This is a genomic window from Mesorhizobium sp. M1006, from assembly GCF_040318825.1.
Classification (GTDB): Bacteria; Pseudomonadota; Alphaproteobacteria; order Rhizobiales; family Rhizobiaceae; genus Mesorhizobium.
The window spans coordinates 1-112,112 of sequence record NZ_JAMYMZ010000007.1 but is presented as its reverse complement, the minus strand read 5'-3'; the positions used below and the strand labels follow the sequence as shown (position 1 = coordinate 112,112).

Annotated in this window: 112 protein-coding genes and 1 pseudogene (1 of these 113 running past the window's edge); 63 read left to right on the top strand and 50 right to left on the bottom strand. The window is 63.3% G+C overall.

The genetic code is table 11. The features are described 5' to 3' along the window. The 3 genes from NKH60_RS09045 to NKH60_RS09035 form a co-directional block, all read left to right on the top strand. Window positions 1-106 carry the final stretch of a sugar ABC transporter ATP-binding protein gene (locus NKH60_RS09045; RefSeq protein ID WP_352832673.1) on the top strand. The gene continues 1,439 nt to the left of window position 1, outside the view, so 106 of the gene's 1,545 nt are visible here — the last part of the coding sequence; its start codon lies beyond the left edge, outside the window; the stop codon is at window positions 104-106. A 23-nt stretch (window positions 107-129) separates the two neighbouring features. Then, window positions 130-1,125, top strand: a complete 996-nt coding sequence (locus NKH60_RS09040) for an ABC transporter permease (RefSeq protein WP_352832638.1) — start codon at window positions 130-132, stop codon at window positions 1,123-1,125. Between the two features lie 153 nt (window positions 1,126-1,278). Next, the gene (locus NKH60_RS09035; protein ID WP_352472336.1) at window positions 1,279-1,809 is read left to right on the top strand and encodes a DUF2231 domain-containing protein; all 531 of its coding nucleotides are present in this window, start codon (window positions 1,279-1,281) and stop codon (window positions 1,807-1,809) included. A 92-nt stretch (window positions 1,810-1,901) separates the two neighbouring features. Here NKH60_RS09035 and phnN read toward each other — a convergent pair whose 3' ends face one another. The 9 genes from phnN to NKH60_RS08990 all read right to left on the bottom strand — a co-directional run bounded on the left by phnN (window position 1,902) and on the right by NKH60_RS08990 (window position 11,367). Further along, complete coding sequence (gene phnN, locus NKH60_RS09030; protein ID WP_352769659.1) at window positions 1,902-2,531, bottom strand: phosphonate metabolism protein/1,5-bisphosphokinase (PRPP-forming) PhnN; 630 nt, start codon at window positions 2,529-2,531, stop codon at window positions 1,902-1,904. Next, window positions 2,528-3,667 carry an alpha-D-ribose 1-methylphosphonate 5-triphosphate diphosphatase gene (locus NKH60_RS09025; RefSeq protein ID WP_352832635.1) on the bottom strand — a complete coding sequence of 380 codons (1,140 nt, stop codon included), beginning with the start codon at window positions 3,665-3,667 and terminating at the stop codon, window positions 2,528-2,530. The genes phnN and NKH60_RS09025 overlap by 4 nt, the downstream gene beginning before the upstream one ends. Window positions 3,668-3,746: 79 nt before the next feature. Next, window positions 3,747-4,454 carry a DUF1045 domain-containing protein gene (locus NKH60_RS09020; protein ID WP_352832632.1) on the bottom strand — a complete coding sequence of 236 codons (708 nt, stop codon included), beginning with the start codon at window positions 4,452-4,454 and terminating at the stop codon, window positions 3,747-3,749. A gap of 148 nt (window positions 4,455-4,602) precedes the next feature. Continuing rightward, window positions 4,603-5,415 (bottom strand): 5-deoxy-glucuronate isomerase, encoded by an 813-nt coding sequence (iolB, locus tag NKH60_RS09015; RefSeq protein ID WP_352832629.1) that lies wholly within the window; start codon window positions 5,413-5,415, stop codon window positions 4,603-4,605. 2 nt (window positions 5,416-5,417) lie between these two features. Further along, window positions 5,418-5,636 (bottom strand): hypothetical protein, encoded by a 219-nt coding sequence (locus tag NKH60_RS09010; RefSeq protein WP_023677508.1) that lies wholly within the window; start codon window positions 5,634-5,636, stop codon window positions 5,418-5,420. A 27-nt stretch (window positions 5,637-5,663) separates the two neighbouring features. Further along, window positions 5,664-6,581 (bottom strand): myo-inosose-2 dehydratase, encoded by a 918-nt coding sequence (gene iolE, locus NKH60_RS09005; RefSeq protein WP_352832626.1) that lies wholly within the window; start codon window positions 6,579-6,581, stop codon window positions 5,664-5,666. A 44-nt stretch (window positions 6,582-6,625) separates the two neighbouring features. Beyond that, window positions 6,626-8,470: a 3D-(3,5/4)-trihydroxycyclohexane-1,2-dione acylhydrolase (decyclizing) gene (gene iolD / locus NKH60_RS09000; protein WP_352871965.1), complete on the bottom strand. Its 1,845-nt coding sequence runs from the start codon at window positions 8,468-8,470 to the stop codon at window positions 6,626-6,628. A 34-nt stretch (window positions 8,471-8,504) separates the two neighbouring features. Then, on the bottom strand, window positions 8,505-10,439 hold the full coding sequence (locus tag NKH60_RS08995) for a bifunctional 5-dehydro-2-deoxygluconokinase/5-dehydro-2-deoxyphosphogluconate aldolase (protein ID WP_352832620.1): 1,935 nt from the start codon (window positions 10,437-10,439) through the stop codon (window positions 8,505-8,507). 199 nt (window positions 10,440-10,638) lie between these two features. Beyond that, window positions 10,639-11,367, bottom strand: coding sequence for an SDR family NAD(P)-dependent oxidoreductase (locus tag NKH60_RS08990; protein ID WP_352832617.1), 729 nt, complete (start codon window positions 11,365-11,367; stop codon window positions 10,639-10,641). A gap of 137 nt (window positions 11,368-11,504) precedes the next feature. On the opposite strand from NKH60_RS08990, the gene NKH60_RS08985 reads away from it, so the two are divergent. Further along, a complete protein-coding gene (locus tag NKH60_RS08985; protein WP_352832614.1) occupies window positions 11,505-12,395 on the top strand; it encodes an AraC family transcriptional regulator in 891 nt (296 codons plus the stop codon). Here NKH60_RS08985 and NKH60_RS08980 read toward each other — a convergent pair. Continuing rightward, entirely contained in the window at window positions 12,392-13,237 is an 846-nt protein-coding gene (locus NKH60_RS08980) for a MurR/RpiR family transcriptional regulator (protein ID WP_352540037.1), read from the bottom strand. The genes NKH60_RS08985 and NKH60_RS08980 overlap by 4 nt on opposite strands. A gap of 153 nt (window positions 13,238-13,390) precedes the next feature. Between NKH60_RS08980 and NKH60_RS08975 the strand changes: the two genes are divergently transcribed. After that, entirely contained in the window at window positions 13,391-14,500 is a 1,110-nt protein-coding gene (locus tag NKH60_RS08975) for a Gfo/Idh/MocA family protein (protein WP_352769550.1), read from the top strand. A gap of 199 nt (window positions 14,501-14,699) precedes the next feature. Here the strand turns inward: NKH60_RS08975 and NKH60_RS08970 are convergent, their stop codons facing one another. The 7 genes from NKH60_RS08970 to NKH60_RS08940 all read right to left on the bottom strand — a co-directional run bounded on the left by NKH60_RS08970 (window position 14,700) and on the right by NKH60_RS08940 (window position 22,262). Next, window positions 14,700-15,791, bottom strand: coding sequence for a 3-deoxy-7-phosphoheptulonate synthase (locus NKH60_RS08970; protein WP_352850022.1), 1,092 nt, complete (start codon window positions 15,789-15,791; stop codon window positions 14,700-14,702). A gap of 339 nt (window positions 15,792-16,130) precedes the next feature. Further along, window positions 16,131-16,925, bottom strand: coding sequence for an SDR family oxidoreductase (locus NKH60_RS08965; protein ID WP_352832609.1), 795 nt, complete (start codon window positions 16,923-16,925; stop codon window positions 16,131-16,133). Window positions 16,926-16,948: 23 nt separating this feature from the next. Beyond that, window positions 16,949-17,950 (bottom strand): inositol 2-dehydrogenase, encoded by a 1,002-nt coding sequence (iolG, locus tag NKH60_RS08960; RefSeq protein WP_352832606.1) that lies wholly within the window; start codon window positions 17,948-17,950, stop codon window positions 16,949-16,951. Between the two features lie 68 nt (window positions 17,951-18,018). Beyond that, entirely contained in the window at window positions 18,019-18,786 is a 768-nt protein-coding gene (locus NKH60_RS08955; protein ID WP_023677519.1) for an ATP-binding cassette domain-containing protein, read from the bottom strand. A gap of 2 nt (window positions 18,787-18,788) precedes the next feature. Continuing rightward, window positions 18,789-19,865, bottom strand: a complete 1,077-nt coding sequence (locus tag NKH60_RS08950) for an ABC transporter permease (protein WP_292655972.1) — start codon at window positions 19,863-19,865, stop codon at window positions 18,789-18,791. A gap of 114 nt (window positions 19,866-19,979) precedes the next feature. Continuing rightward, window positions 19,980-20,921, bottom strand: coding sequence for a sugar ABC transporter substrate-binding protein (locus NKH60_RS08945; RefSeq protein WP_352871961.1), 942 nt, complete (start codon window positions 20,919-20,921; stop codon window positions 19,980-19,982). A 309-nt stretch (window positions 20,922-21,230) separates the two neighbouring features. Continuing rightward, complete coding sequence (locus NKH60_RS08940; RefSeq protein ID WP_352832603.1) at window positions 21,231-22,262, bottom strand: LacI family DNA-binding transcriptional regulator; 1,032 nt, start codon at window positions 22,260-22,262, stop codon at window positions 21,231-21,233. Between the two features lie 134 nt (window positions 22,263-22,396). Here NKH60_RS08940 and NKH60_RS08935 point away from each other — a divergent pair, with 134 nt between their 5' ends. Genes NKH60_RS08935 through NKH60_RS08925 form a run of 3 tightly spaced genes read left to right on the top strand, consistent with a single transcriptional unit; the run spans window position 22,397 to window position 25,114 of the window. Continuing rightward, window positions 22,397-23,527: a fatty acid desaturase family protein gene (locus tag NKH60_RS08935; RefSeq protein WP_352871958.1), complete on the top strand. Its 1,131-nt coding sequence runs from the start codon at window positions 22,397-22,399 to the stop codon at window positions 23,525-23,527. 40 nt (window positions 23,528-23,567) lie between these two features. After that, complete coding sequence (locus NKH60_RS08930) at window positions 23,568-23,882, top strand: MocE family 2Fe-2S type ferredoxin (RefSeq protein ID WP_023677524.1); 315 nt, start codon at window positions 23,568-23,570, stop codon at window positions 23,880-23,882. A 2-nt stretch (window positions 23,883-23,884) separates the two neighbouring features. Then, window positions 23,885-25,114, top strand: a complete 1,230-nt coding sequence (locus NKH60_RS08925) for an NAD(P)/FAD-dependent oxidoreductase (RefSeq protein WP_352832667.1) — start codon at window positions 23,885-23,887, stop codon at window positions 25,112-25,114. A gap of 33 nt (window positions 25,115-25,147) precedes the next feature. Here the strand turns inward: NKH60_RS08925 and NKH60_RS08920 are convergent, their stop codons facing one another. The 5 genes from NKH60_RS08920 to hslV form a co-directional block, all read right to left on the bottom strand. After that, window positions 25,148-26,107 (bottom strand): DUF1402 family protein, encoded by a 960-nt coding sequence (locus NKH60_RS08920; protein WP_352832598.1) that lies wholly within the window; start codon window positions 26,105-26,107, stop codon window positions 25,148-25,150. Window positions 26,108-26,289: 182 nt separating this feature from the next. Next, window positions 26,290-27,603, bottom strand: coding sequence for an ATP-dependent protease ATPase subunit HslU (hslU, locus tag NKH60_RS08915; protein ID WP_254815924.1), 1,314 nt, complete (start codon window positions 27,601-27,603; stop codon window positions 26,290-26,292). Window positions 27,604-27,607: 4 nt separating this feature from the next. Next, window positions 27,608-28,204 carry a DUF2585 domain-containing protein gene (locus NKH60_RS08910; protein WP_352832596.1) on the bottom strand — a complete coding sequence of 199 codons (597 nt, stop codon included), beginning with the start codon at window positions 28,202-28,204 and terminating at the stop codon, window positions 27,608-27,610. Window positions 28,205-28,208: 4 nt separating this feature from the next. Next, on the bottom strand, window positions 28,209-28,751 hold the full coding sequence (locus tag NKH60_RS08905; RefSeq protein ID WP_352472585.1) for a GNAT family N-acetyltransferase: 543 nt from the start codon (window positions 28,749-28,751) through the stop codon (window positions 28,209-28,211). Beyond that, window positions 28,741-29,292, bottom strand: a complete 552-nt coding sequence (gene hslV / locus NKH60_RS08900) for an ATP-dependent protease subunit HslV (RefSeq protein ID WP_352472584.1) — start codon at window positions 29,290-29,292, stop codon at window positions 28,741-28,743. Before hslV ends, NKH60_RS08905 begins: the two co-directional genes overlap by 11 nt. A gap of 225 nt (window positions 29,293-29,517) precedes the next feature. Between hslV and hisB the strand changes: the two genes are divergently transcribed. From hisB to NKH60_RS08830, 14 genes are all read left to right on the top strand, one after another. Next, window positions 29,518-30,117, top strand: a complete 600-nt coding sequence (gene hisB / locus NKH60_RS08895) for an imidazoleglycerol-phosphate dehydratase HisB (protein WP_352472583.1) — start codon at window positions 29,518-29,520, stop codon at window positions 30,115-30,117. 4 nt (window positions 30,118-30,121) lie between these two features. Beyond that, entirely contained in the window at window positions 30,122-30,595 is a 474-nt protein-coding gene (locus tag NKH60_RS08890; RefSeq protein WP_352813974.1) for a DUF2628 domain-containing protein, read from the top strand. Between the two features lies 1 nt (window position 30,596). Further along, the gene (gene hisH, locus NKH60_RS08885; RefSeq protein ID WP_023677533.1) at window positions 30,597-31,247 is read left to right on the top strand and encodes an imidazole glycerol phosphate synthase subunit HisH; all 651 of its coding nucleotides are present in this window, start codon (window positions 30,597-30,599) and stop codon (window positions 31,245-31,247) included. Between the two features lie 3 nt (window positions 31,248-31,250). Beyond that, a complete protein-coding gene (locus NKH60_RS08880; protein ID WP_352472581.1) occupies window positions 31,251-31,541 on the top strand; it encodes a DUF1330 domain-containing protein in 291 nt (96 codons plus the stop codon). A 2-nt stretch (window positions 31,542-31,543) separates the two neighbouring features. Then, entirely contained in the window at window positions 31,544-32,293 is a 750-nt protein-coding gene (gene hisA, locus NKH60_RS08875) for a 1-(5-phosphoribosyl)-5-[(5-phosphoribosylamino)methylideneamino]imidazole-4-carboxamide isomerase (protein WP_352472580.1), read from the top strand. Beyond that, a complete protein-coding gene (locus NKH60_RS08870) occupies window positions 32,290-33,126 on the top strand; it encodes an arginase family protein (protein WP_352813970.1) in 837 nt (278 codons plus the stop codon). The genes hisA and NKH60_RS08870 overlap by 4 nt, the downstream gene beginning before the upstream one ends. Next, window positions 33,123-33,917: an imidazole glycerol phosphate synthase subunit HisF gene (hisF, locus tag NKH60_RS08865; protein ID WP_352814122.1), complete on the top strand. Its 795-nt coding sequence runs from the start codon at window positions 33,123-33,125 to the stop codon at window positions 33,915-33,917. The genes NKH60_RS08870 and hisF overlap by 4 nt, the downstream gene beginning before the upstream one ends. A gap of 36 nt (window positions 33,918-33,953) precedes the next feature. After that, entirely contained in the window at window positions 33,954-34,280 is a 327-nt protein-coding gene (locus NKH60_RS08860; protein WP_352451663.1) for a phosphoribosyl-ATP diphosphatase, read from the top strand. A gap of 18 nt (window positions 34,281-34,298) precedes the next feature. Continuing rightward, the gene (gene coaA, locus NKH60_RS08855; RefSeq protein ID WP_352451662.1) at window positions 34,299-35,258 is read left to right on the top strand and encodes a type I pantothenate kinase; all 960 of its coding nucleotides are present in this window, start codon (window positions 34,299-34,301) and stop codon (window positions 35,256-35,258) included. Between the two features lie 77 nt (window positions 35,259-35,335). After that, on the top strand, window positions 35,336-36,343 hold the full coding sequence (locus tag NKH60_RS08850) for a glycosyltransferase family 2 protein (protein ID WP_352454814.1): 1,008 nt from the start codon (window positions 35,336-35,338) through the stop codon (window positions 36,341-36,343). Continuing rightward, window positions 36,343-37,113: a class I SAM-dependent methyltransferase gene (locus NKH60_RS08845; protein WP_352813969.1), complete on the top strand. Its 771-nt coding sequence runs from the start codon at window positions 36,343-36,345 to the stop codon at window positions 37,111-37,113. Before NKH60_RS08850 ends, NKH60_RS08845 begins: the two co-directional genes overlap by 1 nt. Window positions 37,114-37,120: 7 nt before the next feature. Then, window positions 37,121-37,516 (top strand): GtrA family protein, encoded by a 396-nt coding sequence (locus tag NKH60_RS08840; RefSeq protein WP_352832587.1) that lies wholly within the window; start codon window positions 37,121-37,123, stop codon window positions 37,514-37,516. After that, entirely contained in the window at window positions 37,506-39,080 is a 1,575-nt protein-coding gene (locus NKH60_RS08835) for a hypothetical protein (RefSeq protein WP_352871952.1), read from the top strand. Before NKH60_RS08840 ends, NKH60_RS08835 begins: the two co-directional genes overlap by 11 nt. 91 nt (window positions 39,081-39,171) lie before the next feature. Next, complete coding sequence (locus NKH60_RS08830; protein WP_352871950.1) at window positions 39,172-40,785, top strand: hypothetical protein; 1,614 nt, start codon at window positions 39,172-39,174, stop codon at window positions 40,783-40,785. On the opposite strand, the gene NKH60_RS08825 is transcribed toward NKH60_RS08830, so the two are convergent. From NKH60_RS08825 to NKH60_RS08815, 3 genes are all read right to left on the bottom strand, one after another. Beyond that, a complete protein-coding gene (locus tag NKH60_RS08825; protein ID WP_352472574.1) occupies window positions 40,748-41,365 on the bottom strand; it encodes an alpha-ketoglutarate-dependent dioxygenase AlkB family protein in 618 nt (205 codons plus the stop codon). The two genes, NKH60_RS08830 and NKH60_RS08825, sit on opposite strands and share 38 nt — an antisense overlap. A gap of 131 nt (window positions 41,366-41,496) precedes the next feature. Next, on the bottom strand, window positions 41,497-41,934 hold the full coding sequence (gene arfB, locus NKH60_RS08820; RefSeq protein WP_023677545.1) for an alternative ribosome rescue aminoacyl-tRNA hydrolase ArfB: 438 nt from the start codon (window positions 41,932-41,934) through the stop codon (window positions 41,497-41,499). A 79-nt stretch (window positions 41,935-42,013) separates the two neighbouring features. Beyond that, window positions 42,014-43,624, bottom strand: coding sequence for a phosphoenolpyruvate carboxykinase (locus tag NKH60_RS08815; RefSeq protein WP_352871947.1), 1,611 nt, complete (start codon window positions 43,622-43,624; stop codon window positions 42,014-42,016). 342 nt (window positions 43,625-43,966) lie between these two features. Here NKH60_RS08815 and NKH60_RS08810 point away from each other — a divergent pair, with 342 nt between their 5' ends. From NKH60_RS08810 to NKH60_RS08750, 13 genes and pseudogenes are all read left to right on the top strand, one after another. Next, entirely contained in the window at window positions 43,967-44,668 is a 702-nt protein-coding gene (locus NKH60_RS08810; protein WP_023677547.1) for a response regulator transcription factor, read from the top strand. Window positions 44,669-44,690: 22 nt separating this feature from the next. Then, window positions 44,691-46,475, top strand: a complete 1,785-nt coding sequence (locus NKH60_RS08805) for a sensor histidine kinase (RefSeq protein ID WP_023677548.1) — start codon at window positions 44,691-44,693, stop codon at window positions 46,473-46,475. Between the two features lie 31 nt (window positions 46,476-46,506). Further along, window positions 46,507-46,953 (top strand): HPr kinase/phosphorylase, encoded by a 447-nt coding sequence (locus tag NKH60_RS08800; protein WP_352472572.1) that lies wholly within the window; start codon window positions 46,507-46,509, stop codon window positions 46,951-46,953. 164 nt (window positions 46,954-47,117) lie between these two features. Continuing rightward, entirely contained in the window at window positions 47,118-47,519 is a 402-nt protein-coding gene (locus NKH60_RS08795; protein ID WP_023677550.1) for a PTS sugar transporter subunit IIA, read from the top strand. Then, complete coding sequence (locus NKH60_RS08790) at window positions 47,516-47,812, top strand: HPr family phosphocarrier protein (protein WP_023677551.1); 297 nt, start codon at window positions 47,516-47,518, stop codon at window positions 47,810-47,812. The genes NKH60_RS08795 and NKH60_RS08790 overlap by 4 nt, the downstream gene beginning before the upstream one ends. A 410-nt stretch (window positions 47,813-48,222) precedes the next feature. After that, a complete protein-coding gene (gene ahcY / locus NKH60_RS08785) occupies window positions 48,223-49,623 on the top strand; it encodes an adenosylhomocysteinase (RefSeq protein ID WP_352832573.1) in 1,401 nt (466 codons plus the stop codon). Window positions 49,624-49,811: 188 nt separating this feature from the next. Next, window positions 49,812-52,373, top strand: a complete 2,562-nt coding sequence (locus NKH60_RS08780) for a sensor histidine kinase (RefSeq protein ID WP_352539990.1) — start codon at window positions 49,812-49,814, stop codon at window positions 52,371-52,373. Window positions 52,374-52,381: 8 nt separating this feature from the next. Further along, complete coding sequence (gene tsaE / locus NKH60_RS08775; RefSeq protein ID WP_352871944.1) at window positions 52,382-53,893, top strand: tRNA (adenosine(37)-N6)-threonylcarbamoyltransferase complex ATPase subunit type 1 TsaE; 1,512 nt, start codon at window positions 52,382-52,384, stop codon at window positions 53,891-53,893. A 41-nt stretch (window positions 53,894-53,934) separates the two neighbouring features. Further along, the gene (locus NKH60_RS08770; protein ID WP_352871942.1) at window positions 53,935-54,693 is read left to right on the top strand and encodes a nucleotidyltransferase family protein; all 759 of its coding nucleotides are present in this window, start codon (window positions 53,935-53,937) and stop codon (window positions 54,691-54,693) included. Next, entirely contained in the window at window positions 54,690-57,827 is a 3,138-nt protein-coding gene (addB, locus tag NKH60_RS08765) for a double-strand break repair protein AddB (RefSeq protein WP_352871940.1), read from the top strand. Before NKH60_RS08770 ends, addB begins: the two co-directional genes overlap by 4 nt. Continuing rightward, a pseudogene (gene addA / locus NKH60_RS08760) lies at window positions 57,824-61,335 on the top strand (double-strand break repair helicase AddA). Before addB ends, addA begins: the two are co-directional and overlap by 4 nt. Window positions 61,336-61,408: 73 nt before the next feature. After that, complete coding sequence (gene trxA, locus NKH60_RS08755; protein WP_023677558.1) at window positions 61,409-61,732, top strand: thioredoxin; 324 nt, start codon at window positions 61,409-61,411, stop codon at window positions 61,730-61,732. A gap of 128 nt (window positions 61,733-61,860) precedes the next feature. After that, window positions 61,861-62,142 (top strand): cupin domain-containing protein, encoded by a 282-nt coding sequence (locus NKH60_RS08750; RefSeq protein ID WP_023718287.1) that lies wholly within the window; start codon window positions 61,861-61,863, stop codon window positions 62,140-62,142. 47 nt (window positions 62,143-62,189) lie between these two features. On the opposite strand, the gene NKH60_RS08745 is transcribed toward NKH60_RS08750, so the two are convergent. The 6 genes from NKH60_RS08745 to NKH60_RS08720 form a co-directional block, all read right to left on the bottom strand. Beyond that, window positions 62,190-62,609 carry a VOC family protein gene (locus tag NKH60_RS08745; RefSeq protein WP_352454801.1) on the bottom strand — a complete coding sequence of 140 codons (420 nt, stop codon included), beginning with the start codon at window positions 62,607-62,609 and terminating at the stop codon, window positions 62,190-62,192. 61 nt (window positions 62,610-62,670) lie between these two features. Continuing rightward, the gene (locus NKH60_RS08740; RefSeq protein ID WP_352682219.1) at window positions 62,671-63,996 is read right to left on the bottom strand and encodes a bifunctional folylpolyglutamate synthase/dihydrofolate synthase; all 1,326 of its coding nucleotides are present in this window, start codon (window positions 63,994-63,996) and stop codon (window positions 62,671-62,673) included. A gap of 55 nt (window positions 63,997-64,051) precedes the next feature. Then, on the bottom strand, window positions 64,052-64,978 hold the full coding sequence (gene accD, locus NKH60_RS08735) for an acetyl-CoA carboxylase, carboxyltransferase subunit beta (RefSeq protein ID WP_352682217.1): 927 nt from the start codon (window positions 64,976-64,978) through the stop codon (window positions 64,052-64,054). Window positions 64,979-65,073: 95 nt separating this feature from the next. After that, window positions 65,074-65,913 carry a tryptophan synthase subunit alpha gene (trpA, locus tag NKH60_RS08730; protein WP_023677563.1) on the bottom strand — a complete coding sequence of 280 codons (840 nt, stop codon included), beginning with the start codon at window positions 65,911-65,913 and terminating at the stop codon, window positions 65,074-65,076. Window positions 65,914-65,915: 2 nt separating this feature from the next. Continuing rightward, the gene (gene trpB, locus NKH60_RS08725; RefSeq protein ID WP_352505958.1) at window positions 65,916-67,166 is read right to left on the bottom strand and encodes a tryptophan synthase subunit beta; all 1,251 of its coding nucleotides are present in this window, start codon (window positions 67,164-67,166) and stop codon (window positions 65,916-65,918) included. A gap of 33 nt (window positions 67,167-67,199) precedes the next feature. Beyond that, window positions 67,200-67,859, bottom strand: coding sequence for a phosphoribosylanthranilate isomerase (locus tag NKH60_RS08720; RefSeq protein WP_352616834.1), 660 nt, complete (start codon window positions 67,857-67,859; stop codon window positions 67,200-67,202). A 162-nt stretch (window positions 67,860-68,021) separates the two neighbouring features. Here NKH60_RS08720 and NKH60_RS08715 point away from each other — a divergent pair, with 162 nt between their 5' ends. After that, a complete protein-coding gene (locus NKH60_RS08715; protein WP_254815955.1) occupies window positions 68,022-68,240 on the top strand; it encodes a hypothetical protein in 219 nt (72 codons plus the stop codon). 73 nt (window positions 68,241-68,313) lie between these two features. On the opposite strand, the gene NKH60_RS08710 is transcribed toward NKH60_RS08715, so the two are convergent. The 4 genes from NKH60_RS08710 to NKH60_RS08695 form a co-directional block, all read right to left on the bottom strand. Beyond that, window positions 68,314-69,072, bottom strand: coding sequence for a M48 family metallopeptidase (locus NKH60_RS08710; RefSeq protein WP_352451640.1), 759 nt, complete (start codon window positions 69,070-69,072; stop codon window positions 68,314-68,316). A gap of 97 nt (window positions 69,073-69,169) precedes the next feature. Next, window positions 69,170-69,658 (bottom strand): DUF2852 domain-containing protein, encoded by a 489-nt coding sequence (locus NKH60_RS08705; protein ID WP_352616779.1) that lies wholly within the window; start codon window positions 69,656-69,658, stop codon window positions 69,170-69,172. Between the two features lie 116 nt (window positions 69,659-69,774). After that, on the bottom strand, window positions 69,775-70,917 hold the full coding sequence (locus tag NKH60_RS08700; protein ID WP_352871935.1) for a benzoate/H(+) symporter BenE family transporter: 1,143 nt from the start codon (window positions 70,915-70,917) through the stop codon (window positions 69,775-69,777). A gap of 4 nt (window positions 70,918-70,921) precedes the next feature. Continuing rightward, a complete protein-coding gene (locus tag NKH60_RS08695) occupies window positions 70,922-71,689 on the bottom strand; it encodes an alpha/beta hydrolase (protein WP_352682211.1) in 768 nt (255 codons plus the stop codon). Between the two features lie 215 nt (window positions 71,690-71,904). Here NKH60_RS08695 and infC point away from each other — a divergent pair, with 215 nt between their 5' ends. The 7 genes from infC (at window position 71,905) to NKH60_RS08660 (ending at window position 78,441) form a co-directional block, all read left to right on the top strand. Further along, window positions 71,905-72,441, top strand: a complete 537-nt coding sequence (infC, locus tag NKH60_RS08690) for a translation initiation factor IF-3 (protein WP_023677573.1) — start codon at window positions 71,905-71,907, stop codon at window positions 72,439-72,441. 199 nt (window positions 72,442-72,640) lie between these two features. Next, complete coding sequence (locus NKH60_RS08685; protein WP_352682209.1) at window positions 72,641-73,282, top strand: methyltransferase family protein; 642 nt, start codon at window positions 72,641-72,643, stop codon at window positions 73,280-73,282. A 179-nt stretch (window positions 73,283-73,461) separates the two neighbouring features. Then, complete coding sequence (rpmI, locus tag NKH60_RS08680) at window positions 73,462-73,665, top strand: 50S ribosomal protein L35 (protein ID WP_006201248.1); 204 nt, start codon at window positions 73,462-73,464, stop codon at window positions 73,663-73,665. A 35-nt stretch (window positions 73,666-73,700) separates the two neighbouring features. Beyond that, window positions 73,701-74,102: a 50S ribosomal protein L20 gene (gene rplT / locus NKH60_RS08675; RefSeq protein ID WP_006201247.1), complete on the top strand. Its 402-nt coding sequence runs from the start codon at window positions 73,701-73,703 to the stop codon at window positions 74,100-74,102. A gap of 96 nt (window positions 74,103-74,198) precedes the next feature. Further along, entirely contained in the window at window positions 74,199-75,284 is a 1,086-nt protein-coding gene (gene pheS / locus NKH60_RS08670) for a phenylalanine--tRNA ligase subunit alpha (protein WP_352682208.1), read from the top strand. Between the two features lie 106 nt (window positions 75,285-75,390). Then, entirely contained in the window at window positions 75,391-77,799 is a 2,409-nt protein-coding gene (gene pheT / locus NKH60_RS08665; RefSeq protein ID WP_352682206.1) for a phenylalanine--tRNA ligase subunit beta, read from the top strand. Window positions 77,800-77,838: 39 nt separating this feature from the next. Beyond that, complete coding sequence (locus NKH60_RS08660) at window positions 77,839-78,441, top strand: nucleotidyltransferase family protein (protein WP_352682204.1); 603 nt, start codon at window positions 77,839-77,841, stop codon at window positions 78,439-78,441. A gap of 270 nt (window positions 78,442-78,711) precedes the next feature. Here the strand turns inward: NKH60_RS08660 and NKH60_RS08655 are convergent, their stop codons facing one another. Continuing rightward, window positions 78,712-79,707 (bottom strand): aldo/keto reductase, encoded by a 996-nt coding sequence (locus NKH60_RS08655; protein ID WP_352682202.1) that lies wholly within the window; start codon window positions 79,705-79,707, stop codon window positions 78,712-78,714. Between the two features lie 105 nt (window positions 79,708-79,812). Here NKH60_RS08655 and NKH60_RS08650 point away from each other — a divergent pair, with 105 nt between their 5' ends. The 5 genes from NKH60_RS08650 (at window position 79,813) to NKH60_RS08630 (ending at window position 84,830) form a co-directional block, all read left to right on the top strand. After that, window positions 79,813-80,703, top strand: coding sequence for a LysR family transcriptional regulator (locus NKH60_RS08650; protein WP_352682200.1), 891 nt, complete (start codon window positions 79,813-79,815; stop codon window positions 80,701-80,703). Between the two features lie 60 nt (window positions 80,704-80,763). Then, complete coding sequence (locus NKH60_RS08645; protein ID WP_352682198.1) at window positions 80,764-81,342, top strand: cytochrome b; 579 nt, start codon at window positions 80,764-80,766, stop codon at window positions 81,340-81,342. Window positions 81,343-81,410: 68 nt separating this feature from the next. Continuing rightward, window positions 81,411-81,986, top strand: a complete 576-nt coding sequence (locus tag NKH60_RS08640) for a YceI family protein (protein WP_352472551.1) — start codon at window positions 81,411-81,413, stop codon at window positions 81,984-81,986. Between the two features lie 140 nt (window positions 81,987-82,126). Beyond that, a complete protein-coding gene (locus tag NKH60_RS08635) occupies window positions 82,127-83,113 on the top strand; it encodes a Gfo/Idh/MocA family protein (RefSeq protein ID WP_352871929.1) in 987 nt (328 codons plus the stop codon). Window positions 83,114-83,171: 58 nt separating this feature from the next. Continuing rightward, the gene (locus NKH60_RS08630; RefSeq protein ID WP_352682194.1) at window positions 83,172-84,830 is read left to right on the top strand and encodes an FAD-binding dehydrogenase; all 1,659 of its coding nucleotides are present in this window, start codon (window positions 83,172-83,174) and stop codon (window positions 84,828-84,830) included. Between the two features lie 165 nt (window positions 84,831-84,995). On the opposite strand, the gene NKH60_RS08625 is transcribed toward NKH60_RS08630, so the two are convergent. Beyond that, window positions 84,996-85,742, bottom strand: a complete 747-nt coding sequence (locus NKH60_RS08625; RefSeq protein WP_352540004.1) for a GntR family transcriptional regulator — start codon at window positions 85,740-85,742, stop codon at window positions 84,996-84,998. A gap of 99 nt (window positions 85,743-85,841) precedes the next feature. Between NKH60_RS08625 and NKH60_RS08620 the strand changes: the two genes are divergently transcribed. From NKH60_RS08620 to NKH60_RS08610, 3 genes are all read left to right on the top strand, one after another. After that, the gene (locus NKH60_RS08620; RefSeq protein ID WP_352682192.1) at window positions 85,842-86,396 is read left to right on the top strand and encodes an autotransporter; all 555 of its coding nucleotides are present in this window, start codon (window positions 85,842-85,844) and stop codon (window positions 86,394-86,396) included. A gap of 156 nt (window positions 86,397-86,552) precedes the next feature. Beyond that, the gene (locus NKH60_RS08615; protein ID WP_352682190.1) at window positions 86,553-87,338 is read left to right on the top strand and encodes a DUF899 domain-containing protein; all 786 of its coding nucleotides are present in this window, start codon (window positions 86,553-86,555) and stop codon (window positions 87,336-87,338) included. A 98-nt stretch (window positions 87,339-87,436) separates the two neighbouring features. Then, window positions 87,437-87,703: a hypothetical protein gene (locus NKH60_RS08610; RefSeq protein ID WP_352682188.1), complete on the top strand. Its 267-nt coding sequence runs from the start codon at window positions 87,437-87,439 to the stop codon at window positions 87,701-87,703. Between the two features lie 46 nt (window positions 87,704-87,749). Here the strand turns inward: NKH60_RS08610 and NKH60_RS08605 are convergent, their stop codons facing one another. From NKH60_RS08605 to bcoG, 7 genes are all read right to left on the bottom strand, one after another. Beyond that, window positions 87,750-88,688, bottom strand: coding sequence for an alpha/beta hydrolase (locus NKH60_RS08605; RefSeq protein WP_352682187.1), 939 nt, complete (start codon window positions 88,686-88,688; stop codon window positions 87,750-87,752). Between the two features lie 222 nt (window positions 88,689-88,910). Continuing rightward, complete coding sequence (locus tag NKH60_RS08600) at window positions 88,911-89,693, bottom strand: carnitinyl-CoA dehydratase (RefSeq protein ID WP_352472543.1); 783 nt, start codon at window positions 89,691-89,693, stop codon at window positions 88,911-88,913. Beyond that, entirely contained in the window at window positions 89,686-91,764 is a 2,079-nt protein-coding gene (locus NKH60_RS08595; RefSeq protein ID WP_352871925.1) for an acetate--CoA ligase family protein, read from the bottom strand. Before NKH60_RS08595 ends, NKH60_RS08600 begins: the two co-directional genes overlap by 8 nt. Window positions 91,765-91,965: 201 nt before the next feature. After that, window positions 91,966-93,129, bottom strand: a complete 1,164-nt coding sequence (locus NKH60_RS08590) for an acyl-CoA dehydrogenase family protein (RefSeq protein WP_352451618.1) — start codon at window positions 93,127-93,129, stop codon at window positions 91,966-91,968. A gap of 4 nt (window positions 93,130-93,133) precedes the next feature. Beyond that, the gene (locus NKH60_RS08585) at window positions 93,134-94,207 is read right to left on the bottom strand and encodes a 3-hydroxyacyl-CoA dehydrogenase NAD-binding domain-containing protein (protein ID WP_352871923.1); all 1,074 of its coding nucleotides are present in this window, start codon (window positions 94,205-94,207) and stop codon (window positions 93,134-93,136) included. Continuing rightward, window positions 94,204-94,833 carry an HD domain-containing protein gene (locus NKH60_RS08580; RefSeq protein ID WP_352682179.1) on the bottom strand — a complete coding sequence of 210 codons (630 nt, stop codon included), beginning with the start codon at window positions 94,831-94,833 and terminating at the stop codon, window positions 94,204-94,206. The genes NKH60_RS08585 and NKH60_RS08580 overlap by 4 nt, the downstream gene beginning before the upstream one ends. 31 nt (window positions 94,834-94,864) lie before the next feature. After that, window positions 94,865-95,776, bottom strand: coding sequence for a 3-dehydrocarnitine:acetyl-CoA trimethylamine transferase BcoG (bcoG, locus tag NKH60_RS08575; RefSeq protein WP_352451615.1), 912 nt, complete (start codon window positions 95,774-95,776; stop codon window positions 94,865-94,867). A gap of 76 nt (window positions 95,777-95,852) precedes the next feature. Between bcoG and NKH60_RS08570 the strand changes: the two genes are divergently transcribed. Next, window positions 95,853-96,833, top strand: a complete 981-nt coding sequence (locus NKH60_RS08570; RefSeq protein WP_352451614.1) for a GlxA family transcriptional regulator — start codon at window positions 95,853-95,855, stop codon at window positions 96,831-96,833. Window positions 96,834-96,919: 86 nt separating this feature from the next. Here the strand turns inward: NKH60_RS08570 and NKH60_RS08565 are convergent, their stop codons facing one another. Next, window positions 96,920-97,129, bottom strand: a complete 210-nt coding sequence (locus tag NKH60_RS08565; protein ID WP_352682177.1) for a hypothetical protein — start codon at window positions 97,127-97,129, stop codon at window positions 96,920-96,922. 164 nt (window positions 97,130-97,293) lie between these two features. Continuing rightward, window positions 97,294-97,950, bottom strand: a complete 657-nt coding sequence (locus NKH60_RS08560; protein ID WP_352682175.1) for an O-methyltransferase — start codon at window positions 97,948-97,950, stop codon at window positions 97,294-97,296. Window positions 97,951-98,043: 93 nt separating this feature from the next. Here NKH60_RS08560 and NKH60_RS08555 point away from each other — a divergent pair, with 93 nt between their 5' ends. After that, the gene (locus NKH60_RS08555; protein ID WP_352454840.1) at window positions 98,044-98,676 is read left to right on the top strand and encodes a TetR/AcrR family transcriptional regulator; all 633 of its coding nucleotides are present in this window, start codon (window positions 98,044-98,046) and stop codon (window positions 98,674-98,676) included. A 131-nt stretch (window positions 98,677-98,807) separates the two neighbouring features. Here NKH60_RS08555 and xylA read toward each other — a convergent pair whose 3' ends face one another. Beyond that, window positions 98,808-100,133 (bottom strand): xylose isomerase, encoded by a 1,326-nt coding sequence (gene xylA / locus NKH60_RS08550; RefSeq protein WP_352451611.1) that lies wholly within the window; start codon window positions 100,131-100,133, stop codon window positions 98,808-98,810. A 110-nt stretch (window positions 100,134-100,243) separates the two neighbouring features. On the opposite strand from xylA, the gene NKH60_RS08545 reads away from it, so the two are divergent. After that, the gene (locus NKH60_RS08545; RefSeq protein WP_352472535.1) at window positions 100,244-100,606 is read left to right on the top strand and encodes a nuclear transport factor 2 family protein; all 363 of its coding nucleotides are present in this window, start codon (window positions 100,244-100,246) and stop codon (window positions 100,604-100,606) included. 38 nt (window positions 100,607-100,644) lie between these two features. Here NKH60_RS08545 and xylB read toward each other — a convergent pair whose 3' ends face one another. The 3 genes from xylB to NKH60_RS08530 all read right to left on the bottom strand — a co-directional run bounded on the left by xylB (window position 100,645) and on the right by NKH60_RS08530 (window position 104,250). Further along, complete coding sequence (gene xylB, locus NKH60_RS08540; protein WP_352872013.1) at window positions 100,645-102,099, bottom strand: xylulokinase; 1,455 nt, start codon at window positions 102,097-102,099, stop codon at window positions 100,645-100,647. A gap of 192 nt (window positions 102,100-102,291) precedes the next feature. Continuing rightward, entirely contained in the window at window positions 102,292-103,617 is a 1,326-nt protein-coding gene (locus NKH60_RS08535; protein ID WP_352871919.1) for a tetratricopeptide repeat protein, read from the bottom strand. A gap of 9 nt (window positions 103,618-103,626) precedes the next feature. Continuing rightward, window positions 103,627-104,250, bottom strand: a complete 624-nt coding sequence (locus NKH60_RS08530) for a LysE family translocator (protein ID WP_352472533.1) — start codon at window positions 104,248-104,250, stop codon at window positions 103,627-103,629. Between the two features lie 188 nt (window positions 104,251-104,438). Here NKH60_RS08530 and NKH60_RS08525 point away from each other — a divergent pair, with 188 nt between their 5' ends. The 9 genes from NKH60_RS08525 (at window position 104,439) to NKH60_RS08485 (ending at window position 111,851) form a co-directional block, all read left to right on the top strand. Further along, the gene (locus NKH60_RS08525) at window positions 104,439-105,203 is read left to right on the top strand and encodes a L,D-transpeptidase (protein ID WP_352871916.1); all 765 of its coding nucleotides are present in this window, start codon (window positions 104,439-104,441) and stop codon (window positions 105,201-105,203) included. A 98-nt stretch (window positions 105,204-105,301) separates the two neighbouring features. Next, window positions 105,302-106,468 (top strand): diphosphate--fructose-6-phosphate 1-phosphotransferase, encoded by a 1,167-nt coding sequence (locus NKH60_RS08520; RefSeq protein ID WP_352451606.1) that lies wholly within the window; start codon window positions 105,302-105,304, stop codon window positions 106,466-106,468. 15 nt (window positions 106,469-106,483) lie between these two features. Then, on the top strand, window positions 106,484-107,209 hold the full coding sequence (locus tag NKH60_RS08515) for an MBL fold metallo-hydrolase (RefSeq protein WP_352871914.1): 726 nt from the start codon (window positions 106,484-106,486) through the stop codon (window positions 107,207-107,209). A 370-nt stretch (window positions 107,210-107,579) separates the two neighbouring features. Beyond that, window positions 107,580-109,133 (top strand): DegQ family serine endoprotease, encoded by a 1,554-nt coding sequence (locus NKH60_RS08510; RefSeq protein WP_352451604.1) that lies wholly within the window; start codon window positions 107,580-107,582, stop codon window positions 109,131-109,133. 133 nt (window positions 109,134-109,266) lie between these two features. Continuing rightward, complete coding sequence (locus NKH60_RS08505; protein WP_352871911.1) at window positions 109,267-109,878, top strand: molybdopterin-dependent oxidoreductase; 612 nt, start codon at window positions 109,267-109,269, stop codon at window positions 109,876-109,878. After that, complete coding sequence (locus NKH60_RS08500) at window positions 109,875-110,621, top strand: FAD-binding oxidoreductase (protein WP_352871909.1); 747 nt, start codon at window positions 109,875-109,877, stop codon at window positions 110,619-110,621. Before NKH60_RS08505 ends, NKH60_RS08500 begins: the two co-directional genes overlap by 4 nt. 441 nt (window positions 110,622-111,062) lie before the next feature. Continuing rightward, entirely contained in the window at window positions 111,063-111,266 is a 204-nt protein-coding gene (locus NKH60_RS08495; RefSeq protein ID WP_023680227.1) for a DUF680 domain-containing protein, read from the top strand. A gap of 71 nt (window positions 111,267-111,337) precedes the next feature. After that, the gene (locus NKH60_RS08490) at window positions 111,338-111,544 is read left to right on the top strand and encodes a DUF680 domain-containing protein (protein WP_352769794.1); all 207 of its coding nucleotides are present in this window, start codon (window positions 111,338-111,340) and stop codon (window positions 111,542-111,544) included. Window positions 111,545-111,611: 67 nt separating this feature from the next. Next, window positions 111,612-111,851 carry a DUF680 domain-containing protein gene (locus NKH60_RS08485; RefSeq protein WP_352454766.1) on the top strand — a complete coding sequence of 80 codons (240 nt, stop codon included), beginning with the start codon at window positions 111,612-111,614 and terminating at the stop codon, window positions 111,849-111,851. The last annotated feature ends 261 nt before the right edge of the window (window positions 111,852-112,112 follow it).

Here is a 112,112-nt window from a genome sequence, read left to right as displayed (position 1 = left end):
CCGCATTGCCGTCATGCATGAAGGCCAGATCTCGGGCATTCTCGACAAGGACCGGTTCAGCCAGGAGAACGTGCTGCTGCTGGCGGTCGGCAAGCAGCCGAAGTAGTTCGCAGGCACTGGGAGAAGACGATGAGCAAGAAAGATCTCGGCCTGCTGATCCTGATCCTGGTGGTCGGCGCGGTGGTGGCAATCATCAACCCACGCTTCCTGCTGCCGATCAATCTCGCCAACACCTCGAACCTGATCGGGTTGTTCGGCATCCTGTCGATTGGCCAAGCCTTCGTCATCATCACCGGTGGCATCGAATTGTCGGTCGGCTCGGTGGTTGCGCTGCTCGGCGTGCTGTTCATCGACTTCATCGCCACGCGCGGCATGGCCTGGCCGGTCGCCCTGCCGCTGATCCTGGTGCTCGGCGGCATCATCGGGCTGGCGCATGGCTGGCTGATCACCCGGCTCAAATTGCAGCCTTTCGTGGTGACTTTGTGCGGCCTGTTGATCTATCGCGGCGTGGCGCGCTTCTACACCGCTGACGGCACCGCCGGCTTTGCCTTCGGACAGAACTTCCCGGAACTCGAGTTCCTGACGGCGGGGCGGTCCTGGGGCGTGCCGAACAGCTTCATCGCGCTGATCGTCATCGCCGTCGTCATGTGGGTGGTGCTGCACCGGTCGGTGTTCGGGCGCTATCTCTATGCCATCGGCAAGAACGAGGAAGCGGCAAAATATTCCGGCATCCGCACCGGCCGCATCGTCATGGCCGCCTATGTCATCTGCGGCGTGCTGACGGCGCTGTCAGCTATCTATTTCGCCATGTACACACGCTCGATCTCGCCGGCGAGCCACGGCCAGTTCTACGAGCTCTATGCCATCGCGGCCGCGGTGCTCGGCGGCTTCTCGCTGCGTGGCGGCGAAGGCTCGCTGATCGGCGTCCTGCTCGGCACGGTGCTGCTGCAGGAGCTGCAGAACCTCGTCAACCTGCTCGGCATCCCGTCCTCGCTCAACTTCGCCGTCATGGGCGGGGTGATCCTCATCGGCGTGCTGGTCGACCAGCAATGGGGCGTGTTCAGCGCGCGGCGGCGGATGCTGGAAGCCACACGCAAGGGCGTGGCGGGTGCTGCCGCTGAGTGACGCAAAAATAGCTGGATGAAATTCGCCGACTGCCATGGCAGGTGGCGTGAAAGAGTCAGCCGGAACTTCGCGACAGCAGTTCAGGTCGGTCTCTATTTGGAACGAAACGCGTATCTGAGCGTTTGTTTAAGCTTTGCTACGCGGAGGCGTTCCATGCCCACGAATCCAGTTAGTACCGCCAAAGTAGGAACTCACCCCCTCCACCCGATGCTGATACCTTTTCCTGTCGCGTTTCTTGTCGGTGCGTTTGTCACCGACCTGGTTTTCTGGGGGACTGCCGATGCCTTCTGGGCACGGGCATCGATGTGGCTGATCGGGGCAGCCATCGTAATGGCCCTTCTCGCTGCGACAGCCGGTTTTATCGACTTCCTCAACGAGCCGCGCATTCGCGCCTTGTCCGACGCCTGGTACCACATGCTGGGCAACTTGACCGCGGTCGTTGTGGCACTGATCAATTTCTACCTGCGCTATGCGCAAGGCGCCGAAGCCGCGGTCCGCCCATGGGGTGCGCTCTTGTCGTTCATAGTGGTCTGCATACTGCTGTTCACCGGCTGGAAGGGCTGGGAGATGGTGTATCGGCACCACGTTGCAGTTCTGGATACACCAGCGGATGCGCCAGCGAAGCCGTCGACAACCACTGCCACGGACACTCGTCACGCTGGTCGGGACCGGCACGCCGCATGAGGCCATAATCCCGAGAAGTGGATACCGGTTTCTAAAAAAGATATCGGTTAGACAAGTAGCGCGCATTCCGAATGCATCGGGATGGGCGCGCCTTAGATAAGGCCCGACATGTCGGAGAAGGCCATGGCCTTGCGCAGCACTTCGGCGAAGCGCTCGCCGGCGGCTTCACGAAGACCGCTATTGTCGATCGAGGTGACACCCGGTCCGGACAGCGCCACATTGGCACTGCGCGCCAGCCGTGCCAGCACTTCCCCGCGCGACTCGCGACCGCGCAATGCCAGCCGCTCGGCCAGGATCTCCGGTGTAGCCGTGATCTCGACGATAGCCAGATTGGCGTAGCGCTCCCGCAGCGCCGGGATGATCGCGCGCGAGACGTTGGCGATCGCGACACGGCCGTTGGAGACTGACCAGTCGACTTCGGCCGGGATGCCGTAGCGCAGGCCATGCGCCTCCCAGGAAATGGCGAAGGCACCATCCGCTTCGGCCTCGACGAAGGCAGCATCGGCGAGCGTATCGTGATCCTCGGTGGCCGCATCGCTCGGCCGGGTGATCACCCGGCGCACGAACTCCAGCCGGCTCTCGTCGGCAAACACGGCGCGCGCATAGCCGATCACCGTGTCCTTGCCGGCACCGCTCGGCCCGACGACGGCGACGAAGACACCGTCGCGGATCGGAAATCCGATAGCGGACAATTCACGCTCGACCGATGCCGACACCATCATGCGACCCGGCGTCCCTGCCGCCAGACCGTGCGGACGACCGGGACATGGTCGTCGACGCGCACGCGAACCAGATCGGCGCGCCGGCCGGGCTCGATGACACCGCGATCGGTGAGGCCGACCGCCTCGGCCGGGTTCTTCGAGACCATCGCCACCGCCTGTGGCAAGGAAATGCCCTCGACCACGTCGCCAAGGAAGAAGGCTGACTGGATCAGACTGAAGGGAATGTAGTCCGACGACAGGATATCGAGCAGGCCATCGCCGGCCAGCGTGCGGGCCGAGACATTGCCCGAATGCGACGCGCCGCGCATGACGTTCGGCGCGCCCATCAATACGCCGAGCCCTGCCTTTTTCGAAGCCCGTGCTGCCTCCTCGGTGGTCGGGAACTCGGCGACGCGCACACCTTGCTCGATCGCTTCGTCGACATGGCCGACGGTCGCGTCGTCATGGCTGGCGAGCACGATGCTGCACTCATGACAAGCCGCGGCGATGAAGCTGCGGTTCGGGCTCGAATTCCTCGCCGATTCAGCCATCCGCTTTTCGCAGAATTTCTGGAAATCGCGATCGGTCAGCTTCAGCTTGCGCTGGTAGTAATAGGCGTAGGTTTCCAAATTGACGAACTGGCGCTGTCCGGGCGCATGGTCCATCAGCGACGCCAGCCTGACCCGCTCGTCGCCGTCGAAATTGGCGAAGGCCGTGAGGCAGTCCGGCGCCGAAACCTCGCAACGCAGATGGAGGAAATGGTCGGCCCTGAGCCGGTCCTGCTGCACGCTGTCCTCGATCGCGTCGGCCAGCTTGCGTATGTCGGCGGCCGTCAGGTCGGCATCCTCGTCCATGCCGACACGCAAGGCGTCGAGCACGGTGGTGATGCCGGCGGTCGCCACCTGGGCGTCATGCGCGAGCACGGCTGCGATCGGGTTCCAGCGCACTTTCGGCCGCGGCGCGTAATGGCCTTCGAGATGGTCGGTATGGAGCTCGACCAGGCCAGGGATGATGAAGTCGCCGCCCATGTCCTCGCCGCTGCGGCCAGCGCCGGGATCGATGGCGGCGATCACCCCGTCGCGCAGCACGATCGACCCTTCGACGATCTGGTCGGCCAGCACGATACGGGCATTGTCAAGAACGGTCTCGGCAGTCATTTCAGGCAGTCCTTGCAGCATTTTGCAGCCAATTGAAAATGAATTGGCGTCGCACTATCCGGTTAAAGCAAATAGCCATTTAGGCAGTTCTTCTGGCCGGGCGGCGCCCGAGCGCGTGATGCGACAGCACCATGAACGGCGCACCCGGTTCAGTTTCCACAAACAGCGTCAGCGCGTCCACCGCCACCGGCCGTTGCAGCACGTCCGTAAACAGGCTGTCGATTGCTAGGCGAAGACGAGGGCTTTCCTGTGACGACACCCGGCCGGACAGCGTCATATGGAAGCGAAACGTCTCGAAGACATAGGGATAGCCCCACTGGCAGAGATTGCGGAACTCGTCGGGCTTCAGCGAATCGGGGCTGCGCCGTTCGATCTCGGCTTCCGTCAACGGCGCGCGGAAGCGGTCGAAGTCGCGCACAACGTCGTCGGCGAAGCGGTTGAGCGCCGGCAGCGGTGCTTCCGGCACCAGCGCGAAGAAGCCGTCGATCTGGCTGACGACGAGGCGCGGGATCGTAACCAGCGGCGTCGCCTCGGCAAAATCGTCGAGTGCTGCACGAAGCGACGCTTCCGTCTCGTTGGAGGCCAGTCTGAAGGGCGCCTTCAGTGTCGCATGAAAGCCATAGCGGCGCGCCGAGGCGGTATGGAAGGCAACTTCTGCCGCCGACAACTCGCCCGCAGCCTCGACCGGCTTTGTGGCGGCACCGAATGGGTCGCGGGCGAGCCAGTCGGCAGCGATCCGTGCCAGCGGTTCGTCCTGTCGGGGGGTGAAATAGATCGCGTAGCGCATCGAAAGTCCTCGTCAGCCCCGCTGCCATAGGTGATTTCCATGACGAATTGACGAAGCTTTGCGGCGTTTTCGGTAACAAAACCACACAGCCGGGTCGTTAGCCGACGATTTTTCGCTTGGACCAGCGGTTGGGGCGAAGGGGAAGTGGTTAGGCCTTCATCAGCCATTCGTGCTCGGGCGCGTTGTGGAATTTCCACGTCCGCTTCGGTCCGGCCATGACGTTGAGATAATAGAGATCATAGCCGTGGCAGGCGGCGCAGGGGTGATAACCCTTGGGGACCAGCACGACGTCGCCGTCCTCGATCGCCATCGCCTCGTCGAGCGAACGAGCACCGTTCTCGTCGGCATCGGTGTAGACGCGCTGGAAAGCAAAGCCCTGTGGCGGGTTGAGACGGTGGTAATAGGTCTCCTCGAGATAGGATTCAGCCGGCAGATTGTCCTGGTCGTGCTTGTGCGGCGGATAGCTCGATGTGTGGCCGCCGGGTGTGATGACCTCGACCACCAGCAAGGAATCGGCCGGCTTGCCCTCCGGCAGGATGTTGGTGACATAGCGCGTGTTGGTGCCTTTGCCGCGAACCTCCTGGCCGAGATCGTCGGGCGCGATGACACGGACCTGCAGACCGCCGCCCAGTCCTGGCGCCGAACAGACGGCAAGTTCGAGATCGGTATCGGCGCTCACCGACCACTCCGACCCCTGCGGCACATAGACCGACCAAGGCTTGCCTTCGAACGGCGACATGCGTTCGCCCAGCAAGCCGAGATCCTTGCCGCCGGCCTTGGCCTTGCCCTTGCCGGTGACGAACACCAGGCAGACCTCACGATCCGCGGTTTGCCCGGAAGCGCTCTCGCCGGGCCTGAGCCGATGCAGATCGAAGCCGACATAGGTCCAGCCGGCGTTTTGCGGCGTCACATGAGCGACGCGGCCGTGGCCCTTATTGGCTTTGACGAGCAGCTTAGACATGGTCATTCCTTCGGTTTGGCGTCTGCCGATGGCTCGTCCTCGTCAGCCGGCTTGTAGAGGTAGAAAAACTGCCAGACGGCATAGCCGGCGAAGCCGAGCGCGATCACGCCCCAGAACGGCGTGCCGGTGGCGAATTCGATTACCGACCAGACCAGGCAGACCGCGACAACGGCGACGCGCCGCCACAGCGGCCGGAAAAACGGGTGCTCGGAGTCTTTCATCGGATCAACACCTTTCCTCGCGAACTCTCAAGCATTGGGAAAGCCCTGTGTCTCCACCGTATAGCCGGCCGCCGTCATAGCCCGCATCAATTCCTTGTAGCCGACCTGCGCCATCTTGAGCGGCGGGTTCTTCTTCGGATCCTGCTCGGCCTCGACCACGAACCAGCCTTCATAGCCATGGTCGGCGAGCCTCTGGACGATCGCGCCAAAATCCAGCGAGCCATCTCCCGGCACGGTGAAGGCGCCAAGTGCCACCGCGTCGAGGAAGGATTGCGTGTTGCGATCCAGCTTTTGGATCACCTCGATGCGCACATCTTTCACATGCACATGGTTGATGCGCGGGTGGTGGTTATCAATAGCGCGCAGCACATCGCCGCCGGCAAAGGCCAGGTGACCCGCGTCGAGCAGCAATGGAATGCCTTCTCCCGAATAGCGCATGAAGGCATCCAGCTCTGGCTCGGTCTCAACTACTGCCGCCATATGATGATGGTAGGAGAGCGGCATGCCTTGCTCTGCACACCATTCGCCGAACTGCGTGAGCCGCCGGGCGTAGGCTTTCATTTCCTCGTCCGAAAGCCTGGGCTTGCTGGCGAGCGGCTTCGAGCGGTCGCCCTGGATGGAGCGGCCGACTTCACCATAGACGATGCATGGCGCGTTCACCGCCTTGAACAGGTCGATCATCGGCTGGATACGATCCTTGTTCTTCGCCATGTCTTCGTCGACCAGCGTCCCCGAGAACCAGCCGCCGCAAAGCGTCACGTCGGCCTCTTTCAGGATCGGCAGCATGATTTGCGGATCGTTGGGAAAGCGGCGGCCCATTTCCATTCCGGTAAAGCCAGCCGAGCGCGACTGGCGCAGGCACTCCTCCAGCGACACATCATCGCTGAGTTCGGCAAGATCGTCGTTCCACCATGCAATGGGGGACATGCCCAGTTTGGCTTTCAAGTCGTCACTCCAGTTTCAGACATTCGAGGCGCGTTCGCGGATGGCTAAAGAACCCGCCCGCTCAGCGCTTCCTCATATTTCTTGCGCGCCGCATTCACTTGCGGCCGTGCCGAGACTTCCGGCACTGCGACATCCCACCAGCTTCCACCAGCCTCGGTCGAAACCAGCGGGTCGGTGTCGATGACCAGCACCGTCGTTCGCGTGTTCTTCTTCGCTTGCACCAACGCCGTTTCCAGCCCGGCGATCGATGGCACTTTTTCGGCAATCGCACCCATGCTCGCAGCATGCGCGGCGAAGTCGATCTCGGGCAAGGCTTCGTGACGGGCGTCCTTCAGCAGATTGTTGAAGTTGGCGCCGCCGGTCGCCATCTGCAACCGGTTGATACAGCCATAGCCGCGGTTGTCGAGCAGCACGATGGTCAGCTTGAGGCCGAGCATCACCGAGGTCGCGATCTCGGAATTGAGCATCAGGTAAGAGCCGTCGCCGATCATCACCACGACCTCTTCGTCCGGCTTGGCCATCTTGACGCCAAGCCCGCCGGCGATTTCATAGCCCATTGTCGAGAAGCCGTATTCTGCGTGGTAGGAGCCGGGCGCGCCCGCCTGCCATAGCTTGTGCAATTCGCCGGGCAAGCCGCCGGCCGCATGAAGCAGTACCACGCCGGAGCCCATGGCGCGCTGTACTGCGCCGATCACTTGCGCGTCGGACGGATAGGCGGCATTGGTCGACGCCGTCACCTTGTCGGCATCCGCTTGCCAGCTCTTCTTGCCCGTGATCGCATTGTCGGTCCAGCCTGAAGGGGCTTTCCAGCCTTTCAGCGCCGCAGCGAGTTCGGCGAGCCCTTCCGCCGCATCGGCGACCAGCGGCAGCGCCTGGTGCTTTCCGGCGTCAAAAGGCTGCACGTTGAGCCCGATGATGGTCCTGCCGGCATGCTTGAACAATGCCCAGGAGCCGGTGGTGAAATCCTGCAGTCTGGTGCCGACGGCAAGCACGACGTCGGCCTCTTCGGCCAGCCTGTTGGCCGCCGAAGTGCCGGTAACGCCGACCGCGCCCATGTTCAACGGATGATCGTCCGGGAGCGAGGATTTGCCGCCTTGCGTCTCACAAACTGGAATGCCGGCGCCTTGCACCAGTTTTGCCAGCTCCTCGGACGCCTGCGAATAGAGTGCGCCGCCGCCCGCGATCACCAGCGGCTTTTTCGCTGCTTTGAGTACCGCGACTGCGGCCGCCAGTTCGTTGCGGTCCGGGCGCTGCCGTCGCGGCGTCCAGAGTCGCTCGGCAAAGAAACTCTCGGGGTAGTCATAGGCCTCGGCCTGCACGTCCTGGCACAGCGCCAGCGTCACCGGGCCGCATTCGGCGGGATCGGTCAGCACCTGCATGGCGCGGTTGAGCGCCGGCATGATCTGCTCCGGCCGCGTGATGCGGTCGAAATAGCGCGACACCGGGCGGAGGCAGTCATTGACCGTCGCCGTGCCATCGGAAAAATCCTCGGCCTGCTGCAGGACGGGATCGGAATTGCGATTGGCGAAGACGTCGCCAGGCAGAAACAGGACAGGCAACCTGTTTACATGCGCAAGTGCCGCAGCGGTCACCATGTTGAGCGCGCCGGGGCCGATCGAACTGGTCGCGGCCATGAAGCGGCGGCGGAAATTGGCCTTGGCGTAGGCGATCGCCGCATGCGCCATTGCCTGCTCGTTATGGGCACGGAAGGTCGGCAGTTCGTCGCGAACCTGGTAGAGCGCCTCGCCGACGCCGGCGACATTGCCGTGGCCGAAGATCGCCCAGACTCCGCCGAAGATCGGCACTTTCTTGCCGTGCATCTCGGTCATCTGTCGGGCAAGAAAGCGGGTCAGCGCCTGCGCCATCGTCAGGCGGATTGTCTTGGTCATGTCGGTTCCTCCGCAGTGCTTATGTCGCGCCTTCTTATGCTGCTTTGCGACCGCGCGCGGCAAGCCATGCCTCGGTCAGTTTTTCGAAACGCGATGCCATGTCGGCCACCGCCTCCTCGTCCGACATCTTGCCGGCAAGCCATTGTTCGGCCGCGTTAATGAAGATGGTGCGGCCGACAGCGAAGCCTTTGACGATAGGCGCCTTGGCGGTGGCGGCGAAGGCCGCTTCCAGCTCGTCCTGCGGCGCTTCCAGGCCAAGCAGCACAATTCCACGGCACCACGGATCGTGCTTCAGGATCACCGCTTCGATCTTTGCCCATGCGCCGGCCGATGCCTGCGGTTCGAGCTTCCACCAATCGGGCTTGATGCCGAGTGCGTAGAGTTCCTCGAGCGCGCGCGGGATGGTCATGTCGTCGAGCCTGCCGTGCTTGCCGGCGATGATCTCGACCAGAAGTTCTCTGCCCATTTTCCGCGCGGCCTCGAACAAAGCGCGCAGTTTCTGCTGCTGTTCGCTCTTCAGCGCCGCGGGATCGTCGGGATGATAGAAGCACAGGCACTTGATGCAGTGGTCGACCGGCCATTCGGTCAGTTGCGAACCTATGTCTTGCGAGAACTCGAAGCGAAGCGGCCGCGAACCCGGCAACTCGACCGGCCGGCCGAGCCAGGCGAAGGAATGGTGGGCGAATTCGAACATCGCCTCGCGTCCGTATTTTTCGTCGAGCAGCATGCCGTAGCCGGCGCGGCCAGCCGCGACCTTGGCCGCAGCCTTGACCGTCAGCACCTTGAAAGCCGGGATTCGCGACGGATCGGCGCCGGCTTTTGCCGCGACATCCTCCAGCTGGACGCGGTGGTCGCAGGCGAACGCCATCAGCGAGGGGATGTCGCGCCGGCGCGTGGTCGCCCAATGGATGTGATTGATCGCCTCGTCCTTGCGCAGCGCCAGATGCTTGCTGCCGTTTTTCAGGAAGAACTGCAATTCCTCGAAAGTCGGGTATTCCGGTGCGCAGAGGAGCCGCGACACGGCAAAGGCGCCGCAGGCATTGGCCCAGGTCGCCGCCGTCGCCAAGCCTTCCTCGCCGAGCCAGCCGCGCAGGAAGCCCGACATGAAGGCGTCGCCGGCGCCGAGCACATTGTAGACCTCGATTGGAAATCCCTTGCCGACGATACCGTCCTCGAGGTCGTCGCTGATCGGCCCGTCATAGACGATGCAGCCCATGGCGCCGCGTTTCAGCACGATGGTTGCCGCCGACAGCGAGCGGATGGTTTTCAGCGCGCTCAGGCAATCGTCTGCGCCCGAGGCGATCATGATTTCCTCTTCGGTGCCGACGATGAGATCGCAATCGGGCAGCACCGTCTTCAACTGCGCCGAGACGCGGTCGGATTTCACATAGCGCTCGAAGCCTTCGGCGTGGCCGGCGAGACCCCAGAGGTTCGGGCGGTAGTCGATGTCGAACACCACCTTGCCGCCCTTGGCTTTCATGATACGGATCGCCTTGCGTTGGGCGGCGTCGCTGTTGGGCCGTGAAAAATGCGTGCCGGTGACGACGACCGCGCGTGCCGAAGCGATAAACGCCTCATCGATATCGTCTTTCGAAAGCGCCATGTCGGCGCAATCGCTGCGATAGAAGATCATCGGCGAGACGCCTTCATCCTCGACCGACAGCAGCACCAGGGCGGTCAGCCGCTCTGGATCGGTCTTGAGACCTTGGACCGAAACGCCCTCGCGGGTCAGCTGCTCGCGGATGAAGCGGCCCATCTGCTCATTGCCGACGCGGGTGAGCAGCGCCGAGCGCAGGCCGAGCCTGGCAGTACCGACCGCGATATTGGCCGGACAGCCGCCGACCGACTTGGCAAAGGAAGTAATGTCCTCGAGGCGCGAGCCGATCTGCTGGCCGTAGAGATCGACGGAAGCGCGGCCGATGGTGATGATGTCGAGCGGCGCATGTCTCGCTTCCACGGCTTCGCCCATTCGAACCTCCCATCGGCTTGTTGTATTGGGTAACACGCGCGAGCGGCAGCGTGGCGCCGGCAATATGAAATAATAATTCCAATCCATAGTCAATATGGAACGAGCATTCCCAAGGCTGAAAAGTGCTGTGCAAGGCTCGCGCGTTCAGAAACTTTGAAGTCAGACGAACGTCAAGTGTCTACCACTGAAACCAGCTGATTTACCAAGGAAGCGGGCCATCATCGTTGAAGTACCCGGCGGTCGGGCCATCGGCGTCCAAGGTCGCCAGGTGAATGACGATCTCGGCCGCCTGCTGCACCGTGCGGTGACCTTTATACCCGTTGAGATCGGTGGCAGTGTAGCCGGGCGCCGCGGCGTTGACCTTGATGCCTTGCGGCGCGAGCTCCCTGGCGAATGCCACCGTGATGGCGTTCAAGGCTGTCTTGGAGCTGCCGTAGCCCATCATGTTAACGGCGTGGTTCGCAGTGGCGGTATCGAGCGCCCGGCCGATGGACCCGGTGGAGCTGCTCACCATCACGATCCGGGCAGCAGGTGCTGCCAGCAGCAGCGACAGGAATGCCTGGGTCACGCGGATCGGGCCGAAGACATTGACGTCGTAGGTGGCCTGGATGTCGGCGATCCGCTGCTGGCTCGGCGGCAGGTCGTAATTGATGGCGACGCCGGCGTTGTTCACCAGCACGTCGAGGCAGGGGCTGGCCTGCCTGAATGCCTCGGCTGCCGCCTTCACACTGTCATCCCGCGTGACGTCCAGCTCAAGCCACTCCACGTCGAGGCCTTCGGCGCGCAATGCCTGCGCCGCCGCCATGCCGCGTTCGGCGCTCCTGGCGCCGAGCCAGACCTTGAAGCCCTTGGTCGCCAGTTGCCGGGCGATTTCACGGCCTATACCCTTGTTGGCGCCGGTCACCAGCGCGCTTTTCGATGTCGTCATATCGGTGTCTCCATGTTTGCTGTGGAAGACCCACAAATGGCGCGAGACAGCGGGCGCCGCGCGCCGGAAATTCTCCGGTTCTTGCCTAATCCTCTCACGCTGTTGCGCAGCTGGTGCGAATGCGCGATGCTGGCGCAATGAGCGAAGCGCTGCAGGAGTTGATCGAGATCGCCGGCCGCCATGCGCGCGGGCGAAGAACAAGAACGGCGATTCCCCGCGTTTCGATCGGCCGCAGCGAAGTCGCCACGGCGCCAATACCAGGGGTGTGGGGGTCGGGGATCTTATTCGTACTGCAGGGCGCGAAGACGGTTCTGATCGGCGACCGGGCTCTTCGTTACAATCCGGCCAGCTATTTCATCTATACTGTCGAGACGCCCACCATCAGCCAGATAATCGAAGCGAGCGCGGCGCGTCCTTACCTGGCCATTGGCTTGACCCTTGACCTGCAGGCCGTCGCCGCGCTCCTCGTCGAGCACGCGCCGGCCCTCAGTGGCGACAGTTTCTCCACCTCTCCCGCTGATGACGACCTGCTCGACGCGTTGCGTCGAATGATGCGGCTGCTTGACCGGCCAGCGGAGATTCCCGTGCTCGCGACCATGATCGAGCGAGAGATGCTGTTTCGGCTCCTGCAAGGCCCCCAAGGCGGAAAGCTTCGTGAACTTGCGCGCGCCGATGGCCATCTGTCCCGGATTGGCCGGGCGATCGCCTGGATCCGTTCGCATCCCCATCAGCCGGTCCGGGTCGGCGATCTGGCCGAGATTGCCCGTATGAGCAGTGCTGCGTTTTATCGTCACTTCAAGGCGGCAACGGCCATGAGCCCAATCCAGTATCAAAAGCAAATCCGCTTGCTGGAAGCCCGCCATCTGCTGATTGCCCAGCCGGGCAACGTCGCACGTGTCGCCTTCGCCGTCGGCTATGTGAGTGCTTCCCAGTTCAGCCGGGAGTATGCCCGCCAGTTCGGGTCGCCGCCTGCACGCGACGCAGCGCGGCTTTCGGCAGAAGGCGAAACGGCAATAGAGGTGATCTAAGGCTTGCGCTTGCGGCCGCTATCGCGCCGCTTCTCGCCGACCGCGACGGTCAGCGCCATAGCCAAAGCCATCGTCGCCGACAGCGAGCGGAAGCCGGCGAAATCGGCCTCGGCGACCTCGAACCAGACCCTGGCGAATTGAGCGAGTGGCGAAAAGGAGCTGTCGGTAATCGCCACGATCGGCACGCCTTGCTCCGAAATGACGCGCGCCTCCTCGATGGTGGCCGGGGCATAGGGCGAAAAGCTGATGGCGATCACGGCGTCCCTTGGAGAGGCAAAGCCGATCATCTCTGCATTGAGGCCGGCGGCCGATTCGATCAGCTGGTTGCGGATCTTGAGCTTGCCCAATGCATAGGCGATATAGGAGGCGACCGGGTAGGAGCGCCGCTTGGCCAGCACGTAAATGGTTTCGGCCTTGGCCAGCACGGTGATCGCATCTTCGAAATGGTCTTCATTCAGCGTGCGCGAAATGTCGTTGAGCGAGGTACTGGCTGCGGCAACAAAACCGTCGAAAATCGCGCGGTGGCCGGCGCCTTCCTCGGCCTTGGCGCGCAATGCCGCCAGCCTTTCATCATAGGATGAGTTGCGCTCGCGCAGGCGCTCGCGAAACACCAACTGCAGGCTGGTGAAACCATCAAAACCAAGCTGCTGGGCAAAGCGGATCAGGGTCGAAGGCTGGACACCGGCGGAAGCGGCGATGCTGGCAGCGGTGCCGAAGGCGATATCGTCTGGGTTGTCGAGCGCATAGGCGGCGATCTGGGCGATACGTTTCGGCAGGCTCTGACGCCGCTCCAGTATCGTCGCCCGCAGCGTCTCGAAATCGCGCGGCACCCGTTCGTCCATCGTCGCTCCGCCCAGGCTCATCGTCTGGTTCCCTCTGTGGCCCATCATAGCGGGCCTGTGCAAGAACACCATAAAAAATGAGACAAGCGTTCCATCTGCAGACAAAATGGACTAATTCATCCACACAAATTTTGCGCACAGGGAGGCAAGCGGATGGTCGGGGTAGGTCTTATCGGCACGGGTTTCATGGGCAAGTGCCACGCCATTGCCTGGAACGCGGTCGGCACCGTCTTTCCCGATGTGGCCAAGCCAAGGCTGGTCCATCTGGGCGAGGTCAACGAGGATCTTGCCAAACGCCGTGCCAGCGAATTCGGCTTCGCCAAGGCGTCCGGTGACTGGCGCGCTGTCGTCGACGACCCGGATGTCGATGTCATCTCGCTGACCACGCCGAACCAGTTCCACCCGGAAATGGCCATCGCCATCCTCGAAGCCGGCAAGCATCTGTGGTGTGAAAAACCGATGGCGCCGAATTTTGCGGAGGCGCAAGCAATGGCTGCGGCGGCCCAAAAGTCCGGCAAGGTCGCCGCGCTGGGCTATAACTACATCCAGAACCCAGCGATCCGCCATATCGGGGCGCTGCTCGACGAGAAGATCATCGGCGAGGTCAACCATCTGCGTATCGAGATGGACGAGGACTTCATGGCCGATCCGGAGGCGCTGTTCTTCTGGAAGCACGAGGCGGCGTCCGGCTACGGCGCGCTCGACGATTTCGCCGTGCACCCGCTGTCGCTCATCGCCATACTGTTCGGCCGCGTTGCCCGCGTCATGTGCGACATGGCCAAACCCTATGCCGACCGCCGCGTCGCCTCGGGCGGGCGCCGCGCGGTCGAGACCTACGACATCGCCAGCATCCTGATGCATCTCGAAAACGGCATCGCCGGCACGCTGCTGGTCAACCGTTCGGCCTGGGGCCGCAAAGGCCGGATCGCCATCCAGATTTTTGGCTCGAAGGGCTCGATCCTGTACGACCAGGAGCGGATGAATGAGTTCCAACTCTATCTGACGGCCGACCGGCCGACCGAGCAAGGCTACCGCACCATCCTGGTGGCGCCGCATCATAAGCCTTATGACGCCTTCCTGCCGGCGCCCGGTCACGGCCTTGGCTTTAATGACCTCAAGATTATCGAATGCCGGGAACTGTTGACGCGACTTGCCGGCAAGCCGGCGCGGATCATCGATTTCGACGAAGGCCTGGAGATCGAGCGCACGGTGCACGCGATGGCGCGCTCGTTCGCGGAACAGCGCTGGGTGGAGGTGCGGTAATAAGCCCCTTCTCCCCTTGTGGGAGAAGGTGGCCGAGCGAAGCTCGGTCGGATGAGGGGTTTTGGACGGATCGCTACAGCAAAGAATAAGCCCTTCAAATCCCTCAATATTTTTGCGCCGAGTTTCTTCCAGCACCCCTCATCCGGCTCGGCGCTGCGCGCCGATCCACCTTCTCCCACAAGGGGAGAAGGAGAAGTGCTCAGGCGGCTCCCGGACGGCCAGCGATCATGGCGCGTCGCGCCGACCGGCGCCGCTCGACGGCGTCGGCAAGGCCGTGCAGCACCGTTTCGGTGGTTTCCCAGTCGATACAGCCGTCGGTGATGCTCTGGCCATAGACGAGCGGCTTGCCGGGCACGACGTCCTGCCGGCCGGCGACGAGGTTGCTCTCGATCATGATGCCGATGATGCGCTCGTCGCCCGCCGCGATCTGGCCCGCCACGTCAGCCGCCACCAGCGGCTGGTTTTCCGGTTTCTTGTTGCTGTTGGCATGACTGACATCGATCATCAGCCGAGGCGCCACGCCGATCCGGCCGAGCTCAGCGGAGGCAGCAGCTATGCTTGCCGCGTCGTAGTTGGGCACAATGCCGCCGCGCAGGATGACGTGGCAGTCCTCGTTGCCGGTGGTCGTCGCGATGGCGCTGCGCCCACCTTTCGTCACCGCCATGAAATGGTGCGGCTGGGCGGCGGATTTCACCGCCTCGGCCGCGATCCGCAAATTGCCGTCGGTGCCGTTCTTGAAGCCGACCGGGCAGGACAGGCCTGATGCGAGTTCGCGGTGGATCTGGCTCTCGGTCGTGCGCGCGCCGATCGCGCCCCAGGCGACGAGGTCGGCAATGTATTGCGGAGTTGTCATGTCGAGGAACTCGGTCGCTGAGGGAAGGCCGAGATTGTTGACCGCCGAGAGCACGTTGCGGGCCATCCGCAGACCCTTGTCGATGTTGAAGCTGCCGTCGAGGTCGGGATCGTTGATCAGGCCCTTCCAGCCGATCGTCGTGCGCGGCTTCTCGAAATAAACCCGCATCACGATCTCCAGCCGGTCCGACAGGTTTTCACGCAGCGATGCCAAACGGCTGGCATAGTCTACGGCGGCGGCCGGGTCGTGGATTGAACAGGGGCCGACGACGACCACCAGCCGATCGTCGGTGCCGGTCAGCACCGCGTGGATCGCATTGCGTGACGCGGCAACGGTGCGCGTCGCCGTCAGCGTGCGCGGTATCTCCCGCATCACCTCGTCCGGCGTGCTCAATTCCCTTATTTCTTTGACCCGAAGATCGTCTGTGGTCGTCAACACGGCTTATGCTCCTGATTGGGAGACCTGCCGGCTGAAACAAAAAAGCCGCCAGGTCTGGCGGCTGTTCGGATATTGTTGCTGCAATCTTCAGATCGAGCGCAATCCTCCCGCCGCCAGCGAGCTCATAAAGTACCAATATGTGGCGGTCAGGTTGATCATGAGGGCTGATATAGTCGATGCGGATGCGCTTGTCACGTGCCTGGTGAGGAGGAGGTTTACTCCAGCCCATTCGCGATTGGCTGAAGCCCCCCGAACTTCGTCATCCTCGGGTCTGCGCCGCGTCGCTGCGCTCCTTGCTCCGCCCGTGGATGACGAAGCGTTCCGCTAGACTTGCCGGCGTTATTCCGGCGACGACCCGGCGACGCTCTGGTCGTAATCGACCAGCGACCCGGTCATGACGCCGGACTGCGGGCTGATCATATAGCTGATCAACCGGGCAAGCTGCGCCGGCTTCACCAATTGGCCCATCGGCTGCGCGGCTTCGGCCTTCTCCAACCAGTCCTCCGGGGCGTCGTGCCATTTCTTCTGCACGATCGCCTCGCCCTCGGTGTCCATCCAGCCGGGCAGCACCGCATTGCAGCGGATGCGATTGCCGCGATAGGCATTGGCGACATTCTTGGTGAGTGTCGCCAGCGCTCCCTTGCTTGACGAATAAGGCGCCAGGAACGACTGGCCGCAATGCGCCGACATCGACAGCACGTTGACGATCGAGCCCGGTGCCTGGCGCGCCAGCAAATGCGCCACCACGCCCTGCATCAGGAAAAACGGGCCGCGCACATTGGTCTGGAATATCTGGTCGAACAGATCCTCGGAGGTCTCGACCAGCGAGCCGCGAGCCGAGGTGGCAGCGGCGTTGACCAGCGCGTTGACGGAACCAAAATGGCCAATCGCCGTTTCGACCGCACGCTTGCAGTCGGCCACTTTTGAGACGTCGGCGCTGATGAAGATGGCATCGACGCCTGCCCCCTTGAGGATGGCGACAGCCTTGTCGCCCTTCTCCTGCGAGCGGCCGATCAGCGCCAGCGCCCGGCAACCCTCATCGGCCAGCGCTTCGGCGACGGCAAAGCCGATGCCTTGTGCGCCGCCGGTGACGATGGCGCGTGTTTCGGAATTGCGACCGGCGGAACCGTTCATCGCCTTGCTCCTGTGCTTGATAGTCAGATTGTTTTGTCGAGGCGGACGGTCTTGCCTTCCTTGGCCGATTTCAGCGCCGCATCCGCCAGCCTGAGCGCCACCAGCCCGTCCTTGCCGCTCGGCGCCGCCTTCTTGCCTGACGTCGCTGCCGCGATGAAGGCAGCGATCTCGTTGGCATAAGCGTCGAGATAACGGGTCATGAAGAAATCGTGCAGCGGCGGCCGCGTATAGCCTTTCTCATTGGCCAGTTCGATCGACACCGGCCGCTGGTTCTCGGCCGCAATCATGCCTTTCGAGCCATGCACCTCGATGCGCTGGTCGTAGCCGTAGGTGGCGCGGCGCGAGTTGGAGATAACGCATTGCTTGCCGGAGGCAGTTTCGAGGATGACGCTGACGCTGTCGAAGTCGCCGGCCTCGCCGATCTTCTTGTCGACCAGCACCGAAGCGTGAGCGCTGACCGCCACCGGCTCCTCGCCGAGCAGGAAGCGCGCCATGTCGAAATCATGAATGGTCATGTCGCGGAAGATGCCGCCCGAGCGGCCGATATAGTCGAGCGGCGGCGGGCCGGGATCGCGCGAGGTGATTGTCACCATTTCGACAGTGCCGATGGCGCCGTCGTCGATCGCCTTGCGCACGGCGGCAAAATGCGGATCGAAGCGGCGGTTGAAGCCGACCATCAGGGTGGCGCCGGCCTTGTCGACGACGGCCAGGCATTCTTCCACTCTGGCGGCGTCGAGGTCGATCGGCTTTTCGCAGAAAATCGCTTTACCCGCTTTGGCGAAGCGTTCGATCAGATCGGCATGAGTGTCGGTCGGCGTGCAGATGACGACCGCGTCGATATCGCCGGCCTTCTCGATGGCATCGATGCTGCGCACTTCGGCGTCATAGGCAGAGGCCAGATCGGTCGCCGCCTTCTCGAAGGCGTCGGCAACCGCAACCAGCCTGGCCTGCGGATTGGAACCAACGGCGCGAGCATGGACCTTGCCGATACGGCCGGCACCGAGAAGAGCAAAGCGAAGAGGCATGAAGAATTTTCCTTTGAGGATGGTTCGGAAGGGAGGGCGTGTCAGCGCCTGTGGCTCGGCGTTGGCCGTTACGCCGCAAGTTCTGCCTGCCCGGTCTTGGCACCGGTGATGTAGGAGACGATATCGTTGCCGTCGGTGTCTTGCTTGCGCAAATTGGCGACGATGCGGCCGCGCCGGAAAACGACGATGCGGTCGACCAGGTCGAACACCTGGCGCATGTTGTGAGAGATCAGGATCAGCGGTTCGCCATTCTCCTTCAGCGTGCGGATGATGTTTTCGACCTGCATCGTCTCCTGCACGCCGAGTGCCGCCGTCGGCTCATCCATGATGATGAGCTTGGAAGCAAAGGTCGCGGTTCTGGCAATCGCCACGCACTGGCGCTGGCCGCCCGACATGTGGCGGATAGTATTGGAAAGATTGGGGATCTTGACCGCTGTCCGGACCAAGGCTGCCTCGGTCGCCTTGCGCATGAACTTGCGATCGAGGATCGAGAAGGGCCCGAGATTGAAAAGCACCCGCTCGCGGCCGAGGAACAGGTTCGACGGCACGTCGAGGTCGTCGGCGAGCGCCAGGTTCTGGAACACCGTCTCGATGCCCGCCTCGCGGGCTTCGATGGGGCCGGCAAAATTCACTTCCTTGCCGTCGAACCACATCCTGCCGCTGGTGCGCTGCTCGACGCCGGTGATCTGGCGTACGAAGGTCGATTTGCCAGCGCCGTTGTCGCCCATGATGGCGACATGCTCGCCCTTGCGCAGCTCGAAGTCGGCACCCTCCAGCGCATGGACGCCGCCATAATACTTGGTCAGGTTTTCGGTCTTCAGGACGATGTCCGACATGATCAAGCCCTCATCGCCCGCAGGCGTTGGCGCCACTGGTCGAGTACGACTGCGCCGACGATGATCACGCCTTTGACCATCTCCTGATAATAGGCGTCGAGGCGCAGAAAGGTGAAGCCGGAGATGATGACGCCGAAGATCAGCGAGCCGATCACCGTCCCGATAATCGAACCGCGGCCGCCCGACAGCGAGACGCCGCCGATAACCGCCATGGCGATCGCGTCGAGCTCGTACATTACACCCATGCCGGCCTGGGCGGTGAGATTCTTGGAGCTCAGCACCACGGCGGCGAGCGCGGCGAGGACGCCGGCAATGACGTAGACGAGGATCTTGTGGTTGGCGATGTTGATGCCGGACATGCGCGCGGCGTCCTCATTGGAGCCGATTGCATAGCAGTGCTTGCCATATTTGGTGTAACTCAGGATCAGCTGGAACAGCACTGCGAGCGATATGAAAATGATGACCGGCATCAGCCCCTTGCCGATGGCGGCGAAACTCTCGGTCGGAAACGAGATCGGCTGCCCCTTTGACCACCATTTGGCGATGCCGCGTGCGGTGACCATCATGCCGAGCGTGGCGATGAACGGCGGGATGCGCGTGTAGGCGATCAAAGCGCCGTTGACCAGGCCGGCCAGCAGGCCGCAGCCGATCGCGACCAGCACGGGCACGATCACCGGCAGGTCGGTCCAGCCCTGGGCGATGAACATCGCCTTGGGGTTCGGGTTGCCATTGACGGTCGCCACCTGGGCGAAGCTCATGGCTATCATCGCCGTGGCGCCGACGATCGAACCTGAGGACAGGTCGATGCCGCCGGTAATGATCACCTGCGTCACGCCGATGGCAATAATGCCGACGATCGACACCTGCAGGATGATGATCTGCAGCCGCGCTTCGTTGAAGATCGCATCGATATTGTCGCGGGTATTGAAAAGGAAGCTGTCGCCCAGGAAGACCCGGCCGATCAGCTCGAAAGCGCCGACCAGGATGACGAGCGCCAGGAAGACGTTGAATTCGGCCGGCCATGCGCGCCGCTTCGCATCATAGCTGAGCCCGCCGACGCCGTGAGATGTCTGTGCCAATCGTGCTTCCTCCGTCAGCCACAGTCTCCACTCGGCGCTGTTCAGGCCGAGAGGGAAAAAGCGGAGCGGCGCTGTCTTACTTTGGCGCGCCGCTCCGTATCGGACAGGTCCGCCTCAGTTCTTCTTCAGGAACTTGTCGATATTTGCCGGCGTGACCAGCTGGAACGGGATGTAGACCTTGTGCTCGACCTTCTCGCCCTTCGCCAGCTTGAGCGCTGCGTCAAGCGCGCCGGCACCCTGGCCGGCCGCGTCCTGGAACACCGTCGCATCGAGGTCGCCCGCCTGCATCGCGGCAAGCGCATCCTGGGTAGCGTCGACCCCGCCGACGACAACCGACTTCATGTCGATGTTGGCGGCCTTCATCGCCTGGATGGCGCCGATGGCGCTTTCGTCATTATTGGCGATGACGCCGTCGAACGGCTTGCCGGTCGACAGCCAGTTGGTCATCAGGTTCTGCGCTTCTTCGCGCTTCCAGTTCGACGTCTGCTTGTCGATGATCTTGATGAAGCTGCACTCCGGTGTGGCGATCACGTCATCAATGTCCTTGGTGCGCTGCACCGCTGCCTGGTTCGACAGCTCGCCCATGATCACATAGACATTGGCTTCAGTCTTGCCGGCCTCCTTGAAGAGGCGGCAGACCTCCTTGGTCTCGAGCGTGCCGGAATCGGCTTCGTTCGAGGCGACGAAGGCCTCGTTTTCGGGCAGCGTGTCGACGTTGACCGGCTCGCGATTGACATAGACCAGTGGAATCTTGGCAGCGGCGGCTGCGTCCGACATCGCCTGGGTCGCCGAGGTGTCGACCGGGTTGACGATGATGGCGTCGACGCCTGAGGCGGCGAAGTTCTTGATCTGGTCGAGTTGCTTGGCGACGTCGTTCTGCGCATCCTCCACCTGCAGCTCGACGCCGTCCATGCCCTTGGCCTGTTCAATCATGCCGTTGCGCAGCACGGTGAGAAAATTGTCGTCGAACAACGCCATCGACACGCCGATCTTGGCGGCAAAGGCGGACGAACTCATTAGCGCCGCGAACGCGACGCCCAAAAGCAGTTTTTTCATTTTATTTCTCCTCCACATTGGTGTCCGGCTGCACCGATCTACCCGGAATCCCCGATCTCGCAGGGAATTCTCTCCCGATTGCCATTTTTGGTTCCAGAGGCATTTGCCTGAAACAGATCTTCCGGAACGAAAGAACCAAAATGCTCAGATGGTGAAATATTTATTCCATTTCGCGTGGGCGTCAAGCGAGATTTCGCCATGAGGAATGGATTTTCGGCATTTCGAGCGCTTTTGGACGGACGCTCAGGCAAGCGAGGCCTGAAAGCATTCTGATAGATTACATCATGTCTGCCGCCGATGACCGCGACGTCAGATGTTTTCTGGCAGATAAATGTCGAAGGGCAGAAAGGTCTGGCCCGGCGCATTCGCAGCGCCGGTCTCGATGGCATGCGCCATCAGCCCGACAAGCTCGCGGCAAAGCGCCGCCAGTGGCGTCGAGATCACCATGGTCAGGAAATTATCTGCCAGCGCCGCGCGGGAGTCGGGCGTGATCTCGTTGCAGACGACCGCCGGCATCTCAGCCGGCTTTGCCTCCCTCAGCGCCGAGATCGCGCCTTCCATGCCGCCACCGGCGACATAGCAACCGGCGAGATCAGGGTGCCGGGCCAGAAGCTCGATCATTGCATCATGCGTGATCTGGTTCGCTTCCAGATTGACCAACGTCTCGAGGAGAGTGAATTCCGGCGCCTGCTCGCGAAAGAAGGAGCGAAAACCGATCTCGCGAAGCTCATGGCCATGGAAGCGATGGCTGCCGACGAAGAGGGCAACCTTGCCAGGTCTCTTCGCGGCCTTCGAGATCATCCAGGCAGCGGTGCGGCCGACCTTGCGATTGTCCAGGCCAACATAGCCCTCGCGAATACCGGACGCAAAGTCGGAAAGCAGGGAGAACACCGGTACGCTATTGGCTTTGAGAGCCTCGACGGCGACCGTCAGCGTCGGGTGATCAGGCCCGACCAGGGCGACGGCCCTGGATTTGGCGGCCAGCTTGCGCATCCGCTCGACGATCTCGTCCGGCGCCAGCGAAGCGGCGAAGTCGATGGTGGCCACGCCGCGAAAGCGCGGCGACTGCGATACCGCCAGTTCAAGCTCGCGGGCAAATTCGCTGTAGAAGACGTCCTCCCGCCTCAACAGCAGGAACCCGAGCCGGTATTCGGGCAATTCATGGCGCATCCGCTGCTTGATCAATCCGGCTGCGTGATAGCCGATGCTGGTCGCGGCCTCATAGACGCGGCGCGCGGTTTCCTCGCGCACCGGCAAGCGGTTGTTCAGCACTCGATCGACGGTGGCAACGCTGACCCCCGAAATGCGCGCCAGGTCGGTGATCGTCGGGCGTTTCGCCATCGCTGCCTCATTCCACTGTTTGGCCCTTTTACACCATTCTGATGGAAAATGATAGAAACTATCTTTGTGATATTGAGCCTATCAGGGCTCGGCGTTATTTTGAACGCTGACCGAATATGATCGAGGCCTCCGCTATGGTGGATATTGGACTCCGAACCGGGAATACGAGCTCCGCAGCAGCGTCCCGACGCGACTACAGCCTGATCGGCCGCGACGCGAAGCTTGCCGTCGAGAGCGGGCTGGCGGCGGCCGAGTGGTATCACACCGACGTGCCGCGCAAGCAGATGAAGGAGCTGATGCAGCGCTCCGACGGCCCGGCGATCCGCGACACCATCATCTGGCTCGGCACCATGATCCTCAGCGGCGCCGGCGCCGCCTGGTTCTGGGGCAGCTGGTGGTGCGTGCCGTTCTTCTTCGTCTACGGCGTCCTCTACGGTTCCTCCACCGACTCACGCTGGCACGAATGCGGCCACGGCACCGCTTTCAGGACGCAGTGGATGAACCACGTGGTCTATCAGGTCGCCTGCTTCATGATTATGCGCAACCCGGTGACCTGGCGCTGGAGCCACACGCGACATCATACCGATACCATCATAGTCGGCCGCGATCCGGAGATCTCGGTGATGCGTCCGCCCGATCTGCTGCGCGTGGTGCTCAACTTCGTCGGCATTCTCGACGCCTGGCATGCGATGAGCGACATGCTGCGCAATGCAGCCGGTATCGTCAATCCGGCCGAAAGAACCTTCATTCCCGACCAGGAGCAGCCGAAGGCAATTCGCATTGCCCGCATCTGGACGACAATCTATGCCGCGACCATTGCGCTGGCGCTCTATACCGGCTCGTTCCTGCCGCTGATGCTGGTCGGGCTGCCCAGGCTTTACGGCGCGTGGCACCATGTCATGGTCGGCCTGCTGCAGCATGGCGGCCTGGCTGAAAACGTCACCGATCACCGGCTCAACAGCCGCACCGTCTACATGAACCCGATAAGCCGCTTCATCTACTGGAACATGAACTACCACGTCGAGCATCACATGTTTCCCATGGTGCCCTATCACGCGCTGCCCAGGCTGCACGAACTGATCAAGCACGATCTGCCGGCGCCGACACCATCCATCCTGGCCGGCTACCGCGAGATGATACCGGCTTTCCTGCGCCAGCTGCGCAATGAGGATTATTTCATCAAGCGCGAACTGCCGCCGACGGCGAGGCCCTATCGCGAGGATTTCCACAGCGATAACGCTGCTGTTGCGGTGGCTGCCGAATGACAAGCCCATGCCAAGGCACCAAACATCGAGGGACCCGTAAATGAGCGACTGGGTCGAGGCCTGTGACGCCGAGGACATCGACGAAGAGGACGTGATGCGCTTCGACCATGGCGGCCGCACCTTTGCCATCTATCGCAGCCCCGACGACGAGTATTTCGCCACCGACGGGCTTTGCACGCATGAGAAGGTGCATCTGGCCGACGGGCTGGTCATGGACGACATCATCGAGTGCCCGAAGCACAATGGCCGCTTCAACTACAAGACAGGGGCTGCCAGGGGCGCGCCGGTGTGCGTCGATCTAAGAACTTATCCGGTCAAAGTCGACGCCGGCAAAGTCCTTGTCCGGATCGGTTGATGATGACGAAGGGAATGGTCATCATCGGCGCCGGCGAATGCGGCGGGCGCGCCGCCCTTGCGCTGCGCGAGCTCGGCTATGATGGCCCGGTGACGCTGGTCGGCGACGAGCCGCATCTGCCCTATGAGCGCCCGCCGCTGTCGAAAGACGCGATGGTTGCCGACGCGCCCCTGATCAAGGCGATCGCCAGCGACGCGATCCTGGCCGAGCGCTCTATCCGGCATATCCACTCGGTTTTGGCTGTGGCGATCGACCGCACGGCGCATGTCGTGCGCCTGTCCGACGGTTCCGCCCTGGCCTACGACAAGCTCCTGCTGGCGACCGGTTCGGTGCCGCGCAAGCTGCCTATGCCGGGCCTTGGCGGGCGCTGCGTCTACCTCCGGACCTTCAACGACGCGCTGGCCATTCGCGCCCATCTCAGCGCCGGAAATCGCATCGCCATAGTCGGCGGCGGCTTCATCGGGCTTGAGCTTGCCGCGGCGGCACGCAGACTGGGTGCCGCGGTCACCATCATTGAGGCGCAGCCGCGCATCTTGATGCGCGGCGTGCCAGCCGAGATCGCTGAGGTCATCCATCAGGCGCATGAAGCGGAAGGCGTGAAAATCCTGTGCGGCGAGGGCATCGCCGCCATTGCCGATGATGGCGCCGAAGTGCGCATCGCGCTCGCCGGTGGACGCGACATTGTCGCCGATCTAGCCGTGATCGGCATCGGCGCCGTGCCGGTGACCGGACTTGCCGCGGAGGCGGGGCTGACCGTCGACAATGGCATCGCCGTCGACGCCGAGCTTCGCACCAGCGACCGGGATGTCTTTGCCGCCGGCGATTGCTGTTCGTTTCCGCTCGCCATCTATGGCGGCCGGCGCGTGCGGCTCGAAGCCTGGCGCAACGCACAGGAGCAGGGCGCGCTCGCCGCAAGGAATATGCTTGGCGCCGGCGAGTTCCATGCGGCGGTGCCGTGGTTCTGGTCGGATCAGTACGGCCTGACCTTGCAGATCGCCGGCCTGTCGGACGAAGGCCGCAGCATCGTGCGCCGCGACCTCGGCGACGGCGCCTTCATCCTGTTCCACCTCGCCGAAGACGGCAGGCTGGTTGCGGCAAGCGGCATCGGCGCCGGCAACGCGGTCGCCCGCGACATAAGGCTGGCCGAGATGCTGATTGCGAAGCAGGCAAGGCCGGCGCCGGAAGCGCTGGGCTCGCAGGCGATCAAGCTGAAGTCGCTGCTGGCGGCATGAACGCCGCGTGGATAATTGGCCGAGCGCGTTCGGCTAAAACAGCGCCTTCAGCTCCGGCAGCTTGTCGTTGACCAGCCAGCCATAGTAATTTTCCTCGGGCAGTTTTTCCGGCTCGCCCGCAGCGCGGCGCTTGTCGTTCTCGGCCTTCAGCGCATAGGCGCGCTGTTCGGGGTTGCCGACATTGTAGAGCGTCGACGTGATGCCGGGATTGCCTGAGATGTCAAAGCCGGCAATGCTTCTATAGGCGTCGATCGACTTCCTTATCGTCGCCGCGACATAAGGCAGTGTCAGGTCAGGATCCATGATGGTCTTGTAGACCGCGTTGGGATCGCCGACGTCGAGTTCCGGCAGGCCGGAAACCTTGTGCACGAGGTCGCTCATTTGCAGCGCCGTCAGCGGATTGAGCTGGCCAAGGCCAAAAGTCTGCCCGGCATAATAAGGCTGGAAGAAAGTGGCGCCTAAGCGGTCGTTGGGAAAGCTCTCGCCGTCGACGGTCTTGCCACGGAACGACCGGTTCCACACCTGTTCGCGGCACTCCCACAGATCGTAGCTGTCGGACTTCCCTGCGCATTTCGTAAATTGCGGCCGCTGCACGAAATCGGAGATGTCCTCGCCATCATAGGCAAAGGAGAGCTTGCTCGACAGATACGAAATCGCCTTGACGTAGTAGGTCTGCAGCCGGTCGTAGGCATCGACATTGTAGGTGTGCTCGCCGACGATGGCGCCGACGATATGCATTGGGTCGATTCCATAGGCCGCGGCTGCCTGCTTGATCTTGCCGCGCAACTCGGCATCGTTCTGGAGCAGCGCAAAGACTTTGCGGTATTTCGCCTGGAAGGTGGTGTTGGTCGCCTGGGTGCGCCGGCTCGAAGCGCCCGGTATGTCGGGCTGCTCGGTGTTGCGGTTGCCCGGCGGCACCATCGTTGCCGCTTGCGCGGCGAACATGGCTGCCGCCAGCGTCAGCCCCAAAATGACGAGGATCAGTTTTTTCATGCGCCGCCGCCCAAATAGTCGCCGGCAAACTAGGTAATGCTCCACCGGGAGTCGAGAGACGCCTGCACCCGACGGGACGAAAGCTTGCCGGATGCTTCCATTTGGCCACACATCGGGAATGCTGGGCCAAATTGGGGAGGCCGGGAGCAATTCCCCGACCCTCTTCGAGAATGAAGCGTCTCCTACAGGATGAAACGCGACAAGTCCGTGTTTCTGGAGAGGTCGCCGACATGCTTCTCGACATAGGCGGCATCGATGGTCACCGAGGTGCCGTTGCGGTCCGGCGCGTCATAGGAGATATCGTCCAGCACCCGTTCCATCACCGTCTGCAGCCGCCTGGCGCCGATATTCTCGACGCTGGCGTTAAGGTCCACGGCGATGCCGGCCAACGAATCGATCGCGTCATCGGTGAAGACCAGGTCGACGCCTTCGGTCTTCATCAGCGCGATATACTGCTTGATCAGGCTGGCTTCGGTCTCGGTGAGGATGCGGACGAAATCGTCCTTCTCCAGCGCCCGCAGCTCGACACGGATCGGCAGGCGGCCCTGCAATTCCGGCAGCAGATCGGATGGCTTGGCGACGTGGAACGCACCTGAAGCGATGAACAGGATGTGGTCGGTCTTCACCGGTCCGTATTTGGTCGCAACCGTGGTGCCTTCGACCAGTGGCAACAGGTCGCGCTGGACGCCCTCGCGCGAAACACCGGCACCGATGCCGCCTTCACGCGAGGCGATCTTGTCGATCTCGTCAAGGAAGACAATGCCGTCATTCTCGGTCGATTCGAGTGCCCTGCGCACCACTTCGTCCTGATCGAGCAGCTTGTCGGACTCGTCGCTGATCAACAGCCCGTAGGACTCCTTGACGGTCGTCTTGCGCAACTTGGTCTTCTTGCCGCCCATCGCCTTCGACAGCATGTCGTTGATGTTGAGCACGCCGATATTGGCGCCCGGCATGCCGGGGATCTCGAAGCCAGGCATGCCGCCATTGCCGGTATCGGCCACTTCGATCTCGATCTCCTTGTCGTCGAGCTCGCCGTCGCGCAGCTTCTTGCGGAAACTGTCGCGGGTGGCCGGGCTCGCCGTCTTGCCGACGAGCGCTTCGAGCACCCGTTCCTCGGCGTTGATGTGGGCACGCGCCTTGACGTCCTCGCGCATCTTCTCGCGCACCAGCCCGATGGCGATCTCGACCAGATCGCGGATGATCTGCTCGACATCGCGGCCGACATAACCGACCTCGGTGAACTTGGTGGCTTCGACCTTGACGAAAGGCGCACCGGCAAGGCGTGCCAGGCGGCGTGAAATCTCGGTCTTGCCGACACCGGTCGGGCCGATCATCAGGATGTTCTTCGGCATCACCTCTTCGCGCATCTGGCCCTCGAGCTGCTGGCGGCGCCAACGGTTGCGCAAGGCAATCGCCACGGCACGCTTGGCGTCTTTCTGGCCGATGATGAAGCGGTCGAGTTCCGAAACGATTTCGCGGGGAGAGAAGGTGCTCATGTCACTAAATTCCACTTTGCCACTGCCGAATGGACTCGAACGGATGCAGCAGCATGATCACGTTGAGTGTCAGATTGTCCCGGATGAGATAGCCGACACCGAATTCGAAGATGAGGGCGAGGGTCACGATCACCCATATAGGAAACCTTCGCGCCATGACAAACCCCAGCACCATGGCCAGCGTGTCGGACACCGAATTGATGATGCTATCGCCATAATAGTCGAGCGAGATTGTGCCGGCGCGGTAGCGGTCGATGATGAAAGGGCTGTTCTCGAGCAACTCCCAGCCGCCCTCTATAACCACCGCAAAGGCCAGCCTGAGCCCGATCGGCGAGCGCGGGAAAAGGAACCACGCCAGCGCATAGAACAAGAAGCCGTGAATGATGTGCGAGAAGCTGTACCAGTCGGAAATATGCTGGGAATTCTCGGAGCTCTGCACAATGCCGTGCCACAGCTTGACATAGCCGCAGGTACAGATCGGCGTCCGCCCCATGCCGTAGAGGACCCCGGCCTGGAAGATGACCAGGCCGAGAACCAACAGAAGCCCCATTCGCCAGCTGTCTTCGTAGGCCGAGACGGTTTTGTCGCTGGATACGCTCATGCTGCTATTGCCCCTCTTTTGCCTCACCCTGTCCGGCGTCGCCCTCTGGGGCATCAATCGCCATCAGCACGGCATCGCCATATTCCGACTTCCTGCGATCGATAGCCCTGAAACCGGCCTTTTCATAGGCACGGATAGCCCGTGCATTGGCGGGGTCCGGGTCGATGATGACGCGCGGCGTACCTTCCTCGAAAAGCTGCTCGACGAACTGCCGGACGATCGCCGAGCCGTGGCCGACCCCGACAAGCCCCGGCACGCCGATCGACAGATCGATGCCGAGCGTGCCGAACGGCTGGTCGCTATAGGGATGGCCGTCCTCCAGATGCGGATCGTAGCTCTGCAAATAGCCGATGGGCTTTCCGTCGAGCTCGATAATCAGCGGCTCGACCGAAATGCTGTCGATATGCTCGCGGATCTCCGCAATCTCGGTCTCTGGGTCGTTCCACCATTCGGCGACATGCGGCTCGGCAAGCCAGCCGGCGATCATCGGCAGGTCCCTCTGGATCACCGGCCGAAAACCATAGCGGAGGCTCCGCTCAGGCGGCATCGAGGGTTTCGACGACGAAGTTGTTGTTTGTGTAGACGCAAATGTCTGACGCGATCTGCATCGCCTTGCGGGCGATCTCCTCTGCGCCCTTGTCGCTGTCCATCAAAGCGCGTGCCGCCGCCAGCGCGTAATTGCCGCCGGAGCCGATGGCCATGACGCCAAATTCGGGCTCCAGCACGTCGCCGGTGCCGGTCAGCGCCAGCGACACCGACTTGTCGGCCACCAGCATCATTGCTTCCAGCCGGCGCAAATAACGGTCGGTGCGCCAGTCCTTGGCGAGCTCGACGCAGGCACGTGTTAGCTGGTCGGGATATTGTTCGAGCTTGGCTTCGAGCCGCTCAAGCAGCGTGAAAGCATCGGCGGTGGCGCCGGCAAAACCGGCGATGACGTTGCCGCTTTTGCCGATGCGGCGCACCTTCTTGGCGTTGCCCTTCATGATGGTCTGGCCGAGGCTGACCTGGCCGTCGCCGGCGATCACCACCTTGCCGCCCTTGCGCACGGTCAGGATGGTCGTGGCATGCATGGTCAGTTCATTCGACATTTTCTGCTCCGATCAGCACCGATCCCATCGAGGCGATCGGCGCGTTACGAGTGACTTGATCGGCCATATGTATGCATAGGCCGGATGATTGCAAACCGGCCATCCGCCGGGCCGGACTGTGCTCCGCAGCGGTAACTGGCAATCGCCGGATCATGCTGCTAGAAGGCTTTCGTTTTCAGGCATGTGAACGCCTGAACCGTGCAAATCTGAGACAAGGATGAGGTCATGGCGCCCCGTTCCGCCGAGATAAGCCGCAAGACCAGGGAAACCGACATCGCCGTGTCGGTTCAGGTCGACGGCTCGGGCAAATCCGACATTTCGACGGGCGTCGGCTTCTTCGACCATATGCTGGACCAGTTGTCGCGCCATTCGCTGATCGACATGACCGTGAAGGCCAAGGGCGACCTGCACATAGACGACCACCACTCGGTCGAGGATACGGGCATCGCGCTCGGCCAGGCGCTGGCCAAGGCGTTGGGCGAGCGGCGCGGCATCATGCGCTACGCCTCGATCGATCTCGCCATGGACGAGACACTGACGCGGGCGGCAATCGATGTCTCCGGCCGGCCTTTTCTGGTCTGGAATGTTTCGTTCTCGTCGCCGAAGATCGGTACGTTCGATACCGAGCTGGTGCGCGAATTCTTCCACGCGCTGGCGCAGAATGCCGGCATCACGCTTCATGTCACCAATCATTACGGCGCCAACAACCACCACATCGCCGAGACCTGCTTCAAGGCCGTGGCGCGTGTGTTGCGTTCGGCGCTTGAGCGCGACCCGCGCCAGCCGGACGCGGTTCCCTCCACCAAGGGATCCCTGAAAGGATAGCGTCATGGCCATCTATGTCGTGATGAAGCCGCCAGGCCGCAGCGAAAGCGTGGACACTACCTTTATCCGTGACGGCTTTGCCTGGCTCGGCTTCCTGGTGCCGCCGCTGTGGCTGGCCTGGCACCGGCTGTGGGTCGAGGCGGCATTGGCGTTTGTCGCCATGGGCCTGCTCTCGATGCTAGGCGAAAGGCTGGACCTGGAAACAGCCGGCTCGCTTTTATCCCTGCTTGTCATGCTCTTTGTCGGACTGGAAGGGCAGGGCTTGCGGATCGCAGCCCTGCGCCGTCGCGGCTGGCATGAATGGGGCGTGGTCGAGGCCGACAGGCTCGACGACGCAGACCTCCGCTATGCATTGGAAGCCGATGCTCAGTCGGATGAACAACCGACGGTGCAACGCATCGTCCCAGACGCAGCACATGCCCGGTCGGCGCAGATGGGCCTGGCGCTGGGGCTGAACCATATTCCGGGAAAGCCCTGAGATGAGGGTAGCGATCATCGATTACGGGTCGGGCAATCTGCGCTCGGCCACCAAGGCCTTCGAGCGTGCCGCGCATGAAGCCGGTATTGCCGCCGCGATCGAACTCACCGCCGATGCCGAGCGGGTCAGGACCGCCGACCGCATCGTCCTGCCCGGCGTCGGTGCCTATGCCGATTGCGCCGCTGGACTGCGTGCGGTAGCCGGCATGTGGGAAGCGGTCGAGGAGGTGGCGATCGCCAAGGCTCGGCCGTTCCTCGGCATCTGCGTCGGCATGCAGCTGATGTCGGAGCGAGGCCTGGAAAAGACCGTCACAAAGGGCTTTGGCTGGGTCGCCGGCGACGTCAAGGAGATCACGCCGGCCGATCCGACACTGAAGATCCCGCAGATCGGCTGGAACACGATTGACCTGAAGCGCAAGCATCCGCTGTTTTCCGGCATTGCGACGGGTGGCAAGGGACTGCATGCCTATTTCGTCCACTCCTACCATCTCGATGCACGGAAGGAGGATGAGGTGCTGGCGGTTGCCGACTATGGCGGCCCGGTAACGGCCGCTGTCGCTCGCGACAACCTCGCCGGAACGCAATTCCACCCCGAGAAGAGCCAGGCGCTGGGCCTGGCGCTGATCACCAATTTCCTAGGCTGGAGGCCCTGAACCATGAGCAAGAAGGGCTATTGGATGGCAATGGTCGATGTCCGCGATCCCGAGATCTACAAGCGATATATCGAGGCCAATGCCGCGGCTTTCGCGAAATACGGCGCGAAGTTCCCGGTGCGCGCCGGGCGGTACACCAGCCCGGAAGGACCGGCAGGCAATCGCCACGTGCTGGTGGAGTTCGAATCCTATGAAAAGGCGCTGGAATGCTACGGCTCGCCTGAATACCAGGAGGCGTTGAAGTACAGGCTCGCCGGCTCGACCGGCCACTTTGTCATCGTCGAAGGCGCCTGAAGGTGTTTCTGTTTCCGGCGATAGACCTCAAGGACGGCAAATGCGTGCGCCTCAGGCATGGCGACATGGCGACCGCCACCATCTACAATGACGATCCCGCCGCTCAGGCGCGCGTCTTCGAAGAGCAGGGCTTCGAATGGTTGCACGTCGTCGACCTCAACGGCGCCTTCAAGGGCCAGAGCGTCAACAGCGCCGCGGTCGGCGCCATCCTGAAGGCGACGAGCAATCCGGTGCAGCTCGGCGGCGGCATCCGCACCCTGGCGCAGATCGAGGACTGGCTCGACCGTGGGCTGGCCCGCGTCATTCTTGGCACCGTGGCGGTCCGCGATCCGGATCTGGTCAGGCAGGCCTGCAAGGCATTCCCGGGCAAGATCGCTGTCGGCATCGACGCCAAGGGCGGTAAGGTCGCGGTCGAAGGCTGGGCTGAGGCCTCGAGCCTCGGCGTCATTGAACTGGCGAGGAAATTCGAGGGTGCCGGCGTCGCCGCCATCATCTACACCGATATCGACCGCGACGGTGTGCTGACTGGCATCAACTGGGACGCCACCATCGATCTCGCCGACGCGGTGTCGATCCCGGTTATCGCCTCGGGCGGGCTCGCCTCGATCGCCGACATCGTGCGCATGACCATGCCCGATGCCCGCAAGCTCGAAGGCGCGATCTCCGGCCGCGCCCTCTACGACGGCCGCATCGACCCGGCCGAGGCATTGGCGATCCTGCGTGGCAAACCGATGGCAGGGTGTGAAACGTGAAGGTCTCGATTATCGTTGCTCCCTACGACAGCGGGCACTATCACGAGGGGTGCGGCCAGGGGCCGGACGCCATCGTCGGCGGTGGGCTGGTCGAAGCCCTGACCGTGGCTGGCCATGATGTCGCCGTCGAAGATATCGGCAAGGTCGGAGACGAGCAGGGGCGCGAAATTGCAACCGGCTTCGCCGTCTGCAACGCCGTCGCGACCAAGGTTAACCTCGCCCGCGATGGAGGACGCTTCCCCATTATCCTTGCTGGAAATTGCCTGACCGCCGCCGGTGCGGTTGCCGGTGAAGCGGCGGATTCGATCATCTGGATCGACCAGCATGGCGATCTCAACACGCCGGAGACGTCGGCCTACGGCTTTCTCGACGGCATGGCGCTGGCGGCGACGCTCGGGCTCTGCTGGCATCCGATGGCGGCAGCAATTCCGGGGTTCCGGCCGATAGACCCGGCGCGCTGCATGCTGGTCGATGCCCGCGACCTCGATCCCGACGAAAAGCGACTGCTGGAAACTTTGCCGATCGTGCGCACCGAATGTGCCGGTGCACTCGATATGATCGGAAAGCTCACGGCGGCAGGGACTGTGCGGGCGCATCTGCATCTCGACCTGGATGTTCTCGATCCGGATGTGCTGCAGGTGAACCGCTACGCGCACCCGGGCGGCCCGAGTCCGGAACAGCTGCGGCAGCTTGCCTGCGGACTGGCCAGGTCAATCCCGATTGTCGGCGTGACGCTCTCGGCCTACGACCCGGCCTTTGATTCCCAGTCCGAAGTTCCGCCCGTCGTCGGCCAGCTGCTTGTCGACTTTCTTGCGGCGATCGAGAGGATCTGATGCTGAAAGCCCGCGTCATCCCCTGTCTCGACGTCAAGAACGGCCGTGTCGTCAAGGGCGTCAATTTCGTCGACCTGGTCGATGCCGGCGATCCCGTCGAAGCGGCAAAAGCCTATGACGCGGCCGGCGCCGACGAGCTCTGCTTTCTCGACATCACCGCCTCGTCGGAAAACCGCGAGACCATTTTCGATGTCATCGCCCGCACCGCCGAACAATGTTTCATGCCGCTGACCGTTGGCGGTGGCGTCCGTCAGGTCGCCGACATCAGGAAGCTGCTACTGGCCGGCGCCGACAAGGTGTCGATCAACACGGCGGCGGTGAAGACCCCAAATTTTGTCGCCGAGGCTGCCGACAAATTCGGCAACCAGTGCATCGTCGTCGCCATCGATGCCAAGAAAGTGTCCGCTGCGAGCGAGGCTGATCGCTGGGAGATATTCACCCATGGCGGCCGCGAGAAGACCGGCATCGACGCCGTCGAGTTCGCTCGGCGAGTGGTCGACCTCGGCGCCGGCGAGATCCTGCTGACATCGATGGACCGCGACGGCACCAAGGCCGGCTATGATATAGCCCTTACCCGCGCGGTCGCCGATGCCGTACGCGTGGCGGTCATCGCTTCCGGTGGCGTCGGCACGCTCGACCACCTTGTCGAAGGCATTCGCGACGGCCATGCCGGCGCGGTGCTGGCGGCGTCGATCTTCCATTTCGGCACCTACAGCATCGCCGAAGCCAAGCTGCACATGGCTCAGGCCGGACTGCCGATGCGGCTGGACTCGCCGGGTAATCGGTCCTAGAGCCTTTCCGGCTAAGAAGAGGCTGTAAACGCCGTCATGACCGAGTTCTCGCTCTCCGATCTGGAGAAGATTATTGGCGAACGCGCACGTTCCGGCGATCCGGATTCGTGGACGGCCAAGCTCTTTCAGCGTGGCATGAGCAAGGCAGCGCAGAAACTCGGCGAAGAGGCAGTCGAAACGGTGATCGCAGCCGTCAGCGCCGACCGGGACGCGCTTGTTTCGGAAAGCGCCGATCTCATCTATCATTGGCTTGTCGTTCTTGGCGTAGCGGGCATTCCGCTGAGCGATGTGCTCAACGAGCTTGAACGCCGCACCGGTCGTTCGGGCATCGCCGAAAAGGCGTCTCGGCTGGACCGGGGCTGATCGCTGCGGAGGAACTCGATGGACCAGCTCGCTCCTACCGAGAAGTATTCACCCTATCGTTTCTTCTCGGCCGAGCAATGGTCGCGGTTCCGCGCCGATACGCCGATGACGCTCACCGAGGACGAGGTCCGTCGTCTGCGGTCGCTGAACGATCCGGTCGATCTCCACGAGGTCGAGCGCATCTATCTTTCGATGTCGCGGCTGTTGTCGGCTCATGTCGAAGCCAGTCAACTCCTGTTCAGGCAGCGCCAGGCCTTCTTCAACGCGCTGGACGCGGCCAAGACACCGTTCATCATCGGCATTGCCGGTTCCGTCGCGGTCGGCAAATCGACCACGGCGCGCGTGCTGAAGGAGCTGCTGGCGCGCTGGCCGTCGAGTCCCAAGGTCGACCTGGTCACCACCGACGGTTTCCTGCTGCCGAACGAAGTCCTGCGCCGCAACAACCTGATGGAGCGCAAGGGCTTTCCGGACAGCTACGACGTCGGCGCGCTGCTGCGCTTCCTGTCCGGCATCAAATCGGCGCAGCGCAACGTCCGCGCGCCGGTCTATTCGCACCTGACCTATGACGTCATCCCGGGCGAGTTCCAGACCATCGACCGGCCGGACATCCTGATCTTCGAGGGCATCAACGTCCTGCAGCCGGGCAAGCTGCCGAAGGATGGCAAGATCGTGCCTTTCCTGTCGGATTTCTTCGACTTTGCCATCTACATCGATGCCGAGGAGGCGCTGATCCATCACTGGTATATCGCCCGCTTCATGCGGTTGCGCGAAACCGCCTTCCGCGACCCGGCCTCCTTCTTTCACCGCTATTCGCAACTTTCCGAGGATGCGGCCCGCGCCATCGCCGAGGGCCTGTGGACCAACATCAACCTGAAGAATCTGCGCGAGAATATATTGCCGACCCGCGCCCGAGCCGATCTCATCCTGCGCAAGGGCGCCAACCATCTGGTCGAGGAAGTGGCGCTCAGGAAACTGTGAAATCCCGGGACATTCCTTAAAGTCATCTTAACCCAGTCTTTCTATTGTCGGGCCTGATCTGCGGGCTCGGCAAACAAATGAATGCGCCATTCCTAAACATCGATCGGCCGGCAGCTGACCGCATCGCACGTCCAGGCAGCGGCGGCGCAACGATTGCCCTGATCGTGCCTGTCCACAATGAGGAAGGCGCAATTGCTCCATTCCTGAAGGCGGTATGCGAAAGCACCGCGCCGCTGAAGGACAAAGGCGTTGCCCTCGAGTTCATCTTCGTCAACGACGGCAGCAGCGATACGACGCTCGAAAAGCTGATCGAAGCCCAACAAACCGATCCACGCATCCACGTAATCGACCTTTCACGCAATTTCGGCAAGGAAGCCGCGATGACCGCGGGGCTCGACAGCTGCGATGCCGATGCAGCGATCCCGATGGATGTCGATATGCAGGATCCGCCGCATGTCATTCCGCTGCTTGTAGAAAAGTGGCGCGAGGGTTTTGAGGTTGTTCTGGCCAAGCGAGCCAATCGGTCGAGCGACAGCTTTCTCAAGCAGCGCTCCGCCTCGATGTTCTACCGCGTTCACAACTGGATCGCGCAGCAGAAGATCCCGCACGATGTCGGCGACTTCCGTTTGATCGACCGCCAGGTCATCCAGGCGCTGCGGTCTTTGCCCGAACGCCGTCGTTTCATGAAGGGCCTGTTCGCCTGGGTCGGGTTCCGTACCGCAAGCGTCGAATATGTCCGCGATCAGCGCATCGCCGGCCAGTCGAAATTCTCCGGCTGGAAGCTGTGGAACTTCGCGCTCGAAGGCATCACCAGCTTCTCCACCGCTCCGCTTGAAATCTGGACCTATGTCGGCGCGACGATTTCCGCGCTGTCGTTCCTCTACGGCCTGCTGATCGTCGCCAAGACAATGATCTTTGGCGTTGATGTGCCCGGCTACGCCTCCCTGCTGGTCAGTGTTCTTTTCCTTGGCGGCATCCAGTTACTCGGCATCGGCATCATCGGACAATACCTCGGCAGGGTCTACGCCGAGATCAAGCAGCGTCCGATCTACATCGTGCGCCGCAAATATGAGGGAATGAGCTGATGGAGATCGACGCCTACCGACAGATGGCCGCCACCGAAGACGAGCATTGGTGGTTCTGCGGGCGTCGCGCCATCGCCGAGGCGGTCATTCGCAGCATCGGCCTGCCTGAAAACGCGCGCATCGTCGAGATCGGCGCCGGCACCGGCGGCAACATCCGGATGCTGGAGCAGTTCGGCGCAGTGACGGCAGTCGAGATGAGCGATCTCGCGCGCAGGATTGCCTGGGAAAAGACCGGCCGCGACTTCCTCGCCGGACATCTGCCGGACAACATTCCTGTCGCGCCGCAAAGCTGCGACCTCGTCTGCCTGTTCGACGTGCTGGAACATGTCGCCGAAGACGAGGCGTCGCTTGCCGCGATCCGCCAGATGCTGAAGCCGGGCGGCGGCGTCGTCCTCACGGTGCCAGCACACCAATGGTTGTGGAGCACGCATGATGTTGGGCTGCATCACATGCGGCGCTATTCACGCAATCTGCTGCGTGAACGAATTGAAAAGGCTGGTTTCGCGATCGACCGGCTGAGCTACACAAATGCCGCGCTCTTCCCGGTAGCGGCGCTGGCACGACTGGTGGACAGGTTGCGCAGGCCGGCCTTGCCAGCCGGTCATGCCACGCCGCCGAAACCACTGAATGCAGCGATGAAGGCAGTGTTTTCGGCGGAAGGCCGCATCATACCAAATGCAAGCTTGCCCTTCGGGGTTTCGCTGCTGGCGGTATTCCGCAAGAACAGCGCCGTCGAAACCGCTCGCCCCGACGAGAAATTGGCAGCTTGACCGCGTCATGGGCACCGGCTCGTATCGTCGACTATCGCGCTTTGCGCTGATTGGCATCGCGTCGACGCTGATCTACGCCGTTTGCGCTTTTCTGCTGTCGCGTGGACAGGCAACGGCAGCCTTGCCGGGGGCGCTCACATCGTTTGCGGCCTACGCCGTCGCCGCGTTGTTCTCCTACACCGGGCATAAATATTTCACGTTCACCTCGGGCGGCAGTCACGCTATGGAATTGCCCCGCTTCCTCCTGCTCACCGCTTCCGGCCTCGCCGTCGCGATCGCCCTGCCGGGGCTTTTGACCCAGATGCTCGGCGTCCCTGCCGCAATCCCGATCCTGCTCACCTGCATTGCCGTGCCGGTCATCAACTATGTCGTCCTCGGGCGGTGGGTGTTTCGTGGTCTCTAGCGCGCGATCCCTCAGTGAACTGCTGCCCGGCGCCAACCGCTTCTCGCCCTTTGCGGGCGTAGCGGGTGCTCCGTTGCTGCTGGCCTGCCTGATCGTCACATACGCCGTCTGGCTATCCACCGTTGCAATCCCGACCAATGTCGACGTGTCATGGCTTCTGGTCGTCTGCGACCGCCTGCTTGGCGGAGAGCGGCTCAACACGGACATCGTGGAGACCAACCCACCTTTCTCGATCTGGCTCTACATGCCGTTCATGCTCCTGGAAAAGCTCACTGGCATGCGTGCGGAATTCTGGCTGACGCTTGGCGTCGTTTGCCTGAGCCTGGCCAGTCTTTCCGTTTCCGTCCGCATTCTCGCGCGCGATGAACCGGTCTACCGGCAGCCCCATGCGCTGTGGGCGGCAGCGGCGGCCCTGTTTTTGATCCTGTGTTTCATGCCGGATCAATTCGGCCAACGCGAGCACTTCGCATTGATTGCCATTCTGCCTTGGGTGGCGTTGCAATGCACACGTCAGCGGAACCTGGATTTCAGCGCGGGCTCGCGCCTGGAGCACATGGTCGCGGGTTTCGGCGCGGCGGTCGTGGTCATGGTCAAGCCGCCCTATTTTGTGCTGGCCTTCATGTTGCCGTCGCTCTGTCTTGCGCTTGAAAGGCGGTCGCTGAGACCGCTCTTCGTCGCAGAGAACCTGGTGGGCGCTGCGATCGTGGCCGCCTATATAGCGTCCATCGCGCTCTTCGACCGCGCTTACATCAGCGACGTCCTGCCCTTGGTCAGGGAGGTCTATCTTCCGTTGAGGGCCTCTGCCGCCGATATGCTGGCAAACTGGCCGAAAGTGGTGCTGCTTCTGGCCGCCGCCACCGTGCTTGCGGCCGGCGGCCTGAGAAAGACGAACTGGGACGTCAGGATTCCGCTCCTGACCGCCCTGGGGTTCATTCCGGCCTTCATTGTCATGGGCAAGGGTTGGCCCAATCACGCGCTGCCGATGGTCGTTGTTGCGACACTTGCATTTGGCATCCAGCTTGTGCGGTTCGGCACATTCGGCAGTGCAGGCTTCGTTCGCAAGGCCGCCCTGATCTTCGGCTGCGTGCTGGTGCTGCAAATAGCGGTCAGGGCACAGTACGCGGCGCTGACGACGGATAACGGCCCGATCGCCCGGTCTGTCGCCGCGATCCGCGCAACGGTCGAAACCCCGGCCATCATGTCGATTGCCGACCAGATGCAGGTTGCCCATCCCCTCGCCAGGCTGGTCGGCGGCAGGTTCATATCACGCCATCCGAGCGCCTGGGCGGTCTCCAACGCGGACACGCTCGCCCGCGTCACCGGCGATCTCGAACGGAGACCGGAACTTGAAAGCATCCGCGATCGGGTGATCGGCGAAAACGCCGCCGAGATATCAGCGAAGAAGCCCGATATCGTGCTGTCAGGCTCGCCGGCGTGGACTGCCCTGATGCTGCAGGACAAGCGGATCCAGGTCGCCTTGGCCGGCTATCGTCTGCTGCACGCCGAGCCGGAAATCACTGTCTATCTGCGTTACACGGCGCCTGCGCCGCTCCAAACCGATTGAGCAGGACCCCCCGGAAACCCATGACACGGCTGGATCCAATCGCTCCACTGGACGACATATGGCTCGATCTCGAGAGCCTCGGTGCAACAGCATGAGCGTCTCGAACGACATTGGCGGCTTGAGCCGCTGGCGCGACCGGGATATTGCGGCGTCGCTGCTTCCTAGCCGCAATGTCCTGGCCATTGCCGCAGTCACCGTCTTCTCGATCTTCTGGCAGCGACGTTGGGGGACTGTTCCCGACACTAGCTGGCTGATCACGGTCTGCGAGCGTATGCTGTCCGGTGAGCGGCTTTACTCGCAAATCTACGAGACCAATCCCCCATTCAGCGTCTGGCTCTATCTGCCGCCAGTGGCTGCAGCCAGATTGCTGGGCACCGCCCCGGAAATCCTGGTTGAGGCCTGGACATACCTTGCCGTGCTTATCGGACTTTCGCTCTCGGGCGTGATCGTCAAGCGTGCGGGTTTCACCGAAACTGCATCATTGTTTGCACTGGGGCCAGCGTTTTGCGCAATGTTGGTGGTCTTCCCCGGAAATGCCTTCAGCGAGCGGGAGCATATCGGCATGGCACTTTTCATGCCGCTGCTTGCGCTTCATGCCTGGCGCGCGCGCAGAGATGCAGCTGCCCAACCAGACCCCGGGCTCGCCGTACTCGCCGGCCTGTCGGGCAGCATTCTGCTGCTGGTCAAGCCCTACTATGCGATCATGGTGTTGGCGCCGGCGCTGGTCGTTGCAGTGCGCCGGCGCAGTCTGAAATCGATCTTCGCCCTGGAACACTGGGTCATTGGCGGCATCTGCGTTGTCTATCTCAGCACGGTCACGCTGATCCATCCGGAATTTGTGCGCGACATCTATCCCCTCTTGGCGGACGTTTATGCAAAGATCGGCATCTTTTGGCCGATTGTGATCGGCTACGGTTTCTCGTGGTGTTTCCTTGTCTTCCTGATCTGGTGGCTGTGGCCGGCCAGGCGGTTTCCAGAGCTGGCGGCGGTAGCGTTGGCGGCATCGATCGCCGGCATGTTTCCCCTGTTCTACCAAGCCAAAGGCTGGTCTTATCATGCCTATCCCGCGATCTTTTGCGCTGTGGCAGCCATTTTCTGCCTGTTGGCACTGCCCAGGATCGTGCAGCGGCCGTCGAAGCTGTTGACGTTCGTGACGGCTCCTTCGCGAGCTTGGGCATTGGCGGCGGTGGCAATCGCTTTCTTGCCGTACTGGAGCACCCAGAAACCAGGGCCGGCGCTGGTTGCTGCAATTCGCGCCGCCACCGATCGGCCGACCGTAGCGTTGGTCAGTTCGGATATTTCCTCGGGACATCCGTTGAACCGTATGATCGATGGGCAGTTCGTTTCGACCCACGTCAGCGATTGGCTTGGAGCGTTCGCACTTTCCCTGTCCCGGCAGGCATCTCTCTCGGGTGACACCGCCGAAGCCATGCGTTACCAAGCCATCATGGCGCGCTACGTCGAAAGCAAACGCGAAGAGTTCGTGCGTCTGCGCCCGGATATCGTCGTCTTCAAGAAAAACAACACGATGTGGACAAGCCAATTGATGGAGCGTTTTGGCTTTGACGCCATCCTGGCGCACTACCGCATTCTTATCGAGGACGAGACCGAGCGCATCTATCTGCGCGACGATTATGTCCGCCCGGGCCACCGGCCACCCGAACAGCCTATTTCGGCATCGTCACCCGTCGCAGCGTCAGATTGATGCGGCCGCCACTCCTGAGCAATGCCGAGGTCGACGGGTAGATACGGTCGACGCCGTGAAAGCAGAGCCGCCCTTCGCCGCCAAGCACGACGACGTCGCCGCTCCTCAGCCTGAACGATTTGGTGGCGCCGTCGCGCGTCGTCTGGCCGACCCGGAACAGGCAATCGTCGCCGAGCGACACCGAGACGACAGGCGCGGAGAAATCGCTCTCGTCGCGGTCCTGGTGAAGACCCATCTTGGCATCCTGCGAATAGAAATTGACCAGGCAGGCTTCCGGCAGGTGCGCATAGGCAGATACATCCCGCCACAGTTCGAGCAGCATCTCCGGGATCGGCGGCCAAGGCCTTCCGGTCACCGGGTGGGTCGGCTGGTAGCGATAGCCGTGCTCCTTGTCGGTGACCCAGCCCAGCGGACCGCAATTGGTCATGCGCACGCTCATCTCCTTGCCGGTACGCGGCATCGCCGGCACGAACAGCGGCGCCTTCTGCACGACCTGCCTGATATCTTCCACCAGCACTTCCTGCATGGCGCGCGACAGGTAGCCGGGCATATGGCGGACGCCTTTGGGCAGTACGAGCATCGCGTCGGTTAATCCGTTGGTCTGGAGAAATCAGAATGCCACCGTCAAATGAAAACGGCGACCCGAAAGCCGCCTCCGACGGTGGCTGCGCGCTTTAACCGGCGATCTGAGATCCGAAGCCGCTTCGGCTGTCACTCATCCCCGACCCGGCCGCGCAGTTTCTTGATCGAGCCGCGCCCGGCCTTGCTCTTGAGCCGTCTTTCGACCGCGCCTTTGGACGGCCTGGTCTTCTTGCGCGGCGGTGGTGGTGGTTCGGCGGCCTTGGCGACCAGTGCCGTCAGCCGCGCCCGGGCGTCCGCCCGGTTCTGCTCCTGGGTGCGGAAGCGTCCGGCTTCGATGACGATGACGCCGTCCTTGGTGGCGCGCTGGCCGGCAAGCTTGATGGTCCGTTCGCGCACCCGCTCCGACAGGCCAGCCGCATTGGCGGCATCGAAGCGCAATTGCACTGCCGTCGCCACCTTGTTGACGTTCTGGCCGCCCGGGCCGGACGAACGGATGAAGTCCTCGTGCAGGTCGCCCGGATTAATCACCGCATCGTCGGTAATGATGATCTTGTCGTCGGCGTTCATGCCGCACTCATGGCGCGGCAGGCGAAAAAAGAAAAGGCCCGATTGAAGCCGGGCCTTGAAGCATCACCAGGGGCGACGGCTATTCAGCCGCTACCTGCATGCGTGGTGCGGCGCCGAGCACGGTGGCGTCGACATGGGCTTCGAACTTTTCGAAATTGTCGACGAACATGCCGACCAGCCTTGCCGCCTGCCGGTCGTAGGCGGGCTTGTCGATCCAGGTCGATCTAGGGTCGAGAATGGCGCGGTCGACGCCGGCAACCGTCACCGGTACGTCGAAACCGAAATTGGCGTCGGTGCGGAAGTCGGCCGCTTTCAGCGAGCCGTCGAGCGCCGCCGCAAGCAGCGCCCGCGTTGCTTTGATCGGCATTCGCTTGCCGGTGCCGTAGGCGCCGCCGGTCCAGCCGGTGTTGACCAGCCAGCAATCGACGCCGTGGCGGGCGATGAGCTCGCGCAGCAGATTGCCGTATTCCGACGGATGCCGCGGCATGAACGGTGCGCCGAAGCATGTCGAAAATGTCGCTTCGGGTTCCGTAACGCCCTTCTCGGTCCCCGCCACCTTGGCGGTATAGCCGGAGAGGAAATGGTACATGGCCTGCGCCGGGGTCAACCGCGCGATCGGCGGCATCACACCGAATGCGTCGGCGGTCAGCATGATGATGTTCTTCGGGTGGCTGGCGCGCCCCGTCTTGCTGGCATTGGGGATGAAGTGGAGCGGGTAGGCGCAGCGTGTGTTTTCGGTCAGCCCGCCATCGTCGAAATCCGGCACGCGGCCTGCGTCGAGCGCCACATTCTCCAGCACCGTGCCGAAGCGCTGGGTGGTGGCGAAGATCTCCGGCTCGGCTTCGGCCGAAAGCTTGATCGTCTTGGCATAGCAGCCGCCCTCGAAATTGAAGATGCCGTGCGGTCCCCAGCCATGCTCGTCGTCGCCGACCAGCGTGCGCGACGGGTCGGCCGACAACGTCGTCTTGCCGGTCCCGGAAAGGCCGAAGAAAACGGCCGCGTCGCCGAAGGGCCCTTCATTGGCCGAGCAGTGCATCGGCATCACACCTTTTGCCGGCAGCAGATAGTTGAGCACGGTGAACACCGACTTCTTCATCTCGCCGGCATACGAGGTACCGCCGATCAACACGATCATGTGCGAAAGATCGACGGCAATCACCGTTTCGCCGCGCGTGCCGTGGCGGGCGGGATCGGCGCGGAACGACGGCAGGTCGATGATCGTCAAATCGGGCATGAAATGCTCGAGTTCGGCGGCGGCCGGTCGGATGAGCAGATTGCGGATGAACAAGGAGTGCCAGGCAAGCTCCGTGATCACCCTGGTCGGCAGCTTCAGTTCCTCGTCGGCGCCGCCGACCAGGTCCTGCACATAAAGGTCCTTTCCTGCCGCGTGGGCGCGAAAATCGGCAAGCAGCGTATCGAACTGGATCGGCGAAATCGCTTTGTTGTTGTCCCACCATATATGCGGCGCGGTGCTTTCGTCGCGCACCACGAATTTGTCCCTGGGCGAGCGGCCGGTGTGCTGCCCGGTCTCGGCGGCAAGCGCGCCATGCGCGGTGAGTCGGGCCTCGCCACGGCGGATTGCCTCCTCGTAGAGCGCGGCCGCGCCGAAATTATAGCGCACCACGCCCGTGGTTCTCAGGCCGATGCGATCGATTGCACATGCAGGATTGCGTTTGCCGGCTTCCGACATGGGTGTCCCTTCTTCGATTTACCGAGTCTTTACCGGCGAATTCCGGAACCCCTATTGCAGGAGCCAAAAACGTCAAAACCAGAAAAGGCGAATGATATCAAATCATTAATCGATTTAAATATTTTGAAAGTTGTTTAAATCGTTTATATGTGCAAAAACACTGATGGTTGCCCAAAGGATTGGCGATGTTCATTCGTCCAATCCATATCGAGGTACAATTGTGGCCGTCGACATGCCGCGCGTGACAGCGGATACAGCCTGTGCCACATTTTGTACCTAATTTGTCCTGCAAAAGCCCCTTCTCGACGAAAGAAGGGACAGCTCATGAGGGAGCCGCTTGAAATGGCAACAATCGCGCTTGTCGACGACGATCGCAACATTCTGACTTCGGTTTCGATCGCCCTCGAATCCGAGGGTTATCGGGTCGAAACCTACACGGATGGGGCATCGGCGCTGGAGGGACTGGCGGCGCGCCCGCCGAACCTCGCCATCCTCGACATCAAGATGCCGCGCATGGACGGCATGGAGTTGCTGCGCCGGATGCGTCAGAAATCCGACCTGCCAGTAATCTTCCTGACCTCCAAGGACGATGAGATCGATGAACTGTTCGGCCTCAAGATGGGCGCCGACGACTTCATCCGCAAACCCTTCTCGCAGCGTCTTCTGGTGGAGCGCGTCCGCGCCGTGCTGCGCCGCGCCAGCACCCGCGAGGCGGCGGCCAAGGCGCCCAACCAGCAGGCCCGGTCGCTTGAGCGCGGCCAGCTTGTCATGGACCAGGAGCGCCACACCTGCACCTGGAAGGGCGAGCCGGTGACGCTTACCGTCACCGAGTTCCTCATCCTGCATTCGCTGGCACAGCGTCCGGGGGTCGTAAAAAGCCGTGATGCGCTGATGGATTCGGCTTATGATGAGCAGGTCTATGTCGATGACCGCACCATCGACAGTCACATCAAGCGGCTGCGCAAAAAGTTCAAGGCCGTCGATGATGACTTCGAAATGATCGAAACCCTTTACGGAGTCGGATATCGGTTCCGCGAAGCTTGAGTCGAGCGGGAGCTGCTATTCGATGGCAGTGCAAGTAGAGCGAGTGAGACGGTCGGGCGCCGCCAGGCGCCCGCCGCGGATTCTGCCCGCCTTCGTGTCGAAAATTACGGTGCCGATGCGCCGGTTTCTCGGCCATCACATCTTTTCCAGCCTGACGCGGCGTATCCTCTTTCTCAACCTTGCCGGCCTTGCCGTCCTGGTCACCGGCATTCTCTATCTCAATACCTTTCGCGACGGGCTGATCGACGCCCGTGTCGAGAGCCTGATGACTCAAGGCGAGATCATCGCCGGCGCGATCGCCGCCTCGGCGACGGTCGAGACCGATTCGATCAGCATCGATCCGGAGAAGCTGCTCGAGTTGCAGGCCGGCGAAAGCCTCGGCCCGGGTTCCGATCAGCTCGACAATCTCGATTTCCCGATCAATCCGGAGCGCGTGGCGCCGGTGCTCAGGCGGTTGATCTCGCCGACGCGCACACGCGCCCGCATTTACGACCGCGACGCCAACCTGCTGCTCGATTCCCGCCATCTCTATTCGCGCGGCCAGATCCTTCGCTACGATTTGCCGCCGGTCGAAGAGGAACAGCCGGACCTTCTGGAGCGCATCCAGAAATTCGTCTTCGATTTCTTCCGCAACAAGCAGCTGCCTGTCTATCGCGAGCAGCCGGGTGGCAACGGCGCCGCGTTTCCCGAAGTGGTCAAGGCGCTTACCGGCAGCCCGTCGACGATCGTGCGGATCTCGGAGCAGGGCGAGCAGATCGTTTCTGTGGCGGTGCCGATCCAGCGCTTCCGTGCCGTTCTCGGCGTGCTGATGCTGTCGACCGAAGGCGGCGACATCGACAAGATCGTCGCGGCCGAGCGCAAGGCGATCCTGCGCGTGTTCGGCATTGCCGCCCTGGTTACCGCCATCCTGTCGATGCTGCTGGCCTCCACCATCGCCAACCCGCTGCGCCGGCTTTCCGCGGCGGCGGTCAGGGTTCGCCGCGGCGTCAAGAACCGCGAGGAAATCCCCGACTTCTCCGACCGCCAGGACGAGATCGGCAATCTGTCGATCGCCGTGCGCGACATGACCAACGCGCTCTACGCCCGCATCGAGGCGATCGAAAGTTTTGCCGCGGATGTCTCGCACGAGTTGAAGAACCCGCTTACCTCGCTGCGCAGCGCGGTGGAGACATTGCCGCTGGCCAGGAACGACAATTCGCGCAGCCGGCTGATGGATATCATCCAGCACGATGTGAGGCGGCTTGACCGTCTCATCACCGATATTTCCGATGCCTCCCGTCTCGATGCCGAGCTGGCGCGGGAAGATGCAGGAACCGTCGACCTCAAGAAGTTCATCACCGATCTGGTCGCCGTCTCGCGCGAGGCCACGCGCAACAAGAAGGCGGTCGAGATCGAATTCAAGGTCGCCAAACTGCCGCAGGGCGTGAAAGGCTACTTCGTCGTCGGTCATGATCTGAGGATCGGCCAGGTGATCACCAACCTGATCGAGAATGCCCGCTCGTTCGTTCCCGAGGAACGTGGCCACATCACCATATCGCTGGCGCGCGCCGGCAAGTTCAACATCGTCACCATCGACGACAATGGACCCGGTATCCGGGCCGATAACATCGACCGCATTTTCGAGCGGTTCTATACCGATCGGCCGGCCGGCGAGGCGTTCGGTCAGAACTCGGGCCTTGGCCTGTCGATATCCAGGCAGATCGTTGAAGCCCATGGCGGCACGCTGAGCGCCGAGAACATCCCGGGCACCAAGCCTGGCGAGATCAAGGGCGCGCGCTTCGTGGTGACGCTGCCGGCGGAAGGCTGACGGATGAATTCCAATCACGCCTGGTCCTATTGTGCAGCCTGAAAATATTCACGGCACCGCGATCCTGATAGGTGATCGCGGCATTCTCATCACCGGACCGTCCGGCTTGGGCAAGACGACGCTGGCGCTCGCCTTGATCGATCATTGCAGCCAGCGTGGGCTGTTTTCCCGGCTGATCGGCGATGACCAGCTCTATGCTGCAGATTGCGACGGGCGGCTGGTCTGCCGCGCACCAGCCAGCATAGCCGGCCTCGTCGAGGTCCCGGGATTCGGCCCCAAACCGATACGGTTCGAGCCAAGCTGCGTGATCGACCTCATTATCCGGCTGGTGCCAGCCGGCAAAATGGCCCGCTTCCAGGAAGACTGCTGCGAACTCGTTGTCGGCGTACCAGTGCCGCGCATCGATCTTGCCGGGCGCAATGTAGCGGCGGCCTTGCCGGCAGTGATGTCGCGCCTGTCGATTGCGCCTTTCCTGTGATCCGATTTCGATTTTTTGCTGCAATGCGTCAAATTGGCTTGGGCCGGCGCAATTTTGGGCTTGTCAACGGGCCTTGCGTCGACAAGATAGCGCTCCCGCCACCTGGAACGGTCGGCGAGCATAAAATGCGCCTGTGAAGCGGCGATGACGGGAGCCACCAAAGAATGATCGGACTCGTGCTTGTAACGCACGGTCAACTGGCCGCCGAGTTCCGCAATGCCGTGGAACATGTCGTTGGGCCACAAGACAATTTCGAGACCGTGGCGATCGGTGCCGACGACGATATGGAACAGCGCCGCCGCGACATTATCGAGGCAGTCGGCCGCGTCGATACGGGATCAGGCGTCATCGTTTTGACCGACATGTTCGGCGGCACGCCCTCTAACCTCGCCATTTCCGTGATGGAATCCGGGCGTATCGAGGTCATTGCCGGCATGAACCTGCCGATGCTGATCAAGCTGTCCAGCGTTCGCAAGGGCGACAACATGACGGCCGCGCTGGATGAGGCGCAGGCTGCCGGCCGCAAATACATCAATGTCGCCAGTCAACTCCTGAGCAGCAAATGAGCGCGCTGTTGCCGGAAAAGGACAAGATCGTTCGCGACTTTCCAATCGTCAACCAGCGCGGCCTGCATGCGCGCGCCTCGGCCAAGTTCGTTCAAATCGCCAGCGGCTTCAACGCCACGGTCCAGGTCGAGAAGGACGGCGTCAAGGTCGGCGGCACCTCGATCATGGGCCTGATGATGCTGGCGGCGAGCCCCGGTTATTCGATACGCGTCACCGCCACCGGCCCGGAGGCCGAAGAGGTCATCGATGCGCTGGAGCAACTGGTTGCTTCCCGTTTCGGCGAGGAGTGCTGACGGCTTCGCCGACGGCACCTGCTACGGCATGTTCGGTGCAACCTTGCGGCGGTGAAGGAAATCGCATTTTTGCGCGACCGTCGCGTATTTTGTTCTTGCTTTGTGCCGGCAGCTATGCTACTAATTTCGCTATGGTGCCAATTGGCCCCGAAGACCCGCCCGCCGAGGCGGGTTTTTGTTTCCGGCTTTGAAAGTGTTGCCGATCTGAGGTCTGAGGGACGGCCACCTTGGACAGCACCCCTTCTGCGCGCTCTCATGGCCGCCGCCGCTGAAGACATGCACGGATAAAGATTTCTTTATATCCCATTGTCGTCCGACTCCCGATCTGCTAGTCAGGCCGGCACCTCGCGCCCTCCGACACGCTTTCGGGGCGGGCGCGTCCCGCAATCAATTCGCATCGGAGCACTGCCATGACGGGTAGCAAGGACTATGTGGTCGCAGACATCGCGCTTGCCGGCTGGGGCCGCAAGGAGATCGAGATCGCCGAAACCGAAATGCCGGGCCTGATGGCCTGCCGCGAAGAATTCGGCGACAAGAAGCCGCTCAAGGGCGCGCGCATCACCGGCTCGCTGCACATGACCATCCAGACGGCGGTGCTGATCGAAACGCTTAAGGCGCTCGGCGCCGATATCCGCTGGGCTTCCTGCAATATCTTCTCGACCCAGGACCACGCTGCCGCGGCCATTGCCGAGGCCGGAATTCCGGTGTTTGCCGTCAAGGGCGAGACGCTGGAGGATTATTGGGTCTACACCGACAAGATCTTCCAGTGGGCCGATGGCGGCACCTCCAACATGATCCTCGACGACGGTGGCGATGCCACCATGTACATCCTGATCGGCGCCCGCGCCGAGGCCGGCGAGGATGTGCTGTCCAATCCGGGCAGCGAAGAGGAAGAGATCCTGTTTGCCCAGATCAAGAAGCGCATGCAGGCATCGCCCGGCTTCTTCACCAAGCAGAAGGAAGCGATCCGCGGCGTTACCGAAGAGACGACGACCGGCGTCAACCGGCTCTATCAGTTGCAGAAAAAAGGCCTGCTGCCGTTCCCGGCGATCAACGTCAATGATTCCGTCACCAAGTCGAAATTCGACAACAAATATGGCTGCAAGGAATCGCTTGTCGACGGCATTCGCCGCGGCACCGACACGATGATGGCCGGCAAGGTCGCGGTTGTCTGCGGCTATGGCGACGTCGGCAAAGGCTCGTCGGCTTCGCTCAAGGGCGCCGGCGCCCGCGTCAAGGTCACCGAGGTCGATCCGATCTGCGCGCTGCAGGCGGCGATGGACGGTTTCGAGGTGGTCACGCTCGAAGACGCAGCGCCGACGGCCGACATCGTCATCACCACCACCGGCAACAAGGACGTCGTTACCCTCGACCACATGCGCCTGATGAAGGACATGGTGATCGTCGGCAACATCGGTCACTTCGACAACGAGATCCAGGTGGCGTCGCTGCGCAACCTGAAATGGACCAACATCAAGCCTCAGGTGGATATGATCACCTTCCCGGATGGCAAGCGGATGATCCTTTTGTCGGAAGGCCGCCTGCTCAACCTCGGCAACGCTACCGGCCACCCGAGCTTCGTCATGTCGGCGTCCTTCACCAACCAGGTGTTGGCCCAGATCGAGCTGTACACCAAGCCCGGCCAGTACGAGAACCAGGTCTACGTCCTGCCGAAGCATCTCGACGAAAAGGTCGCGCGCCTGCATCTCGACAAGCTCGGTGCCCGCTTGACCGAACTGTCCGGCGAACAGGCCGCCTATATCGGCGTCACTCCGCACGGACCGTTCAAGCCGGAACACTACCGCTATTAGCCACGGCGAAACTTGCCACTAGATATTGAAGCCGGGCGATTGACTTTTCGCCCGGCGTTATTTTTGCGCTGATTGATTCTTCACGCCGATTCGCGCAAGCGCTATGGTGCTGATTCGCAGTCCGGGGACGAGGCCCGGGCGCACGCATCAGGGCGGTCTTGCATTCAGGCGGCGAAGAGGACCAAGACATGCCGGGGGATAACCCGCCTTGCGCGGGACAGGCCGTTTCCGGCGGCCATAACGATTCGATCACGGGCTCCGCTGCCAGAGGCGGCAGCCTTCTATGGCGCGCCGGCAGCCGTGTCGGGGTGCTGCTTGCTTCTTCCGCGCTGGTTGGTCCGCTGCTTGGCTTTACTGCACATGCCCAAACCCGCGTGGCGCAAAAGGCCGGGCTGTCGGTCAGCACGGTCGAGGTCATGCAACTCGCCATGTTCGTCGGCGTCATGGGGGCGGCATTGCTGTCGGCCATCTTTCTGATCCGCGAACGGGCGCGCACCGCGGCGGAAAATGCCGAGCTCAGGACCCGTATCGCCGACGTCAATGCCGCGCTGCAGCGCTCGGAGGCGCTGCTCCATTCCCGCGATCAGCGCGTGGTGGTATGGGCGGCCGAGAACAAGAAGCCCGAGCTTGTCGGGACATTGCCGATCGAGAGCGGCGCGCCGGAGGACCGGGCGGCCTTCCTGGCTTTCGGCCGCTGGCTGATGCCGCGTTCGGCGGCTGCACTCGAACATGCCGTCGCGGCACTGCGGGACAAGGCAAAGCCGTTCGATCTGGTCATCGAATCGCAGGCCGGCCAGCCGCTCGAGGTTCACGGCCGCAAGAGTGCGGCGCATGTGCTGGTTCGCTTCGTCTCGCTTTCGGAGACACAGCGAAGCCAGGCCAGGCTGAAGATCGAGAACCAGCGCTTAGCTGCCGACCATGAGACGCTGATCGGTCTTCTGGATGCGCTCAAGATGCCGTCATGGCTGCGTACTGTCGACGGGCGGCTGAAATGGGTCAACCGCGCCTATGCCGAAGCGGTCGAGGCCGAGAATGCCGAAGCGGCGGTCCGCGATGGCAAGGAATTCCTCGGCGGCCAGGCGCGCGACACGATCGCTGCGCAGCACAGGTCGCGCGCGGTCTTTGAACAGACGCTCTCCACGGTCATCGAAGGCGACCGCCGTATGTTTGCCGTGACCGATTTTGCCGGGGCGGATGGTTCGGCTGGTCTTGCCTGCGACATCAGCGCTATCGAGGCCATTCGCGCCGAATATGAGCGGACCATGCAGAGCCACGCCGACACGCTCGATCAGCTCAACACCGCCGTGGCGATTTTCGACACCGACGAGAAATTGCGGTTTTTCAATCAGGCGTTCCAGAAACTATGGGGCCTCGACAGCGGCTTCCTGCACAGCGCGCCGGACAACGCCTTGCTGCTCGACCGCCTGCGCAGCGAAGGCAAGATCGCCGAGCAGCCCGAATGGCGGCGCTGGAAAGAGAGCCTGCTCGGCGCTTACCGCGCGGTTGAATCGCAGGAGCATTGGTGGCATCTGCCGGACGGCAAGACCATTCGCGTCGTCGCCAATCCGCAGCCCAAGGGCGGCGTCACCTGGGTGTTCGAGAACCTGACCGAGAAGATGGACCTTGAAAGCCGCTACCAGACCGCCGTCCGGGTCCAGGGCGAGACGCTCGACAACCTCGCCGAAGGCGTCGCTGTGTTCGGCCCCGACGGCAGGCTGAGACTGTCGAACCCGGCGTTCGCGGCATTGTGGGGGCTGGATGCCGATGCCTCAAAACCCAACGTCCATGTCTCGACGATCCGCGACCTTTGCGACCGCCGTGCCGTCGACAGTCCGTGGGGCGGGTTCGTTGCCGCCATCACCGGCTTCGACGACGAGCGCCGCGACCGCCACGGCCAAACCGAATTGAACAACGGCACCGTTTTGCGCTACGCCGTCATCCCTTTGCCCAACGGCCAGGTGATGATGACCTTCGTCGACGTTACCGACAGCGTCAATGTCGAGCGGGCGCTGAAGGACAAGAATGAGGCGCTGCAAAAGTCCGACCAGATCAAGAACGAATTCGTGCAGCACGTCTCCTATGAGCTGCGCTCGCCACTCACTAACATCATCGGCTTTACCGAGCTTCTTTCACTGCCGTCGACTGGTCCGCTGAACCAGAAGCAACGCGAATATATCGGGCATGTCGGCTCGTCCTCCTCGGTCCTGCTCACCATCGTCAACGACATCCTCGACCTGGCGACGGTGGATGCCGGCATCATGGAACTCGACATTTCCGAAGTTCACATCGATCGAACCATTACGGCTGCCGCCGAACTGGTCGCCGACCGGCTGGAGGAACATGCGATCAAGCTCAGGATCGACGCGGCGGCCGCGCCGAAAACCTTCCACGGCGACGAGATCCGCGTCCGCCAGATCCTCTTCAATCTGCTCAGCAATGCCGCCAATTACGCGCCGGAGGCGAGCACCATAACGCTCGCCTGCCGCCAACTTGCCGACGGCGTGGAATTTTCCGTTCACGATGACGGCCCCGGCATGCCGCCGGACCTGCTTGACTCAGTGTTCCGGCGCTTCGAGCCGCGCACCAATGGCGGCCGCCGCCGTGGCGCCGGGCTCGGCCTGTCGATCGTCAAGAGCTTTGTCGAACTGCATGGCGGCAGCGTCCGCATCGAGACCGGCAGGGATAAGGGCACCACGGTTGTTTGCGCCTTTCCCGACACGCCGTCCGGCATCCGCGCGGCGGCCGAGTAGCGCGTTCGATGGCGGTATTGGTGCTGGAGCGTTTTCTCGCCGACGAGGCTGCGACGGCAAGGTTCGGCGAGGATCTCGCCATGTCGCTGCGCGTCGGCGACGTGCTCGCCCTCAAGGGCGATCTCGGCGCCGGCAAATCGACCTTGGCACGGGCGCTGATCAGGGCACTGGCCGACGATGCCGGGCTCGACGTGCCGAGCCCGACCTTCACGCTGGTCCAGAGCTACGACGCGCGTGTGCCGGTTCATCATTTCGATCTCTACCGCTTGGGCACGGCATCCGAGCTGGACGAGCTGGGCTTCGACGAGGCGCTGACGCAAGGCGCCGCGCTGGTCGAATGGCCGGAGCGGGCAGAGGCATATCTGCCGAAAACCTCGGTGCTGGTCGAACTTCTCCAGCAGGGCGACGGCCGACTGGCGAGACTATCGGGAGAGGGCGCCGCCTTCGAGCGCGCGGCGCGATCGCTGGCAATGCGCGATTTTCTCGGGCAGGCCGGTTGGGGCGAAGCGCAGCGACGATATTTCATCGGTGATGCCTCGGCTCGCTCCTACGAGATCGTCACGCTCGCCGGATTTCCGCCGCGCGTGCTGATGAACTCGCCAAGGCTGGTGCTCGGACCGCCAGTCCGCGACGGCAAACCCTATGCCGAGATCGCTCACACCGCGCAATCCGTTTCGGCGTTCGTCGCCATCGACCGGGCCTTGCGGGCCGGCGGCGTCAGCGTCCCGGAAATTCATGCCCAGGATCTCGACCAGGGTTTTCTTCTGCTGGAGCATCTCGGTTCCCAAGGCTTCCTCGACAAGCGCGGCCAGCCGGTGGCCGCGCGTTATGCGGCGGCGGCCGAACTGCTTGCCATGATGCACGGCAAAACATGGCCGGCCCGCATGCAGGCCGGCCCCGGCGTCTTCCACGACGTGCCGCCTTTCGACCGCGACGCCATGATGATCGAGGCCGAATTGCTGGTCGACTGGTATGTCCCGGCGATATCAGGCGCTTCGCCAAGCGAGGCGTTGCGCGCCGGTTATCGCAGCGAATGGAGTGCGGTGGTCGATCGGCTCGAGGGGCGCGAATACACGCTGATGCTGCGCGACTTTCATTCGCCCAACCTGATCTGGCGCGCTGACCGTTTCGGTCACGACCGTCTCGGCGTCGTCGATGTCCAGGATGCGCTGATCGGTCCGTCAGCCTACGACGTCGCCTCGCTCGCCATGGACGCGCGCGTCACCATCTCACCTGAAATCGAAAAGCACACGCTCGCCGCCTACATCGCCGCGCGACGTGCTGCCGGTGCCTTCGATGAGAACGAATTCCGCGAAAGCTATGCAATCATGGCCGCACAGCGCAATTCCAAGATCCTCGGCATCTTCGTGCGGCTCGAAAAACGCGACGGCAAGCCTTATTATCTGAAGCATCTGCCGCGCATCCGCGACTATCTTCGCCGGGCACTGGCGCATCCGGCGCTGGCCGGGCTGCAGGATTTCTACATCGCCCACGGCTTCCTGGAGGAACGCTCGATTTGACGGCTAAGGATTTGGGCCTGAAGGCGGCGGATGAGCAGCCGATGCCGACGACCGCCATGGTGCTCGCCGCCGGGCTCGGCAAGCGCATGCGGCCGATCACCGACACCATGCCGAAGCCGCTGGTCAAGATCGCCGGCAAGACATTGCTCGACTGGGGGCTGGACTGCCTAGCCGGAGCCGGCGTCGCCAAGGCCGTCGTCAACGTCCATTACCTCCCGCAACAGATCGTGGACCATGTAGCCCGCCGCAGTGCGCCGAGAATCGTCATCTCGGATGAGAGTAGGGGCTTGCTTGACTCCGCCGGTGGTATCGTCAAGGCATTGCCCAGGTTAGGGGCGCCCTTCTATGTGCTCAACGCCGACACCTTCTGGATCGACAGCGGCGTTTCCAATCTCAGGCGACTTGCCCTTGCATGGGAGGGCGCGACAATGGACATTCTGCTGATGCTTGCGGATCTCCAGTCGGCAACCGGACATAGCGGCGGCACCGATTTCCTGATGGCGCCGGACGGCGCCTTGCGGCGTGCGAACAACGATCCGGCCGGCCTGATCTATGCCGGCGCCGCAATCGTCCATCCGCGCATCTTCAAGGATGCGCCGGCCGGTCCACACTCTCTCAACGCCTATTTCGATGCGGCAATCGCCGCCGGGCGCCTGTTCGGCCTGAAAATGCAGGGTCACTGGATTACTGTCGGCACACCTGACGCGATCCCGCGGGCGGAAGCAGCGGTCGCCGCCGCGCTTGCCGGCACGCCCAATGCTGTCGGTGAGGCACCCGGCGCTCTTCCCGAGTCGAAATGAGCGGCTCCCGCCGCGTTTTCTCGATCCCGCCCGGAGCGCCGTTCCTGCCGACGCTGGCCGAGGCGCTGCTTGCGGGGCGCTTGGTTCCCGGCTTCGCCTATGACGGCGATCCGCTGGCGCTGGCCGATCTCACCATCTATGTGCCGACGCGCCGTGCGGCGCGGGCGCTTCGCGGCGTCTTCGTCGATGCTCTCTCGCGCTCGGGAAGCCGCTCGGCGATCCTGCCGGTCATCCGCCCGCTTGGTGAGTTCGATGAGGATGAAGCCGCCTTCGAGGCAGGAGGTTCGGTCGCCATCGACCTTGCGCCGCCGATCGCCGTGGTCGAGCGTCTTCTGCTGCTTGCGCCGCTGGTGCGGGCGTGGAAACGCCGCCTGCCGGCACATGTCGCGGCATTGTTCGACGAGGAGATCGTCATACCGGCCTCCGCCGCCGACGCCATCTGGCTGGCGCGCGACCTTGCACGCCTGATGGATGAGATCGACACCGAAGGCACGGATTGGGCAAGGCTCGCCGACCTTGTAACCGGCAATCTTGCAGGCTGGTGGCAGGTGACACTCGACTTCCTGACCATCGTGACGGAGAACTGGCCGAACCTGCTCGAGGAACGCCATCGTTCCAATCCGGCCGCGCATCGCAATGCCCTGATAAGGCTGGAGGCGGCGCGGCTGAAGCGCAATCCGCCGGCCGGACCGGTGATCGCCGCCGGTTCCACCGGCTCCATTCCCGCCACGGCCGAGCTGCTTGCCGTGATCGCCGGCCTGCCCAATGGCGCCGTTGTGCTGCCCGGGCTCGACCTGGCGTTGGATGAGCCGTCCTTTGCCGCGATCACCGCACCGGGCGCGCGCCCAGCCGTGCTTGGCCACCCGCAATACGGCCTGGCAAAGTTGATCGGCAAGATCGGCGTGCCGCGCGCCGATGTCGAGGAGATTGCTGTTGCGCCGCGACCGCTTGCGCTGCGCGCCGCACTTGTCGGCGAAGCGCTACGCCCGGCGGAGACCACCGAGCTCTGGGCCGAGACGCGCGCCCGCTTTAGGGCCGGCGATATTGCCGAGGCCTTCGCCGAGGTGACGCTTCTCGAAGCCGCCAGCGAACGCGACGAAGCCGTGGCGATCGCCGTCGCGCTCAAACAGGCTGTCGAACGGCCCGGCCAGCGCGCCGCACTCGTCACCGGCGACCGCGCTCTGGCGCGGCGCGTCTCAGTCGAGCTGCTGCGCTTCGGCGTTGCCGCCGACGATTCCGGCGGCACGCCGCTGATCAACACACCAGCCGCAAGCCTGCTCAGGCTGGCGCTTCAGGCAGCCTTCCGCCCGGGCGACCCCGTTGCCCTGCTGTCGCTGCTCAAGCATCCCCTGCTTGGCCTCGGCCTGGAGCGGGCAAGCGTGCGCCATGCGGCCGAAATCGTCGAACTTGTGGCGCTGCGCGGTGGCTCAGGGCGTCCGGACGTGGCGTCGCTGCCGCAGCTCTTCGACACCCGGCTCCTCGAATTCGACGGCAGCGGCAATCGCCGCCCACCCTTCTGGTGGCCGCGGCTTTCGGTCAGGCGCATCGAACAGGCGCGCGACCTGCTGATCCGGCTAACGGCCGCGCTGGCGCCGCTGGTTGCTTTTCGCGGCGACGAGAATGCCGATCTTGCCACCCTTGTGCGCGCCAGCGTCGTTGCGCTCGAAAGTCTCGGCCGCGCCGCTGACGGCAGCCCGAGCGAACTCTATGCGGGCGATGCCGGCGAAAAGCTCGCCGAGCTCTTGCGCGGGCTGGTCGCGGCCTCGGTGTCGTTCTCCTTCGCCGCTGACGAATGGCCTGACGTGATGGAGGCGCTGATCGCGCCCGAGACGGTCAAGCCGGCGCAGGGCACCGACAGGAACATCGCCATCTGGGGTGTGCTGGAAGCGCGGCTTCAGGATGTCGACACGCTGGTCGTCGGCGGGCTCAACGAAGGCGTGTGGCCGCGCAAGCCGGAGAGCGACCGCTTCATGTCGCGGCTGATGAAGACCGGCATCGATCTTGAACCGCCCGAGCGGCGCATCGGCCTTGCCGCCCATGATTTCCAGATGGCCATGGGCGCCAAAAAAGTGGTGCTGGCTCGCTCCGGCCGCTCCGGCGATGCACCGTCGGTACCTTCGCGCTGGCTGCAGCGCATCCTTACATTCGTCGGCGAGGACCACGCTGCTGCACTTCGCCGGCGCGGCGACGAACTGCTTGCCTGGGCGCGTGTGCTCGATGCCGGCGAAAAGCAGGACTTTGCGCCGCGGCCGCAGCCGAAACCGCCGCTCGCCGCGCGGCCGCACCACTTCTCGGTCACCGAGATCGAAACGCTGCGCCGCGATCCCTATGCGGTCTATGCCAGAAGGATACTCGGCCTGATGCCGCTCGATCCGGTCATTCGCGATCCGGGCGCTGCCGAGCGTGGCACGTTGTTTCACGCAATTCTGCACCTCTTCTCGGCGAGGGTGGCCGACCCGCGCGCGCCGGAGGCGCTGGACGGGCTCATCGCCGCCGGCCGCTCCTGCTTTGCCGAGGCGGCGCTGCCGGCCGATGTCGAGGCGGTGTGGTGGCCACGCTTCGAAAAGCTTGCCGCCGGCATCATCGAATGGGAGCGCGGCCGGGCCGCAGCCGTGGCACGGCGGTACGCCGAGGAACGCGCCGAAAAGACCGGTGTGGGCCGATCCGGTGTGACCCTGTCCGGCTATGCCGATCGCATCGATCTGCTGGCCGGCGGCATGGCCGACATCCTCGATTACAAGACCGGCTCCTCGCCATCCAAAGCACAGGCGCACACGCTGCTCGCGCCGCAACTGGCACTCGAGGGCGCGCTGCTCAGGCGCGGCGCTTTCAAGGAGCTTGGCGCATGCGAGCCGTCGCAACTGGCCTTCGTGCGGCTGAGGCCGAATGGCGAAGTGTTCGAGGAATCCATCCTCGAATACAACCGCAAGCCGCGAACCGCCGCCGATCTCGCCGAAGAAGCGTGGGCGCGGCTGGAAAAACTGCTGATCCACTACGCCGACCCGGCGACCGGCTATCTGTCGCGGGCGCTGCCGTTCCGCGAGGGCGAGACCGACGGCGACTACGACCATCTCGCCCGCGTGCTCGAATGGTCCGCCGGCGGCGACGCCGATGACGAGGGAGGGGAGGCATGAAAAAGGCCTACCCCATTCCAAGCGACACTGCCGCGAGCCAGGCAAGCGCGTCCGACCCGCGCAATTCCGCCTGGGTGTCGGCCAATGCCGGATCGGGCAAGACCCATGTACTCGCCCAGCGCGTTATCCGGCTGTTGCTGCGCGGCACCGATCCGTCCAAGATCCTGTGCCTGACCTATACGCGTGCCGCCGCCGCCAACATGTCGAACCGGGTGTTTTCGACGCTGTCGCAATGGACGGCCCTGGGCGATGCCGAGCTCTCGACACGGATAGAGGCGCTGGACGGCCGCCAGCCCGACCGCGAAACCATGCGCCGGGCGCGGCGGTTGTTTGCCGGGGCGCTGGAAACACCGGGCGGGCTGAAGATCCAGACCATCCACGCCTTCTGCGAATCGGTGCTGCATCAGTTCCCGCTGGAAGCCAATATCCCTGCGCATTTCGAAATGCTCGATCCGCAAATGGAGGCTTCGCTGTTTGCCGCCGCCCGCCGCGACATGATTTCGGGCGGCGTTGCAGGCGATGCGGCATTGTCCGAGGCCTTCGCCACCGTGCTGGAGCGCGGCGGCGAGCATGGGCTCGACGCACTGTTGGCCGAGATCGTGCGCAAGCGCGATGGTTTGCGTGCGTTCATCGCCGCGGCCGGCGGCGATGGTTTTCAGGCGCTGTTCGACGAGTTCCATTTCCGCGCCGGCCAGACGGCCGAAGGTATAGCCGCCTCGGTCTGGCCGCTGCCCGGCTTCCTGCCGGATTATCTCGTCACCTTTTCACGGGCAGCCGAGGCCGCCGATGCGCGCATCCTGCTGAACAATCTGCTGCCATACGCCCGCCTTGCCTTTGCCGAGGAGCATCCGGTACGTCGCCTGAATTTGCTCTCCAAGGCTTTCCTGAGGGCCGACGGCGAGCCTTACGATCCGGCAAAGACGTTTAAAAGGGCATTGCTTCACCGGTTGCCCGATCTTGCCGAACGATATCTGGCGGCGGTCGACGCCATTCTCGAAATCTCCGACAGGCTGGCCTTGCTCAGGATGCTGGAAGGCACGCGTGCGGCGCTGACCATCGCCGACTGGCTGATCGCCCGCTACGAGCAATTGAAGCGCGCGCGCGGCTTCCTCGACTTCAACGACCTGATCACCCGCACGGTCCATCTACTGGCGCGGCCCGACGCCGGCCCATGGGTGCAGTACAAGCTCGACCAGGGCATCGACCACATCCTCCTCGACGAGGCGCAGGACACCAGTCCCGACCAGTGGGAGGTAGTCAAGCGGCTGGCGGAGGAGTTCTTTGCCGGGCTCGGCGCACGCGACGCCGTCCACCGCACCATCTTTGCGGTCGGCGACGAAAAGCAGTCGATCTATTCCTTCCAGGGAGCCGCCCCGGACTCCTTTGCCGACAGCCGGCTTTTGTTTGCCGGCAAAGTCAGATCCGCCGCCGCCGCCTTCGCCGATCTCAAGCTAACCTGGTCGTTTCGCTCGACCGACGACGTGCTTGCGGCGGTGGATCGTGTCTTTGCTGACCCGAACGTGCGGCGCGGCATCAGCCACGATCCCGATCCGCTCGACCACAAGGCGATCCGCAACGATGCGCCGGGCTATGTCGACGTCTGGCCCTCGCTCGGCGCCGACGTCGTCGACGAACCGGACGACTGGACGCAAGCGGTGGATCACGCCCACGCACCGGCGGTGCGCGTTGCCGAAAACGTTGCAGCGACCATTGCCGGCTGGATCGGCGGCGGCGAGGTCATCGAAGGGCGTGGCAAGAAACTCCGGCCCGGCGACGTGCTGGTGCTGGTGCGCAAGCGCGACCGCTTCGTCCATGCGCTGACACGGGCGTTGAAGCGCCGCGACATCCCGGTGGCCGGCGCCGACCGGCTCAGCCTGCCTGGCCATATCGCGGTGAAGGACCTGATCGCACTCGGTCATTTTCTCATCCAGCCCGAGGACGATCTGTCGCTGGCCGCCGTGCTGCGCAGCCCGATCTTCGATGTCTCGGAAGAGCAGCTTTTCGCGCTTGCTGCGGAGAGGCCATCGGGCGTCTCGCTGATCGCCTCGCTGCGCCGGCATGCCGGCGAAAGTGAGGCGTTGGCCGCCGTCGTCAGCCGGCTCGGCACATGGTCGAACGAGGCCGCATTCAAGCCGGTGTTCGAATTCTATGCTGCAGCTCTCGCCCGCGACGGCCTGCGCAAGAAGATGATCGCGCGGCTCGGGCCGGAGGCCGGCGACGTCCTCGACGAATTCCTGAATTTCTGCCTGGCCGAGGAGCGGACCGGCCTGCCGGGACTGGAATCCTTCCTGTCGACGTTGGAAAACGCCGGCCCCGAGATCAAGCGCGAAATGGACCAGACCCGCGACGAGGTTCGCGTCATGACCGTGCATGCCGCCAAAGGCCTGGAGGCGCCGGTGGTATTCCTTGTCGATGGCGGCTCCGCGCCGTTCAGTGACCAGCATCTGCCGAGATTGATGCCGTTCGAAGGCTCGGGCGACTGCTGGGAGGGCAAGGGCTATCTCTGGCGTTCGGCCAGCGATGTCGCAAATGGGTTTTCACGCGCCGCATCGGCCCGCGCCCGCGAGCTCGCCGACGACGAATACCGCCGGCTGCTCTATGTCGGCATGACCCGCGCCGAGGATCGGCTGATCGTCTGCGGCTACCATGGCAAACGGGCGCCGAATACCGGTACCTGGCATTCGATCGTCAGCCGCGCACTGGTCGGTGCCGCGGAGAGCGAAGAACACCGGCATCCCGCCACTGGCGAGACCGTGCATCGTTTCCAGGTGACGAAACTGCCGCCCATGCCACTGGCGGCAGTGAATGAGGCACGACAGGCGGAACGCTTTGCACCACTGCCTGAAACCCTGTTCCAGTCTCTGCCGCCCTTCGAGGAATTGCCGCGGCCGCTCTCGCCGTCCGGCGCCTCGGTGCTGATCGACGAGGCGCGGCAAGCGGTGGCCGACACGCGTTCGCCGGTACTGGATGCCGACGCCGAACCCGGCTTGGCCGTCGTGCGCGGGCTGGCGCTGCACAAATTGCTGCAGATGCTGCCCGGCATCGCCGAGGGAACACGCCGGGATGCCGCCGAACGCTATCTGGCAAGAGCCGGCGCGGCATGGCCCGACGACGAGCGCGACAAGGCCCTGGCTGGCGTTTTCAGAATTCTTGCCGACAGCCGCTTCGCGCCGTTGTTTGCGCCAAACTCGCGCGCCGAAGTCGCCATCATGGGCAGCCTGGAGGTAAGGGGCAAACTGCGCTCGATTTCCGGCAAGATCGACCGGTTGGCGGTAACGCCGGACAAGGTTTCGATCGTCGACTACAAGACCAATCGACCAGCGCCAGCTACGCTCGCCGAAGTGCCGCAAGCCTATGTTCTGCAGCTCGCAATTTATCGCGCGCTGCTTCAGCCGCTCTATCCGGGACGCGAGGTCTCGGCGGCGCTGCTGTTCACCGAGGCGCCGCGGCTGATCGAGCTGCCGGCAGCGGTCATGGACGACCGCTTGCTAGACTCACGGGAGCGTGACACAACACTTGCTTGAAGACGGACGCGATCACCACCACATTTGGTGCGACGAATAAATCGAAAGGATCTCAGCATGGCCACCGTCAAGGTCGACAAGAGCAATTTCCAGGCCGACGTGCTCAACGCCAAGGAGCCAGTCGTGGTCGATTTCTGGGCGGAATGGTGCGGCCCGTGCAAGATGATCGCCCCGGCGCTCGAGGACATCGCCATCGAACTCGGCAGCAAGATAAAGATCGCCAAGCTCAACATAGACGAGAATCCTGAGCTGGCCGCGCAGTTCGGCGTGCGCTCGATCCCGACGCTGATGATCTTCAAGGGCGGCGAAGTCGCCGACATGAAGGTCGGTGCTGCGCCGAAAACGGCATTGTCGCACTGGATCAACGGCAGTCTCGCCTGATCCGATCAAAATTTTGCAGAAAAGCCCGGCCTCGCGCCGGGCTTTCTTGTGGCGTCACCGATCCGCAGATCTGGCACTCGCCACTTGCAGTCTCATGCTCTTGTCTGGCTTAAAGCAGGAGAAGCGATATGACCGGATCCGCCAAGGCCACCGTCTTCATCGACAATGAGCGCGTCATCGTCACCGAATACCGCTTCGCCCCGGGAGACAACACCGGCTGGCATCGCCATGGCCACGACTATGTGATCGTGCCGTTGACCGACGGCAAGGTGAAGCTCCTGACCAAGGATGGCGAATCCTTTGCCGAGATGAAGAAGGGCGCGCCGTATTTCCGCAATGAGGGCGTCGAACATGACGTCATCAGCGCAAACGATGGCGAATTCGCCTTCATCGAGGTCGAGCTGAAGTAGTCCACCAACCATCGGCTGCGCCGCTACAATTGTCCGGCGAGGCGCGATCACCAATCCGCGATACGATCGCCGCCGACGAATTGTGCGCTTTTCTCAGTATATTCGAACAGTTCTATCTTCACGCCGTTGGGGTCGCGGATCCAAGCCTGGTAGGTGTCATCGCACGCGCGTTTCTTGGAAGTGACATCAACCCCCTTTGACCTCAGATGGGCGATCGCGGCGTCGATGTTTTCCACTTCGAGGCAGAAGTGGTTGATCTGGTTCAAGTCGCCATAGCTGGCGCCGTCTTTCTGGAACACCTCGACATGGCTACGGCTGCCGCAATTGAGGTAGAAGCCGAAAATCTTCCCGTCGCGCAGGAAATTGAACTGGGTGTCCATGCCGAGGACGTCCCGATAGAAGCTTCGCGTCATCTCCAGGTCATTCGCGAAAATGCAAACGTGTGCGAGCTGCTTTACCTTGATCATGATTGGCTCCTCGCGGTGGTATGACAAGTTTGGCGTCACCGTGGCCCGGCTGAAGCACGCCTCAAACCGGCGGCGTGCCGTTTTCGGCCAACACCGCGCCGGCCAGGTAAAGTGACCCGCCGATCAGGATGCGCGGCGGCGGTCCGTCCCACGTGTCGCGCAGCAGCATCAGCGCATTGGCGACGGAACTGACCGGTTCGGCCGACAGGCCGGCCTCGATGGCGCGGGTCGCCAGCTCGTCGTTCGGCACGCCCGCGTCGCTCAGGCTCACCGGCACGGTGTAGACATGCCGGACCAGCCCTTTGAAGGCGCGGAAATAGCCGCTCTGGTCCTTGGTGTTGATCATACCCGAGATCAGGAACAGCGGACGCGGGTTCTTTTCCTCCTGCTCGGCCAGCGCCTCGGCGACGACCACGCCGGCGCCGGGATTGTGGCCGCCGTCGAGCCATATGTCGGCGCCCTTCGGCGCCAGTTCGCTCAGCCGTCCTTGCGGCAGCTTTTGCATGCGGCCCGGCCAGGCAACATTCGCCATCGCCTTCTCGGCAGCGCGGTGGCTGATCTCGAAGCCCGCCGCCTTGACCGCCGCGATCGCCGCCGCCGCATTGGCGAATTGATGGCGCCCCGGCAGGCGCGGCGGCGGCAGGTCCATCAATCCGTCTTCGTCCTGATAGACCATGCGCCCGTTTTCCTCATAGGCAAGGAAATCCTGGCCATAGACGAAGGCGGGGCAGTCGAGCCGCTCGGCGGTTTCGATGAGCACCTGCTGGGCCGTCTCACTTTCCTGCGCGCCGATGACGACCGGGCATCCGCGCTTGATGATGCCGGCCTTTTCGGCGGCGACCAGCTCGACGCGGTCGCCGAGATAGGCTTCGTGGTCGAGCGACACCGGCATGATCACCGACACGGCCGGCTCGGCGATGACATTGGTGGCGTCGAAGCGGCCGCCAAGGCCAACCTCGAGGATGACGGCATCGGCCGGATGTTCGGAAAACAGCAGGAAGGTGACGGCGGTGAGGATTTCGAAGACGGTGATCTTCTGGCCTTGATTGGCTTTGGCGACGCAGGCGATGGCTTCGGCGAAGACCTTGTCGTCCACCAGCCTGCCGCCGCCATCTGCGGCCAGCCGGTAGCGCTCGTGCCAGTTCACCAGATGTGGCGAGGTGTGGACGTGGACGCGGTAGCCGGCGGCTTCGAGCAGCGCCCGTGAAAAAGCAGCACAGGAGCCCTTGCCGTTGGTGCCGGCGATGTGGATGACCGGCGGCAGCTGGTCCTGCGGATTGCCGAGCCGCTCGAGCAGCCGCGAAATGCGGTCGAGCGAAAGGTCGAAGCCCTTCGGATGAAGCGCCATCAGGCTTTCGATTTCGCGGTCGGCGGCAAGCGTGGTCATGGCGAATCCTAGGCGCGCCACGGACGGCGCGCAATCGCAGTTCGTGGCGAATGCGTCAGGCGTGCGGCCGGGCTTCGGCCGGAATCACCGACGGCGGCAAGATTTCCGGTTCCTGAGATTTTTGCTCCTCCGGCAGCTTGAGCAGCATTCTCAGCAGCCGCGCAATGGTCTGGCGCATCTCCAGCCGTGACACCACCATGTCGACCATGCCGTGTTCCATCAGATATTCGGCGCGCTGGAAGCCGTCAGGCAGCTTTTCGCGGATGGTCTGCTCGATGACGCGCGGGCCGGCAAAGCCGATCAGGGCGCCGGGCTCGGCAATATGCACGTCGCCCAGCATGGCATAGGAGGCGGTGACGCCGCCGGTCGTCGGGTTGGTCAGGACGACGATGTAGGGCAGGCCGGCCTCCTTCAGCCTGTCGACGCCGACCGTGGTCCGTGGCAACTGCATCAGCGACAGGATGCCTTCCTGCATACGGGCGCCGCCGGAGGCCGCAAACAGGATCAGCGGCCGCTTGCGCTGCAAGGCGACCTCGAAACCATGCACGATGGCGTCACCTGCCGCCATGCCGAGCGAGCCGCCCATGAAGGCAAAATCCTGCACCGTCACCACCACCGGCACGCCCTCGACCGTGCCCAGCGCATTGATGATGGCGTCTTCCATGCCGGTCTTGGCCTTGGCATCCCTAAGCCGGTCTACGTAGCGCTTCTCGTCGCGGAACTTGAGCGGATCCTGAACGACCTTGGGGTTTTCCAGCGTCTCGTATTTGCCGTCGTCGAGGAAGAATTTCAGCCGTTCCTTGGCTGATATCTTCATATGGTGGCCGGAGGACGGGATGACGAACTGGTTCTGCTCCAGATCCTTATGGAACACCATTTCGCCGGTCTCGGGATCCTTGATCCACAGGTTTTCCGGCATGTCGGTGCGGCGGCCGAGCATCGAATTGATCTTCGGGCGGACGTAATTGGTGATCCAGTTCATCGCTTCGGCTCCTGTCCTTACGAAGAGTTAGACCATGATCCCGAAAAGTGGAAACCGGTTTTCGCTGGAGATCATGGCCAACCAGAAGATCAAGATTATTCGGCGGCAGCAAGGCGAGCCGCGCGAACCCCTTGCGAAAGCCCGCTGACCAGCGTGGCGACGGCCTCGGCCGGATCGGCGGTCTTTTCGCCCTTCGGCCCCAGCACGTTGGCGACTGCATTGACAATCGCGGTGCCGACAACGACGCCGTCGGCCGACGCGCCGATGGTGCGCGCCTGCTCTGCGGTCTTGACGCCGAAGCCGACACAGACCGGCAGGTCGGTATGGCTCTTGATGCGCTTGACCGCTGCCGCCACCTTGCCGGTGTCGGCCAGCGCCGAACCGGTGATGCCGGTCATCGAGACGTAGTAGACGAAACCCGACGTGTTCTGCAGCACCTTGGGCAGGCGCTTGTCGTCGGTGGTCGGCGTCGCCAGCCGGATGAAATTGATGCCGGCCTTGAGTGCCGGGATGCAAAGCTCCTCGTCCATCTCAGGCGGCAGGTCGACGACGATCAGCCCGTCGATGCCGCTGGCCAGCGCGTCGCTCAGGAAGCGCTCGACGCCGTAGATGTAGATCGGATTGTAATAGCCCATCAAGACGATCGGCGTTTCACTGTCGCCGGCGCGGAATTCCGAGGCCATCTTCAGCGTCTTGACCAAAGTCTGGCCGCCCTTCAGCGCCCGCAGGCCGGCCGCCTGGATCGCCGGGCCGTCGGCCATTGGATCGGAAAACGGCATGCCTAACTCGATGATGTCGCTGCCGGCGCCGGGCAGCGCCTTCATGATCGACAGGGACGTGTCGTAGTCCGGATCGCCGCCCATGAAATAGGTGACGAGTGCCGGTCGCCCCTCGGCCTTCAGCTTTGCCATGCGGCGGTCGATACGGGTGGCCATGATCAGATCTCCATGCCCAGCATATTGGCCACCGTATGCACGTCCTTGTCGCCGCGGCCGGACAGGTTGACGATGACGATCTGGTCCTTGTCCATGTCAGGCACGATCTTCACCGCCTGTGCGATGGCATGGGCCGATTCAAGCGCCGGAATGATGCCCTCGACGCGTGTCGTCAACTGGAACGCCTCCAGCGCCTCGCTGTCGAGGATCGGCACATAGTCGACGCGGCCGGAATCGCGCAGCCATGAGTGCTCGGGACCGACGCCCGGATAGTCGAGGCCCGCCGAGATCGAGTGACCGTCCATGATCTGGCCGTCGGCGTTCTGCAGAAGGTAGGTACGGTTGCCATGCAGCACGCCGGGCGCGCCGGCACTCATCGAGGCGCAATGCTCGATGCCGTCGAGCCCGCGGCCGCCGGCTTCGACGCCGATGATGCGCACCTCACTGTCGTCGAGGAAGGGATGGAACAGGCCGATAGCGTTGGAACCGCCGCCGACACAAGCGATGATGGTGTCCGGCAGCCGGCCTTCCTGCTCGAGGATCTGGGCGCGCGCCTCGGTGCCGATCACCGACTGGAAGTCGCGCACCAGCTCCGGATAGGGGTGCGGGCCGGCGGCGGTGCCGATCAGATAATAGGTATCCTCGACATTGGTCACCCAGTCGCGCAGGGCCTCGTTCATGGCGTCCTTCAGCGTCCCGTGGCCGGCCGTCACCGGCCGCACCTCGGCGCCCAGAAGCTTCATGCGAAATACGTTGGGGCTTTGCCGGGCGACATCGGTCGCGCCCATATAGACGATACAAGGAAGCCCGAAGCGCGCCGCGACCGTAGCGGAAGCGACGCCATGCTGGCCGGCACCGGTCTCTGCGATGATCCTCGTCTTGCCCATGCGCTTGGCGAGCAGGATCTGGCCGAGGCAGTTGTTGATCTTGTGCGAGCCGGTGTGGTTCAGGTCCTCGCGCTTGAAATAGACCTTTGCGCCGCCGCCTAGGCCCTTCGCCGAGGACACCTCACGAAGATGCCTGGTCAGGCCTTCGGCGAAATAGAGCTTCGACGGCCGCCCGGCGTAATGCGTCGAGAGATCGGTCAGTTCGGCCTTGAAATCCGGGTCGTTCTTGACCTCGTTCCAGTGCCGCTCCAGCTCAAGGATCAGCGGCATCAGCGTTTCGGCAACGAAACGACCGCCAAAAATGCCGAACATGCCCTGCTCGTCGGGGCCGGTGCGGAAGGAATTCGGTATCGCCGGCTTGTCCATCGCCGATCTCCTGGTCTGTGGTTTGAAGCGTGGTCAGGCGGCGCGGTTGTCGCGTGCTGCCCCGACGGCGCGGAAAAATTGTTCGATCAGCGCCGGTTCCTTGACGCCCGGCGCGCTCTCCACGCCCGAGGAAACATCTATTCCGGGCGGGTTCGCCAGCCGAAAGGCGTCGCCGATATTGCCGGCATTGAGCCCTCCGGAAAGCATGTAATCGACGCCGGCGTCAAGGCCAGCCAGAATGCGCCAGTCGAAGGCAAGACCGTTGCCGCCCGGCAATTCCGAACCCTTAGGCGGCTTGGCATCGAACAGGAAGCGGTCGGCAATGCCGATGAAGGGCTTGACTCGCCCGAGATCGGCGGCCTCGCTGACCGGCAGCGCCTTCATCACCGGCAAGCCGTAGCGGGCCTTCACCTCGGCCACCCGCTCGGGAGGCTCGGCGCCGTGAAGCTGCAGCATATCGGGCTGCATCTTTTCGACGATGTCATCCAGGAACGCATCGCTGGCGTCGACCGTCACGGCAACCGCCTTGGCCTTGCCGCGCGCCGCTTCGCGCAGGCGGCCGGCTTCCGCCGGCTCGACATAGCGCGGGCTTTTGGCAAAGAAAATGAAGCCGACATGGCTGGCGCCGCCGGCCAATGCCGCAGCCAGTGCCTTGTCGGTCTTCAACCCGCATATCTTGATGTCCAGCGCCATGGCGCGGGATTGGCATGAAACGGCCAAAGAGTCGAGAAAAAGCATCCTGTTTGCCGCCAGCGCGGAACGCGCTACCTTGCTAATGTAAGAGCGGAACGCGCTACCTTGCTAATATAAGCGCAACGCTACTTGCTCAGGCACAGAGGCGGGAGAACAAAGATCATGCCGGAAAAGACCGTCGCGGAACTCAGGCAAAAGCTGGCGCAGGCCCATGAGGTCATCGCTCATTTGATGGACAAGGCAGCCTTCAACGGCGCCGAGGCGCACCGGGCGCTGGCTTATTTCAGCAACGAGACCTTCGAGAAGGATTTCCTGCCCTGGCCGCGCCATGTCGATGAGGGGTTGCGGCCGGAGGAGTTGAACGCGGCCAATGACGATTGATCGGCAGTGCAGAATCTATTGAGGCCGGCGCGAAGGATCGCTACAGTTTCCATTTCGTTCCCCTACAAGCATCCTACTCGAACGCGATCGCCTGCAGCGCGCCGCCATTGCGCTTGAGCCAGTCCTTGCAGCGCTCGGTATCCGGGCAAAGCTGCTCGCATAGTTTCCAGAATTTCGGGCCGTGGTTCATCTCCTTGAGATGCGCCACCTCATGCGCGACGAGGTAGTTTATCACCGGCCGCGGCGCCATCATGATGCGCCAGGAAAACGACAGATTGCCGTCCGACGTGCACGATCCCCAGCGGCTCGACGTATCCTTGAAGCGGATCGCCTTGGCGCGCTTGCCGACCGCAGCACTGTGCTTGGTCACCAGCGCTTCGATCTCGCGCTTGGCTTCGCGCTTCAGGAAATCGGCGATGCGGCGCGGCAGATGCACGCGTTCGCCATGCACGATCATCAGCGGCCCGCGCTCGTCGCGCGACAGCGTGACGGTGCCGCGTTTCGACGGTTCATGGACGATGCGATGCGGCACGCCGCGCACCGGCACCTTGATGCCGGGACGCACCTGCGGCCGGTTGGGCACTTTGGCCAGCCTTTGCTCCAGCCAGTCCTGATGGCGGTCGAGAAATTTTTCCACCTCGCCGCGGCGCAGCCCCGGCGGCACGGTGATGCGCAGACCACGGCCGCCGGAATCGATGCGCAGCGTCAGGCGCCGCGCCCGGTCGTTCTCGACGATCTTGAGCGGCAACGTGCGGCCGGCAACGCAATGCTCGCGCTCCACGACGGGCGTGGGCTTGGGTTTCGTCGGGGTGCGGAAGAAGCCGAAGGACATTCCGGGACGATACGTGATTCGAGGGAAACGACTAGAACAAAAAAGAAACGGCGCCGCTGACGCGACGCCGTTGGATTATCTATCTGGGCACGGGACCTTACTCGTCGAGCAGGCCTGGCGTGGAGTTGCCGCCGCGTTTGTTATTCGTCGTCGAGCCAGTTGACCCACCTGTCGTGGGCGACGTCGACTTGTTGCGGTTGGCCATGAAGCGATCGAACTCTTCCTGGTCCTTGGCGCGGCGCAATTCGCGGGCATATTCATCGAACTCGCTCAGCATCTCGTCGAGCTTGCGGCGTTCCTCGGCAAGCCGCTCGAGTTCCTTTTCGCGCCAGTCGTCGAAAGCGACGTTGCCGGTGCGTGCGGAGCCATGGCCCCAGCGCGCGGCCCTGTCGGAGCCGCGGCGGCAGCCGGCGAAGATGCCGTCGGTGGCGCGGTTGACGTCGCGCTTGAAGCCCTCGAGCCGATCGCCCCAGATGATGTAGGCGAGCATGGCGAAGCCGAGCGGCCAGAACACCATGAACCCGATCACCATCAACGCGATGGTCGCCGGCGTCCAGGCCGGACGGATCAATGCAGATGTGTTCATTTCTTCCAATCCTTCAGTTGGAGACAGCCAAATCCGGCTGCGTGGAATCGAAATGGGATGAAGAAAACGGCGATTCAAGACAGCAACCGCCAAAACCGGACAAGCGGCTGAAATGATTATCGCTTTTTGAGCATTTCAAGAAAAAGCACGACCAATCCGGCGATCAGGCCCCAGAACGCCGCACCGACGCCGAACAGCGTCAGCCCCGATGCGGTGACGGCGAAGGTGACGGTGGCGGCCATCCGCTCGTCCTCGTCTTTCAAGGCGATCGACAGTGCATTGGCGAGCGGCGCCATCAGCGCCAGGCCGGCGACCAGCGCGATCAGGCTCTGCGGCAATACGGCGAAGATCGCCACCAGCGAGGCGCCGAACAGGGCAAAGACGAGATAGGCCAACGCATAGAACGGCCCGGTCTTCCAGCGCTCGGCCGGATCGGGATGCACGTCGGGCCCGGTGCAGATCGCCGCCGAGATTGCCGCCAGATTGGTGGTCGAAGCGCCGAACGGCGCCGTCAGCAGCGAAAACAGGCCGGTGACGCCGATCAGCGGCCCGGGTTCGGGATGATAGCCGGCTGCCCTCAGCACGGCGAGGCCGGACAGGTTCTGCGAGGCCATGGTGACGAGGTAGAGCGGCAAGGCGAGGCCGATGATCGCAGTGGCGGTGAACTGCGGCATCACCAGCGTCAAGCTCGAGAGTTCCGGTGCCGGCAGACCGCCGACCCGGCCGATGAGGAAGGCGGCGAGACCGCCGCCGATCAGCACCAGCAGCACCGACAGGGCCGGGTTGAACAGGCGGATGACGAAGAACGCCGCAACCAGCGGCAGGATCAGCCAGGGGTCGACGGGAACGGTTTTCACCGCATTGATGGCGAAGGTGACGACGATGCCGGCCAGCATTCCGGACGCGACGGACGCCGGTATTCTGGCGATCAGCTTGGTCAAGGGCCCGAACAGGCCGGTGGTGATCAGCAGGACCGCGGTGACGACGAAGGCACCAACCGCCTCACCCATCGAAAAGCCGGTCGACGCGGCGATCAGCGCCAAGCCTGGCGTCGACCAGGCGGTGATGACCGGCATTTTCGTACGCCAGGACAGCCACAGGCTCTCGATCGCCATCGCCAGGCAAAGCGCCGTCACCCAGCTTGCGGTCTCGACCTGCGTTGCGCCGACCGCCTTGGCGGCGGCAATGACGATGGCCAGCGTACCGCCGAAGCCGACGATCGCCGCCACGAAGGCGGACACCGGAATGGAAATGCGCATGTCTCTATCCCGCCTGCCGCACCATCGCGTCCACCGCCCGCACCAGCATGTCGAGATCCTGCGGCCGCGACAGGCGGTGGTCGCCGTCGGGAATGAGCGACAGCGTGACGTCGTCGGCCGGCAGCAGGCTGACCAGCTTCAACGCATGGCTCGACGGCACGTCGGGATCGGCAAGGCCTTGCAGGATGTGGACCGGACAGTGCGTGTCGATCGGCCCGGTCATCACCCGGTTGTTGCGGCCGTCCTCGATCAGTGCGCGCGTGTAGATGTACGGTTCGGCTGAATAGTCCGACGGCTCCTCGAAAAAGCCCTTTTTCCTGAGGTTGCGCTTCTGCGCCCCGGTCAGCACCGGCTCCACCAGTTCGAATGTGAAATCGGGCGCCGGGGCCAGCAGCACAAGGCCGGCGACGCTGTTCTCGCCCGCCTTGCGCAATTCCTGCACCATGCGCAGCGCGATCCACGCGCCCATCGACGAGCCGACCAGGATTTGCCTGCCCTGGGTGAAGCGGCGGAAAACCGCCAGGCTCTCGCCCAGCCATTTCGAGATGGTGCCGTCGGCAAAGGCGCCGCCCGATTCGCCGTGGCCGGAATAATCGTGGCGCAGGAAAGCGCGGCCTTCTTTGCGCGTCCATTCCGACAAGGTTTCGGCCTTGGTGCCCAGCATGTCGGATTTGTAGCCGCCAAGCCAGACGATGCCGGGCTCGGCACCTGCAGCATGCCTGACGGCGATGCTCGTCCCGTCGACGTCCAGAAAGATCGGGGTGGTGCTCATGGTGTATTCCCTCACGCCGGTCTTTTGGCACAGCAAGGCATTCAACGAAAAGTGCTCCGCCACTTTCTTCGCTTGGTGCAGAGGAGCATTCCATCGAGCAGGTGATTTCCTGAGAATGCTGTGCTATTGACTCCGACCGCGCGCTCACCACATTGCGCGTTCGCAATTCTGAACTGAAGAACCCCTTAACGAAACGGCTCAAGGAGACCACGACCATTCGCAGACCTTTCAAAGCAGCGGCGCCCACCAAGGAAGGCCCGCGCTCCAACCGTGACATCCGGGTTCCCCGGGTCCAGCTAATCGACGCCGAAGGCCAGAACCGCGGCGATGTCTCCATCAACGACGCATTGCTGCTCGCCGAAGAGGCTGGGCTCGATCTGGTCGAGATATCGCCCAATGCAGTGCCGCCCGTCGTAAAGATCCTCGATCTCGGCAAGCTGAAATACGCCAACCAGAAGAAGGCGGCCGAGGCGCGCAAGAACCAGAAGGTCATCGAGATCAAGGAGATCAAGATGCGCCCGAACATCGACAGCCACGACTACGAGACCAAGATGAAGGCCGTCCGGCGCTTTTTCGAGGAAGGCGACAAGGTCAAGCTGACATTGCGCTTCCGCGGTCGCGAGATGGCGCATATGGAACTCGGCATGCAGCTTCTGAACAAGGTTCGCGAGGAAGTGGCGCCCATCGCCAAGGTCGAAGCCGAACCGAAGCTCGAAGGCCGCCAGATGATGATGGTGCTGGCGCCCCGCTAAAGCGCGTTGCGCTTTAGTTCTGTTTGTGCATGTCGTTGTCGCAAAACCGCAGCGCACTTTTGGGCGACGTGCATTAAATCCGCCTGAATCATATTGCAAGGCGTCCCGGCGATCGGCGGGGCGCCTGTTCTTGGCCAGACGCTGCGATCGCCGGCGAGAGCAAAGACGCTCTGGTTCCCTCGACGATCGGATTCCCGACATGGTCAATGACGTCAAGCATTCGGAAGCCAAATATGGGCTGGGCAGCTACCAGCACACGCGCAGGATGGTGCTTGCCGTCGTCGTCGTCGTCCTTTTCGCGATGCTTTTGTTCGGGCAGTCGGTTTTTCCGCCCGATACGCCTGTGCATGAAACGATCGAAATGGTCGGCGTCGTGCTGATCTTTCTCGGCATCGTCGGACGCTTGTGGTCGACGCTCTATATTGGTGGACGCAAATCCTCCGAAGTGGTGACCGGCGGACCCTATTCGATCACTCGCAACCCGCTCTATGTCTTCTCTACTTTAGCTGCCGCCGGTGTCGGCGCACAGATCGGCTCCATCACCGCCACGATCGGCTTTGGAGCGCTCTGCGCGGGTGCATTTTACATCGTTATCCTGCGCGAGGAGAAATTCCTCAGGCAGGTTCTTGGCGCGCCATACCAGGCCTACCTGTTGAAAGTGCCGCGCTTCTTCCCGAAACTGTCGCTGTATCAGGAAGGCGACACCGGCAGCTTCAAGCCGCGCCTGCTGCGAACCACGCTGCTGGACGGGCTGGTGTTCCTCGTTGCCTTGCCGGCTTTCGAACTGATCGACGGCGCCCAGCAGTCGGGCATATTGCCGGTGCTGTTCCGTTTCCCCTGAGCACTACAGTGTTGCTCGGCACGGGGTGTTGCGCGCCAGCCCGCTTTGACGTATAGGACCGCCGTTCCCAAAAAACCGCCCGGCAGGGCATGCCGTGGCGGTTTCATTTGCTTTTCAGGCTTTGGTCGGCCTGAAGCGAACAAAAAGCGCATTGGTGCGCATATAAACGGAGTAGCAAAATGCCCAAGATGAAGACCAAATCGGCCGCCAAGAAGCGGTTCAAGATCACAGGTACGGGTAAAGTTCTGTCGGCTGCGGCCGGCAAGCGTCACGGCATGATCAAGCGTTCCAACAAGTTCATTCGAAATGCCCGCGGCACGATGGTTCTGGCTGAACCGGATGGCAAGAAGGTCATCAAGAATTTTCTGCCGAACGGCCTCTGAGCATTCGGTCTGGACAGCGTTAAGGAGATCATGACATGGCACGCGTAAAGAGAGGCGTCACCTCGCACGCCAAGCACAAGAAGGTCCTGAAAGCCGCCAAGGGTTTTTACGGCCGTCGCAAGAACACCATCCGCATCGCCAAGCAGGCGGTGGAAAAGTCGCTGCAGTACGCCTATCGCGACCGCAAGAACCGCAAGCGCTCGTTCCGCGCGCTGTGGATCCAGCGCATCAATGCGGCGACGCATGAGCATGGTCTGACCTATGGCCGTTTCATCGACGGTCTCAACAAGGCCGGGATCGAGATCGATCGCAAGATCCTGTCGGACATGGCCATCCACGAGCCGCAGGCCTTCGCCGCACTCGTGGCCAAGGCCAAGGTCGCGCTCGAATACCTGAAGAATACCACGCCGAATGCTTTTGAAAGCGCTGTCGCTTAAGACCAGCGCTTCCCAAGCTATTCGACACTTGATTTGGGAAACCCGCGCTGGCAGGGCTGGCGCGGGTTTTTCTTTGCTTCCAATCGGATCTGGAACATGAGTGACATGGAAACTCTCGAAAATTCCCTGATGGCCGAGATCGCCTCGGCCGCCGACGAGCAGGCGATCGAGGCGGTGCGTGTCTCTGCCCTTGGCAAGAAGGGCTCGGTTTCCGAGATGCTGAAGACACTCGGCTCGATGAGCGCCGAGGAGCGACAGGTCAAAGGCCCGGCAATCAACGGCCTCAAGAACCGCGTCACCGAGGCACTTTCGGCGCGCCGCGCCGAGCTGAAAGATGTGGCGATCACAGCACGGCTTGCCGCAGAGAAGGTCGACGTCAGCTTGCCGGTCAGGCAATCGCCGGCCGAGCGCGGCCGCATCCATCCGATCAGCCAGGTTATCGACGAGATCGCAGCGATTTTCGGCGATCTCGGCTTTGCCATCGCCGAAGGTCCCGACATCGAGACCGACTATTACAATTTCACCTCGCTGAACTTCCCGGAAGGCCACCCGGCGCGCGAGATGCACGACACGTTCTTCTTTCAGCCGGACGAGCAGGGCGAGCGCAAGCTTTTGCGCACCCACACCTCGCCGGTGCAGATCCGCACCATGGAGATGCAGAACCCGCCGATCCGCATCGTCATCCCCGGCAAGACCTACCGGCAGGATTCCGATGCCACCCACTCGCCGATGTTCCATCAGGTCGAGGGGCTGGTGATCGACAAATCGGCCAACGTCGCCAACATGAAATGGGTGCTGGAGGAGTTCTGCAAAGCCTTCTTCGAGGTGCCGAGCGTCAAGATGCGCTTCCGGCCGTCTTTCTTCCCGTTTACCGAGCCCAGCCTCGAGGTCGACATCCAGTGCGACCGTTCGCGGCCCGGCGAGGTGCGCTTCGGCGAAGGCTCCGACTGGATGGAGATTCTCGGCTGCGGCATGGTCCACCCCAATGTGCTCCGTTACGGCGGGCTCGATCCCGACGAATACCAGGGCTTCGCCTGGGGCATGGGCATCGACCGTATCGCCATGCTGAAATACGGCATGCCGGATCTGCGCGCCTTCTTCGACGCCGATGTGCGCTGGCTGTCGCATTACGGTTTTAGGCCGCTTGACATGCCGACGCTGTTCGGGGGCTTGAGCGCGTGACGACCGGGCCGCAGCAAATCCGCAGACAGCTCGCCTTCCTGCACATGTCCGACGCGCGGGCGCATAGCTTCAAGTGCAACATGCCCAGACCAGACGGAACACAGTCATGAAACTCACCCTCTCCTGGCTCAAGGATCATCTCGAGACAGACGCCTCGCTGGCGGAAATCGTCGAGCGTCTCACCTCGATCGGCCTCGAGGTCGAGCATGTCGACGACCGGGCGAGCCTGGCTCCCTTCGTCATCGCCAAGGTGCTGACGGCGGTCCAGCATCCCGACGCCGACCGGCTTCGCGTGCTGACCGTCGACACAGGCGACGGCAAGCCGCCGGTGCAGGTCGTGTGTGGAGCGCCGAACGCCCGCGCGGGCCTGGTCGGCGCCTTTGCAGCACCGGGCACCTATATTCCCGGCATCGACGTGACGCTGACCGTCGGCAAGATCCGCGGCGTTGAAAGCCACGGCATGATGTGCTCCGAGCGCGAGCTCGAATTGTCCGAGGAGCATGACGGCATCATCGACCTTCCGGCCGATGCGCCGGTCGGTACCAGCTTCGCCGCCTATGCCCATCTCGACGACCCGCTGATCGAGATCAATCTGACGCCGAACCGGCCGGATGCGACCAGTGTCCATGGCATCGCCCGCGATCTGGCGGCGAGCGGGCTCGGCACGCTGAAGAGCGCGCCGATAGAGCCGATCCCCGGCAAGGGCGAGACGCCGGTCAAGGTGACGATCGAAGCGCCGGAGCTCTGTCCCGGCTTTGCGCTGCGCCTGGTGCGCGGCGTCAAGAACGGACCGTCGCCGAAATGGCTGCAGCAAAGGCTTCTCGCCATCGGCTTGAGGCCGATCAGCGCGCTCGTCGATATCACCAACTACGTCACCTTCGACCGCGGTCGGCCGCTGCATGTCTTCGACGCTGCGAAGGTCACCGGCAATCTCGCCGTGCGCCGGGCGCGTGATGGCGAAAAGGTGCTGGCGCTCGACGGCCGCGAATACACGCTGACGCCGGAGATGTGCGTCATCGCCGACCAGGACGGCATCGAATCGATTGCCGGCATCATGGGCGGCGAGCATTCCGGCTGCGACGAGAACACCACCGACGTGCTGATCGAGTCGGCGCTTTGGGACCCGATCACCACCGCCCGCACCGGCCGCACGCTCGGCATCATCACCGACGCACGCTACCGCTTCGAGCGTGGCGTCGACCCGGAAATGATGATTCCCGGTGTGGAGCTGGCGACGAAGCTGGTGCTCGATTTCTGCGGCGGTACGCCGGCGCAAACCGAAGTCGTCGGCTATGCCGGCCATCAGCCGAAGATCGTCTCGTTCCCATTGTCGGAAGTGAAGCGGCTGACCGGCATCGAAGTGCCGCGCTCGACAAGCCTCGACATTCTTGCCTGCCTCGGCTTCAGGCCGGAGGGCACGGGCGATGTCGTCAATGTGGCGGTCCCGTCCTGGCGGCCGGATGTCGACGGCAAGGCCGACCTGGTCGAGGAGGTCATGCGCATCCACGGCGTCGACAACATCGCGCCGCAGCCGCTCGGTTCGCACGATGCGGTCAACGCCAGGATCCTGACTGTGCTGCAGATCCGCACCCGCGCCGCCAAGCGGGCACTTGCCGTGCGCGGCATGATGGAGGCCGTCACCTGGTCGTTCATTCCGGCAAAACACGCCGAATTGTTCGGTGGCGGCCAGCAGGCGCTGAAGCTTGCCAACCCGATCGCCGCCGATATGTCGGACATGCGGCCGTCGCTGCTGCCGGGGCTGATCGCGGCAGCACAGCGCAATGCCGACAGGGGCATCGGCGATGTCGCGCTGTTCGAAGTGTCGGGCACTTACGAGGGCGCCGGCGCCGACCAGCAGCGGCGCGTTGCCGCCGGCGTGCGGCGCGGCACCGCCAGGCTCGAGGGCTCCGGCCGCCATTGGGCGGGCAATGCCGGCGCCGTCGGCGTCTTCGATGCCAAGGCCGATGCGATCGCAGCACTCGAAGCCTGCGGCGCGCCGGTCGAGCGGCTGCAGATCGAGGCCGGCGGCCCGGCCTGGTATCATCCCGGCCGCTCCGGCACGATCAAGCTTGGGCCGAAGGTAATCCTTGGCACGTTTGGCGAGTTCCACCCGAAGACGCTGGAGGGGCTTGACGTCTCCGGCCCGCTTTGCGGCTTCGAAGTGTTCATCGATACCGTGCCCGAGCCGAAGGCCAAGCCGACGCGAACAAAGCCGAGGCTTGATCTGTCCGCCTTCCAGGCGGTCAAGCGCGATTTCGCCTTCGTCGTCGACAAGGCGGTCGAAGCCGGCACACTCGTTCGCGCCGCCCTTGCCGCCGATCGAAAGCTGATTTCCGGCGTCTCGGTGTTCGATGTTTTCGAGGGTGCAGCGCTCGGCGCGGCGAAGAAATCGATCGCCATCGAAGTGTCGATCCAGCCGGTCGAAAAGACGTTGACCGACGAGGATTTCGAGGCGCTGGCCAAGCGCATCGTCGATAATGTCGGCAAGCAGACCGGCGGCGTGCTGCGCGGCTGAGGGGTTGCGAGCGCCTGGCGAATCGCCGTCCAAAGGGCGATGGACCATTTGCGCTATTGCGGGCTGCCCTTCGAGAAACAGCGTGCAGTCTTTCTCGATATCGTCTCGGCCGATCCGCTGATTGCCGAGACGCTGTCGCGGGTACGGGTGCTAGGCCTGCCGGACTGGCTGGTCGTGTCCGGCGCGCTTTACAACAGCGTCTGGAATCATCTGACCGGAAAGCCATCGGGGTACGGCATCCGGGATGTCGACCTGTTTTATTTCGATGAGAGCGATCTGTCCTATGAAGCCGAGGACACGGTCATCCGCCGTGCGGCGAGGCATTTCGAAGGGCTGAAGCTGCCGGTCGAGGTTCGCAATCAGGCACGGGTGCATCTGTGGTTTGAGGCGCGCTTTGGCGGTTCCTATCCCAGACTGTCGTCGTCCGCCGAGGCGCTGTCCTATTTCGCTTCGAAAACCCATGCGGTCGGCGTTAGATTCGACACCGATGGGCAACTCGCGCTCGTGGCGCCGTTCGGGCTCGACGACATCTTCTCGTTTCGCGTTACCCCGAACCGTGCACTGGATAATCGGCAGACGCACGAGATGAAGGGCGCGCGTGCCAGGGAGAACTGGCCGGAGATCAGTGTCATGCCTTGGTAGGAAATGTCGGCGCGAGGCACCCCCCTCTGCCCTGCCGGGCATCTCCCCCTCAAGGGGGGAGATCGGATGTCGCCTCGGCTTTCGCCAATCACCGGCGCCGGAAGGGCGGGCAGGGCGCGGGAACTGCCAATCTCCCCCCTTGAGAGGGAGATGTCCGGCAGGACAGAGGGGGGTGCCTCGCGCCGAGGTCTCACAACGCTTTGCATCGCACCGTATTAGTCAAAAAGGGGTGCCCAAACGCCCCGTTTCGATTACGCCGTCGATTGCCGTTCACCCGTTAACCAGCGCCAGCAGCTCCTCGGTATAGCGCTTGCCGACCACCTTTTCCGGCGACAGGGCGTCGCCGATGGATGCCACCTCGGCCTGGCTCAGCACGATATTGGCTGCCGCCGTATTCTGTTCGAGATGTCGTATCTTGCGGGCACCAGGGATCGGCACAATGAAGTCGCCCTGATGCAGCACCCAGGCGAGCGCCAGCTGCGCCGGCGTCACGCCCTTCCCGGCGGCCATCTTTTCCAGCACGGCGACGACCGCCGCATTGGCCGCCATGGCGTCGGCCTGGAAGCGCGGCAACCCACGGCGCCAGTCGTCGGCGCCGAGAACATCGGGCTTGGCGATCGTGCCGGTGAGCAGGCCGCGGCCGAGCGGGCTATAGGGGACAAAGCCGATGCCGAGCTCACGGCAGACAGCAAACACCTCCTCCTCCGGATCGCGGCTCCACAGTGAATACTCGCTCTGCACGGCGGCGATCGGGTGCACGGCATGCGCCCGACGAATGGTCGCCGCACTCGCCTCCGACAGGCCGAGCGCCCGCACCTTGCCCTCGCGCACCAGCTCGGCCATGGCGCCGACCGTATCCTCGATCGGCACGTTGGGGTCGACGCGGTGCTGGTAATAGAGATCGATCACCTCCGTATCCAACCGCTTCAATGACGCTTCGGCCACCGCCTTGACATGCTCCGGGCGGCTATCGACACCGGCCATGCGCTCCATGCCGCTGCCTTCTTCGAGGATTTTGAAGCCGAATTTGGTTGCGATCGTCACCTTGTCACGCACCGGCTTCAGCGCCTTGCCGACCAGGGTCTCGTTCTCGAAAGGGCCATAGACCTCGGCCGTGTCGAAGAAATTGACCCCGATCTCGACGGCATGGCGCAGCGTGGCAATCGCCTCCGCCTCCGGCTGGCCACCATAGGCAAAGCTCATCCCCATGCAGCCGAGGCCGACCGGGTAGACGTCGAGTTCATTGCCAAGCTTGCGGGTTTGCATCACGTGTCTCCTTGTTGTGATGGTTGTGATGCCGCAGAGATAGCGTCTTGCGCCGAGTTCGATAATCGGCTCTCAATTGCACGGGCTGTTCCAAGAAATAGATCAATGAAGCGAACCCATCTTTCACAGCTCGCGGTACTGGCAATGGTCGCCCAATGCGGCAGTTTTCGCGGCGCCGCCAAGGAACTGGCAATCGCGCCGTCGGCGGTCAGCCACGCGGTGTCCAGCCTCGAAGCGCGCCTCGGCGTGCGCCTTCTGGCACGCAGCACGCGCAGCGTTGCTCCGACCGAGGAGGGCGCGCAACTGCTTGAGCGCCTCAGGCCGGCGCTGTCGGAAATCGACCTGGCGCTGGAATCGGCGATCGAGGCGCGCCACCGGCCGGCGGGCAATCTCAGGCTGACCGTGCCGCGCACCGCCGCCCACCTGGCGCTGACGCCAAGGCTCGGCGCCTTTGCTGCTGCCTATCCCCACATCGTGCTGGAGATCGTCATCGAGGACCGCTTCACCGACGTGGTCGAGGGCGGCTTCGATGCCGGTGTGCGGCTGGGCGAGAGCCTGCAGCGCGACATGATCGCAGTGCGCATCGGACCAGACCTTCGCGGCGCGGTGGTCGGCACGCCATCCTACTTCGAGACCAGGTCCAAGCCGCAGCATCCGCGCGATCTCGCCGCTCACCGCTGCATCCGCTTCCGCTTCTCCAGCGGCATCATCTATCGCTGGGAATTCGAGAAAAACGGCGAGGAGATCGAAATCCCGGTGGAAGGGCCGCTGATCCTCGACGAGGACCATCTGATTGCCAATGCCGCGGTCGACGGCGCCGGGCTCGCCTTCGTGTTCGAGGACTATGTCCGCGACCCGCTCGCCGCCGGCAAGCTCGTTCGCGTGCTGGAGGACTGGTGCCCGCGCTTCGATGGTTTCTTCGTCTATTACCCCAGCCGCCGCCAGATGCGGCCGGCGCTCAGGGCCTTTGTCGATTTTTTCAAGGTCGGCGAATAAGCCAACCCTCCCCACAAGGGAGAGCTGGAAGAAAGTCGACCTGGCATTCGTTCACCGACCATGTCAGCACTGCCCAAAAACCAGACGGCCGGCTACGGCTGGACGGCGATCATCCTTCACTGGCTGATCGCGGCGCTCTTTATTGGCCAGTTCGTGCTCGGCTTCGTCATGGTGCGGCTGTCCAGCCAGCGCACCGCCTTCGAGCTGATCCAGCTGCATAAATCCTTCGGCTTCCTGCTGCTTGGACTGGTCATCCTGCGCATTGCCTGGCGCCTGGGCAGAACGGCCCCATCGCTGCCGCACTCGGTCGGGCCTTTCGAGCGCCGTGCGGCGCCGCTGGTCCATCTCGCGCTTTATGCGTTTCAGCTCGCTCTGCCGTTGTCCGGCTGGGCGCTGGTCTCGGTCTCGGTGCTGGAGATCCCGAGCGTGCCGTTCAATCTGTTCGTCATGCCCAATCTGCCGCTCGGTGAATCGGACACGGCAGAAAGCTTCTGGGCAGCGACGCACTGGTATCTCGCCTATGCCGGCATCGGACTTGTCGCTTTGCATCTCGCCGCAGCGCTGCGCCATCATTTCTGGCTGAGGGATACCGTGCTGACGCGCATGATCACGGCTTCGTCACATCACGACAGGGAATAGAGCGGACGGCTCATTCGTTGATGGGGCGAGGACGCAAGAAAGCGTTGCCTGCCAAGAGGACCATTTCCATGTACGCGCGCATCTTCGGATTTGCGGCAGCTGCCGCTTGTTTTGCCATGCCTGTTTTCGCCGCCGTTGCCCTTGGCGAGGCGGCCGGCAGCTACACGATCAGCCCGGGGAGTTCCAGCATCCATTTCTCCATCGCCAAGCTCGGCGGCGGCGGGCTCGACGGTGCCTTCTCCCGCTTCAAGGGCAGTATCCTCATCGACAACAGCGATGTCGGCCGGTCCCGGGTCAATTTCACCATCTTTCCCGAAAGCGTCGGTACCGGCCAAAGCCGCATCGATGCCTTTCTCCGCTCGGACGCAGTCTTCGACGCGGCCAACAATCCGGAGATCCAGTTCCGTTCGACCAGCGTCAAACGCACCGGCGACACGTCGGCCCTTGTCACCGGCCGGCTGACGGCGCGCGGCAAGACCTTTCAGGAAAAATTCACGGCCGAGCTCGGCGGCCTCCGGGCGGGCACGATAAAATTCCACGTCACCGGCAAGGTGCTGCGGTCGCGCTACGGCATGGATGTCGGCACGCCGATTTATTCCAACGTCGTCGATTTCGACATGACGCTGACGGGTAGAAGGGGATAGCCTTTGCAGGTTCCGCAGGGGGCAGCGCCGGCATCCGGACAAGCCGCAGATGATCGCCCTGTTCGCCGCCATGCTCCCGCATTGGCTTTTCTCCTGAATTAGGGCAAACCTCCAGGCCTGCAATCGAGAGGAGAAATCTGATGTTCCGATGGGGAGTTTTGTCGACGGCCAAGATCGGCCGCGAGCAGCTTTTGCCGGCAATCGTCGAAGCGGAGAACGGCGTGCTGTCCGCGATTGCCAGCCGCGATCTGTCGAAAGCGCAGGCGCTGGGCGAACGCTTCGGTGCGCGCCACGCGTTCGGCTCCTATGAGGAGCTGCTCGCCTCCAGCGACATCGACGGCGTCTACATTCCGCTGCCGACCTCGCAGCATGTCGAATGGACAGCCAAGGCGATCGAGGCCGGCAAACATGTTCTGGTCGAAAAGCCACTGGCGCTCGACGCCAAGGACATTCCGCTATTGATCAAGCTGCGCGATGCCAGGAAGGTGCTGGTCTGCGAAGCCTTCATGGTCGTCTACCATCCGCAATGGATCAAGGTGCGCGACCTCATCGCCAACGGCGCCATCGGCCGGCTGCGCCATGTCCAGGGCGCGTTCTCCTATTACAATGTCGACCCCAACAACATGCGCAACAAGCTCGATCTCGGCGGCGGTGCGCTGCCCGACATCGGCGTCTATCCGACGGTATCGACGCGCTTTTCGACCGGCAAGGAGCCGCTGCGCGTCCAGGCGACGATCGAGCGCGACAAGACATTCGGCACCGACATCTATTCCTCGATCCGCGCCGATTTCGGCGACTTCGAGCTGTCGTTTTACCTGTCGACGCAGATGGCGGCACGCCAGGTGATGGTCTTTCACGGCGAGAAGGGCTTCATCGAGGTGTTCTCACCGTTCAACGCCGGACTCTACGACCATCACCGCGTCGAACTGCACAACCAGAACCACAGCGAGGCGCAGGTTTTCCGCTTTCCCGGCACGCAACAGTACCGGCTGGAAGTCGAGGCCTTCGCGCGGGCGGCACGGGGCGGCAAGGATCGTGTCTTCACCCTGGAAGAATCGGTGCTCAACCAGAAGGTCATCGATGCCATGTTCCGCGCCGGCGAGAAGGAAGGCTGGGAGGCAGTCTAGGCCGGCGATGATCCCAAAAAGTGGGGACCGGTTTTTGGACGAGATCATGGCCAAATAGATGTCCGACGATGCGGATGTGATCATTGTCGGCGCCGGCCTTGCCGGCCTTGTCGCGGCGGCCGAACTGACTGCGGCCGGCAAGAAGACCATCATCGTCGAGCAGGAGCCTGAACAGTCGCTTGGCGGCCAGGCATTCTGGTCGCTCGGCGGCATCTTCCTCGTCGATTCGCCCGAACAGCGGCGCATGCGCATCCGCGATTCGTATGAGCTGGCGCTCGAGGACTGGCTGGGCACCGCAGCCTTCGACCGCACGGAAGATCTCTGGCCGCGCCGCTGGGCCGAGGCCTATCTCGGCTTCGCCGCCGGCGAGAAGCGCTCCTGGCTCATGCAGCGCGGCCTGAAATTCTTTCCGGTGGTCGGCTGGGCCGAGCGCGGCGGCGGCAATGCCGTCGGCCACGGCAATTCGGTGCCGCGCTTCCACATCACCTGGGGCACCGGCCCTGGCGTGCTCGAACCGTTCGCGCAGCGCGTACGCGAGGCCGAGAAGCGCGGGCTGATCCGCTTCAAATTCCGTCACCGGGTCAACGAATTGACGCGGACGGGCAGCGTCGTCAACGGCGTGCGCGGCGACCTATTGGCGGCGAGCGATGCCGAGCGCGGCCGCAAGAGCTCGCGCGAGATCACCGGTGATTTCGAGCTGAAGGCGCAGGCCGTCATCGTCGCCTCCGGCGGCATCGGCGCCAATCACCGGCTGGTCCGGGAGAATTGGCCGAAGCGGATGGGCGCGCCGCCGAAACGCATGATCACCGGCGTTCCCGATCATGTCGACGGCCGCATGCTGGCGATCGCCGAAGCCGCCGGCGGCCGGCTCATCAACCGCGACCGCATGTGGCACTATGTCGAGGGCGTCAGGAACTGGGCACCGATCTGGACCGATCATGCGATCCGCATCCTGCCCGGCCCGTCATCGCTGTGGCTCGATGCGCGCGGCAAGCGCCTGCCGGTCCCGCTCTATCCCGGCTTCGACACGTTGGCCACGCTCAGCCACATCATGAGCACCGGCTTCGATCATTCCTGGTTCATCCTGACCAAAAAGATCATCCAGAAGGAGTTCGCGCTGTCGGGCTCCGAGCAGAACCCCGATCTGACGGAGAAGAGCTGGCGCCAGGTGCTCGGCCGCGCCACCAGCGGCGTTCCCGCGCCGGTCAAGGCGTTCATGGAGAAGGGCGAGGATTTCATCGTCGAGCCTGATTTGCCGGCGCTGGTCGCCCGCATGAACGCAGTGGCCGGCGGCGAGCCGCTGCTCGAACTGGCGCAGGTTGAGCGCGAAATCCGCGCCCGCGACCGGCAGCTCGACAATCCGTTCTCCAAGGACATGCAGATTACTGCGTTGCGCGGCGCGCGAGCCTATCTCGGCGACCGGCTGATCCGCACCGCAAGACCGCACAAGCTGCTCGATCCCGCCAATGGCCCGCTGATTGCCGTCAGGCTCAGCATCCTGACCCGCAAGACGCTCGGTGGGCTGGAGACTGACCTCGACAGCCGCGTGCTGGGCGCCGGCGGCCAACCAGTCGAGGGGCTGTACGCGGCGGGCGAGGCCGCCGGTTTCGGCGGCGGCGGCATGCACGGCTATGCAGCGCTCGAAGGCACGTTTCTCGGCGGCTGCATCTTTTCCGGCCGCAGTGCCGGACGGGCGGCGGCACACGCGGTGGGGTGAAACAAGGCCCGCCGGCGGCCGTTGCGCCAAGGTGGCGGGTCGCACCGAATGGCCAACTTCCCTTAGAGCATTTTGCAGCCGAATGGAATCATTTGGCGTCCGCATAAATGCGGCAAAACAGATAGTTAGAGCGGGTTACCGGTTCCAGGAGAACCGGAACCGGCTTTAGGTGAAGGGCTGCAAATTGACGTCTTGAAGCTTGGAACCGGCAAGCAAAGCCTCGAGCACCTGCTTCTTGAGAGACAGGCACTGCGAACGGGCAAGTTTGACGATGGCGGAAATCTCGCCTGCCTCACAGGCAAGGACCAGCTCCTTTTGCTGGGCGATGATCAACTGGGTGAAGTCGCGGGACTTGAAGCCGAGGTGGAGAACCCGCGCCGACTGGTCGAGTATCTGGTCCAGCAGATGCGCCAGTCGTAAATTTCCCGAGAGCTCCGCAAGGGCCAGACGAAACGCACGGTCGGCCGCAAGGAAGGCGACGTGGCTGCGTAGCGTCTCCGGCTTCAGCACTTTTTGCGCTGCCAGCCTGACATCCTCGAGCCCGCGCTCGGTCATGTTCGATGCCGCCACCCTGAACACTTCCGGCTCGATCAAGCTGCGAACATCGAAGATCTCGTTGACATCCCGCAGGCTGAGCGTAGCAACGACGTAGCCGCGGCGCGGCTCGCTCCTGACCAGTCCTTCCTGCATCAGTCGGGCCAGCGCCGCGCGGATGGTCGCCTTTTTGATCTGGTATCGATCACCGATCTGTTTCTCCGTCAGCGCCTCGCCGGGGCGCAGCACGCAGGCGATGATGTCGTTCCTCAGCTGCTCATATGCCTGTTCCCTGCGAAGGACGTCGGCGGCTGACAGTGCTGTCGCCTCGACCGTAGCCGGTCTTGCCGGTTCGGCGGTCAACTTCGTCGTTTTCATATTTTGTCCGTCTGGCTGTCCGATTGACGCTGGCCTCAGCATTCGCTAGCGTGATCATCTCAAATTGATAATCTGAGCATCTCAGGGAGGATAACTGATATGCCTTTAGCCGCCAACTCGCCCCTCTACGCTGTTGCTGATGATATCGTCAATGCCGCGAAGGGGCCAGATCCCCTCGAAGCGGTAAGGACGGTCCTGGGCGACTACACCAACCGCTTTCACGCATCGGGAACACTCGCTCACGAAGAAGACGACGACGAGGTGCTTCTGCATGCGAGTCCGAACCTGACGATCTATCACATCACTCTGTCGCCCGGCCTGCAGTACCCGCCTCACAACCACCTGATGGATGCCTTGATCGGCATCTACAAGGGCAGCGAGACGAACTTCATCTATCCCGTTGCCGGCAGCGAACTCGATGTTCCCGAAAGGCAGGACATCGCAGCGCCTGCCGTGGTGCACATGGCGTCAAATACCGTTCATGCGGTTGCGAATACGGGCGGTTCGCGATCGGGTGCGCTGCATGTCTACCTCGGCGATCTCACACGAACCCACCGGCAGCTGTGGAGTCCGGATAGCAACCAGGCCGAGCCGTTTGACAATGACCGCTATCTGGCCGGCGCTCGGCCCGTTCAGCAGTCCGGGCACGAATGAGCGCAGGGGCGTCGCGGGCGGCGAAATTGGCCGTGATCAGCGGACCCGTCGGAATCGCGTCACACTTGTCACTCTCGCCAACCCGCTATCGCCCCTATCCTATCTGACGACCCAACACGTCGCGCCTGCGGCGACAAACCAGCAAGGAGATGCACAATGACGGCACATCAGAATGGCACAGGCGAGCAGACGAAGCGGCTCGCGATGAAGACACCACCGGTCGTTTCGTCTGACGCGTGGGAGGCCGCGCGCCAGCAACTGCTCGTGAAAGAGAAGACCGTGACCCGGGCTCGCGACGCACTGGCCGCCGAGCGCCGGCGGATGCCGTGGATGGCGGTGGAGAAGACCTATACGTTCGAAGGGCCTGATGGAAAGGTGAGCCTGCTCGACCTGTTCGAGGGCCGCCGTCAGCTGATCGTCTACCGCGCCTTCTTCGAGCCCGGCGTATTCGGCTGGCCCGACCACGCTTGCCGCGGCTGTTCGCTGGGGGCGGACCAGGTCGGCAACCTCGCCCATCTGAACGCCCGCGACACCACGCTTGCCTACGCCTCGCGCGCACCGCAGGCCGACATTGCGCGGCTGAAGGCGCGGATGGACTGGAAGATGCCCTGGTACACCATCACCGACAGCTTCGATGCCGACTTCGGCGTTGACGAGTGGCACGGCCACAACGTGTTCATCCGCGACGGCGACCGCGTGTTCCGCACCTACTTCATCAACAACCGCGGTGACGAGGCGATGGGGACCGTATGGAGCTATCTCGACCTGTCGCCGCTCGGCCGCCAGGAGGTTTGGGAGGATTCGCCCGAGGGCTATCCGCAGACGCCGACGTACAAGTGGTGGAATTGGCACGACAATTACGGCGCCGAAGCCGTCCCCGACAAAAAATGGGTCGAGATATCGGACGCCGGAGAGGCCGCGTTCCGGAATCGCACCGAATAGAACGTCTTTGGCGTCGCGGAAATGCAGCCAGGACAATTGGAGGAGCGGGATGCACGGTTCAATTCGACGCATCCCGCTCGCTATGCAGGACTACGGACATGAGCGAGATTCATGCAGGCGGATCCACCGGCGATGCGAGCCCGGCCGACCATAGTGCAGCCGATTGGCTGTCCTTTGCGGCCGCGCCGACCTTCGCAACCATGGCGCTGCTGACGCTTCTCGGCGGAGCGCCGGACATGATGTGCTCGACCGGGCAAGAGGCATCACCGCTGGACGGCATGGTCCCGATGTACCTGCTGATGAGCGGCTTCCATTTAGGACCTTGGCTGAAGCAGGTTTCCGGCCGGCGACGCCGCCGCAAATAGAGCTGTACCGGCCGACAAAGGCCCGTTCTGGTCGGGAAGACATCCCTCACCAGATCCACTCGCCCCTTCCCAAAACCGCTACCGCATCGACAATCCGGGTAAAGCTCGAGCGGGCGCGGCCGGCCGTGTGCCTGGCGCGCAAATAGCCATGCACCAGCCCCGGCTCCTCGAGCCACCAGGCGCGCCCGCCCGCGGCAACGATGCGGTCGCGATAGGCTTCGCCGTCCGACGACAGCGGGTCGCATTCGGCGGTGATCACGACGGTGGGCGGCAGATTGGCGAACTCGGCGTCGGCGAGCGGCCACAGAGTGAGATCGCCGGTGCGATCCTCGCCACCGGTCCTGATGTCCCTGTAGAAAACGAGGTCGCGCGCGGTAAGCATCGGCGCTTCCGCGTGGGTGACGTAGGAACCGGCGGAGCTGTCGCCGCCAAGGCCGGGATAGACCAGAATCTGGCCGATCGGCTTGCGCGCATGGCCGCGCGTTGCGTGACTGACGGCGGCGGCGAGATTGCCGCCGGCACTGTCGCCGCAGAGCAGGACAGGACGCTCGTAAGTCGCCGCCGCCCATTCGAAGGCGCTGATGGCATCGTCGAAGGCGGCCGGATGAAGGTGTTCAGGTGCCAGCCGGTAGTCGACCGAAACCACTTCGTAGCCGGTGCGGCTGCAAAGCTCGGCGCAGAGGTCGTCATGGCTGTCGAGCCCGCCGAGGATAAAACCGCCGCCATGGAAATAAAGCACCATTGCCGAAGCTTCCGGCGCCGGGGCGCGGTAGATGCGGATCGGAATGTGCCAGGGTGTGGCAATGGCGGTGGTTTCCGCCGTGACGCCTTGGGGATAGCCGGCAAAGAACTCGCGGCACATCCGGTTATAGATCTGGCGCTGCTCGGCGACGGTGTAGTCGATCGTATCGGGCGGATAATAAGAATTGGTCCGCTCGATGAAGGCCCAGGTCTCGGCGTCGATGAGGGTTTTGTAGTCGGTCATGGGCGCTGAATGGATCGCAATGAATCCGCGTGAACACCCCCCTCTGGCCTGCCGGCCATCTCCCCCTCAAGTGGGGAGATTGGCAGCTTCGGCCTTGCAGCCCATCTTGCAACGTTGGAGATTGGCGAAAACCGAAGCGACATCCGATCTCCCCCCTTGAGGGGGAGATGGCCGGCAGGCCAGAGGGGGGCGTGACGGAGTGCCGTCATTTCGGCAATACCTTCATTTCCCCTTCCACACCGGATCGCGCTTTTCGGCAAAGGCGCGAAAGCCCTCGAGATTGTCCTCCGAGCCGTAGAGTGCGTCAACCGTCGACAGTTGCCGGCGCGTCACCCGGTTCATGGCGTCCTGGAAAGTCAGCGATTCTGCGACCCGGGCCGTCTCCTTGATCGCGGCGAAGACCAGCGGCGGGCCGCTGGCGAGCAGCCGCGCGATCTCCCAGACCCGGTCCTCCAGTCTTTCCTTGGGCAGCACCTCGTTGACTAGGCCCCATCGATGCGCCTCGGCGACATCCATCCAGCGGCCGGTGAGCAGAAGGTCCATGGCGACATGGTAGGGGATGCGCTTCGGCAGCTTGATCGTCGCCGCATCGGCCAGCGTGCCGGCGCGGATTTCGGGCAGCGCGAAGGAGGAGTGGTCCGACGCATAGATGAGGTCGCAGGATAGCGCCAGTTCGAAGCCGCCGCCGACCGCCATGCCGTTGACGCAGGCGATCACCGGCTTGTTGAGGTCGCGCAGTTCCTGCAGCCCGCCGAAGCCGCCGACGCCGTAGTCGCCGTCGACCGCGTCGCCGCCGGCCGCGGCCTTCAGGTCCCAGCCGGCGCAGAAGAACTTGTCACCGGCGGTCTTGACGATGGCGACGCGCAAGTCGGGATCGTCGCGAAACGCCTTGAAAGTCTCGCCCATCAGCCGCGACGTCTTCAGGTCGATGGCATTGGCCTTGGGCCGGTCGAGCGTGACTTCGAGGATAGTGCCCTCGCGGCGGGTGGTGATGACGTCAGACATTTTTGTTCTCTCCAAGCACCAGCAGCGCATCGGCGATCCAGGCGCCCTTGCCTTCGGTGCAGACGATCAGCGGATTGATGTCGAGTTCCTCGATCTCGCCGGCGTTTTGCTGCACGAAAGCGGCAATGCCCGATATCGCATCGATTGCCGCTCCGACATCGGCCTTCGGCCGACCGCGATAGCCGTCGAGCAGCGGGAACAGTTTCAGCCCGCGCAAAGCGGCCTCGATATCGTCGCGGGTCGCCGGCAGCATCAGCGTGACGCTGTCGCGCAACAGCTCGACCAGCACGCCGCCGGTGCCGAGCGTCATCACGGCGCCGAACATCGGGTCGCGGGTGAAGCCGACGAGCAGCTCGGCGACGCCGTCGCGCACCATGCGCTCGACATAAAGGCCCGTGCCGAGCGGGCCGAGATCGTGGGCGGCGGTGCTGACGGATTCGGCATCCCTCAAATTGAGCCGGACCGCGTCGAGCTCGGACTTGTGGATGACACCAAGGGCCTTCAGCGCCACCGGGAAGCCGAGCGCCATCGAGGAGATGACAGCTTCGACCGCGTTGCCGGCGCGCTCGCCCTTCGGCACGGGGAGCCCGGCCTCGATGAGCCGCGCCTTCGCCTCGGCCTCGTCCGGCGTGACATGGTCGCCGACCGGCGCGCCGGACGCCGAAGTGTCGATCGGCTGCGCCTGCGGCTCGCGCCAGGCCCAGCCGATGAAGGCCGCCGCCTGGGCGGCGTCCATGGCTTCGGAGATGCCGAACAGCGGCACCATGCCCCGCGCCATCAGGCCGGCAGTGTATTCCTCGGGCAGGTTCTCCGGCAGCGAGGAGACGATCGCGCCTTGCGCGCTGTTGGTCTTCAGCGCCACTTCGAAGGCGCGCAGCGTCGCCCACCAGTCGGTGTCCGAGCAGCGGTCGGGGCGCGGGAAATCGAGCACCAGCATGTTGAGGTCGAAGCTGCCCGACACCATCGCGGTGAAGGTGGCGGTCATCGCCGGCTCGTTGTTCCAGATGAAGGTGTGGTAGTCGAGCGGGTTGGCCACCGCGACCAGCGGCCCGAGCGTCGATTTGACATGCGCGCGGTGCTCGGGGGTGAGTGGCGGAAACGTCACCCAGCGGCCTTCGGCGCTGTCGGCCATCACCGACGCCTCGCCGCCCGAACAGCTCATCGACGACAGCCGGTAGCCGGGCAGGGGGCCGGTGACGTGCAGCAGCTTGAGCGCCTCGATGAAGGCCGGGATCGAATCGATGCGGGCGATGCCGAGCCGCTTCAGGAAGGCGCCGGACGCTGCGTCCGAGCCGGCCAGCGACGCGGTATGGGAAACGGTCGCCTGCCGCGCCTGCTCGGAGCGGCCGACCTTCATGGCGATGACAGGCTTTTTCAGCTCGCGCGCCCGTGCCGCCAGCCTTTCGAAGCCGGCTACCGAATCGAAAGCCTCGATATGCAAGCCGAGCGCGGTGACACGGTCGTCCTCGATCAGGCCGAGCGCCATTTCGGAAAGCCCGGTCTGCGCCTGGTTGCCGGCGGTCATCAGAAAGGCGATCGGCAGGCCGCGCTTCTGCATCGTCATATTGATGGCGATGTTCGACGACTGGGTGATGATGGCAACGCCGCGACCGCCTTCTGGCAGCCTGATGCCGCCATGCTGGTCGGGCCACAAAAGCGCGCCGTCGGCATAGTTGATGAGCCCGTAGCAGTTCGGCCCGATGATTGGCATTTGGCCCGCCGCCGCGACCAGCTCGGCCTGCAGCCGCTCGCCGTCCTCGTCATAGGCCTCGGTTTCGAGGAAGCCGGCGGCGAAGCAGACCGCACCGCCGGCGCCGCGCTCGGCCAGTGCCTTGACCACTTCGATGGTCAAGTGCCGGTTGACGCCGACGAAAGCGGCATCCGGCGCACCGGGCAATTCGGCCACCGAGCGATAGGCCTTGCGGCCGGCGACCTCGGCCTTGCTCGGATGCACCGGCCAGATCTCGCCGGCAAAGCCCATCTTGATCGATTGCGCGACGACGGCGGCAGCCTGCGCGCCACCGAAGACCGCGATTGTCCGCGGGCGCAAAAGGCGCTCAAGTTTGTGCATGAACACCCTCCTCTGCCCTGCCCTCTTTGCCAAAACTTGGCATCTCCCCCTCAAGGGGGGAGATTGGCAGCTGGGCCGCCGGCCCCAGGCATGCAACGGCAATAACTGGCGAAATCAGGAATGGCGGCCGATCTCCCCCCTTGAGGGGGAGATGTCCGATAGGACAGAGGGGGGCGCGAAGGAATGCAAACATTGCGCTGTTCAGCCCCCGAACGGGCGCAGCAGCGCCCGCGAGATGATGTGGCGCTGGATTTCCGAGGTGCCTTCCCAGATGCGCTCGACGCGGGCGTCGCGCCAGATGCGCTCGAGCGGCAAATCGTCCATCAGCCCCATGCCGCCATGGATCTGGATCGCCTCGTCGGCGACAAAGGCGAGCATCTCGGTGGCCTTCAGTTTGGCCATGGCCATGTCCTGGTCGGTGACGGTACCCTGATCGTACTTCCAGCCGGCTTCGAACACCATCAGGTCGGCGGCCTTCAGCTCGGTCGCCATGTCGGCGAGCTTGAACGACACGCCCTGGAACTTGCCGATCGGCTGGCCGAACTGCTGGCGCTGCGCGGCGTATTCGACGGCGTGGCCAAGCGCCCGCTCGGCGCGGCCGAGGCAGGTGGCGCCGACCTGCAGGCGCGTCGCGCCAAGCCATGAATTGGCGACGTCGAAGCCTTTGTGGACCTCGCCCAGAACCTGACTGGCCGGCAACCGGCAATCGTCGAATTCGAGGATGGCATTGGTGTAGCCGCGATGCGAGACGTTGCGGTAGCCGTCGCGCACGGTGAAACCCTTGGTGCCCTTGTCGACGAAAAAGGCGGTGATCTTCTTGCGTTTTCCACGCGAAGACTCTTCCTCCCCCGAGGCCATGAAGACGATGGCGAAATCGGCGAGATCTGCATGGCTGATGAAATGCTTGGTGCCGTTCAGCACCCAGTCGTCGCCGTCTTGCACGGCGGTTGCCTTCATGCCGCGCAAATCGGAGCCGGCGCCCGGCTCGGTCATTGCCAGGCAATCCCATTTCTCGCCGCGAATGCAGGGAAACAGATATTTTTCGCGCTGCTCCGGCGTGCCGGCGAGAAGGATGTTCGAAGGCCGCGCCACGCAGGTCCAATGCAGCGCGTAATTGGCGCGGCCGAGTTCCTTTTCATAGAGCAGCCAGGTCACCGTATCGAGCCCGGCGCCGCCGACATCGGCCGGCATGTTGGCGGCATAGAGGCCGGCTTCGATCGCCTTGGCCTTGATCTCCTCGATCAGCTCGCGGCGCAGCACGCCGGTACGCTCCACTTCGCGCTCATGCGGGTAAAGCTCGTTCTCGACGAAGGCCCGCGTCGTCTCGACGATGAGCTTCTGCTCCTCCGAAAGACCAAAATCCATGGTCTCAGCCTTTCTTCCTTTTCTTCGGCTTTTCAGCCTTGGCCTTTTCGGCCGCCTTGGAGGCGGTGGGCTTCTTCGCCGCAAGCTTGGCCAACTGCCTGGTGTAGTCCTTATGCAGGGCGCCGGCACCCCAACCTTTGCCTTTGTTCTGCTTCGACAGTGCCTCCATGATGGCGACCAGATTGTCGTCGCGGATCTTCTCGAGATCGCGGATCGACAGACCGTGCGCCTGGTCGTCCGACTGGGTCGCGATCAGCTCGACCAGCTCGTCGTTGAACTCCGGCACGTCCATCAGCTTGGTCCACGGCCATTTCAGGCACGGGCCGAACTGCGCCATGAAGTGGCGCATGCCGGCCTCGCCGCCGGCGACGCGATAGACCTGGAACATGCCCATCTGCGCCCAGCGCAGGCCGAAGCCGTAGCGCATGATGTCGTCGAGCTCCTCGACCGTGCAGATGCCGTCCTTGACCAGCCACAGCGCCTCGCGCCAGGCCGCTTCGAGCAGCCGGTCGCCGACGAACGCTTCGATCTCCTTGCGGATCACCACCGGCTTCATGCCGATCGAGGCATACATCTCCTTGGCGACTTCGATCGCCTCGGGAAAGGTCTGTTCGCCGCCGACGATTTCGACCAGCGGCAGCAGATAGACGGGGTTGAACGGATGGCCGACGACCAGCCGCTCCGGGTGCTTCTTCATCGCCACCTGCATGTCGGTCGGCTTGATGCCGGAGGTGGAGGATCCGACAATGGCGTTGGCCGGCGCATAAAGGTCGATCTCGGCCAGCACGCAGTGCTTCAGGTCGAGCCGCTCCGGCACGCTTTCCTGGATGAAGTCGGCGTCTGCCACCGCCTCGGCGATCGTCTTGGCGAAGGTAAGCTTGCCCTCCTTCGGCAGGCCGCCGGGCAGCATCTGCTTGTAGGCGCGTCGCGCTCCCTTCATCACCTCGCCGACCTTGCGTGACGCCTCGGGGTCGGGATCGAAGATCGACGCGTCGATGCCGTTGAGCAGCAGCCGCGCCACCCAGCCGGCGCCGATGACGCCGCCGCCGATGGCGGCCGCCTTGTTGATGATGCTCATGCGGAGGCTCCGGTTCTTGTCCTGGCTGTTGCGGGGTCGGTGAGGGCGACGCGCTCGCCGGCACGGATCACGGACGCGTCATAGGCCTTGCGCGCGAACACTTCGAGCAGGAAGGGCCGGAAGAAATCGATCGGCAATGTCTCGTAATCCGGGTCGAAGCTCGACTGATCCCAGCGTTCGCAAAACTCATCGCAATCGTCGAAGTAGATGTGCCCGGCGAAACGGTCGCGGGCGTGTGGATTGCCGCCGAGGTGGTGGGCGTAATAGAGGCGCTGGAAATCGCCGTGCTTCTCCACCACCCAGGTGCATTGCTCGCGCACAAAAGGCTTCAGGATGGCGGCTGCATACTCGTCGTGGTTATAGGGCGCGTAGATGTCGCCGATATCGTGCAGCAAGGCGCAGGCAATCCAGTCGGTGTCGGCGCCGTCGCACCAGGCCCGTGTTGCCGCTTGCAGTGAATGGCCGAGCCGGGTGATCTTGTAGCCCGAGAGGCCCGCATCAAGCTGGACGAGCGCGTCGAGCAGCCGCTCGCCGGTCTTTGCCGCATAGTCGATCTCGTGCTCGGTGAGGAAGGCATAGTCCTCGCGGTCGCCGTCCTTCATGGCGGTGAATTTCACGGTCTTCATCAGCGGCTCCTCCCAACCGGCTACCGGCTTTTCAAAGCGGTGCGCGCTTCGTCAGGTTCAGCTTCTTGCGGACTTCGTCCGGGCCGATGACCCTGGCGCCCATATTCGACACGATGCTGACCGCCCGCTCGACCAGCTGCGCATTGGTCGCCAGCACGCCCTTGTCGAGCCAGAGATTATCCTCCAGTCCGACGCGGACATTGCCGCCGGCCAGCACCGCGGCCGCGACATAGGCCATCTGGTTGCGGCCAATGGCAAAGGCCGACCAGTTCCAGGTCGACGGTACATTGTTGACCATGGCCATGAAGGTGTTGAGGTCGTCCGGCGCGCCCCACGGCACGCCCATGCACAATTGCACCAGCGCGTCCGGCTTCAGCACTTCTTCCTCGACCAATTGCTTGGCGAACCACAGATGCCCGGTGTCGAAGGCCTCGATCTCCGGCTTGACGCCGAGCGCCGTCATCATGCCGCCCATGGCACGCAGCATGCCGGGCGTATTGGTCATGACATAATCGGCCTCGGCGAAATTCATGGTGCCGCAATCGAGCGTGCAGATTTCCGGCAGGCACTGGCGCACATGTTCCATGCGGTTGCTCGCGCCGCCCATGTCCGTGCCTTTTTCGTTCAGCGGCAGCGGTTTCTCCGGCGGGCCGAATACCATGTCACCCCCCATGCCGGCGGTCAGGTTCAGCACCACGTCGACGTCCGCCGCGCGGATGCGCTCGGTTACTTCGCGATAGAGATGCACGTCGCGCCTAGGCTTGCCGGTCTCGGGATCGCGCACGTGGCAGTGCACGATCGCCGCACCCGCCTTTGCCGCCTCGATGGCCGAATCGGCGATCTCTCTGGGCGACCGCGGCACATGCGGGCTGCGGTCCTGCGAACCGCCGGACCCGGTCACGGCACAGGTAATGAAAACCTCACGGTTCATCGCTAACGGCATCGGACTCTCTCCCAATAGAACGTAGGGCAAGAATGCCTGACTTGCCGGAAACTGTTTTGCGTTTTACGAAGATCGTGTGACCAAAAACGAAAAACCGACGATCTTTCGGGCCGAGCGTTTGCCGCTCAAGGTAACGCTGCTGGTATTCTCCGGCTCGTCGATCATGTGCGTCGCCTCGGCCGTCGATCCGTTGCGCGCCGCCAACCGCATTGCCGGTGAGACGCTGTTCGATTTCAGGCTGGTCTCGGTGACAGGCGAGGCGCCGGTCACCACATGCGGCCTGCCGGTGGCGGTCAGCGGCCGCTTCGATGCGGCTGACACAACCGATATGCTGGTCGTCGTCGCCGGCTTCGGCACGCAGAACTACGCCACATCGGCCCTGCTGTCCGGACTGCGCCGGGCGGCGCGCGCGGCACGCGCCTGCGGCGGCGTCGAGGCCGGCACCTGGCTGGTTGCCCGCGCGGGTCTGCTGGAGGGGCGCAGCGCCACCACCCACTGGGAGGACATGGAGGATTTCTCGTCGGCCTTTCCCGGCGTCGACGTGCGCCCCGACCGCTACGTCATCGATGGCCCGGTGTTCACCACCGGCGGCGCCTCGCCGACCTTCGACCTGATGCTGCATCTGATCCGCACGCGGCTCGGCATGGCCGTGGCGCTAGATGTCGCGAGCGTCTTCATCTACGACCAGGCGCGCGCCGCGACGGACGCGCAACCGCTGGTCTCGCTCGGCCGTCTCGACGGCTACGATCCCAGGCTGGCGCAAGCCATTCGGCTGATGGAAGCGCATGTCGACCAGCCGCTGACTATCGCCGCCGTGGCAAAGCGCGCCGGGGTGACGGCACGGACGCTGGAAAGCATCTTTCGCAAGTCGATCGGCGAAACGCCCGGCGCTTATTACCTCAGGCTGCGCCTCGGCGCCGCGCGCCGGCTGGTGGTCGACACGCGCATCGCCATGGCGGACATTGCCGGGCGAACGGGGTTTTCGTCCGCCGCGGCATTTTCCAGAGCGTTTTCAAGAGCGTTCGGCGAAGCGCCGGTCAGGCTGCGTCGGGGATAATGCATGTCGCCCAAAAGCTTGGCCACGGGCTTGACCCGAGGGTGCGTAGCGGTTTTGCGATAACGACATGCATAGGCAAAGGTAGATCAGGCAGCGTCCTTGCGGTCGCTGCTGCCGTCGATCTGCGAGCGCATCTGTCTCGCAAGATGGGTCTCGAACCGGCTGGCGACCGCGCGATCCCATTCGTTTGCACTCAGCGCACCTTGTTTCGGGTGCGGCAGCGCCATCAGCCGGTCGATGATCGATCCAGCCTCGCCAGATGAGAGCAGGGCGTCGATTTCGCGTTCGTGCTGCATATCGTTTCGCCTCCTTCTTCTGAATCCCGCCACGAACCACACTATAGGAGGTTCGTGACGGCTGTTTGAAGGCAAGAGCGAGGCGATTGATGGGCGATGCCGGGCAAAGTTTTGTCCGCCGCCGCCCATCTTGGGCACGTCGTTCCGGCAGGTCACGCAGTGCTTCAGCCAAGCCGCATCGACAGTTCAACATCCTCGCCGAACGGCGTGGACATGTAGCCACTCCCGGTCGAGCGCACCCGCTCGAGGTATTCGGGGCAAAGATCTGCGTTGTCGGCAACGACGAAGGCGCCCGGTCTGAGGCGGCTTTCAACCAGACTCAAGATCTCGGGATAGAGCGCTTTGGCGCCGTCGAGCAGAAGCAGGTCGACGCTTTCGGGAAGATCGACGCTTAATGTTTGCAGCGCGTCTCCTTCGCGGGTTTCCACCATGTCAATGAGACCGCCTGCTGTCAGATTACTCCTCGCGCGCGCGACCTTGGATGGCTCGAACTCGCTGGTGATCAGGCGGCCACCGCCATTGTCCCGCAAGGCTGCGGCAAGGTGCAGGGTCGAGATGCCGAACGAGGTTCCAAATTCGACGATCGTCCGTGCGCCGCTGCCTCGTGCCAGCATGTAGAGCAGCGTGCCGGTCTCTCGCGAAACGGGAAGCCAGAGATCCCTTAGCCGCCCATAGAAATCGAGGTATTCGGTCTTGCTTCGAACCAGCCGCATCCGCTCCTCGGCGGAGAGTTCCGCCACTGCAGGGCTTGTTGCCGCAGCGGCTTCCTCGAACAGGCGGACCAGCAGGGGCGCGAGCGGCGTTGTCGTCAGTGTGGTCATATCGGTCTCCAGTCGGAATTGAACGCGTTCTTGTGCGACATTCAAAATACGACTAATCATTCGCATTCACTAATCGCATTGGCGCGGCTCTCAATGAGCGATAACCGAAGTCCGCGGATTTCCTCGCGAAAACAGCCGAAGCAGGCCCGCTCGGCGGAGCTCGTCGCTGCGATTTTGCAGGCTGCTGTTCAGGTTTTGGCGAGGGAAGGCGCGCAGCGCTTCACCACGGCGCGGGTGGCCGAGAAGGCCGGCGTCAGCGTCGGATCGCTGTATCAGTATTTTCCGAACAAGGCGGCGATCCTGTTCCGGCTCCAGAGCGACGAATGGCGGCAGACGACCAGTTTGCTGCGCGATATCCTCGAGGATATCAGGAAACCGCCGCTTGACCGGCTGCGCGACCTGGTCCACGCCTTCCTCCGCTCGGAGTGTGAGGAGGCTGCGGTGCGTGTGGCGCTCGACGACGCCGCCCCGCTTTACCGCGACGCGCCCGAGGCGCAGGCGGCGAGGGCGTCCGGAGACCGGACCATCCAGCTCTTCATGCAGGAGGCGTTGCCGAGCGCCGCGCAAGCGACTCGCGAATTGGCCGGCGACCTGGTCATGACGACGCTCAGCACGGTGGGGAAGCAGTTCTCGGAGACGCCTCGAACGCCCAAGGAGATTGAAGTCTACGCCAACGCCATGGCCGACATGTTTTGCGCCTACCTGAGAGGCCTCGATCACGGCTAAGGCGCGCCAGACCCGGTCAGCGAACAGGCCACGCGAGTTTCACACGGGGCAAAACCTTCGTCGGTTCAGCCCCGCGGAAAGCCGTCTTAGCCGGCGGCCGCTGAACAATGCGGCCGCGAACCGGGTACGCCTCAGACGTACCGGTTGACGATGTTCTCGAGTAGCTCTTGGCGGCCGGATCTGGGCTGCGGCTCGATCTTCTCTTTGACGACGCGCTCGGCGATTTCCTCGAGCGTACGCTTGCCGGCAAGCATCGCCTTGGCCTCGGCCGAATCCCAGCCGGCATAGCGCTCGGCGAGCGGGGCGGACAGCGCCTTGTCCTCGACCATGCGCGCTGCCGCCTTGAGGCCGCGAGCGCAGCAGTCCATGCCGCCGATATGGCCGATCAGCAGATCCTGCGGATCGAGCGACTGGCGCCTGAGCTTGGCGTCGAAATTGGTGCCGCCGGTCTTGAAGCCGCCGGCCTGCAGCACCTGATAGTAGGCCAGTGCCATCTCCGGTACATTGTTCGGGAACTGGTCGGTATCCCAGCCCGACTGGTAGTCGTTGCGGTTCATGTCGATCGAACCGAAAATGCCGAGCGCATTGGCCAGCGCCAGTTCATGTTCGAACGAATGGCCGGCCAGGATGGCGTGGCCCTGCTCGATGTTGAGCTTGACCTCGTTCTCCAGTCCGAAACGCTTGAGGAAGCCGTAGACGGTGGCGACGTCGTAATCGTACTGGTGCTTGGTCGGCTCCTGCGGCTTCGGCTCGATCAGGATGGTGCCTTCGAAGCCGATCCTGTGCTTGTAATCGACGACCAGGTTGAGGAAACGGCCGGCCTGTTCCTGCTCGCGGGCAAGGTCGGTGTTGAGCAGCGTCTCATAGCCCTCGCGGCCGCCCCACAGCACGTAGTTCTCGCCGTTCAGACGCTTGGTGACGTCGATGCAGTGTTTCACCGTCGCCGCCGAATAGGCAAAGACGTCCGGATCGGGATTGGTGGCGGCGCCTGACATGAAGCGGCGGTTGGAGAACAGGTTGGCCGTGCCCCACAACAGCTTGACGCCGGTCTGCTTCATCTTTCCCGAGAAGTAATCGGCGATCTCGTCGAGCCGCGCCGCACTTTCGGAAAAGTCCCGGCCCTCCGGCCGCACGTCAGCATCGTGGAAGCAGAAATAAGGCGCACCCAGCAACGAAAACATCTCGAAGGCGACGTCGGCCTTGAGCTTGGCCAACTCCATGGTGTCGGTGCTGCCGGCCTTCGGAAACCACGGCCGGTCAAATGTCTGGCCGCCGAACGGATCGCCGCCCGGCCAGGCAAAGGAATGCCAATAAGCGACGGCAAAGCGCAGATGGTCTTCCAGCCGCTTGCCGGCGACAATCTCGTCGGGATTGTAGAACCGGTAGGCCAGCGGATTGGTCGAATCCGGTCCCTCATATTTGATCTGTTGGATGTCGCCGAAAAAACCGCTGCTCATGTTCTTTTCCTCTCGCATGGTCCGGCCTGATTACCTCAGGCGTAATTGGTTTCGCGCTGGCGCTGGTCGAAAAGGCTCATGTCAAAGCCACCCAACGAAGGAGACAGACCATGACCGACCTCAACACCATTGCCGAAAACTACATCGCCGCCTGGAACGAGAGCGACGCCGCACGCAGGAAAGCCTTGCTCGAGGCGACCTTCACCGAGGACGTCGGCTACCGCGATCCGATCATGCAGGGCGACGGCCATGACGCCATCGCCGCGCTGATCGAAGGCGTTCAGCAGCGCTTTGCCGGCTTCAGGTTCTCGCTGAAAGGCAAGCCGGACGGCTTCGCCGATACCATCCGCTTCTCCTGGAACCTCGGGCCGGAAGGCGTCGGCTCCGTCATCGAAGGCACCGATATCGGCGTCATCGAAAATGGCCGGCTGAAAAGCGTCACCGGCTTTCTCGACAAGGTGCCGGCACAGTGAGGCCTTCTCGGCAGGCCACGGCGAGGGCGGGAAACCGCTCACGCCGTGGCGCTCCTGATCGCCGGGTAAAGCTGGCGGTAGCGCTGATAGGCATCTGCATAGGCATCGCTTAGTGCGGCGACCGGCTCGACCGTGGCGTCCGTCGCCGGCGCCGTGCACACGGCGCGCGGATCGGCGCCTGTCGCCGCGATCAGGCCAAGCCGGGCCGCTCCGAAGGCGGCGCCGAAATCGCCGTCGGCTGGGATATCGACTGGCAGGCCAAGCGCTGTGGCGATGGCCTTCAGCCAGTAGCGCGAACGCGAGCCGCCGCCGATCGCCGTCACCCGGGTCAGCGTCGTGCCGGCTTTGGCCAGGGCTTCGAGGCTGTCGCGGAAAGCGAAGGCGACGCCTTCGAGCACGGCCTGAGTCAGCGCCGCGCGGCCGGATTCGTGGGCAAGCCCGGTAAAGGCGCCCCGAATGACGGAATCATTGTGAGGCGTCCGCTCGCCTGACAGGTACGGCAGGAAGGAGACACCGCTCGGCGCCTGCAGCGCATCGCCGAGTTCGGCGGTCAACTCGCCGGCACTTTTTCCAGCGATCCCCGACAGCCAGTTGAGCGAATCGGTTGCCGACAGGATGACGCCCATCTGGTGCCAGGTGCCGGGCAGTGCGTGGCAGAATGTGTGCACGGCGCTTTCCGGATTGGGCAGATACGACGCGTTGGCGGCAAAAAGCACGCCCGACGTGCCGAGCGAGACGAACGCCTGGCCGGCGCCGACCGTGCCCATGCCGCAGGCCGAAGCCGCGTTGTCGCCGGCACCGCCGGCGATCGGGATGCCCGCCTGCATGCCCCATTTGGCGGCCAGTTCGGCGCGCAAGGCACCGGCCTTGGCCGTGCCTTCGACCAATGACGGCATCTGCCTTTCGTCGAGCGACGTGACAGCGAGCAGTTCGGCGGACCAGGCGCGTTTGCCGACATCGAGCCACGACGTGCCAGCCGAATCCGACATTTCCGAAATATGCTCGCCGGCGAGCCAGAGCCGCAAAAAGTCCTTCGGCAGCAGAACCTTTGCCACCTTGGCAAAAACAGCCGGTTCGTTGTTCCTGACCCAGGCCAGCTTTGGCGCGGTGAAGCCGGGAAAGACGATGTTGCCGGTCAGCTTGCGAAAGCGCGGGTCGGCATCGAGCGCGGCCGCCTCGGCGTGGCTGCGTGTGTCGTTCCATAGAATGCAGGGGCGCAGCACCTGGTCGGCGGCATCGAGCAGAGTGGCGCCATGCATATGGCCGGAAAGGCCGATGCCGTTGACAGCCGCGAGTTCCTTCGCATGCATCGACCGCAGCTCGCCGACCGCCGCTTCGCAGGCGCGGATCCAGTCGGCCGGGTTCTGCTCGGACCAGCCGGGATGCGGGCGCGACACGTCGAGCGGCGCATGGCCGGAACCGACGATGCTCTGCCTTGCATCGATCAGCAGCGCCTTGACGCCCGACGTGCCGAGATCGAGGCCGAGATACATGTTCCCTCCCATGTCCGTCATGCCTGGCGGCGACGGTCTTTCTTGCTTCGCTGCCCAGTCCTGTGACACGGGCGGCGAAGATATCCCGGCAATCGTGCCGCCGGAAACGCACCCCGGTCAACACGCGAAGATTTTTTCGACGCTCGAAAAAATCAGGGCCGGGGCAGTTTTTAAGGCAAGATGTGGCCGTGGTCAATTCGCCGCGGGAGCGTTTGCACGCCGTGAAAACAGTGCCGACAACGGGCTGTCCGGCCGTGCCAGCGCGCGTTCCGCCGCAAGCGCCCTCGCCAGCGCGCCATCACCGGAACGCAATGCCGCTTCGATCAGTGTCAGGTCGATGACGTCGCGTTGTGCGTGGCTGCCGCCGAAGCGATGGGCGATTGCCCGCATCGGCCGGATCAGGCGTATCGTCCCGGCATAATTGCCCTCGCCGAATGCCTTGATGGCGAGCGTCAGGGGATGGCCGACATCCCTAGTGAAACCGGCGTTGTCGTCCTTGCCGCGCATCGCCTCGCGCTGCGCCTCGAGCAAGTTGCGGGCCGGCGCTTCGAGGCCGGCACCGACAAACGCCATCATCGCGTGGGCGTCGTTGAAGGCATAGTGGCCGGCGCTGGTCATGGGCAACCAGTTGGCGGCGAGCGTCGCCCAGCGCTCGCCGACATCGACGCCGCCGAGATGCAGCCGCCACAGGATCGCCGAGGCATCGACCATGTTGAGCGCCAGCATCGAGCGTTCGCCATAGATCGGCCCGTCATAGAGCGCCAGCACCTCGTCGATTTCGCCGAGATCATAGTGGAACAGTGCCAGATGCCACCAATTGTGCACCTGCAGGAAGCTCTCCCGCGTCCACGCTTCGGGATTGGCGCGCATCCACAGAATGCCGTCCTTCTGCCGGCTCTGCATCTCCATGACATGGGCCACCGCATGCTGGGCCCAGCCGTCGCGCGGCTCGATATCGACCGCCGTGCGGCCAAGTTTTTCGGCGCGCGCGTAATCGCCCATTTCCTCCAGGCCAAAGGCCTGCATGCCGAGTATGGCGTGATAGCCCGGCATGTCGCGCTGCCAGGACGGCAGCGCGCGGCCGATGCGGTCGCGCAGCATGCGCGCATTGCCGGTGAAGAAGTCGATCTGGTGGCCGGTCTGCACCGCCAGCGCATCGAGCGGAAACTCGATGGCGATATCCTCCAGCACGCGGGCGGCCTCGTGCCAGCGTCCATCCGCAAGGTGGTCAAGGGCGGCGACATGCGCCTGCTCGCGCGTTGTCGCGGCAAGTGGCAGCGCTGCCTCGTGACATGCCTTGGCCACCGCCGTCGCTTCGCGCTCTGTGGCAAGGCCAAAGAGGTAACCCTTGAACACATGCGCCATGACGAAGCCGGGATCTTCGGCGATTGCCCGGTCAACGGAACCGACCGGATCGCCGATGAAGCACTGCAATTCGCGAACAGCCCGGCTGTAGGACGACAGCCCGGCCTCCGTCGCGCCAGACAGCGTCAGGCCAAATGCGTCGCTCACCGCCATGGTCTGTCCTCAGTTGCCCGAGCGCATCGCCACTGTCGCGATGCCGGCGCCGACCAGCAGCGTGCCGCCGGTGCGGTTGAAGATGCGGATCGCCTTTGGATTGCGCACGACGTTGCGCGCCCTTGCCGCGATCAGCGCATAACCGAAGGCATTGGCGAAGGCGAGCGCCAGGAAGGTCGTCTCGAAGATCAGCATCTGTGTCCAGAAATCCGCATACCGGTCGAGGAACTGCGGCAGGAAGGCGACAAAAAAGGTGATGCTTTTCGGATTGAGCGCGGTAACCAGCCAGGCGTGCGCCGTCATTTTCGCCGATGACACTGCATCGGTGCGCGGTTCGGCCCGGAGCGCACCGCCGGCGCGAAACAGCTTGATGCCGAGATAGATCAGATAGCCGGCGCCGATCACCTTCAGCACGGTGAATACGGTGGCGGACGCCGCCAGCAGCGCGCCGATACCCAGCATCGACAGTGTCATCGCGGTGAAGTCGCCGAGCGCCACGCCGACTGCCATCGGCAGCGCGGTGCGCCAGCCCTGGCCGAGCGCATAGGACACCACCAGCAGGATGGTGGGACCTGGAATGACCAGAAGGACTGCCGAGGCAGCGGCAAAGGCGGCCCAGTTTTCGAAGGACATTTTCTTCTCCTTGAGCTCAAAGAAGAGGATAAATCCTTGGCCTCGCGCAGATGTAAAGAGGCAAAATCGAAAAAGCCCCTCGTTAACGCCAGGCGGCTGGCCTTCACGCTTTTTCAACCATGATTGGCGAAAATGCCTGGCATACGGCCGGAGCGTGTTTCCCGCCGATAGCGTGGGGTTTTGGGTAAATGCGTGAGTTGCCGCACGGTCTGTCGCTGCCGCACAATGGCGACGCAATCGAAACCGAAATACAGCTTTCCCGTCGCACGGTGCTATCCGGCGCCGGTGCGCTGGCGCTGCTCGGCGTCGCCGGCTGCAGCCAGACGCTGGATCTGCCGTCGCTCCAGCTCGACGACCTCACCACCGGCTCGATCCGGCCCATCCGTCCGAGTATCAGCGTCGACAAGAACATCACCAGCCCCGACGTGATGTACGCTTCGCTCACCGACGGTGGCTTCAATGTGCCGGAAGTGCCCTACCTCAAGGTCAAGCCGGAGTTCCGCCGCCAGATCGTCGTCGATCCGACCGGCGAGCAACCCGGCACCATCGTCGTTCACTCGCAGGAACGGCTGCTCTATCTGGTGCAGCCCGGCGGCGAGGCGATCCGTTACGGCGTCGGCATCGGCAAGGACGGATTCCGCTGGTCCGGCCGCGCCAACATCCAGTACGGCAAGGAATGGCCGGTCTGGACCCCGCCGCCCGAGATGATCGCCCGCAGGCCGGAACTGGTGAAATGGCAAAGCGGACAGCCGGGCGGCCTCGACAATCCGCTCGGCGCGCGTGCCCTCTACATCTATCAGAACGGCAGCGACACCGGCTATCGCATCCACGGCTCGCCCGAATGGTGGAGCATCGGCCAGGCGATGTCGTCGGGCTGCGTGCGCCTGATCAACCAGGACATCATCGATCTCTACAGCCGCGTCTCCAAGAAGAATCCGGTCGTCGTCGTCTGACCGGCGGCTGCTGCCCTTCGTCATCGACTCTGCCGTTGCGCGATGCCGCAAGACAGGCGAATGTGCCTGCGATTTTCACCGCCCGGGAGACGTGAACAATGGCCGGAACTTTTGTCATCGCGCAAGGCGGCGGCCCGACCGCCGTCATCAACCAGACGGTGGTTGGCGCCGCGCTCGAAATCCGCAAGCGGCATCCCGGCGCCAAGGTGCTTGGTTCCATCCACGGCGTGCGCGGCATCCGCGACGGCAATTACGTCGATCTTTCGGCCATCCCCGAGGACCGCCTGCGATTGATCGCGGCGACGCCGAGCGCCGCGCTTGGTTCGACGCGCGACAAGCCGGATGCCGCCTATTGCGACCTCATCCTCAACGGCTTGAAGAAAGCCGGCGCCGATGCCTTCATCTATATCGGCGGCAACGACACCTCGGGCACGCAGCAGATCCTCACCGACGCCGCCGGCGGCAAGATCGCCTTCGTGCATGCGCCGAAAACCATCGACAACGATCTCGAGGAGAACGATCACACGCCCGGCTTCATGTCGGCGGCCGAGTTCGTCGCTGGAGCATTCCTTTCGGTCGATCTCGATTTCCGCGCTCTGCCGGGCATCTATGTCGGCATTGTCATGGGGCGGCATGCCGGTTTCCTGACGGCCGCGTCCGCGGCCTGGCAGCTCGATCAGGACAGCGGCCCGCATCTCGTCTACGTACCGGAGCGGCCGTTCTCCGCGGCGGGCTTCATCGACGACGTTCGTGCAACGCTCGACCGCCACAAGCGCTGCATCGTTGCCGTCTCCGAAGGCGTCAGCACCGCCGACGGCAAAGCGCTGGTCGAAAGCCTGGTGCCGCCGGAAAGGCTGGAGCGCGACCAGCACGGCAACGTCAAGCTGTCGGGCAGTGACCTGCCGGCAGCCTTGGAGCGCGCGCTCGCCGAAGGATTGCCGGGCAAGCGGGCGCGCGTCGATGCGCTCGGCTATATGCCGCGCGGCTATGTCGGCGCCATCAGCGCGGTGGACGCGCAGGAGGCCTTCGATGCCGGCGCCTTCGCGGTGACGGTGGCCGACGAGGGCGGCGGTTCGGTGGCGCTGCAATATGACGGCAAGAAAACCGTGCTGAAGAAGGTGCCGCTGAAGAACGTCGCCGGCAAGACGCGCCATATGCCGGATGATTTCATGCTGCCCGACGTCAACCGGCTGTCCGACGCGGGGATGGCCTATCTGAAGCGGCTGGTCCCGCAAAAGTACAAGGTCGGCAAGCCGTTCGTCTGATGCGGCGTTGATCTGATGGACAGCTGGTTCAGCAAAACCATCGTCGACGCCAAGACGACGATGCTGACCGAGCCCTTCGTGCATGATTTCGTGCGTGCCAACATCTGGCATTTGCGCGGCCGCGATGTCGACCTGCTGGTCGACACCGGCATGGGGATCTGCCCGCTGGCGCCGCAGATCGACACGCCGTCCGGCAAGCCGCTGCTCGCCGTCGCCACGCATATCCATCTCGATCATGTCGGCTCGCTGCACGAGTTTCCGTTGCGGGCAGGGCCGCGCCACAGCGCCGCGCAGTTCGACAGCATGGATGAAGCGGTGACCTACGCGTACATGTTCCATGATCTGGAAGGCGCCGTCTCCAGGCTGCCGGCGCCGGGCTGGAGAGCCGCCGATTACAGGATTCCGCCGGCGCCTCTGGCCCGGACCCTGGACGAGGGCGACAGGATCGACCTCGGCGATCGGCAGTTCCGCGTCCTGCATCTGCCCGGCCACTCTCCGGATTCGATCGCGCTGTTCGACGAGGCAGACGGCCTGTTCTTCGCCGGCGACGCCATCTACGACGCCATGCTGATCGACGACCTGCCGGATTCGGATCGTGCCGCCTACCGCCGCACGATGCAGCGGCTGCTCGACCTGCCGATCCGGATCGGCCATGGCGGTCATGGACCGAGCTTCGACGGCAGGCGGATGCGCGAGATCGCCACCACCTATCTCAGCCGGACCGACGGGACAGGCGAATAGGAGGCCTCGGCTGAGGCGGCGCAAATCTGAAGCGATTTGTCTTGCGCAGCTATTTTGTTCTTGCTTTGTGCCGGCAGCTATGCTACTAATATCGGTATGGTGCTGATTCGCCCCAACCGACCCGCCCCTCCCGAGGCGGGTTTTGTATTTTCGGGTTTCGGCGCCAACGCCGCGAGGCGGTTGCCGGCTGGAAATTAAATCTTCGTAATATTATCTGGAAACCATAATCGGCGCCCTAGATGCGGGGCTGTCGATCCGGTCGGCTGCCGTGACAGGCGAGACAGGCAAGGCCGACGACCGACGCGCCGATGAATTGTTCCGGTGACGGAACGTCGCCGCGCAAGACCAATCTCTCGCCCGGACAACGGCCATGTCACCAATCCAGACCCTTCGCAGACATCGCGTCGCCGCTCTGCTGGGCGCCGCGCTGATCGTCAGCCCCTTCGCCCTGTCCTTCGCTCCCAGGCTGAATGATGTCCTGGCGGCAACAGTGACCCCACCTGTCACCGGCATGACGGCGCCCCGCGGCTCGTTCGCTCCGGTCGTGGCGGCCGACAAACCGGCAGTGGTGACGATCACCACCCTCATGAAATCGGCGCAGTCGGACACCACGAGCGAGGCCTCCCCATTCGGTGGCAACGAGTTCGGTGGCAACTCGCCTTTCGACGACTATTTCCGCCGTTTCTTCGGTGACCAGGGACTGCCCGCCCCCAAGACACCGCCGGAACAGGCGCCGCGCACCGAGGCCCTCGGCTCAGGCTTCATCGTCGGTGCCGACGGCATGATCGTCACCAACAATCACGTCGTCGACGGCGCCCAGTCGGTCAAGGTGATGCTCGACGACGGCACCGAGCTTCCCGCCAAATTGATCGGCCATGACACGAAGAACGACCTTGCCGTGCTCAAGGTCAACGCCGGCAAGCCCTTGCCGACCGTCAAATGGGGCGATTCGGACAAGCTCATGCCGGGCGACCAGGTGCTCGCCTTCGGCAATCCTTTCGGCCTTGGCACCACGGTCACCGCCGGCATTGTCTCGGCGCGCGGCCGCGATCTGCACAGCGGCCCGTTTGACGACTTCATCCAGATCGACGCACCGATCAACCGGGGCAATTCCGGCGGCCCGCTGACGGATGTGTACGGCGATGTCGTCGGCATCAACACCGCGATCTTTTCGCCGAATGGCGGCAGCGTCGGCGTCGGCTTCGCCATCCCCTCGGACCAGGCGCAAAAGGTCGTCGCCAAGCTGATGAAGGGCGGCTCCATCCAGTACGGCTATCTCGGCGTCCAGATCCAGCCGGTGACGCCTGATGTGGCGAGCGCCATCGGCCTCGATCACCCTACCGGCGTGCTGGTCGCGCAGGTCAGCGACGGATCGCCGGCCGCCAAGGCCGGCATCGAGACCGGCGATGTCATTACCAGCTTCGCCGGCCAGGACATAAAGGATCCGAGGGATCTGTCGCGCGCCGTCGCTGACGTTGCGCCTGGCACGAGGGAAGCCCTCAATGTCTGGCGCAAGGGGAAAAGCCTGCAGATCTCCGTCGAGATCGGGCGCAACGAAGACGACACGGCGACGGGATCGGTGACCGGCGATTCAGGTCAGCCGTCGACGGGGCAGGGCCTTCGCGCACCGGCGCTCGGTCTCGGCCTGATGGACGTCACTCCTGATGTGCGCCAGGCAATGAACCTGCCAGAAAACCAGCACGGCGCACTGGTCGAGCGCGTCGACCCGAACAAGGCGGCGTCGGCTTCCGGCATCCAGCCCGGCGACATCATCGTCGGCGTCGACCAGACTCCGGTGAGGAGCGCCAGGCAGGCAAATCAGGCGATTGTGCAGGCCGCCAAATCCGGCAAGAAATCGGTGCTGCTGCTTGTCGAGCGCGGCGACGCCCAGATGTTCGTCGCCGTCCCCTTCGCCAGCGGCTGAAGCGGGCGCCGCGCTGCCAAGATCGATGTAGAGCATTGCCGCTGGGCCGGAGCCAAGATTTCGGTTGCCCGCGCTCGCGTCTTCGAGAAAACTGACAAAGGTCGATTGGACCTTGCGCAAACGGATATTCTCGATGGTTACCCGAGGTTTCTCTTCCGGACGAAAGCCGCCGACGGATACGGATGCACGTATCCCGCCGGGGCAATATCTCGAGCAAGGTTTCCCGGTCCTGTCGGCCGGCCCGACGCCGCATGTCCGCACCGAGGATTGGTCGTTCACGCTTAAGCACGGGCCGCGGCCGATCAAGAAGTGGAACTGGGCCGAGTTCAACGCGCTGCCCTTGACCAAGATGACGCGCGACATCCATTGCGTCACCGCATGGACCAAGTTCGACACGGCGTGGCAGGGCGTGCTCGTCGACGACATCCTTGCCGACGCCGGCATCGAGCCGCCCTCCGCCTTCACGCTGGCGCTGGGTTTCGACGGCTATTCCACCAACGTGCCGACGAAGGATATCACCGGCGGCAAGGCGATGGTGGCACTGCTTTATGAAGGCAAGCCGATCACTCCCGACCATGGCGGCCCGGCCCGGCTGCTCGTTCCGCATCTCTATTTCTGGAAATCGGCCAAATGGCTGAACGGGCTGCAGTTCACAGAGCGTGACGAGCCGGGTTTCTGGGAGTTGCGAGGCTATCATATCTATGGCGATCCGTGGCGCGAGCAGCGCTACACGAACGATCCATGAGCGACGGCCCGGCGGCGCAGTCGCCCTGGCAGACGGTCACCATCACCCGCATCCAAAAGCGCACGCCGCGCGTCACCAGCTTTTTCCTGCAGCCGTTGCGGCCCTTCGTCTACCGCGCCGGACAGCATGTCGATGTCAGGCTGACGGCGCCGGACGGCTATCAGGCGCGCCGCTCCTACTCCATCGCCTCGGCGCCGGAAGCCGGCGAGACCATCGAGCTGGCGATTGAAAAACTCGAGGACGGCGAGGTCTCGCCGTTCTTTCACGAGATCGCGGCGGTGGGCGACGAGGTCGAGTTGCGCGGGCCGCTCGGCGGCCATTTCGTCTGGTCCGACGGCGATGGCGGACCGCTCCTGCTCGTCGGCGGTGGGTCGGGCGTGGTGCCACTGATGTCGATGGTCCGTCACCGGGCGATGCGGGGATCGCTGGTCGCCGCCGCCTTGGTGTTTTCGGCGCGGGTCTGGGACGAGGTGATCTTTCGCGACGAGTTGATCGACCTCGCCGAGCGCCGGGATGGCTTCGACCTGGTGTTGACGCTGACGCGCGAGCCGGCCCGCCGTCCGGCAGATCATGCGCGGCGGGTCGACGCCGCGATGATGGTGCAAGCCATGACGAGGCTGCCCGCGCCGCCGAAGCTCGCCTTTGTCTGCGGCTCGAACGCATTCGTGACGGCCGCCGCCGAGGCACTGATCGATGCCGGGGTGCCTGCGGCACTCATCCGCACCGAACGCTACGGGGTCTGACCTGGTTCTTGCGCGGTTGCTGCCTTCGCCGGCCGGCATAAGCGGGCCGAAAACCGGCAGAACGGTGAGGCCGCGTTTGGCCGAAATGGTTAACGATTCGACAAAGAACCTCGGCCGCGACTTTTATCGGTTTAAAAAATCGAACCGAACGGTTCGTTTCTGTTGACAATGCGTGCAGGACGCTGTGAACGCTGCCTCCCCAAGTCACCTTGCAGCCAGACCGATACTATGGGCTATCTACTTGATATTTAGCAATAAAATTGTGGCTAAGGGAATCTCTGGCGCAATTTCAAGGTGTAGATTCTTGGTCCACACCAAACAACTTCGTGATTGGAAACTGGCCATCGCCTTTCCCACATCGGGGCTGTCCGAACGACGCGAATTCCTCCCAAGACACGCCGCTGGACGGACGGAAAAACTGAGATACTGGAGTACTAAAAAATGAAAAAGATCGCTCTTGCCGCCGTCGCCGTTTTGGCCATCACCGGCAGCGCCTTCTCTGGCAGCGACAACTTTGGTTCCAAGGGTGCGAACCAGCCTGCCGCTTCGGTCGACAGCTCGTATACGGCTTCCATTCAGAAGCCGGCTCATGCTGACCAGCAGCCTGTCCAGGGCGCCGACCGTAACCTCTTCGGCAACAACTAACAGCCGATCCCAGCATCAGGGCGGCGGGCATATCCGCCGTCCGGGGATCTGAAAAATTCAGGAGTATTAAGATGAAAAAGATCGTTCTTGCTGCCGCCGCCGTTTTGGCCATCACCGGCAGCGCCTTCGCCGGCAGCGACAACTTTGGTTCCAACGGAGCCAACCCGCCTGCTGTCTCGGTCGACAGCTCCTACACGGCTTCCGTCAAGACGTCGAACCAGGCTGAAAAGCAGCCGGTTGTCCAGGGCGCCGACCGTAACCTCTTCGGCAACAACTAACAGCCGATCCCACCATCAAGGCGGCGGCATGCCCGCCGCTTGATTTCGAAAATCCAGGAGACCCAAAATGAAAAAGATTGTTCTTACTGCCGCCGCGCTCTTGATTGCCGCCGGCAGCGCTTATGCCCGCAACGACAATGTTGGCGGGACCGACATCAACAAGCAGTCGACCGTCAACGTCGACAAGACGCAGACGTATTCGGTGCGGGACAGCAACTCGCCGATCTACAAGCTGCTGAATTCCTCTGGCGATGTGCCCAAGTCCGCGCCTCAGGGCGCCGACCGCAACCTCTTCGGCAACAACTAGAGCAATTCCAGGAAAAGTGTGAAACGGTTTTCCCGGGAAAAGCGTGTAGCGCTTTCCCTTGGGAATTGCGTCAAAACAAAGAGATAGAGCGGTTCGGCGTTCCGTGAAACGATGAACCGCTCTATCGGCCGAACTGGAATTCCAGACAAGAGCGGGGGGGCAATCCCGCCGCGCTTGTCTGTTGGAGGGGGGGAGAACGCCGGGGTTCACGCCGCGGTGTGTGTGCTTGAGTGGGCGGGGTAAGGCGCCCGTCAGCGGCGG

Excerpts from the sequence above, each read along its gene's own strand:
- NKH60_RS09040 (WP_352832638.1), top strand. The coding sequence starts at position 130 with ATGAGCAAGAAAGATCTCGGCCTGCTGATCCTGATCCTGGTGGTCGGC.
- NKH60_RS09035 (WP_352472336.1), top strand. The coding sequence starts at position 1,279 with ATGCCCACGAATCCAGTTAGTACCGCCAAAGTAGGAACTCACCCCCTC.
- phnN (WP_352769659.1), bottom strand. The coding sequence starts at position 2,531 with ATGATGGTGTCGGCATCGGTCGAGCGTGAATTGTCCGCTATCGGATTT.
- NKH60_RS09025 (WP_352832635.1), bottom strand. The coding sequence starts at position 3,667 with ATGACTGCCGAGACCGTTCTTGACAATGCCCGTATCGTGCTGGCCGAC.
- NKH60_RS09020 (WP_352832632.1), bottom strand. The coding sequence starts at position 4,454 with ATGCGCTACGCGATCTATTTCACCCCCCGACAGGACGAACCGCTGGCA.
- iolB (WP_352832629.1), bottom strand. The coding sequence starts at position 5,415 with ATGTCTAAGCTGCTCGTCAAAGCCAATAAGGGCCACGGCCGCGTCGCT.
- NKH60_RS09010 (WP_023677508.1), bottom strand. The coding sequence starts at position 5,636 with ATGAAAGACTCCGAGCACCCGTTTTTCCGGCCGCTGTGGCGGCGCGTC.
- iolD (WP_352871965.1), bottom strand. The coding sequence starts at position 8,470 with ATGACCAAGACAATCCGCCTGACGATGGCGCAGGCGCTGACCCGCTTT.
- NKH60_RS08995 (WP_352832620.1), bottom strand. The coding sequence starts at position 10,439 with ATGGGCGAAGCCGTGGAAGCGAGACATGCGCCGCTCGACATCATCACC.
- NKH60_RS08990 (WP_352832617.1), bottom strand. The coding sequence starts at position 11,367 with ATGACGACATCGAAAAGCGCGCTGGTGACCGGCGCCAACAAGGGTATA.
- NKH60_RS08985 (WP_352832614.1), top strand. The coding sequence starts at position 11,505 with ATGAGCGAAGCGCTGCAGGAGTTGATCGAGATCGCCGGCCGCCATGCG.
- NKH60_RS08980 (WP_352540037.1), bottom strand. The coding sequence starts at position 13,237 with ATGGACGAACGGGTGCCGCGCGATTTCGAGACGCTGCGGGCGACGATA.
- NKH60_RS08975 (WP_352769550.1), top strand. The coding sequence starts at position 13,391 with ATGGTCGGGGTAGGTCTTATCGGCACGGGTTTCATGGGCAAGTGCCAC.
- NKH60_RS08965 (WP_352832609.1), bottom strand. The coding sequence starts at position 16,925 with ATGAACGGTTCCGCCGGTCGCAATTCCGAAACACGCGCCATCGTCACC.
- iolG (WP_352832606.1), bottom strand. The coding sequence starts at position 17,950 with ATGCCTCTTCGCTTTGCTCTTCTCGGTGCCGGCCGTATCGGCAAGGTC.
- NKH60_RS08955 (WP_023677519.1), bottom strand. The coding sequence starts at position 18,786 with ATGTCGGACATCGTCCTGAAGACCGAAAACCTGACCAAGTATTATGGC.
- NKH60_RS08945 (WP_352871961.1), bottom strand. The coding sequence starts at position 20,921 with ATGAAAAAACTGCTTTTGGGCGTCGCGTTCGCGGCGCTAATGAGTTCG.
- NKH60_RS08940 (WP_352832603.1), bottom strand. The coding sequence starts at position 22,262 with ATGGCGAAACGCCCGACGATCACCGACCTGGCGCGCATTTCGGGGGTC.
- NKH60_RS08935 (WP_352871958.1), top strand. The coding sequence starts at position 22,397 with ATGGTGGATATTGGACTCCGAACCGGGAATACGAGCTCCGCAGCAGCG.
- NKH60_RS08930 (WP_023677524.1), top strand. The coding sequence starts at position 23,568 with ATGAGCGACTGGGTCGAGGCCTGTGACGCCGAGGACATCGACGAAGAG.
- NKH60_RS08925 (WP_352832667.1), top strand. The coding sequence starts at position 23,885 with ATGACGAAGGGAATGGTCATCATCGGCGCCGGCGAATGCGGCGGGCGC.
- NKH60_RS08920 (WP_352832598.1), bottom strand. The coding sequence starts at position 26,107 with ATGAAAAAACTGATCCTCGTCATTTTGGGGCTGACGCTGGCGGCAGCC.
- hslU (WP_254815924.1), bottom strand. The coding sequence starts at position 27,603 with ATGAGCACCTTCTCTCCCCGCGAAATCGTTTCGGAACTCGACCGCTTC.
- NKH60_RS08910 (WP_352832596.1), bottom strand. The coding sequence starts at position 28,204 with ATGAGCGTATCCAGCGACAAAACCGTCTCGGCCTACGAAGACAGCTGG.
- NKH60_RS08905 (WP_352472585.1), bottom strand. The coding sequence starts at position 28,751 with ATGCCGCCTGAGCGGAGCCTCCGCTATGGTTTTCGGCCGGTGATCCAG.
- hslV (WP_352472584.1), bottom strand. The coding sequence starts at position 29,292 with ATGTCGAATGAACTGACCATGCATGCCACGACCATCCTGACCGTGCGC.
- hisB (WP_352472583.1), top strand. The coding sequence starts at position 29,518 with ATGGCGCCCCGTTCCGCCGAGATAAGCCGCAAGACCAGGGAAACCGAC.
- NKH60_RS08890 (WP_352813974.1), top strand. The coding sequence starts at position 30,122 with ATGGCCATCTATGTCGTGATGAAGCCGCCAGGCCGCAGCGAAAGCGTG.
- hisH (WP_023677533.1), top strand. The coding sequence starts at position 30,597 with ATGAGGGTAGCGATCATCGATTACGGGTCGGGCAATCTGCGCTCGGCC.
- NKH60_RS08880 (WP_352472581.1), top strand. The coding sequence starts at position 31,251 with ATGAGCAAGAAGGGCTATTGGATGGCAATGGTCGATGTCCGCGATCCC.
- NKH60_RS08860 (WP_352451663.1), top strand. The coding sequence starts at position 33,954 with ATGACCGAGTTCTCGCTCTCCGATCTGGAGAAGATTATTGGCGAACGC.
- coaA (WP_352451662.1), top strand. The coding sequence starts at position 34,299 with ATGGACCAGCTCGCTCCTACCGAGAAGTATTCACCCTATCGTTTCTTC.
- NKH60_RS08850 (WP_352454814.1), top strand. The coding sequence starts at position 35,336 with ATGAATGCGCCATTCCTAAACATCGATCGGCCGGCAGCTGACCGCATC.
- NKH60_RS08845 (WP_352813969.1), top strand. The coding sequence starts at position 36,343 with ATGGAGATCGACGCCTACCGACAGATGGCCGCCACCGAAGACGAGCAT.
- NKH60_RS08840 (WP_352832587.1), top strand. The coding sequence starts at position 37,121 with ATGGGCACCGGCTCGTATCGTCGACTATCGCGCTTTGCGCTGATTGGC.
- NKH60_RS08830 (WP_352871950.1), top strand. The coding sequence starts at position 39,172 with ATGAGCGTCTCGAACGACATTGGCGGCTTGAGCCGCTGGCGCGACCGG.
- NKH60_RS08825 (WP_352472574.1), bottom strand. The coding sequence starts at position 41,365 with ATGCTCGTACTGCCCAAAGGCGTCCGCCATATGCCCGGCTACCTGTCG.
- arfB (WP_023677545.1), bottom strand. The coding sequence starts at position 41,934 with ATGAACGCCGACGACAAGATCATCATTACCGACGATGCGGTGATTAAT.
- NKH60_RS08815 (WP_352871947.1), bottom strand. The coding sequence starts at position 43,624 with ATGTCGGAAGCCGGCAAACGCAATCCTGCATGTGCAATCGATCGCATC.
- NKH60_RS08810 (WP_023677547.1), top strand. The coding sequence starts at position 43,967 with ATGGCAACAATCGCGCTTGTCGACGACGATCGCAACATTCTGACTTCG.
- NKH60_RS08805 (WP_023677548.1), top strand. The coding sequence starts at position 44,691 with ATGGCAGTGCAAGTAGAGCGAGTGAGACGGTCGGGCGCCGCCAGGCGC.
- NKH60_RS08795 (WP_023677550.1), top strand. The coding sequence starts at position 47,118 with ATGATCGGACTCGTGCTTGTAACGCACGGTCAACTGGCCGCCGAGTTC.
- NKH60_RS08790 (WP_023677551.1), top strand. The coding sequence starts at position 47,516 with ATGAGCGCGCTGTTGCCGGAAAAGGACAAGATCGTTCGCGACTTTCCA.
- ahcY (WP_352832573.1), top strand. The coding sequence starts at position 48,223 with ATGACGGGTAGCAAGGACTATGTGGTCGCAGACATCGCGCTTGCCGGC.
- NKH60_RS08780 (WP_352539990.1), top strand. The coding sequence starts at position 49,812 with ATGCCGGGGGATAACCCGCCTTGCGCGGGACAGGCCGTTTCCGGCGGC.
- tsaE (WP_352871944.1), top strand. The coding sequence starts at position 52,382 with ATGGCGGTATTGGTGCTGGAGCGTTTTCTCGCCGACGAGGCTGCGACG.
- NKH60_RS08770 (WP_352871942.1), top strand. The coding sequence starts at position 53,935 with ATGCCGACGACCGCCATGGTGCTCGCCGCCGGGCTCGGCAAGCGCATG.
- addB (WP_352871940.1), top strand. The coding sequence starts at position 54,690 with ATGAGCGGCTCCCGCCGCGTTTTCTCGATCCCGCCCGGAGCGCCGTTC.
- trxA (WP_023677558.1), top strand. The coding sequence starts at position 61,409 with ATGGCCACCGTCAAGGTCGACAAGAGCAATTTCCAGGCCGACGTGCTC.
- NKH60_RS08750 (WP_023718287.1), top strand. The coding sequence starts at position 61,861 with ATGACCGGATCCGCCAAGGCCACCGTCTTCATCGACAATGAGCGCGTC.
- NKH60_RS08745 (WP_352454801.1), bottom strand. The coding sequence starts at position 62,609 with ATGATCAAGGTAAAGCAGCTCGCACACGTTTGCATTTTCGCGAATGAC.
- NKH60_RS08740 (WP_352682219.1), bottom strand. The coding sequence starts at position 63,996 with ATGACCACGCTTGCCGCCGACCGCGAAATCGAAAGCCTGATGGCGCTT.
- accD (WP_352682217.1), bottom strand. The coding sequence starts at position 64,978 with ATGAACTGGATCACCAATTACGTCCGCCCGAAGATCAATTCGATGCTC.
- trpA (WP_023677563.1), bottom strand. The coding sequence starts at position 65,913 with ATGGCCACCCGTATCGACCGCCGCATGGCAAAGCTGAAGGCCGAGGGG.
- trpB (WP_352505958.1), bottom strand. The coding sequence starts at position 67,166 with ATGGACAAGCCGGCGATACCGAATTCCTTCCGCACCGGCCCCGACGAG.
- NKH60_RS08720 (WP_352616834.1), bottom strand. The coding sequence starts at position 67,859 with ATGGCGCTGGACATCAAGATATGCGGGTTGAAGACCGACAAGGCACTG.
- NKH60_RS08715 (WP_254815955.1), top strand. The coding sequence starts at position 68,022 with ATGCCGGAAAAGACCGTCGCGGAACTCAGGCAAAAGCTGGCGCAGGCC.
- NKH60_RS08710 (WP_352451640.1), bottom strand. The coding sequence starts at position 69,072 with ATGTCCTTCGGCTTCTTCCGCACCCCGACGAAACCCAAGCCCACGCCC.
- NKH60_RS08705 (WP_352616779.1), bottom strand. The coding sequence starts at position 69,658 with ATGAACACATCTGCATTGATCCGTCCGGCCTGGACGCCGGCGACCATC.
- NKH60_RS08700 (WP_352871935.1), bottom strand. The coding sequence starts at position 70,917 with ATGCGCATTTCCATTCCGGTGTCCGCCTTCGTGGCGGCGATCGTCGGC.
- NKH60_RS08695 (WP_352682211.1), bottom strand. The coding sequence starts at position 71,689 with ATGAGCACCACCCCGATCTTTCTGGACGTCGACGGGACGAGCATCGCC.
- NKH60_RS08685 (WP_352682209.1), top strand. The coding sequence starts at position 72,641 with ATGGTCAATGACGTCAAGCATTCGGAAGCCAAATATGGGCTGGGCAGC.
- rpmI (WP_006201248.1), top strand. The coding sequence starts at position 73,462 with ATGCCCAAGATGAAGACCAAATCGGCCGCCAAGAAGCGGTTCAAGATC.
- rplT (WP_006201247.1), top strand. The coding sequence starts at position 73,701 with ATGGCACGCGTAAAGAGAGGCGTCACCTCGCACGCCAAGCACAAGAAG.
- pheS (WP_352682208.1), top strand. The coding sequence starts at position 74,199 with ATGAGTGACATGGAAACTCTCGAAAATTCCCTGATGGCCGAGATCGCC.
- pheT (WP_352682206.1), top strand. The coding sequence starts at position 75,391 with ATGAAACTCACCCTCTCCTGGCTCAAGGATCATCTCGAGACAGACGCC.
- NKH60_RS08660 (WP_352682204.1), top strand. The coding sequence starts at position 77,839 with ATGGACCATTTGCGCTATTGCGGGCTGCCCTTCGAGAAACAGCGTGCA.
- NKH60_RS08655 (WP_352682202.1), bottom strand. The coding sequence starts at position 79,707 with ATGCAAACCCGCAAGCTTGGCAATGAACTCGACGTCTACCCGGTCGGC.
- NKH60_RS08650 (WP_352682200.1), top strand. The coding sequence starts at position 79,813 with ATGAAGCGAACCCATCTTTCACAGCTCGCGGTACTGGCAATGGTCGCC.
- NKH60_RS08645 (WP_352682198.1), top strand. The coding sequence starts at position 80,764 with ATGTCAGCACTGCCCAAAAACCAGACGGCCGGCTACGGCTGGACGGCG.
- NKH60_RS08640 (WP_352472551.1), top strand. The coding sequence starts at position 81,411 with ATGTACGCGCGCATCTTCGGATTTGCGGCAGCTGCCGCTTGTTTTGCC.
- NKH60_RS08635 (WP_352871929.1), top strand. The coding sequence starts at position 82,127 with ATGTTCCGATGGGGAGTTTTGTCGACGGCCAAGATCGGCCGCGAGCAG.
- NKH60_RS08630 (WP_352682194.1), top strand. The coding sequence starts at position 83,172 with ATGTCCGACGATGCGGATGTGATCATTGTCGGCGCCGGCCTTGCCGGC.
- NKH60_RS08625 (WP_352540004.1), bottom strand. The coding sequence starts at position 85,742 with ATGAAAACGACGAAGTTGACCGCCGAACCGGCAAGACCGGCTACGGTC.
- NKH60_RS08620 (WP_352682192.1), top strand. The coding sequence starts at position 85,842 with ATGCCTTTAGCCGCCAACTCGCCCCTCTACGCTGTTGCTGATGATATC.
- NKH60_RS08615 (WP_352682190.1), top strand. The coding sequence starts at position 86,553 with ATGACGGCACATCAGAATGGCACAGGCGAGCAGACGAAGCGGCTCGCG.
- NKH60_RS08610 (WP_352682188.1), top strand. The coding sequence starts at position 87,437 with ATGAGCGAGATTCATGCAGGCGGATCCACCGGCGATGCGAGCCCGGCC.
- NKH60_RS08605 (WP_352682187.1), bottom strand. The coding sequence starts at position 88,688 with ATGACCGACTACAAAACCCTCATCGACGCCGAGACCTGGGCCTTCATC.
- NKH60_RS08600 (WP_352472543.1), bottom strand. The coding sequence starts at position 89,693 with ATGTCTGACGTCATCACCACCCGCCGCGAGGGCACTATCCTCGAAGTC.
- NKH60_RS08595 (WP_352871925.1), bottom strand. The coding sequence starts at position 91,764 with ATGCACAAACTTGAGCGCCTTTTGCGCCCGCGGACAATCGCGGTCTTC.
- NKH60_RS08590 (WP_352451618.1), bottom strand. The coding sequence starts at position 93,129 with ATGGATTTTGGTCTTTCGGAGGAGCAGAAGCTCATCGTCGAGACGACG.
- NKH60_RS08585 (WP_352871923.1), bottom strand. The coding sequence starts at position 94,207 with ATGAGCATCATCAACAAGGCGGCCGCCATCGGCGGCGGCGTCATCGGC.
- NKH60_RS08580 (WP_352682179.1), bottom strand. The coding sequence starts at position 94,833 with ATGAAGACCGTGAAATTCACCGCCATGAAGGACGGCGACCGCGAGGAC.
- bcoG (WP_352451615.1), bottom strand. The coding sequence starts at position 95,776 with ATGCCGTTAGCGATGAACCGTGAGGTTTTCATTACCTGTGCCGTGACC.
- NKH60_RS08565 (WP_352682177.1), bottom strand. The coding sequence starts at position 97,129 with ATGCAGCACGAACGCGAAATCGACGCCCTGCTCTCATCTGGCGAGGCT.
- NKH60_RS08560 (WP_352682175.1), bottom strand. The coding sequence starts at position 97,950 with ATGACCACACTGACGACAACGCCGCTCGCGCCCCTGCTGGTCCGCCTG.
- NKH60_RS08555 (WP_352454840.1), top strand. The coding sequence starts at position 98,044 with ATGAGCGATAACCGAAGTCCGCGGATTTCCTCGCGAAAACAGCCGAAG.
- xylA (WP_352451611.1), bottom strand. The coding sequence starts at position 100,133 with ATGAGCAGCGGTTTTTTCGGCGACATCCAACAGATCAAATATGAGGGA.
- NKH60_RS08545 (WP_352472535.1), top strand. The coding sequence starts at position 100,244 with ATGACCGACCTCAACACCATTGCCGAAAACTACATCGCCGCCTGGAAC.
- xylB (WP_352872013.1), bottom strand. The coding sequence starts at position 102,099 with ATGTATCTCGGCCTCGATCTCGGCACGTCGGGCGTCAAGGCGCTGCTG.
- NKH60_RS08535 (WP_352871919.1), bottom strand. The coding sequence starts at position 103,617 with ATGGCGGTGAGCGACGCATTTGGCCTGACGCTGTCTGGCGCGACGGAG.
- NKH60_RS08530 (WP_352472533.1), bottom strand. The coding sequence starts at position 104,250 with ATGTCCTTCGAAAACTGGGCCGCCTTTGCCGCTGCCTCGGCAGTCCTT.
- NKH60_RS08525 (WP_352871916.1), top strand. The coding sequence starts at position 104,439 with ATGCGTGAGTTGCCGCACGGTCTGTCGCTGCCGCACAATGGCGACGCA.
- NKH60_RS08520 (WP_352451606.1), top strand. The coding sequence starts at position 105,302 with ATGGCCGGAACTTTTGTCATCGCGCAAGGCGGCGGCCCGACCGCCGTC.
- NKH60_RS08515 (WP_352871914.1), top strand. The coding sequence starts at position 106,484 with ATGGACAGCTGGTTCAGCAAAACCATCGTCGACGCCAAGACGACGATG.
- NKH60_RS08510 (WP_352451604.1), top strand. The coding sequence starts at position 107,580 with ATGTCACCAATCCAGACCCTTCGCAGACATCGCGTCGCCGCTCTGCTG.
- NKH60_RS08505 (WP_352871911.1), top strand. The coding sequence starts at position 109,267 with ATGGTTACCCGAGGTTTCTCTTCCGGACGAAAGCCGCCGACGGATACG.
- NKH60_RS08500 (WP_352871909.1), top strand. The coding sequence starts at position 109,875 with ATGAGCGACGGCCCGGCGGCGCAGTCGCCCTGGCAGACGGTCACCATC.
- NKH60_RS08495 (WP_023680227.1), top strand. The coding sequence starts at position 111,063 with ATGAAAAAGATCGCTCTTGCCGCCGTCGCCGTTTTGGCCATCACCGGC.
- NKH60_RS08490 (WP_352769794.1), top strand. The coding sequence starts at position 111,338 with ATGAAAAAGATCGTTCTTGCTGCCGCCGCCGTTTTGGCCATCACCGGC.
- NKH60_RS08485 (WP_352454766.1), top strand. The coding sequence starts at position 111,612 with ATGAAAAAGATTGTTCTTACTGCCGCCGCGCTCTTGATTGCCGCCGGC.